We start from the raw sequence: 113,207 nt of genomic DNA on the forward strand, positions 1-113,207 counted from the left end.
GCAAGACCGGCGTGCTGCTGATCAACCTGGGCACGCCGCAGGCCGCGACGGCTCCGGAAATCCGCCGCTACCTGGGCGAATTCCTGGCCGATCCCCGCGTCATCGAGATCCCCCGCTATCTGTGGTGGCCCATCCTGCATGGGCTGGTGCTCACCCTGAGGCCCCGGAAACTGGTACCCCGCTATCGAGGCATCTGGATGGACGGCGGTTCGCCGCTCATGGTCTACAGCCGCCGGCAGGCCGAAGGCTTGAGCCGCCTGCTCGCGCAGCGCGGCATGCAGGTGGAAGTCGCGCTGGGCATGCGCTACGGCAGTCCGTCGGTGGCCGATGCCATGGATGAGCTGCGCCGCCGCGGTTGCGAACGTATCCTGGTCGTACCCATGTATCCGCAATACGCGGCCAGCACGACGGCGACGGTCGTGGACGCGGTGGGCCGCCATGCGGCGCGCTTGCGCGACCAGCCGGAACTGCGCTTCATCAAGCGCTTCCATGATGACCCTGGATACGTGCAGGCCATCGTCGGCAAGATCGAGCGTTACTGGGCCGAGCATGGCCGGCCGCAGAAGCTGGTGATGAGCTTCCACGGACTGCCGCGCTACTCGGTGGAGCTCGGCGATCCCTACTATCAGGATTGCCTGCGTACCGGCCGCCTGCTGCGCGAACGCCTGGGCCTGATGCCCGAGCAGGCGCTGGTCACTTTCCAGAGCCGCTTCGGCTCGGCCCGCTGGCTCGAGCCCTACACAGCGCCCACTGTCATGGCTCTCGCGCGGGACGGCGTCACCGAGGTCGACGTGGTCTGTCCCGGTTTTTTGGCCGACTGCCTGGAAACCCTGGAAGAGGTCCAGGTCGAGTGCCGCGACGCCTTCATCGAGGCCGGCGGCAAGCGCCTGCGTTATATCCCGGCGCTCAACGACGACGAGACCTGGATCGCCGCGCTGTCGGAATTGGTGCAACGCCACCTGCAGGGTTGGCCGGCCTGAGGCCAACGCACCGCGGGTTTTAACCCCCCTTGAAATGGGGGCATTGGCCCCCACACTGCTCTCCAACGTTATTCGTTACCCAGGAGGATCCATCCCATGACGGCACAGAACGAGCCTGCCGAGAAAAGGCCCGACATCGACGCAGCGAGTGGCGCGGGCGCGGCCGACGGCCAGCAAGACCTGCTGGCGACGCTGCGCGCCGAATTGGAAGCCGCGCAAGCCAAGGCGGCCGAACATTACGATCAACTGCTGCGCACCCGCGCCGACGCGGAAAACATCCGCCGCCGCGCGCAGGACGATGTCGCCAAGGCGCACAAGTTCGGCATCGAGTCGTTTGCCGAAAGCCTGGTGCCCGTGAAGGACAGCCTGGAAGCCGCCCTGGCCCAGCAGGACCAGACCGTGCAGTTCCTGCGCGAAGGCGTCGAAGCCACCCTGAAGCAACTGGCCTCCGCCTTCGAACGGAACAAGCTGTTGGAAATCGCGCCCGCGGCGGGCGAAAAATTCGATCCGCACCAGCACCAGGCCATTTCCTCGGTCCCCTCCGACCAGCCCGCCAACACTGTCGTGCAGACCCTGCAGAAGGGCTATCTGATCGTCGACCGTGTCCTGCGTCCGGCGCTGGTCGTGGTGTCCGCGGGCCAGCAGGACTGACGGAGCGTCCCGTGGCCTCGCCCCAGTCGCCCCAGGCTTTCGACCCTTCCCAGGTGTTCGAGCTGTTCGGCATGCGTCCCGTCGCCAGCGATGGCTTCGATCGCGACGTCGTGCAGGCGCCGGGCGACGACCTGCGGTGTGTCTTCCTGTGGGGCACCGATTGCTACAACTGCAATCTCTTCAAGCAGACCGCCCTGCTGCACAAGGACGCGCTGTTGGCGCTCGGGCTGAGCTGGTTCGAGGCGGACGTCTACGCGGACGTCGCCTTGGGCCGGCGCTTCTCCCTGCATGGCGTCCCCACTTTTGTGATGTACCGCGCGGGCAAGCGGCTGGGCCGGATTACCGGCTGGCCGGGCCTGCCGCAGTTCACCGAGGCCGTGCGGCGGCTGCAGTCGGAAAAGAGCTGAAGAAAGCGCTTGAAAACCCTGACGCCAGCCCCACTTATTCGCTAAGCGGTTTTTTACCAATTCAACCTTAAATTCGACCTAATCCAAGGTAAACCATCATGAGCAAGATCATCGGCATCGACCTGGGCACCACCAACAGCTGCGTGGCTGTGATGGACGGTGGCCAGGTCCGCATCATCGAAAACGCCGAAGGCGCCCGCACGACGCCTTCCATCATCGCGTACATGGACGATGGTGAAATCCTGGTCGGCGCCCCCGCCAAGCGCCAGGCCGTCACCAATCCCAAGAACACCCTGTATGCCGTCAAGCGCCTGATCGGCCGCAAGTTCGAAGAAAAAGAAGTGCAGAAGGACATCAACCTGATGCCCTACAAGATCGCCAAGGCGGACAACGGCGACGCCTGGGTCGAAGCCCAGGGCAAGAAGCTGGCGCCCCCGCAGGTGTCGGCCGAAGTGCTGCGCAAAATGAAGAAGACCGCCGAGGACTACCTGGGCGAGGAAGTGACCGAAGCCGTCATCACGGTGCCGGCGTACTTCAACGACAGCCAGCGCCAGGCGACCAAGGACGCCGGCCGCATCGCGGGCCTGGAAGTCAAGCGCATCATCAACGAGCCCACCGCGGCGGCGTTGGCCTTTGGCCTGGACAAGGCGGAAAAGGGCGACCGCAAGATCGCGGTGTATGACCTGGGCGGTGGCACCTTCGATATTTCCATCATCGAAATCGCCGACGTCGACGGTGAAAAGCAGTTCGAAGTGCTGTCCACCAACGGTGACACTTTCCTGGGCGGCGAGGACTTCGACCAGCGCATCATCGACTACATCATCGGCGAGTTCAAGAAAGAGCAGGGCGTCGACCTGTCCAAGGACGTGCTGGCGCTGCAACGCTTGAAGGAAGCCGCCGAAAAGGCCAAGATCGAGCTGTCGTCCAGCCAGCAGACCGAAATCAACCTGCCGTACATCACGGCGGATGCTTCCGGTCCCAAGCACCTGAACCTGAAGATCACGCGTGCCAAGCTGGAAGCGCTGGTGGAGGAACTGATCGAGCGCACCATCGAGCCGTGCCGCATCGCCATCAAGGACGCCGGCGTCAAGGTTTCGGAAATCCATGACGTGATCCTGGTCGGCGGTATGACCCGCATGCCCAAGGTGCAGGACAAGGTCAAGGAATTCTTCGGCCGCGAGCCGCGCAAGGACGTGAACCCGGATGAAGCCGTGGCCGCTGGCGCCGCGATCCAGGGCTCCGTGCTGTCGGGCGACCGCAAGGACGTGCTGCTGCTGGACGTCACGCCGCTGTCCCTGGGTATCGAAACCCTGGGTGGCGTCATGACCAAGATGATCCAGAAGAACACGACCATCCCGACGCGCTTCTCGCAGACGTTCTCGACGGCCGACGACAATCAGCCGGCGGTGACCATCAAGGTCTTCCAGGGCGAGCGCGAAATCGCTGCGGGCAACAAGGCGCTGGGCGAGTTCAATCTGGAAGGCATCCCGCCGTCGCCGCGCGGCGTGCCGCAGATCGAGGTGACCTTCGACATCGACGCAAACGGCATCCTGCACGTGTCCGCCAAGGACAAGGGCACGGGCAAGGAAAACAAGATCACCATCAAGGCGAACTCGGGTCTGTCGGAAGACGAGATCCAGCGCATGGTGAAGGACGCCGAAGCGAACGCCGACGAGGATCACCGCATCGCCGAGCTGGCGCAGACGCGCAACCAGGCGGACGCCCTGGTGCACGCCACGCGCAAGTCGTTGACCGAGTATGGCGATAAGCTGGATGCCGCCGAAAAGGAAGGCATCGAGGCCGCGATCAAGGACCTGGAAGCCACCCTGAAGGATGGCGACAAGGCCGCGATCGATGCCAAGGTGCAGGCGCTGTCTACCGCGTCGCAGAAGCTGGGCGAAAAGATGTACGCCGACATGCAGGCCCAACAGGCCGCGCAGCAGCAGACCGCGGCGGACAACGCCAAGCCGGCGGACGACAATGTGGTCGATGCCGACTTCAAGGAAGTCAAGCGCGACCAGTGATGAACCACCGCGTATAGTGATGGTATGAACGCCCGGGGCCGGAAGTTTTCCTGCCCCGGGCGCGGTCGTATGAAAGCAGGGGTTTGATCGGCGCCCTCGAAGAAGAAAGCCTTTGGAAGATCATGGCAAAACGTGACTATTACGAGATCCTGGGTGTTGCCAAGAACGCCTTGGACGACGACATCAAGAAGGCCTATCGCAAGCTGGCGATGAAATACCATCCGGACCGCAATCCGGATAACAAAGAGGCCGAGGAAAAGTTCAAAGAGGCCAAGGAAGCCTACGAGGTCCTGACCGACGAACAGAAACGCGCCGCCTATGACCGCTACGGGCATGCCGGCGTCGATCCCAATGCCGCGGGCGGCATGGGGGCCGGCATGGGCGGCGGTTTCGCCGATGCGTTCGGCGATATCTTCGGCGAGATTTTCGGTGGCGCCGCGCGGCGCGGCGGCGGCCCCCAGGTGTATCGCGGCGCGGACCTGAAGTACGCGCTCGAAATCACCCTGGAGCAGGCCGCCAACGGTTTCGATACCGAAATCCGCGTGCCCAGCTGGGAAAACTGCGAAGTCTGCCACGGCAGTGGCGCCAAGCCTGGTACCACGCCCAAGACCTGCCGCACTTGCGGCGGCTCCGGGGCGGTGCGCATGCAGCAGGGCTTTTTCAGCGTGCAGCAGACCTGCCCGACCTGCCATGGCAGCGGCAAGGAAATCACCGATCCCTGCACGAACTGCGATGGCGTCGGACGCATCCGCAAGAACAAGACGCTGCAGGTGAAGATTCCCGCCGGCATCGACGATGGCATGCGGATCCGCTCGGCCGGCAACGGCGAGCCTGGCCTGAATGGCGGCCCGCCGGGGGATCTGTATGTGGAAATCCACATCAAGCAGCACAAGATCTTCCAGCGCGACGGCGACGATCTGCATTGCGAGCTGACCATCCCGTTCACTACCGCGGCACTGGGTGGCGAACTGCAGGTGCCGACGCTGGGCGGCAAGGCGGAGATCACCATTCCCGAAGGCACGCAGTCGGGCAAGACCTTCCGCCTGCGCGGCAAAGGCATACGCGGCGTGCGCGGCAGCTATCCGGGCGACCTGTATTGCCACGTGGTGGTGGAAACGCCGGTGCGCTTGAGTGAAGAGCAGAAGGGCATCCTGCGTCAGTTCGAAGCCTCGCTGAATGACGGTGGCGACCGCCATTCGCCGCAAAGCAAGTCCTGGACGGACCGGGTGAAGGAGTTCTTCAGCTGATCCGGCCGTGCGGCGCTTCGGCCGCACATGAAATGATCAAGCCCGGATTCCAGGAGGAATCCGGGCTTTTTTCAACGGGAAGGGATGCCGCGCGGCGATGCGTCAGTCCACCTTCGCGCCGACTTCCTTCACGACCTTGCCGTACTTGGGAATGTCGGCGTTGATCTGCGCCTGCATCTGTTCCGGCGTCACGGCCACCGGTTCGGCGCCCAGCGTGGCATAGACGGTCTTGACCTCGTCGCTGTTGGCCGCTTCATTGAAGGCGGCATTCAACTTCTTGACGATGGCGGGCGGCAGATTGGCAGGTCCCAGGACGCCGTTGTACAGCACCACTTCCGCCGCCGGTACGCCGGCTTCGGCGATCGTCGGCACATCGGGCGCGGCTGCGATGCGCTTGGGCGTGCTGACGGCCAGCGCACGCAGCTTGCCTGCCTTCACCTGCGAAATGGCGGGCGGCATGCTGCTCCATGCGTAGGCCACGTCGCCCGACAGCAGGGCCTGGATGATGGGAGCGCTGCCCTTGTAGGGAATGTGCACCGCCTGCACGTTGGCCGCGCGGTCCATCATTTCGCTGGCCAGGTGGATGATGGTGCCGTTGCCGGACGAGCCATATGCGTAGCTGCCCGGCTTGGATGCCAGCAGGGCGACCAGTTCCTTGACCGTCTTGGCCGGCGAGTCTTCCTTGACCACCAGCATCAGCGGCGAGCTGGAAACCAGCGAGATCGGCGTGAAGCTCTTGACCGTATCGAACGGCAGCTTGGGATACAGGCTGGCGTTGATGGCGTGCGTGGTCGTGTCCTGCAGCAGCAGCGTGTAGCCGTCGGGCGCCGAGCGCGCCACCGTATCGGCGGCGATGGTGGTGCCGGCGCCGGGGCGGTTTTCCACGACGATGTTCTGCTTCAGGATCGAACTGGCCTTGGATGCGACCGTGCGCGCGATGACGTCCGAGATGCCGCCAGGCGGGAAGCCCACCAGCAAGCGGATCGGCCGATTGGGATAGTCGTCGGCCTGGGCCATGGCCCCGGTGCTGGCCGACAAAGCGAATAGGCAGGCAAAGGCGCCGAGTAGACTGCGGGTACGCATAAAAGCTCCGAACTGATTTGAATAACTGGGGCGGTAACGCGGCGCGCCTGGCGCGCCGCGCAATGAATCTGGACGCTTGCGTCCTTTGTTTTCCCCCACCGCCCTGATCCCCTGATTTTTTCGGCGCGGTGCAGGCCTGGCAGGCCTGCACCGCTGTCCGGGTACCGCTGGTAATGCCGGTGTCGTCAGGCCTGTTGCGCCTGATACCACTCCAGGATCTGCGCGCCGGTCATGAACTTGACGTGGTCGTGGCCGGCGACGTAGGCCAGTGCTTCTTCGAAGTACTTGATCCGGTGCGGCACGCCGCTCAGGAAGGGATGTACGGCGATGCCCATGACCCGCACGTGGTCCCCGCCTTCCTGGTAGAGGCGGTCGAAGGTGTCCTTGACGCGGATCAGCAGTTCGTCCGACGAATGATGCTGGACCGCCACGACGGGTATGTCATTGAGTTCCAGGGCGTACGGCATGGCGACCATGTCGCCCGTGGCCGTGCGCACCTTGCAGGGCTGGTCGTCGAGGCACCAGTCGCCGATATAGCGGATACCGGCCTCGTGCAGGTAGTCGACCGTTTCCAGGGTCTGCGTCAGCCCCGGTCCGAGCCAGCCGACCGGTTTCTTGCCGGTGAACTGTTCGATCGTTTCGACGGTGCGCTTGATCATGTCGCGCTGGTCCTCGACCTGATGCGTCGGCATCTGGATGAAGCCGTGGCCCATGAACTCCCAGCCGGATTTGTGCGCCTCTTCGGCGACGCGGGGGTAGTTCAGGCAGACGCTGCCGTTGATGGACAGCGTGGGCACGATGCCCAGGCGGTCCAGCGCGGCCTTCAAACGCCAGAAACCGACGCGCATGCCGTATTCATGCCATGCCCAGTTTGCGATGTCGGGCAGGGTGGTCACGCCGGTCGGCGGGGGCAGCACCTGGCGCGGCATGTAGCGTTCGATCTGCCAGTCTTCCACATTGACGATGGGCCAGACGATGACGCGCGCGCCGTCGGGTGGCGTCAGCTTCTTGCGATCGATGATCGCGGAATAATCGATACGTTGCTTGGGTAGCATTGATAGTCCATATAATGGATGTTTGACCCGGGCCTTCCGCCTCTGTATTGTTCGGGCCAATGTATTTAGCAGGGCTTGGGCTGTCAATGCAGTGCAATAAATTATCCATATATTGGAATTCTCGGTCGTGGTAAACCCTGACGCCTTGCCGCGCCCGGACGTCGGCGACCGGATGGGCGAGGATCCTGGCGCGGATCCAGGCGCGGCCCTGGACGCCGCGCGCACGGCCTTGCCGGCGGAAGGGGCGCCGGCGGGCACCCAGGCCATCCGGCGCGTCGTGAATGTGCTGAAGGTCCTGGCCCAACACCAGGAGGGTGGGCTGCGCTTCGTCGACGTCGCGCGCCTGTGCGGGCTGGAAGCGCCCACGGCGCATCGCATGCTGAAGGCGCTGGTGGCCGAAGGCATGGTGTCCAGGGACGTCCGGGCGCGGCGCTACCGCCTGGGCACGCTGGTCTTCGAGCTGGGGCTGGTAGCCGCGCCGCAGTTCAACCTGCGCGAACTGTGCGCCGCGTCGCTGCAGCGCCTGGCCGAAGCGACCGGGGATACGGCCTTCCTGTTCATCCGCCGTGGCAACGACGCCGTATGCATCAGCCGCATGCAGGGCCATTACCCCATCCAGACGCCGGTGGTCACGGTAGGCAGCCGGCAGCCTTTGGGCGTGAACGCCGGCGGGCTGGCGATCCTGCTGGCGCTCGCGCCAGCCGAAGTCGACCGCGTGGTCGAGGCCATACGGCCCCGCATCGGCGCATACGGGGAACTGGACGAACGGGATCTGAAGGACGCGATCACCGCCGGCCGGACCCAGGGCTATGCGTCCATCGGCGAAAAGGCGGTGCCGGGCGTCACCGCCATCGGCCTGGCCGTCCGCAATCCCTTTGGGGCGCCGGTGGCGGCGCTGGCGATCGCGGCGATTTCCAGCCGCATGACGCCGGCGCGCCAGGCCGCGCTCTACCCCTTGCTGCGCAATGAAGTGAACGTAATCGGAACTCTTCTGTATCGGTGACCCAATGACACAAGCGAATATCGCGTCGGCCCCGGCCGGCGGCAAGCCGGCCGACTCGACCGCGGCCAACCCCAGCGGCGCCTTCGCGCCGGAAGGCCGTTTCGAACTGCCCGGCGCGGCAGCCGGTCCTCTGGCCCGGTTGCGCGTCGGCGTCAAGGACATGATCGACATCCAGGGCCGGATCACCGGGGCCGGCAACCCGGATTGGCGGGCCACGCATGGGGCGGCGCCGGAACACGCGCCGGTGGTGCGCCAACTCCTGGATGCTGGCGCCGACGTCATCGGCAAGACACTGACCGACGAACTCGCCTACAGCCTGAATGGCGAGAATTTCCACTATGGGACGCCGGTGAATCCGGTCACCCCCGAACGGATTCCTGGCGGTTCTTCATGCGGTTCGGCCGTGGCCGCGGCCAGCGGTTTGTGCGACATCGGCCTCGGCACGGATACGGCGGGTTCGATCCGATTGCCCGCGACGTTCTGCGGCGCCTGGGGGTTCCGGCCCACGCACGGCGCGGTGTCCAGCGCCGGCGTCGTTCCGCTGGCGCCCAGCTACGACGTGGTGGGATGGATCACCCGCGACGCGGCAACGTTGGCGCGGACAGGGCGGACGCTGCTGCCCGGCGGCGCACCGGGCCAGCCGCCGGAGGGTCGCCTGTTGATCGCCGACGACGCCTGGGCGCTGGCGTCGGATGAAGTGCGCCAGGGCCTGGCCGCGCCGCTGGAAAAGGCGCGAGCGCGGTTCGGCAAGGTCGAACACCTGACGCTGGCTACCGAAGGCCTGCTGGCATGGCAGCAGATCTTCCGCGTCATCCAGGGCCGCGAAGTCTGGGCCGCGCATGGCGCATGGATCAGCCGCCATGCGCCCAGCTTCGGCCCGGATATCGCCGAACGTTTCAAATGGGCATCCACCATCGCCGCCGATGAAGCCGACGCCGCCGCGATCCAGCGCCAACGCATCGCCGCCCAGCTGGACGAGTTGCTGCAGGACGCGGTCCTTTGCATTCCCACGGTTTCCTTCGTTGCGCCCATCAAGGGATCGACCACCGCGGCCGAGGATCGCACCCGCGCCCTGTGCCTGCTTTGCATCGCCAGCCTGGCCGGATTGCCGCAGTTGACCATGCCCGCCATGGCGGGGAACCAGTGCGCGGTCGGGCTGTCACTGATCACGGCTCGCGGCCGCGACCAGGCCTTGCTGGACAGCGCCGCCCGCTGGGTGCTGTAAGGTAGGGAGCATCTGGCGACACCCGGCCGCCCGCACCACTCACATACAGGAGTCCCCGATGTCCGCCACCCCTTCCGCTACTTCCCTTGCGCCGGTCCGCTATAGCCGCCCGGCCATCATCCTGCATTGGCTGGTCTTCCTGCTGGTCGCGGTGGCCTTGTTCGCGATCGAAATCCGTGGCCCGCGCGGCAGCGATTCGCGGGCTTTCTGGACGGGCATCCATATGTGGGCCGGCGTGTCGGTGCTCTGTGTGACGGCGGTGCGGCTGGTCTGGCGCCTGGTGCACGGCGTGCCGGCGGCCGAGCAGGGCGGTGGCCTGCTGACCGTCACCGCGCGTGCGGTGCATTGGCTGTTCTATATCGTGCTGCTGGCGCAGCCGCTGCTGGGCATCCTGATGATCAACTTCGGCGGCAATCCGGTCAGGCTGATGGGAACCGGTATCGCCATCACCATCGTCGGCGCCAACAGCGACGCGCGCGGCGTCGTGCACGACATTCACGTTTTCATGGGCAATGCGTTGTTCTACCTGATTGCCCTGCATGCGCTGGCCGCCTTGTGGCACCAGTACGTGCGCAAGGATGGAACGTTGCGCAAGATGCTTTGAAGGCGCATCGCGCGGCTGCTCGCCGCGCTGGTTCGCACGCCGGCGGCCATGCGCGCGATCGCGTCAACTGCGCACGTAGAAGATCCGCATGGCCTGCTGCTTCTGGGCGGAGTCCAGCACCTTGATGGTGACGCCGCGGGCGATGAAGCCTTCCGGCAACTGCAGGGTGCCGCTCAGGTTGTCGAAGCGATCCACATCGACGGGCAGCGCATCGGGCGTGACCGTGCCGCTGCGGCCGTTCGGATAACGGCCTTCGATCGCGAAGACCAGGGTTCCCTTGAACGGGACGCCGCTGTTGTCCTTGTCCCGCATGACCAGCACCTGGTAATTCAACTGGCCGGGCTGGCGCGAGAGCGTGGCGGATCGGATACCGATGGGGCCGCCGCGGGGATCGGGCGGTACGGCGTCCTGGAACAGCGTCAGGTCCTTGTTGAGGCCCTGGATCTGCTGGCGTGCCTGCGACAGATCCGCGGTCAACTTGTCGTGCGTGGCGCGGGCGGCGTCACGTTGCTGGGTCAGTTCTTCGACCAGTCCTTGCAGCCGCTGGCGATCGATGTTGGCGGCGCTCAGTTCGCCGTGCAGCTGTTCCGACTGTTCGACCGTCAGCCGCTGCGGTCCATAATTGGTCTGCAGGAACAATACCCCGCCCGCACCCAGCACGACGCCGGCGAGCAGCAGGACCAGCCAGCGCGGCATGCGCCGCGACCGTTTGCCGGGTTGATAAACCGAAGGTTTGAAAACCGCGCGCTGCGAGCGTCCGAACATCCCCATCCATCCAAACAGAAACCACTCCGCGCCTGCTCGCAGCGCCATCACGACGGCGTTGAAAGAGCGCGGAAGCAAGTATGCGTTGCCACGCGATCGGCCCGCCGTAAGGCGGGCCGATCGCTGAAAGCGTGAAAGGATAACCCGGCCAGCCATGGCTTAGCCATTTCGACAAGCATGGTTGCCTACCTTGATATTGTGAAATATCCGGTCAGGAAGCCGCGTCCGGGGCCTTGTTGCGCAGCTCGGTGTCGAGCGCGGCCAGGCGTTCGGGCGTTCCGACGTCGACCCAGCGCCCCTCATGGCGCTGTCCGCGCACGGCATGCCGGGCGATGGCCTGTCCCAGCAAGGGGCCCAGCCGGGCCGCCGTGCCCGGCGCGATGCCGCCGAACAGCGATGGGTGGTAAATGCCGATGCCTGAGAAGGTCAACCGTTCGCCCACGTCCGGGTCCAGGACGCCGGCGGTTCCCGCATGAAAATCGCCCAGCGGGTGATGGTCCGGGTTGTCGACCAACAGCAGCCACGCCTGGCCGCGGGCGCCGTCGAGTTCCTCCGCCAGGGCGGGAGCGGCCGCGGGATCCCAGTCGCACCAGACATCGCCGTTGACGACCAGGAAGGGGGCGTCGCCCAGCATCGGCAGCGCCAGGGCGATGCCGCCCGCGGTTTCCAGCGCCGTGCCTTCGCGGGAGTAGCGCAACCGGGCGCCATAGGCGCTGCCGTCGCCCAGGGCCGCTTCGAGCCGGTCGCCGAGCCAGGCGTGATTGATGACGATGTCGCGCATGCCGGCCGCCACCAGCCGTTCGATATGCCAGGCAATCAGCGGCTTGCCGCCGGCCCGCAGCAGGGGCTTGGGCGTGGTGTCGGTGAGCGGACGCATGCGCTCGCCGCGCCCTGCGGCCAGGATCATGGCGCGCATCAGAACGTGTATCCCACCGTGGGTTGGCTGTCGTCCAGCCTGTCCAGCAGGCGCAGCAGGGGGGCGAACGCGCCGTAGCGGCTCGCCACCTGGCGGACGTAGGTATTGACGCGTGGAATGTGCGCCAGGTAGCCCGGCTTGCCGTCACGGTGATGCAGGCGCGCGAATACGCCCAGGATGCGCAGGTTGCGTTGCAGGCCCATCCACTCGTAGGCGCGGTGGAAATCAGCGAAATCCGCCGCGACGGGCAGTCCCGCGGCGCGCGCCATTTCCCAATAGCGGATTGCCCAGTCCAGTTGCTGGGCCTCTTCCCAGGTCGTGCGTGCATCCGTCACCAGCGACGCCAGGTCGTAGGTGATGGGGCCCGCCAGGGCGTCCTGGAAATCGATGATGCCGGGGTTGGGGCCGTGGCGCGATTCCTGGCAGGCCATCAGGTTGGGCGAATGGAAGTCGCGATGGACCAGGACGGTCGGCTGGCTGCCGTTGGCCGTGGAAAGCAGATGGAAGACGCCTTGCAGGGCCTCCCGGGCGTCGGCATCCAGGGCCAGGCCGTGATGGCGCGCCACGTACCACTCGGGGAACAGCTCCAGTTCGGCCATCAGCCTGGCGCTGTCGTACGCGGCCAGGCCGCTGACCGACGCCTGCTGCATGCGCACCAGCGCAGCCAGGGCTTGCCGGTACAGGGTCTGCAGGGTGGCGTCGTCCAGGCCGTCCTGGATGCGCTGGTAATAGGTATGCGGGCCCAGGTCCGACAGGAGCAGGAATCCGCGCGGCTGGTCTTCGGCCAGGATAGCCGGCACGTTCAGCCCGGCGTCGCGAAGCAGCCCCGCCACGTGCAGGAAGGGCCGGGTGTCTTCATGCGGCGGCGGCGCGTCCATGACGATGACGGAGCCGGCGCCGGCATCCAGGCGGAAATACCGGCGGAAGCTGGCATCGCTGGAGGCCGGGCGCAGGGTGTCGGTTTGCAGGCCCAGGGAGGCGGGCAGGCCGCGCAGCCATAGGCGCAGCGCTTCCAGGCGGGAATCGGCGGTGGGAGACAAGGAAAGCGACCTGTGTGGAAATAAGGGCGTTCGAGGGGCGTGTAAGGCCGGCCGTACGGAATAACGCGCATGCCGGGCAATCGCTGGCTGCGCTGACGCCGAGCTTATCTATAATACCGGCTCTTCGCGGGTTACACCGGGCGGGCGACCATCGCCGTTCCGGCCGCATTGCCCTTTTTTCAGGTTCCCTCGTACGTGCGCATCGTCCGGTCGTTGATCCTATTCCTTGCTGGCGCGGTCTCTGTCGCCCAGGCCCAAGTCGCAACGGATACGTCAGCGGATTCCAAGTCGTCGACGACGCAGTCCGTTTCCAAAACCGCCAGCCAGGACGTCGAGGTCCTGGGCCTGCGTTCGTCGCCGGGCTTGCGGGTGCATCGCCTGAACGGCGACCAGGCGCCCGCCTACCTGGAAGCCGACACCATGGACGGCGATCCCGATTCCAACCTCACGCTGACGGGCAGCGCCCAGGTGCGCCGCATCGATTCCGTGCTCAAGGGCGACACGATCACCTACCGCCGTGCGTCGGGCCAGGTCGACTCGCAGGGCAGCGCGCGGCTGATGCGCGACGGCACGGTCGTGACCGGCCCGGCCCTGCAATACAACGTCGACACCGACAGCGGCCAGCTGACCGCGCCGGATTTCTGGCTGGGCGCTTCCGGCGGCTTCGCCCAGGCGCAGCATGCCGATATCTTCAGCCGTTCGACGATGCGGCTGCAGAACACCACCTATGCCGGCTGCGCCTGCGACAACCCGTCCTGGTACATCAAGGCCGATTCCGCGGACCTGGATTTCGACGAAAACGAAGGCGTGGCGCGCAATGGGGTGCTGTACTTCAAGGACGTGCCCATCCTGGCGTCGCCGTACATGACCTTTCCTGTCAAGAAGGAGCGGAAGTCGGGTCTCCTGGTTCCGACGTATGGCTCGACCAGCCGCAGCGGCTTCGAGGTCATGACCCCGTACTACTTCAATCTGGCGCCGAATTACGACGCCACGTTGTACCCGAGGCTGCTGTCCAAGCGCGGATTGCAGCTCGGTGGGGACTTCCGGTATCTGGGATCGTCATACAGCGGGATCATGCAGGGTACCTATCTGCCCGACGACGCGCAGACGGGTGAGAAGCGATGGATGTACAGCAGCAAGCATTGGCAGACCTTCGGCAACGGCTTCTATGGGATGTGGAATCTCAATGGCGTGTCGGATAACGACTATTACCGCGACTTTTCCACGATCGGGTTGAATGAGGCGTCCACCACCTACCTGCCGCGCCAGGGCATGGTGGGCTGGAGCAACCAGTACTGGCAGACCTACGTCCAGGTCTATAAATATCAAACGCTGCAGGATGAGGATTCCCTGATCCTGCCCCCGTACGACAAGGTTCCGGAGCTATCCCTGCGTGGACAGCGCTACAACTTCTACGGCTTCGACGCCAATTTCAACAGCACCGCGACGCGCTTCGAGCGTAGCCTGGTGGGACCGGCGGAAAACATCGCGGGCGCCATCAATGGCCACTATGGACCGAACGGCGACCGCCTGCAGGCGTATCCGTCGCTGGCTTTTCCTATCGTGCGTCCTGGCTGGTATGTCACCCCCAAGGTCGGCTACAACTTCACGCAGTACCAAAGCACCAACTGGTACGGCGGTGACTGGAACTACCTGGGCACGACCAACTATCCGAGCAGCCAGTCGCGTGGCCTGCCCATTTTCTCCGTCGACAGCGGGATGACCTTCGAACGCGATACGACGCTGTTCGGCAAGGACTCCATCCAGACGCTGGAGCCCCGCCTTTACTACCTGCGCGTTCCGTATCGCGATCAGTCGAAACTGCCCGTTTACGACACCGCCCTGGCGGATTTCAGCTTTGCCCAGGCCTTCGAGGAAAACATCTATACCGGCGGTTGGGACCGGATCGCCAACGCGAACCAGCTGACGGCGGCGCTGACGACCCGCTGGCTGGACGCCAACTCCGGCTTCGAGCGCCTGTCCGCGTCGATCGGACAGCAGCTCTACTTCCAGGACCAGCGCGTCACGCTGCCGAATGAAACGCCGCGCACGAACGTCCGTTCCAATTTCCTGGCGGAAACGACCGCCGCGCTGACGGACACGTTGACCACGACCCTCAGCGCCCAGTACGACCCTTACAATAGCCGCTTCCAGCAGGGCCTGGTGTCGGCCCGCTGGGCGCCGCAGCGCTTGACGTCGGTTTCCGTTTCCTATCGCTACCAGCGCGATCCGCCGACGATCAGCACGGGTGCGCAGCAGTCCTATGTGCAAGGCCAGAACCAGGTCAGCCTGGCGTTCCAGTGGCCCTTCACCCAGCGCATATTCGGGGTGGGCCGCATCGACTATTCCCTGCATACCGGGCCGATCACCGATTCCAACGGGTTGCAGACCCAGGATTCGCGGCGCGTGACGCAGGCTATCCTCGGCCTGGAGTACAAAGGCGATTGCTGCTGGACAGGCCGCGCGGTATTCCAACGCTATGCCGTGGCGACCGACGAGAACAATACGGCCTTCTTCCTCCAGCTGGAGCTGACCGGACTGGGCGCGTTGGGAACCGATCCCCTGAAGCTCCTGCGGCGCAGCATCCCGGGTTACGAGCCGGTCAATCCGCCCCCGGCGTCCGGAACGACTTTCGAAAGGTATGAATGATGCGTAGTGTGTTTTTGCCGGCCAGCCTGGCGCGCGACATCGTGGTAACGATCGCGTGCGCCGCGCTGCCGCTCTCGGCTGTCGCGCAGTCGCAATCGCAGTCGCAGGGGCGTCCATCCGCGCAGTCGCATAAGCCGGCCGCCAAGCCCGCCGCCAAGCCGGCGGCGCCCGCGCCGGCTCCGCAGCCCGCGGCGGCGCCGCAGACGGACCAGTTCGCCGATGGCATCGCCGCCGTGGTGAACAAGGACATCATCACGCTGCGCGAGGTCAATGAAGGCGTAAAAGCCGCCACGCAGGAATTGACGCGCCAGAACATCCAGTTGCCGGATACCAAGGTCCTCCAGCGCCAGGTGTTGCAACGCCTGATCATGGAAGACCTGCAGCGCCAGGAAGCCAAGCGCTTGAATATCCGCGTCGACGACGCGCAGGTGGACCAGGCCATCGGCACGGTCGCCGCGCGCAACAAGATGTCCACTGACCAGCTGCGCCAGGCCATCGAAAAGCAGGGTCTGACGTGGCAAGCCTATCGCAAGAACATCAGTAACGAAGTGCTGGCCGACCGCCTGCGCCAGCGTACCGTCGACAGTACGCTGGTGGTGTCGGACGCCGAGGTCGATGCCTTCCTGAAGGAACAGGAGCGCCGCCAGGGCCGCGCGGGCAGCACGCCCGCCGCTCCCGGACCGGCCGTCGCGGCGGCGCCGCAGGCCCAGGCGCCGGCAGGGCCGGAAATCGTGGCCTTGGCCCAGATCCTGGTGCGCGTACCGGAAAGCGCTACGCGCGACGCCGTCGCCACCTTGCGCAAGAAAGCCGAAGACATCCTGGCGCGCCTGAAAGGCGGCGCGGATTTTGCCAGCGTTGCCGCCGCCGCCTCGGACGGCCCGGAAGCCCTGCAGGGTGGCGTGATGGGCGAGCGTCCGCTGGAAGGCTGGCCCGACCTGTTCGTCAATGCGATCGCAAATCTCCGCAAGGGCGACGTGTCCGGCATCGTCCAGAGCGGCAATGGCTTCCACATCCTGAAGGTCCTGGACCGCCGCAGCGCGGGCGCGCCCGCCCCGGCGCGCAATCCGGCGCAGACGCCGGCCACGCCGCCGGCCGCGCCGCCCAATCCCAGCTCGGACGGTGCCGTGCCGCTGCCGCAAGGCCCCGTGCAAGTCACCCAGACACATGCGCGGCACATCCTGATCAAGACCTCCGCCGTCATGTCGGATGACGAAGCCCGCCAACGTCTGGAGCTGCTGCGCCAGCGCATCCTCGAAGGCCACGAAGATTTCGGCGTGCTCGCGCGGCAGAACTCGCAGGACGCCACGGCGCCGCAGGGCGGCGATCTCGGCTGGCTGAACCCGGGCGAAACCGTGCCGGAATTCGAACAGGCCATGAATGCCCTGCAACCCGGCCAGGTCAGCGAGCCCGTCCATAGCCGCTTCGGCTGGCACCTGATCCAGGTGTTGGAGCGTCGCGAGAAGGACGTCAAGGATGAGGTCCAGCGCTTGCAGGCCAGCCGCGTGCTGTTCGAGCGGCGTTCCGAACTGGCGTTCGACGACTATCTGGAGCAACTGCGCGACCAGGCGTATATCGACAATCGCCTGGAAAAGCAGGATCGCGAGAATAGCCAGGACAGCGGTACGCGGTAACCCGGTAGTCAGAGCCATGGCCCAGCATCAGGCGCGCAAGCGCTTCGGACAGCATTTCCTGGTCGACGAAGGCGTCGTGGACGCCATCGTCCGCGCCATCGGGCCCGCGCAGGATGACCGCATGGTGGAAATCGGCCCGGGCTTGTCTGCGCTGACCCGGCCTCTGCTGGAACGCGTGCGGCAGTTGAATGTGGTGGAGATCGACCGCGACCTGGCGGAACGCCTGCGGCGCGACCACCCGGCCGACCGGCTGGTGGTGGTGGAAGCCGACGCGCTGACCGTCGACTTCTCGCAATTCGGCGCTGGCCTGCGCATCGTCGGCAACCTGCCCTACAACATCTCCAGCCCCATCCTGTTCCATCTGATGACGGTCAGCGATACGGTGCGGGATCAGCACTTCATGCTGCAGCGGGAAGTCATCGATCGCATGGCGGCGCAGCCGTCGTCGTCGGATTACGGTCGGCTCTCGGTGATGCTGCAGTCCCGCTATCGCATCGACAAGCTGTTCGATGTCCCGCCGGAAGCCTTCGACCCGCCGCCGCGTGTGGTGTCGGCCGTGGTGCGCATGGTGCCGCTGCCGGCGGACCGTAGCCGGCCGCGCAGCGAAGCCGCGCTGGAGCAGGTGGTTGCGCGGGCATTCGCGCAGCGGCGCAAGATGCTGCGGCGCGCCCTGGGCGACTGGGCGGCGCACGTGCCATGGGAAGCCCTGGGCATCGCGCCCACGGCGCGCGCGGAAGAAGTGCCGGTGGCCAGGTTCATTGCCCTGGCCGATGCGCTGTTCGATGCCGGCCTGGTCGGGCCGGAGCGGCCGCATAGCGCGGAGCTCGATGCCTGAGGTGCCGGCAGTCCCGGCCGCCGCCTGAGCCGTCGCAAGACGACGGCAGACCCATACGCATCGTCGTGACCGGCCCGGACTGCTGGTTCAGGCCTGTCGTATCCTTGCGCCGGCCAGGAACAGGCGCGTCGCATCGCGAGCGCGATCGGACAACAGTTGCGCGGCCTGCGCGCAAGCCTGGGCCAGGGTCATCGGCCCGGCCGCCAGGCTGTACGCCGCCGTGATCCCGGCGCCATACAGTTTTTCATAGCCTTCGCCCAGGGAACCCGCCAACGCCACCACAGGCACGCCGGCCTGGCTGGCGATACGGGCGACGCCCGCCGGGGTCTTTCCATGCAGCGTTTGTTCGTCCATGCGGCCTTCGCCCGTGAAGGCCAAGGCCGCGCCCTGCATGGCTTGCGCCAGTTTGCCCAATTCCGCGACCACCTCGACGCCGGGCCGGAAAGCGGCGTTCAGGAAGGCATGCGCCGCAAAGCCCAGTCCGCCCGCCGCGCCGGCGCCTGCGCGTTCGCGTTCGTCCCGCCCCAGGGTGCGCGCGCTAAGGTCCGCGAAGTGCGCGAGCGCCGCATCCAGTTGCCGCACATGGTCGGGTGTCGCGCCTTTCTGCGGCCCGAACACCGCGGACGCGCCATGCGGGCCGCACAAGGGATTGTCGACGTCGGACGCCACTTCGACGCGTACCGTCGCCAGGCGCGGGTCCAGCGTGCCGGTGTCGATGCGCGCGGCCTGGGCCAGCCCGGCGCCGCCGTCGGGAACGGGATGGCCGTGCGCGTCGAGTATGCGCAGGCCCAAGGCGCAGAGCATGCCGGCGCCGGCGTCGTTCGTCGCCGATCCACCCAACCCCAGGATGATGCGGCGCGCCCCGGCATCCAGTGCCGCGCGCATCAGCTCTCCAACGCCGCGGCTGGTCGCGCGCAAGGGATCGCGCCGTTCCGGCGGCACTTGCTCCAGGCCCGCGGCGGCCGCCATTTCGATGACCGCGGTGTCGTCGTCCAGCCAGCCCCAGGCCGCCGTTGCGCGGCCGCCGAGCGCATCCGTCACTTCCGTCGATCGCCATTGGCCGCCGGTGGCTGCCAGCACCGCCGCCACTGTCCCTTCCCCACCATCGGCCATCGGAATCTCGACGATGTCCGCGTGCGGGCAGGCGGCACGCACGCCACGCGCGATGGCGGCGGCGGCGTCGGGGGCGGACAGGCTTTCCTTGAAAGAGTCGGGCGCGATGACGATTTTCACAGGCGGTCTCGTTGTTGGTTGTGTGCCGTGGGCTGCGGAGCAGGGCGGCTGCCCTGCCGGAAGAGGCGCCCATGATAACGCCCTGCCGGCGCCTGTATGACCATTGCAGTCTGGCAGGCGTACCATAGGACGCTTGCTCAACTTCCAGAGGAAATACGTCATGGCAGTGCTGCGTCGCACCAAAATCGTCGCCACCCTGGGTCCCGCGACGTCGTCGCCGGAGCGGATCGAAGCGCTCGTGCGCGCCGGCATGGACGTAGCCCGCTTGAATTTCTCGCATGGCGACACCGAGGACCATCGGCAGCGCGCGCAACTGGTGCGTGAGGCCGCTGCCAGGCAGGGCCGTTTCGTGGCGTTGATGGGCGACCTGCAAGGTCCGAAGATCCGTATCGCGCGTTTTGCCGATGGCAAGGTGACGCTGAAGGTCGGCTCCACGTTCACCTTGTCCAACAGCTATCCCTATGACGAGGGCAACGCGGAAATTGTCGGCATCGATTATCCGGAACTGGTGCAGGACTGCCGCCCGGGCGACGAGCTGCTGCTGGATGACGGCCGCGTGGTGCTGCGCGTGGAAAGCATAGACCGCGATTCGGTGCAGACCACCGTCATGGTCGGTGGCGTACTGTCGAACAACAAGGGCATCAATCGCCGCGGCGGCGGCCTGTCGGCGCCCAGCCTGACCGACAAGGACCGCGCGGACATCAAGGTGGCGGCGGAGTTGCAGCTGGACTACGTGGCGGTTTCCTTTCCCCGCCACGGTTCCGACATCGACGAGGCGCGCGAACTGGTACGCGCGGCCGGTAGCGACGCATGGATCATCGCCAAGATCGAACGGGCGGAAGCCGTGGTCGACGATGAGGCCCTGGATGCCCTGATCCGCGCCAGCGACGGCGTCATGGTGGCGCGCGGGGACCTGGGTGTCGAAGTCGGCGACGCCGAACTGGCCGGCATCCAGAAGCGCATCATCCAGCACGCCCGCACGCTGAACAAGGTCGTCATCACCGCCACGCAGATGATGGAATCGATGATCACCAATCCCTTGCCCACGCGCGCGGAAGTTTCGGATGTGGCCAACGCGGTGCTCGATTACACCGATGCCGTGATGCTGTCCGCCGAAAGCGCGTCAGGCCAGTATCCGGTCGAAGCGGTCGAGGCCATGGCGCGCGTCTGCCTGGGCGCGGAAAAGCATCCCACGTCCACGCATTCGCATCATCGCCTGGGCGAGACGTTTTCCCGCTGCGACGAGACCATCGCGCTGGCGGCCATGTACGCGGCCAACCACTTCCCCGTCGTCAAGGCGGTGATCGCCATGACGGAAAGCGGGCATACGCCGTTGATCATGTCGCGCATCCGCTCAGGGGTGCCCATCTACTGCTACAGCCCGCACCCCGTGACGCAGCATCGGGCCGCGCTTTTTCGTGGCGTGTACACCGTTCCCTTCGACCCGTCGTCCTATGATCCCGCGGAGTTGAGCAATGCCGCGATCAACGAGCTGAAGCAGCGCGGCCGCGTCGAAGCGGGCGATTGGGTGATCCTGACGAAAGGCGATTCCTACCGCGACAGCGGCGGCACCAATGGCATGAAGCTGCTGCCGGTGGAGTAGGCGTGGCCGCTCAGCCGAAAAACCAGTAGCACACGCCGATGGAGGCCAGCACCCCCGCCAGGTCGGCCAGCAGCGCGCAGCCCACGGCGTGGCGCGCGCGGCGTATGCCGACCGCGCCGAAATACACCGCCAGCACGTAGAAGGTGGTTTCCGTGCTGCCCTGCACGGTGGCGGCAAGCAGCGCCGGGAAGCTGTCCACGCCAAAATGGGACATGGTGTCCAGCATCATGGCGCGCGCGGCACTGCCCGAAAACGGCTTGACCAGCGCCGTGGGCAAGGCGTCGACGAAGCGCGTGTCCCAGCCCGCCGCATGCGCCAGCCAGCGCATGCCGTCCAGCACCGCGTCCAGCGCCCCCGAGGCCCGCAACACGCCGACCGCGCACAGCATTGCCACCAGGTAGGGCAGCAGATCGCGCGCAATGTCGAAGCCCTGGCGCGCGCCTTCGATGAAGGACTCGTACACCGGGATTTTTTTCCACGCGCCCACCAGCAGGAAGGCAAGGATGATGCCGAACAGCGTGAGGTTGCCGAGCAGCGAGGACAGCGCCGCGATCGCGCCGGACGAAAGCGTGGCCAGTAGCGCGGCAAGGCCGCCCAGGATCACGGCGACCGCTGCCAGCCATGCGAGCACGACCGGGTCGTGCAGGCGCAGGCGCTGGCATGCGGCGACCGTCAGCAGCCCCACCAGGCTGGACGCGCAGGTCGCCAGCAAGATCGGCAGAAAGACCAGCGTGGGGTCGGTGGCGCCTTGCTGTGCCCGATACATGAAGATCGTGACCGGCAGCAGCGTCAGCGACGAGGCATTCAGCACCAGGAAAAGTATCTGGGCATTGGTTGCCGTCTCCGGCTGCTGATTCAGCGTCTGCAGTTCGCGCATGGCGCGCAGCCCGATCGGCGTGGCCGCGTTGTCCAGCCCGAGCGCGTTGGCGGCGAAGTTCAGCGTGATCAGGCCGATGGCGGGATGGTTGCGCGGCACTTCCGGCATGAGCCGGCCGAACAGCGGACCGAGCAGGCGGGCCAGGGCGCCGACCAGGCCCGCCTGCTCGGCGATGCGCAGGAACCCCAGCCACAAGGTCAAGGTGCCGAACAGCAGCACCATGACCTCCACCGACAGGCGCGCCATGTCGAACAGCGCGCCCACCATGGACGCGAAGACGCCGGCATCGCCACCGACCAGCCAACGCAGCGCGCCGGCGACGCCGGCGGCGACGAAGAATGCCAGCCAGAGCCTATTCAGCATGACCCGGCATCGCGGTTCAATCGTCGCTCTTGGGATCCAGTCCCGGGAAGAGCACGTCGGTGTAGCCCAGCTTCGTCAGGTCCGTCATGCGTGTGGGGTACAGGCGGCCGATCAGGTGATCGCATTCATGTTGCACGACGCGCGCATGGAAACCGTGCGCCTCGCGTTCGATCATGTTGCCGGCGGGATCGTAGCCGGTGTAGCGGATGTGCGTATGGCGCGGCACCAGTCCGCGCAGCCCCGGCACCGACAGGCAGCCTTCCCAGCCTTCCTCGCGGTCGTCCGACAGCGGGGTGATGATGGGATTGCACAGCACCGTCTGCGGGACGGGCTCCGCGCCGGGATAGCGTTCGCTGCGTTCGAAGCCGAAGATCACGAGTTGCAGGTCCACGCCTATCTGCGGCGCCGCCAGGCCGACGCCGTGCGCGTGCCGCATGGTTTCGAACATGTCCTGGACGAGGGCGTGCAGCTCGGGCGTGTCGAAGTCGCGGATGGGGGCCGCCACGCGCAGCAGGCGGGGGTCACCCATTTTGAGGATTTCGTGGATCATGGCGTCGATGTCGCGGTGAAGGATGCTCCGCGGAGCATTCTAGGCGGCGTGCCCATGGTCCGTCCACACGCCGCGCAAACTCGGATCAATCGTTCTGCGATCCTTTCTGGATGAACTCGATCTTGTAGCCGTCGGGGTCTTCGACGAAGGCGATGACCGTGGTGCCGTGCTTCATGGGGCCGGCCTCGCGCGTGACCTTGCCGCCGCGTTCGCGCACGCGGTCACAGGCTTCGTACGCATCGGGCACGTCGATGGCGATGTGGCCGTAGCCGGTGCCCAGGTCGTAGCGCTCGGTGTCCCAGTTGTGCGTGAGCTCGAGCACCGCGCCGTCCTTTTCGTCCTGGTAGCCGACGAAGGCCAGGGTGAACTTGCCGTCCGGGTAGTCCTTGCGGCGCAGCAGGCGCATGCCGAGCACGTTGGTATAGAAATCGATGGAACGGTCCAGATTGCCGACACGGAGCATGGTGTGGAGCAGTCGCATGATGGTTTCCTTTCAACTGGCTGATCGCGGCGGCCGCGCGGGGCGCGGGCAATTCGACATTGTAGAGGCTGCCGGCGGGCCTTGCGGGGCCCCTGTCCCCGCCGCGAGGAACCCCTGCCGCCGGGCTGGCACCCAACCCGCCGCGATCAACTGTGCGCCGGCCACCCGCGATCGCCGCCGCCGGCCACAACAGCAGAACAGGAGACAGGTATGCGTTTTTGCAAACGGGAGTTCGTGGTCCTAGCGTTGTTGAGCAGCTTCATCCCGTGGAGCGCCACGGCGGCGGACGCGGAACGGTTATATCCGCAGCGCCCCATCACCCTGGTCATCGGGTTTCCCCCGGGTGGAGGCGCTGACGCGCTCGCCCGCCTCGTCGCCAAGCATATGGCGGAGGAACTCGGGCAGAACATGATCGTCGATTATCGCCCTGGAGCGGCGGGTAACATCGGCGCGAAGGCGGTCGCGAATACGCTGCCGGACGGCCACACGATATACCTTAGCGGCCGTCCGAATACCATACACAAGGCCATGTACCCACAGCTCGATTACGATTTCGCGCGGGATCTGCAGCCTATCGGACTGGTTGCGACGATGCCTTACGTGGTGGCCGTAGGCAAGGATGTCCCCGTGGCCAGCGTCCAGGACGTCATCGCGTTGGCGAGAGCCTATCCAGGCGCTTCCACCTGCGCATCCGCCGGCGTCGGCACCAGCGACCATCTCCTGTGCGTGATGTTCCAGCAGGAAACCGGCACCGACATCGCACATGTTCCGTATCGCGGCAGTGCGCACGCCTTAGCGGACGTAATCGGTGGGCGCGTGGACATGGTCTTCGCCCCGCTGCCCGCGGCGCTGCCACATATCACGGCGGGCAACTTGCGTCCGATCGCGGTAATGTCGCATCTGCGGACGCCCAATCTTCCGCACACCCCAACCATCGCCGAAGCCGGCTTCCCCTCCCTCGCGCTGGACGCCTGGTACGGCCTGATGGCGCCGGCGGCCACGCCACCGGAAGTCGTGGCGCGGCTGAATCAATCGATGAATGCGGCGCTGGCCAGGCAGGAGCTGCAGGAGGCGCTGCTCCAGCTGGCCTACGTCCCGCCCGCGCCGGACACGCCCGCGGCCTTCGGGGCCTTGATCGAAAAAGAAACCGAAAGGTGGACGACCATCCTGCAGACCCGCAACGTCCAGCCTGCGTCCTAGGCGGTTCCTGTCCGTCCGCGGATCAAAGCTGCGGCAGCATCGCCGGATCGTGGCGGCGCAGGACGTCGCGCGCCTGCTGGTAGTCGGGCAGGATGTGCCCGACCTCGGTCCAGAAATTGGGGCTGTGATTCATTTCCCGCAAGTGTGCCAGCTCATGCGCGATCACATAGTCGATGATGGCGGGCGCGAAATGGATCAGGCGCCAGTTCAGCATGATGTTGCCGTCGCTGGTGCACGACCCCCAGCGCGTGGCCGCGGACGACAGCCGCCAGCGGCGGATCTTCAAGCCGCTGGCCTGCAGGAAATACGCCAGGCGCGCGCCGAACCAGATGCCGGCGCGCTGCTGCAGCCAGGCCTGGGCGGCGTCCCGGATACGCGATGCCGCGGCGTCGGCGGGCAGTGCCAATCGCAGGATGTCGCCATCACGCGGCGCGTCCGCGTCGCCCGCCAAGGCCGCATGCCGTTCGTGCGAACCCAGCTCCAGCACGATGCGCTTGCCCAGGTAGGGCAGTTCGCCGCCGGCGCGCCATTGCGTCTGCGACAGCGCCAGCTGTTCCCTGCGCTTCTGCCAGTCGCGCAGCTTGGCCAGGATCCACCCGGATTTCTCTACCACGGACTCGTCGACCTGGCGTAGCGTGACCCAGTTCGGCGCCGTCACGCGCAGGCCATCGTCGCTGACCACGAAGCCTATCGTGCGCCGGCGCGAGCGCAGCAGCACGAAGCCGATATCCTGCTGCGGCGTCGCGACGACGCGCCAGCGTGCATTGGGCGGCAGGGTGGGCGGGCAGATCGTCGGGACGATGAACGGGCTGGCCGAAGAAGGCCGCAGATCGAAAGTATCGGGGGCGTCCCGCGTCGACGGACCCGTCGCACCCAGCGCGGGCGATTCCGTAGGGAATAGCGCCGGCTCGGCGTCGCCGCCGCCCGTATCGCCAGGGGGCGCGCCTGAACCGGCTGCATCGAACAGAAGTTCGAGCTGATTATTCCGAGACATACCTTTCAGGGTTGAGGCGGCGCATTTCGCCTTCGATCCAGTCCTGGACCTGGCGATTCAGCTCCTCCGGTGATTTGCCTTGCGATTCTATCGCGGGGCCGATTGAAACGGTGATCATGCCCGGACGCTTGACGAAAGCGTTGCGCGGCCAACACTCGCCGGCGTTGTGCGCGATGGGAATCACCACGCTGCCGGTGCGCGATGCCAGCAGGGCGCCGCCCATCTTGAAGCGGCCCTTCTGCCCGGGCGCGATGCGCGTGCCTTCGGGAAAGAGCAGCGGCCAACGGCCTTCGTTCAGGCGGCGTTGTCCTTGCCGCACCACTTGTTCGAAGGCGTCGCGGCCCTTGGCGCGATCGATCGGGATCATGCGCAACAGCGCCAGTCCCCAGCCGAAAAACGGCACGTAGTGCAATTCACGCTTGTAGACGAAACAGACCTCGCGCGGCATGTGGGCCGGGAAGCACAGCGTTTCCCACGCGGACTGGTGCTTGGAAAGCAGGATCGCAGGGCCGTCGGGCAGGTTCTCCCAGCCGCGCACCTGCCACCGGATGCCGCAGAACACGCGCGCGCCCCAGATGGCCAGGCGCGGCCAGCCCACCGTCAGGCGATAGCGCCAGTGCAGGGGCAGAGGCGCCCACAGCAGGCATGCCAGCGCATAGGGAATGACCGTGACGCTCAGGAAGATCATGTACAGCAGCGAACGCAGGAACAATACGGCCTTCATGCGGCGCTTTCTTCCAGAAGGATATCCACCACCGCGGCAAGGTCGTCGGCCACCCGCGTGCCCGCCGGCATCTGGCCGGAGGCCAGCGTCTTCAGGCCGTTGCCGGTCTTGACCAGCCACGGCGCGCAGCCCGCCGTCGCGCAGGCCTGCAGGTCGCGCAGCGAGTCCCCGACGGCCGGCACGCCGGCCAGGTCCACGTCGAAGCGCTCGGCGATCTGCTCGTACATGCCGGGCAGCGGCTTGCGGCAGCGGCAGTTGTCTTCGGGCAGGTGAGGGCAAAGGAAAATGGCGTCGATGGCACCGCCGACCTGGGCCAGTTCGCGCCGCATCTTGGCATGGATGGCGGTCAGCGTACGCATGTCGAACAGGCCGCGCCCCAATCCCGATTGGTTGGACGCGACGACGACCGTCCAGCCGGCCTGGTGCAGCCGCGAGATCGCCTGCAAGGACCCGGGCAGGGCGATCCATTCGTCCGGCGACTTGACGAACGCGTCGCTGTCCTGATTGATAACGCCGTCGCGGTCTAGGATGATGATTTTCACTGGGCGAGCCGGGAAATGTCTGCGACCTTGTTCATCAGGCCATGGAGCTGGCCCAGCAATGCCAGCCGGTTGGCGCGCACGGCCGGGTCGTCGGCCATGACCATGACGTCGGCGAAGAATGCGTCCACCGGTTCGCGAGCCTGGGCCAGCGTGCTGAGGCTGCCGGCGAAATCGCCGGCATCGAATTGCGCTTGCGCGCGCGGGCTCAGGCTGTCGATGGCCTGGGCGAGTGCGCGCTCGGCGGGCTCCTGCAGGCGCGCGGCATCGACGGCGCCGATGTCGCCTTCCGCTTTTTTCAGCAGATTGCCGACGCGCTTGTTGGCGGCCGCCAGGCTGGCGGCTTCGGGCAGCGCGCCGAAGGCGGTCACGGCGCGCACGCGCGCGGCCACCTGGTGCAGCGGCGGCGCCAGCGCCACCACGGCATCGACCGCGTTGCGGTCGAACTCGGCGGCCAGCTGGTTGCGGTAGCGTTCGTAGGTGAAGTCGGCGACTTCCGCCAGCACGGTATCGGCGATCTGGCCGGCGCCGAAGCTGTCGGCCGCCAGGCGCAGCACGCCTTGCAGGGTCAAGGGGCCATTCTGGCTGGGCTTGAGCCAACCGCCGGCCGCCAGTTGTTCGAAGGCGCTGATCAGGCCCAGCGCGGCGCGGCGCAGGCCGAAGGGATCGCGTTCGCCGGTGGGCGCCAGGCCGATGCTCCAGATTCCCACCAGGGTTTCGGCGCGTTCGGCGATGAACAGGGCCGCCATGGTCAGGCTGTCGCGGTCGACCGGCGTGTCCAGGCGGTTGCGGTATTGCTCGCGCAGCGCGCGCACCACGTCGGCGGCTTCGCCATCCGCTTCGGCGTAGTAGGCGCCCATGATGCCTTGCAGCTCGGGGAATTCGCCCACCATCAGGGTGCCCAGGTCGGCCTTGGCCAGCAGCGCCGCGCGATCGGCGGCTTGCGGATCGGCGCCCAGCGCCTGCGCCACGCCACGCGCCACGCCGCGCACACGTTCGACGCGTTGCAGCTGGCTACCCAGCTTGTTGTGATAAACGATCGAGCCCAGTTGCTCCACGCGCGCGGCCAGCGGCGTCTTGCGGTCGGTCTCGAAGAAGAACTGCGCGTCCGCCAGCCGGGGCCGGACCACGCGCTGGTTGCCTTCGACGATGTTGACCGGATCGGCCACCTGCATGTTGCTGACGATCAGGAAACGGTGCGTCAGCTTGCCGGTGTCGGGGGCGAACAGGGGGAAATACTTCTGGTTCAGCCGCATCGTCAGGATCAGGCATTCCTGCGGCACCTGGAGGAAGCGCGGTTCGAACTCGCCGACATACACAGTGGGATGCTCGACCAGCGCGGTGACTTCGTCCAGCAGCGCCGGCACTTCGGGATCGTCGCCCAGCGTGGCGCCCAGGCGCTGGGCATGCGCCTGCAACTGGCGCGAGATTTCATCGCGGCGTGCGTCGAAGGATGCGATCACGCGGCCCGCGTCGGCCAGCCGGTCGACATAGGCATCGGCGTCGGCCACGGTGATGGCGCCTTCGCTCATGAAGCGATGGCCCAGCGTGTCGCGGCCGGCCGCCAGGCCCAGCGCGGAAATGTCCACGACGTCGGGCCCGAACAAGGCCACCAGGCCGTGCGCCGGACGCACGAATTTGACGGTGGTCACGCCATCGGCCAACTGGTAGCTCATGACCTTGGGGATGGGCAGGCCGGCGATGGCCGCGTCCAGCGCCTGTTGCAGCCCGTCGGCCAGGCGCGCGCCGGGCGCCGTGCCGCGCGCCACCAGGTAGTCCTGCTTTCCATCGGATTCGCGTGCCAATGCCGCGGCATCGACGTTATCCAGGCCCTTGGCGGCCAGTTTCTTCAGCAGCGCGGGAGTCGGCCGCCCTTCGGCGTCCAGACCCACCTTCACCGGCATCAGCTTTTCCGCGTAGTCCTGGTCGGGTGCCTGCGCCAGCACGGCGGACAGGTGCACGGCCAGGCGGCGCGGCGTCGCGTAGGCCTGCACGCGGCAGTCCGGGCCCAGCAGGCCTCGCGCGTCCAGGCCCTGGCGTATGCCTTCGGCGTAAGCCTCGCCCAGCTTGCGCAAGGCCTTGGGCGGCAGTTCTTCGGTCAGCAGTTCGACCAGCAGGGGACGGACGTCGCTCATTGCGCGACCTCCGCGGCGGTGCGGCCGCCCAGCATGGGAAAGCCCAGCCGTTCGCGCGATTCGTAGTAGGCCTGCGCAATGGCACGCGACAGGTTGCGGATGCGCCCGATATAGGCGGCGCGCTCGGTAACGCTGATGGCGCCGCGCGCGTCCAGCAGGTTGAAGGTGTGCGCGGCCTTGAGCACCGCCTCGTAGGCGGGCAGGGCCAGCGGGACTTCCATCAGCCGCTTGGCTTCGGATTCGTAGTCGTTGAAATGCGCGAACAGCATGTCGGCCGAGGAGTATTCGAAGTTATAGGTGGACTGCTCCACTTCGTTCTGGTGGAACACGTCGCCGTACTTGACCGGTCGGCCGTCCGGGCCGATCGTCCAGACCAGGTCGTAGACGCTCTGCACATCCTGCAGGTACATGGCCAGGCGTTCCAGGCCGTAGGTTATTTCGCCGGTGGTCGGGGTGCAGTTCAAGCCGCCGACCTGCTGGAAATACGTGAACTGGGTGACTTCCATGCCGTTCAGCCAGACTTCCCAACCCAGCCCCCAGGCGCCCAGCGTGGGGTTTTCCCAGTCGTCTTCGACGAAGCGGATGTCGTGGCGGGTCGGATCGATGCCCAAGGCCTTCAGCGAACCGATGTACAGGTCCAGGATTTCCGGAGGCGCCGGCTTCAGCACGACCTGGTACTGGTAATAGTGTTGCAGCCGGTTGGGGTTTTCGCCGTAGCGGCCGTCCTTGGGACGGCGCGACGGTTGCACATAGGCCGCGCGCCAGGGCTCCGGCCCGATCGCGCGCAGAAAGGTGGCCGTATGCGAGGTTCCCGCGCCGACTTCCATGTCGTAGGGCTGCAGCAGCGTGCAACCCTGCTTATCCCAGTATTCCTGGAGTTTTAGGATGATTTGCTGAAAGGTGAGCATGGTGCTGGGGAAACCGCCCGATGGGCCCGCGGATGACAAACCCGGCATTTTACTGGAGCCGGCCGGCCCGCCGGAAAATCCTTGCGCGGCGTTGGTCGTATCATTCGATTTCCGCGCCTCGCGCGCCCCGCGGGGCGCGCATCCGCCAATTGGAAGGAGAACAGCACATGGCCGACCTGATCGAGGTGGCAGTCGAAGACGGCATCCAGACCATCACCATCAACCGCCCGGACGCCCGCAACGCGATCAACCTGGAAACCGCGCAGGCGATGGCCGCCGCCCTGGACCAGCTGGACAAGGATCCTGCCGTGCGCATCGGCATCCTGACCGGCGCGAACAATACCTTTTCGTCCGGCATGGACCTGAAGGCCTTCGGGCAACGTGGCGAACGGCCGCTGATCCCGGGGCGCGGCTTTGCCGGCCTGAACGAGGCACCGCCCAAAAAGCCGCTGATCGCCGCCGTGGAAGGCTACGCGCTGGCCGGCGGCTTCGAAATGGCGCTGGCCTGCGACCTGCTCGTCGCCGCCCGCAACGCCAGTTTCGGTCTGCCCGAGGTCAAGCGCGGCCTGGTGGCGGGCTCGGGCGGCATGCTGCGGCTGCCGCGCCGGCTGCCGTATCACATCGCCATGGAAATCATCCTGACCGGCGATATGCTCGGGGCGGAACGCGCCCACGCTTTCGGCCTGGTCAATCGCCTGACGGAACCCGGCAAGGCGCTGGACGAGGCCAAGGCCCTGGCCCGCACCATCGTCGAAAACGGCCCCCTGGCCGTCCAGACCGCCAAAAGCATCGTGTCGCAGGCTGTCGATTGGGAGCAGGCCGGCATGTTCGATCGCCAACGGCCCCTGATTGCGCATATATTCACCTCCGCCGACGCCAAGGAAGGCGCACTGGCCTTCGCCGAAAAGCGCAAGCCGGTCTGGCAGGGAAAATAAACCTTCATCGCTCAACCTTACGCTACAGCACGTCATGACCGTCATCAAGGAAGAAGACTTCATCCAGTCCATCGCGGATGGGATCCAGTTCATCAGCTACTACCATCCCGTGGACTACCTGCGCCATCTGGCGCGCGCCTATGAGCGCGAGGAAAGTCCCGCGGCCCGCGACGCCATCGCGCAGATCCTGACGAATTCGCGCATGTGCGCCGAGGGTAAGCGCCCGCTGTGCCAGGACACCGGCATCGTCAACGTCTTCCTGAAGATCGGCATGAACGTGCGTTTCGACACGGCGCGCGGCCTGCAGGAGCTGTGCGACGAAGGCGTGCGCCGCGGCTACACCAATCCCGATAACCCCTTGCGTGCCTCGGTGCTGGCCGATCCGCTGTTCGCCCGCCGCAACACCAAGGACAACACGCCCTGTATCGTCAACGTCGAGCTGGTCCCTGGCGACAAGGTCGACGTGCAGCTGGCGTCCAAGGGTGGCGGTTCCGAGAACAAGTCCAAGTTCGCCATGCTCAATCCCAGCGATTCGCTGGTGGACTGGGTGCTGAAGACGGTCCCGACCATGGGCGCCGGCTGGTGTCCGCCGGGCATGCTGGGCATCGGCGTCGGCGGCACGGCCGAAAAAGCCATGCTGATGGCCAAGCAGTCGCTCATGGAAGATATCGACATGTACGAGCTGCTGCAGCGCGGCCCGCAGAGCAAGCTGGAAGAGCTGCGCATCGAGCTCTACGAAAAGGTCAACGCACTGGGCATAGGCGCGCAGGGCCTGGGCGGCCTGACCACGGTGCTGGACATCAAGATCGCCACCTTCCCCACGCATGCCGCGTCGCTGCCAGTGGCGATGATCCCGAACTGCGCGGCCACCCGCCATGCGCACTTCGAGCTGGACGGCAGCGGTCCCGCGCAACTGACGCCGCCCGCCCTGTCGGAATGGCCGGAAGTCCGCTGGGCGCCGGACTACAACAAGTCCCGGCAGGTCGACCTGGACACCCTGACCAAGGAAGAGGTCGCCAGCTGGAAGCCGGGCCAGACCTTGCTGCTGTCGGGCAAGATGCTGACGGGCCGCGACGCCGCGCACAAGCGCATCCAGGACATGCTGGCCAAGGGCGAGCAATTGCCGGTCGATTTCCGCAATCGCGTGATCTATTACGTTGGCCCGGTCGATCCGGTGCGCGACGAGGTCGTCGGTCCGGCCGGCCCCACCACGTCCACCCGCATGGACAAGTTCACCGACATGATGCTGGACAAGACCGGCCTGATCGCCATGATCGGCAAGTCGGAGCGTGGTCCGGTGGCGATCGAGGCCATCCGGAAGCACCAGTCGGCGTACCTGATGGCGGTGGGCGGCGCGGCCTACCTGGTTTCCAAGGCCATCCGCGCCGCCAAGGTGCTGGCGTTCGAAGACCTGGGCATGGAAGCGATCTACGAGTTCGAGGTCAAGGACATGCCGGTGACGGTGGCCGTGGATGCGCAGGGCACGTCGGTGCATACCACCGGCCCGCGCGAATGGCAGGCGAAGATCGGCAAGATCCCCGTCGCCGTGGCCTGACGTGAAATTGCCCGCGGGTTTGCCGCGGGCGTTTTGCGCCGGCGGCTCAGCCCGCGCCGCGCGGTGGGGGCTCCGCCGGTTCCGCCATGCGATGAATGGCCTGGTCCGCGCAGCGCGCCAGCAGGCCGTCCAGCGTTTCGTCCCGCAGCCGCATGTCCGGCGCCAGGTCGCGCAGGGGCAGCAGCACGAACGCGCGTTCATGCATGCGCGGATGCGGCAGCGTCAGCCGCGGCGTGTCCAGGCGCAGGTCATCGTAGAGCAGCAGGTCCAGGTCCAGGGTACGCGGTGCGTTGCGGTAAGGCCGTGCGCGGCCGTGCTCGAGCTCGATGGCCTGCAGGGCGTCCAGCAGATCCAGCGGCGCCAGCGCGGTGCGCAGGCGCGCGACCGCATTGACGAAGTCCGGCCCCGTGGCGTCCACGGGCGCGGACCGGTAGAAGGGCGATGCCACGCATTCCCGGGTATCCGGCAAGGCCGCCAGCTCGCGCAAGGCGGCCCGCAGCGTGGCGGCGCTATCGCCCAGGTTCGCGCCCAGGCCGATGTAGGCAATCGCTTCGGGCGGAGTCGCGCGATCCGCCTGCATGGCGCTACTCGTCGCCGCCCTGCGCGACGACGGGCTGGCCACCTTGGCCGCCGCCACCGCTGCGCCGCCGCGTACGGCGCCGCCGGGGCGCGGGTTCATCGCCCTTGGCGCGGGGCGCGCGAGAGGCCTCGTCTATCATCTGGGTGCGGGTGATGTCGTCGGCATTGGCCAGGTCCATCCACCATTGCGCCAGCACGCTATCGAACTCGCCGGCCGCCGCGCGCAACTGCAGGAAATCGCAGGCCGCGCGGAAGCGCGGCTGCTCCAGCATGCGGAAGATGGTCTTGCCGACGCGTCGCTCGAAGCGCGGTTGCATGAACCAGATTTCCCGCATGTCCGAGGAAAACCGGCGCTGGATAGCCAGCTTTTCGGTCTGTTCGTCCAGCACGGAGTCCGCCGCCTGCAACAGGGCGGGGATGGGCAGCTCTCCCTGCTTGCACAGGTCGCGCCAGCGCACTTCCACCTGCTGCCAGAGCAGCGATGCGAACAGGAAACTGGGGCTGATGGTCTTGCCGGCGCGCACCCGCGCGTCGGTGCGTTCCAGCGCCAGCTCGACGAACTGCTCGCCCTGGGGTTGCTCCAGCACGACGTCCAGCAAGGGCAGCACGCCGTGGTGCAGGCCTTCGGCGCGCAGCTGGCGCAGGCAGTCCATGGCATGGCCGCAGGTCAGCAGCTTGAGCATCTCGTCGAACAGCCGCGAAGCGGGCACGTTCTCGATCAAGGCGGACATCGAGCGGATGGGCGCGCGCGTTTCGTCGTCGATGACGAAATTCAGCTTGGCCGCGAAGCGCACGGCGCGCAGCATGCGCACCGGGTCCTCGCGATAGCGCTTGGCGGGATCGCCGATCATCCGCACCACGCGCTTTTTCAGGTCGGCCACGCCCTGGTGGTAGTCGATGACGACTTCCGTCAGCGGATCGTAGTACAGGGCGTTCAAGGTGAAGTCGCGGCGCGCGGCGTCTTCTTCCTGGCTGCCGAACACGTTGTCGCGCAGGATGCGGCCGTGTTCGTCCGTTTCCTGGTCACCGGTGGCCAGCGCACGGAAGGTGGAGGTCTCGATGATCTCCTGGCCGAACACGACGTGCACCAGCTGGAAGCGCCGGCCGATGATGCGGGCGCGGCGGAACAGGGGGCGGATTTCTTCCGGCGTGGCATTGGTGGCCACGTCGAAGTCCTTGGGCTCCATGCCCACGATCAGGTCGCGTACCGCGCCGCCGACGATGTAGGCCTCATAGCCCGCCTGGCGCAGGACTTCGCAGACCTTGATGGCATGCCGCGAAACGTTGCGGCGATCGATACCGTGGCGCTCTTTCGGAATACGCTGCGGGCCGCGCGCCGGGAATAGCCGGGCGACGAATTTTTTTATGGTTTCGGTGATCATCGAATTCAGGACTTCGCATCTTCCATGTGGGCGAACAAATTCAGCACCTGCCATCCATTCGCCCGCGCGAGTTCGCGCAGCGCGGGACTGGGATTGGTCGCCACCGGCCGGGTGACCGCTTCGAGCAGCGGCACGTCGTTGATCGAGTCGCTATAAAAAAACGTTTCGGAGAAATCCGCAAGGGCCAGCCCCATGCCGGCCAGCCATTCCTTCACCCGCACCACCTTGCCTTCCTTGAAGCTGGGGGTGCCGGCAATGCGGCCGGTGTAGCGGCCGGCGATGTATTCCGCATCGGTGGCGATCAGGTGCGGGATGCCGAAGGCGCGGCTGATGGGCGCGGTGACGAAATGATTGGTGGCGGTGACCACGGCGCACAGGTCGCCGGCTTCCAGGTGCTGGCGCACCAGCTGCACGGCGCTGGCCTCGATGGCGGGGCGGATGACCTGCGCCATGTATTCCTCGTGCCACAGGGCCAGCTCGAAGGGCGTATGGGCGGCCAGCAGGCCCAGCATGAACTCGGCCGACTGCTCGGCGGTCAGTTCGCCGCGGTTGTAGCGGGCCATCAGGTCTTCGTTGCGCGCACGGGCTTCGTCCGGGTCGCCGGCGCGGCCGGTACGGGCCAGGAAATCGGCCCATTGGTAGTCGCTATCCAGAGGCAGGAGCGTGTGATCGAGATCGAAGAGGGCCAGGCGTGCAGCAGTCATGAAGTAGGAGTATCCGGGTCCGCCAGCATCGCGCGCAGCAGCGGTATGGTCAGGGGCCGGCGCGTGGCCAGCGAATAGCGGTCCAGCGCGTCCAGCAGCGCGGCCAGGCGGCGCATGTCGCGCTCGTAATGCGTCAGCATCCAATTGATGACTTCAGGCGCCAGCTGCAGTCCCCGCCCGGCGGCCTGCGCGGACAGCGCCGCCAGCTTGTCGGCATCCGACAGCGGATCCAGGCGGAACACCAGGTCCCAGCCCAGCCGGGTGCGAAGGTCTTCGCGCAGCGGCATGGCCAGGGGCGCGCGGTCCCCGGCGACGGCCAGCGCGAATGCATGCTGGGTGGCCGCCGACTCGCGCCAGCGATTGTACAAGGCAAACAGCGCCGCCTGCCCGGCGTCGTCCATGCGGTGCAGGTCATCCACCGCCACGATGCGGGGCATGGGGTCGGTGGGGCTGGATTGGGCCAGGCCCGCCAGCGCGGCGGCCGCGTCCTGGGCGCCGATATAGCGGCCGCCGGGCGAGCCGGCGATGGCGCGCAGCAGATGGCTGCGGCCGCAGCCGGCCGGGCCCCAGAGGTACAGCGCATGGCCGGGCGCCAGGCGGTGCGCCGCGTCCAGCGCCTGTCCGTTGGGGCCGGGTATGTAGTTGCCGAGCGACGGAGCGGGCTCGGGCAGGACGTCTAGCAGCAGCTGGCGATTCATTTGGACACGTGGAGAGCCCGACCCGGCGCGGCTCGGCCTGACGCGGCGCGGCCTAGCGCGGCGCGGCCTGGCGCGGCTCGGCCTGGCGCGGCTCGGCCAAAACCCGCTTCGGACGTCCGCTGGCATAGAAAAGGTGGGCTCATCGTAAAATCAGGAAAGCTGACTTGAAAAAATCCCGCAATTTTTACACACCCCACGGTTTTCCTCATGACAAATCAACCTTCCGCCCCGCTGACCTATCGCGACGCAGGTGTCGATATCGACGCGGGCGACGCCCTGGTCGACCGCATCAAGCCGCTGGCGGCCCGCACCATGCGGCCCGGCGTGCTGGCCGGCATCGGCGGCTTCGGCGCACTGTTCGAAGTCCCCGGGAAATACCGCGAACCGGTGCTCGTGTCGGGTACGGATGGCGTGGGCACCAAGCTCAAGCTGGCCTTCCAGTGGAACCGGCACGATACCGTGGGTATCGACCTGGTCGCGATGAGCGTCAACGACATCCTGGTCCAGGGCGCCGAACCCCTGTTCTTCCTGGACTATTTCGCCTGCGGCAAGCTGGCCGTGGATACGGCGGCTGCCGTGGTGGGCGGCATCGCGCGCGGCTGCGAACTGGCCGGTTGCGCCCTGATCGGCGGTGAAACCGCCGAAATGCCGGGAATGTATCCCGATGGCGAATACGACCTGGCAGGCTTCGCGGTCGGCGCGGTCGAAAAGTCCGCCATCCTGGACGGCAAATCGATCCGGCCCGGCGACGCCATCCTGGGCCTGGCTTCCAGCGGCGCGCATTCCAACGGTTATTCGCTGGTGCGCAAGATCCTCGACCGTGCCGGCGCCCGGCCGGAGCAGGACTTCCAGGGCCAGCCCCTGGGCGACGTGGTCATGGCGCCCACCCGCATCTATGTCAAGCCGGTGCTGGCCGCCCTGGCGCGCCATGGGGCCGCCATCAAGGGCATGGCCCACATCACCGGCGGCGGCCTGGTCGAAAACGTGCCGCGCATCCTGCAGGCGGACGTCGCCGCCGAATTGCAGCGGGACGCCTGGAAAATGCCCCCGTTGTTCAGCTGGCTGCAGCAGCAGGGCGGCGTGGCGGACGCGGAGATGCATCGCGTCTTCAACTGCGGCATCGGCATGGCCATCGTGGTCGACGCGGCCCAGGCCGACGCCGTCGCGGCCACCTTGCGTGAGCAGGGCGAAACCGTCGACCGCATCGGCGTGGTCGTCGCCCGCCAGGGCGACGCGCCGCAGACCGTCGTTCGCTGAACGCCGGGCGCCGCCATCCCGCGCTAGGTGCGCGCCAGGACCCTGGCGCAGATCCTTTCCACCTGCGCGGCCGCATCGGGCGCCAGGCTGTCCACGATCAGTCGTTCCGGCTGCGCGCGCAGCCAGGTGATCTGCCGTTTGGCAAGCTGCCGCGTCGCGGCGATGCCTTGTTCGCGGGCGGTGGGCAGGTCGACCTCGCCATCCAGGTAGGCCCATATCTGGCGATAGCCCACGCAGCGCACCGAAGGCAGGCCCGTATGCAGGTCGCCGCGAGCCCGCAGCGCCGCGACTTCTTCCACCAGTCCCTGTTCCAGCATCGTGTCGAAGCGCTGGGCGATGCGCGCATGCAGCGCAGCCCGGTCGGCCGGCTCCATGCTGATGGTCACGTAATCGTGGTCCTGGGGCGCACCGGCGCGCCGGAACAGCGACGACATGGGCCGTCCGCTGACGATGCACACTTCCAGGGCCCGCTGTATGCGCTGGCTGTCATTGGGCTTGAGCCGCGCCGCGGTCACCGGGTCCAGGCGCGCCAGCTCATCGTGCATCGCCGGCCAGCCTTGCTGCGCCGCCCGTGCTTCCAGAGAAGCCCGCAAGGCCGGGTCGGCCGAGGGCAGGTCGTCCAGTCCTTCGCGTAGCGCCTTGAAGTACAGCATGGTCCCGCCCGCCAGCAGCGGGATGCGTCCGCGCGCGTGGATATCGGCGATCAGGCGCAAGGCGTCGGCGCGGAATTCCGCGGCCGAATAGGCCTGCACGGGGTCGCGTATGTCGAGCAGGTGCTGCGGGACGCGCGCGCGCTCTTCGGCGCTCGGCTTGGCCGTGCCGATGTCCATGCCGCGATAGATGGTCGCCGAATCGACGTTGACGATCTCCAGCGGCCAGCGCCGCGCCAGCGCCAGCGTGGCGGCGCTCTTGCCGGCGGCGGTGGGGCCGGTCACGCAGAGGATGGTGCGGCGGGTCATGCCATGACGCGGCATCGCGGGCGCGGGTGCGGGCGCTGGTTCGGATGTCGATGTGGGGCTTGATGCATGCACGGGTTCATGCGCCTTATTGCCCGCGCAGGAAGAGACGGTCCAGTTCGGCCACCGACCATTGCACCCAGGTCGGCCGGCCATGATTGCATTGGTCTGCCCGTTCGGTGGCTTCCATGCGGCGCAGCAGCGCGTTCATCTCTTCGATGGTCAGGCGCCGGTTCGCGCGCACCGAGCCATGGCATGCCATGGTGGCCAGCAGTTCGTTGCGTTGTTCGGTCAGCAGCCGTGACACGCCGACCGTGGCCAGGTCGCGCAGCACGGCGCGCGCCAGCGATTCCACGTCGCCGCGCGCCAGCAGCGCCGGCACCGAGCGCACCGCGATGGACGCCGGCCCCGCCGGCCGCATGCGGAATCCCAGCTCTTCGAGCTGTTCCTCGCACTCCTCGACCAGGGCCACGTCCTTTTCCTGTGCATTGAACACCACGGGCACCAGCAGGTCCTGCCGCGGCATGTCGCGCGCATCCAGCGCGTTCTTGAGCTGCTCGTACACGACGCGCTCGTGCGCGGCGTGCATGTCGACCAGCACCAGGCCGCGCCTGTTCTGCGCCAGGATATAGATGCCGTGCAACTGGCCCAGCGCCATGCCCAGGGGCTGTTCCTCGTCCATCGGCAAGCCGCCGCCGGGCGCCGGTTCGCGCAGCGACGTGGCGGCTTGCATGCGCGCGGCGTCGGCCATGACGGACGCGTAGTCGACGAGGGCCGCCGGCGCGTCACTGCTGCCGGCCGGAGCGGCGGCAGTATGCGCGCCGTCGTCCAGCGGGCGGTACAGGCTCCGCCAATCGGCCGAACCGCCGCTCGCGGGCGGCGTGTGCAAGCGGAAGGGCATCTGCGTATGCGGCCGCGCGCCGGTGCCTGTACCGATGCCATTGCCATTGCCGGCGCCATGGCTGGTGCCCATGCCCGCGCCGGCAGGCATGTGCGTTTGCGGAATGGCGTATGCGCCGCCGCGCATGGAGGCGCCATCGCCATCGCCTTCGCGCGCCGCCATGGCATCCGGCGCATCGGCCGGCGCCGCCCCGCCGGCGACGTTCTGTCCGCCAGTCTGCGCCAGCGCATCCGCGACCGACTGGGACACGAAGCGGTGCACCGCGCCGCTGTCGCGGAAACGCACTTCATGCTTGGCCGGATGCACGTTCACGTCGACCGCGGCGGGATCGATGTCCAGGAACAGCACGTAGGCCGGCTGGCGGTCCCCATGCAGCACGTCCGCATACGCGCTGCGCAGCGCGTGGCTGACCGTGCGATCGCGCACGAAGCGGCCGTTCACGTACAGGTATTGGCGATCGGCCCGCGCCCGCGCCGCGGTGGGCCGGGTGACCATGCCGCTCAAGGCGACCGGCCCGACCGCGCGGCTGATCAGCAGGCCCTGGTCCGCGAACTCCGCGCCCAGCACGTCGCGGATGCGCTGCGGCGGCTCGGCGGGGAGCCATTGGCGATGGGCGCGGTCATGGTGGAACAGGCGGAACGCGATGCGCGGATGCGCCAGCGCGATGCGCTCCATGGCATCCAGGCAATGGCCGAACTCGGTCGCCTCCGACCGCAGGAATTTGCGCCGTGCCGGCACCGCATCGAACAATTGGCGCACGTCCACGGTCGTGCCGGCCGGTCCGGATGCCGGCGCGATTTCGCCGCTGCCGGCATCGATCTGCGACGCGTGGGATGCATCGCGCGTGCGGGAAATCAACGTCACCTGGGCCACCGACGAGATGGACGCCAGCGCTTCACCTCGGAAACCCATGGAGGCCACCGCTTCCAGTTCGTTCAGCGTGGCGATCTTGCTGGTCGCGTGGCGGCGCAGGGCCAGGGGGAGTTCTTCCGGCGGGATGCCGCCGCCGTCGTCGCTGACCGCGATGCGCCGGATGCCGCCGCCCTCCAGGCGTACCTCGATGGCCCGCGCACCGGCGTCGATGGCGTTTTCCAGCAGCTCTTTCAGCACCGACGCGGGGCGCTCGATGACCTCGCCAGCGGCGATCTGGCTGATCAACAGGTCGGGCAGGGCGGCGATGGGGCGGCGATCGGACATGGACAAGGATGACTCAGGGTTTGCGATCGATTTTAGCCGGGGTGCCGGGTCGGCTATAGTCGCGGGCTACCCCATCCCTACTTTCCTGATTTCGCCGGCATGCTCGATCTACTGAATATGGTGTTGCACGTCGACCAGACGCTTGGAATCTGGGTCGCCAAGTATGGCGCCTGGGTTTACCTGGTCCTGTTCCTGATCGTTTTCGGCGAAACGGGTTTTGTCGTCCTGCCATTCCTGCCTGGCGATTCGCTGCTGTTCATCGCCGGCGCCTTCGGCGCATCCGGCCACATCGATCCCATGCTGCTGGGCGTGCTGCTGATCGTGGCGGCGATCACGGGCAACACCCTGAACTATGCGATAGGACGCTACATCGGTCCCCGGGTCTTTTCCATGAATGTGCGCTTCCTGGACCGCTCCGCCCTGATGCGCACGCACGCGTTCTACGAAAAGCACGGCGGCAAGACCATCGTGCTTTCGCGTTTCATCCCTCTGGTGCGCACCTTCGCGCCCTTCGTGGCCGGGGTGGCGGAAATGAGCGTGGCGCGTTTCCAGCTCTTCAATATCACCGGCGCCATCCTGTGGGTGGGCAGCCTGGTGGCCGCCGGGTACTTCTTCGGCAACATCCCGGCGGTCAAGGAGCACCTGAACCTGATCGTGCTGATCGGCCTGGCGGCGGCGATCGCCCCGCTGGTGCTGGCGGGGGTGTGGAAGCTGGTGCGCCGCCGGCAGGCTAGCTGACGTCGCCCACCCGCGCCAGCGGGGGGTTGGTGGTCAGGTAGCGCTGGATGCCCGTGAACATGGCCAGGGCCAGCTTGTCCTGGTGAGCCGACGATTTCAGCAGCGCTTCCTCGTTCGGATTGCTGATGAACGCCGTTTCCACCAGGATGGACGGAATGTCGGGGGCCTTCAGCACCGCGAAACCGGCCTGTTCGACATCGTCCTTGTGCAGCCGGTTGATCTTCTTGATTTCCTCCAGCAGCGTGCTGCCCAGCTTCAGGGAATCGTGGATCTGCGCCGACGTCGACAGGTCCAGCAGGACTTTCGCGACCTGTTCGTCGTGGGCACCCAGGTTCACGCCGCCGATCAGGTCGGCGGCGTTTTCCTTGTTCGCCATCCAGCGCGCCGCGGCGCTGGAAGCACCACGCTGAGACAGGGCGAAAACCGATGAACCGCTGGCGCTGGGCTTGATCCAGGCATCCGCGTGGATGGAGACGAACAGGTCGGCGCGCACACGGCGGGCTTTCTGCACGCGCACGTGCAGCGGGACGAAATAATCGTCATCGCGGGTCAGGTAGGCGCGCATGTTCGGCTGCGAGTCGATCAAGGCCTTCAGGCGATGGGCGATGCGCAACACCACGTCTTTTTCACGCAGGCCGGTCTGCCCGCTGGCGCCCGGGTCTTCGCCGCCGTGGCCGGGATCCAGCGCGATGGTCAGCATGCGCTTGCGTCCGCTGAGCTTGGGCGGCGGATCGCTCGGACGCGGCAGCGCGACCGATGGCGGCGGCGTATTGGGCAGCGGCGCCGGGGGCGGAATCGTCGCCGTGGCGGGGCCGGGCGGATTGCGCGAAATATCGTCCAGGATGCGGGCCAGCGGGTCGTCCACGTCCGGTCCGGGCGACTTTTTCAGGATCGCCATCAGCGGATCCTGGGCCACCTTGGGATAGAGGTCCAGCACCAGCCGGAACTGGTAGTCGGCCACCGGCTTGAGCGTGAAGATCTGCGGCGCCACCGCCTGCTTAAGGTCGAACACCAGGCGCACGACATTGGGACGGTTCTGGGCGATGCGCAGCGAGCGGATGTACGGATCGTCCGTGCGGATCTTGGCCGCCAGCTCGTTCAGCGAGTGGCTCATCGACAGGCCCTGGATATCGACGACCAGCCGGTCGGGATTTTCCAGCGTGAACTGTTCCGCCTTGAGTTCGCTGTCCAGTTCCAGCGTCACGCGGGTGTATTCGTCGGCAGGCCAGGTTCGCACCGCCAGTATGGTGGCGGCCTGGGCCAGGCGCGGGATAACGGGGAGGACAAGCAGGGTCGCCGCGGCGCCGATCAGGCGGCGTCGCGTCAGGGCGCTCCGGTGGACCGGTGCGCCGGCGGGGGGACAATCGCGTTCAGCCATAGTTGTCCTCGAGCGGTATGCGCGGTCAACGTGGCGTCGCGTCCTTGATCGGCATAGGCCAGGTGTATGTGCAGATCGGGAGGGGGCAAAAAGGCCTCCGCCCGCTCTGGCCATTCGATCAAGACGACCACATCATCCCGCAGTAAATCGCGGAATCCTGCGTCCAGCCACTCGCGCGGATCGCTAAATCTATAAAAATCAAAGTGATAGAAGTATAAGTTAGAAACTTTATAGCTTTCAAGCAGGGCATAGCTCGGACTTTTGATCCGGCCCTTAATGCCGCTTTCTCGCAACAGCGCCCGGACGAAGGCGGTTTTCCCGGCGCCCAGGTCGCCCGAAAGGTGGACGCGGCCGCCCGGCGGCGCGATTCCCGCCCTGCCGTCCAGCAAGGGGGCGAAACGCCGCGCCAGCGCGTCGGTGGCCTGGTCGTCGGGCAGATGCAGGGTCAGGCTGCTGGAGGGGGACATGGCGCGAGGCGAGTGGTAAAAACAAGGGATTATAGGAACCGCCGACGCCTGCCGCGCCGGCGAACAACGGAGCCGCATCACCATGAAGACCCGCACCGAAAAAGACACCTTCGGCCCCATCGACGTCCCGGCCGATCACCTGTGGGGCGCGCAGACGCAGCGGTCGCTGCAGTTCTTCGCCATCTCCACGGAAAAGATGCCGGTGCCCCTGGTCGACGCGATGGCCAGGCTGAAGAAGGCCGCGGCGCAGGTCAACGCCCAGCTCGGCGAACTGGATGGCGGCATCGCCGACGCCATCGTCAAGGCCGCCGACGAAGTCATCGCGGGCAAGTGGCCCAACGAGTTTCCGCTGTCGGTCTGGCAGACCGGCTCCGGCACGCAAAGCAATATGAACATGAACGAGGTGCTGGCCAATCGCGCCTCGGAAATCCTGGGCGGCGAGCGCGGCGAAGGCCGCAAGGTGCATCCCAATGACCACGTGAACCGCGGCCAGTCGTCCAACGATACCTTCCCCACGGCGATGCACGTGGCCGCGGCGGTGCAGGTCGAACAGCACCTGCTGCCGGCACTGAAATCGCTGCGCGCGACGCTGGCGGAAAAGAGCGCCGCGTTCTACGACATCGTCAAGATCGGCCGTACCCACCTGCAGGACGCCACCCCGTTGACGCTCGGCCAGGAATTGTCCGGCCATGTCGCGCAGCTGGACCTGTCCGAACAGCAGATACGCGCCGCGTTGCCTGGCTTGCACCAGCTTGCCATCGGCGGCACGGCCGTGGGCACCGGCTTGAACGCGCATCCCGAGTTCAGCGCCCGCGTATCGGCGCAACTGGCGCACGATACGGGCGCGGCCTTCGTATCGGCGCCCAACAAATTCCAGGCCCTGGCTTCGCACGAAGCCTTGTTGTTCATGCATGGCGCCTTGAAGACGCTGGCGGCCGGCATGATCAAGATCGCCAACGACGTGCGCTGGCTGTCCAGCGGCCCGCGCTCCGGCCTGGGCGAAATCAGCATCCCGGAAAACGAGCCCGGCAGTTCCATCATGCCCGGCAAGGTCAACCCCACGCAGTGCGAAGCCGTCACCATGCTGGGCGCGCAGGTGCTGGGCAACGACGTCGCCATCAACATCGGCGGCGCCAGCGGCAACTTCGAGCTGAACGTGTTCAAGCCCCTGCTCATACACAACTTCCTGCAGTCGGTGCGCCTGCTGGCCGACGGCATGAACAGCTTCAACGAACACTGCGCCAAGGGCATCGAGCCCAACCATCAGCGCATCGCCGAGCTGGTGGACCGTTCGCTGATGCTGGTGACCGCCTTGAATCCGCACATCGGCTACGACAAGGCCGCGCAGATCGCCAAGAAGGCGCACAAGGAAAACCTGTCCTTGAAGGAAGCCGCGCTGCAACTGGGCCATGTGACCGAGGCCCAATTCCAGCAATGGGTGGTGCCGGCGGACATGACCAACGCCAAGCGCCAGCCGTAGAGACCCCCGTACCTCCTGTAAAAAAATGCTGCTATCCTGCGGAATGTGCAGGAACGCGCACCGGCCCACAAAGCAGAGCAATGCGCGTCCGCAGTCAAATCAGCCCGCGAAGGGCGGGTTGAAGAACATACAGGAGATCTCTCAAATGATGAAAATCCGCACGTTGGCCGTGGCAATCGCATTGGGCGCGGGGGCGCTGGCGTCTTCCGCCCAGGCCGCCGATAAATATCCCAGCCACGCCATACGCGTGATCGTCCCGTTTGCACCGGGCGGCTCCACCGACATCATCGCGCGCCTGGTCACCCAGCGCATGAGCCAGGAACTCGGCCAGCCCCTGGTCGTGGAAAACAAGGGCGGCGCGGGCGGCGCCATCGGCGCGGCCGAAGCCGCCAAGGCCGCGCCCGATGGCTACACGCTGTCCATCGCCACGGTGTCGACCATGGCCGTCAACCCGGCCTGCCGTCCCAACGACCTGCCCTACGACCCGATCAAGGATTTCCAGCCGGTCACCAACTTCGCCAACACCGCCAACGTGGTGTCGGTGAATCCCAAGAAGATGCCCGTCAAGGATTTCAAGGAATTCCTGGATGTGCTGAAGAAGAACCCGGGCAAGTATTCCTACGGCAGCTCGGGTACCTGCGGCGTGCTGCACCTGATGGGCGAGTCCTTCAAGCTGGCCACAGGTACGGACATCGTGCACGTGCCCTACAAGGGCTCGGGTCCGGCGTTGGCCGACGCGGTCGGCGGCCAGATCGAGATCCTGTTCGACAACCTGCCGTCGTCCATGCCGCAGATCCAGGCCAAGGCCATCAACGCGATGGCGGTGGCGTGGCCGACGCGCATCAAGACGATGCCCAACGTGCCTACCTTCGCGGAAGTCGGCTTCCCCGCGGTGAACCAGCCGGTGTGGTATGGCCTGCTGGCGCCCGCCGGCACGCCGATGGCCATCGTCAACAAGCTGCGCGATGCGGCCGTGGTGGCGCTGAAGGATCCCAAGGTGATCAAGGCGCTGGACGAACAGGGTTCCGAGCCGTCCGGCAACACCCCGGAAGAATTCGCCAAGGAAATCAAGTCGCAGTACGACTGGGCGAAGGAAATCGTCAAGAAGCAGAATATCAAGCTGGAGTAGTCCGCCTGATCTTCGGCGCCGCATCGTCCGGCACGACGAAAAGCCAGGCCCGGGGCCTGGCTTTTCTTTTCTACAATCCCGCATCATGAGCAAGACCAGACACGTATCCGAAACGCCGGCGACGCAATTCCTGAAGCAGCACAAGGTCGCCTACACCGAACACACCTACGACTATGTCGACCACGGCGGCGCGGGCGAGGCCGCGCGCCAGCTGGGCCTGGACCCGCATGCCGTCGTCAAGACGCTGGTGATGGAAGACGAAGCGGCGCGGCCGCTGATCGTGTTGATGCACGGCGATCGCGAAGTGTCGACGAAGAACCTCGCGCGCCAGGCTGGCTTGAAGAAGGTCGGTCCCTGCCAACCGGAAGTGGCGCAACGCCATTCCGGTTACCAGGTGGGTGGCACGTCGCCTTTCGGAACACGCAAGCGCATGCCGGTGTGGGTGGAGGCCAGCGTGCTGGACTACCCGGCCATCTACGTCAACGGCGGACGGCGCGGCTATCTGATCGGCATCGCGCCGGCGGTGCTGGTCGACCTGCTCGGCGCGCGTCCGGTGACGGTTGCGCTGGAATAGCCGATCCCGCGATCAGGATTCCTGCGTGTGCGCGTGGCGGCGCCGGTACTCCGCCGGCGTGACTCCCACATGCTTGTGGAATGCCCTGCGCAGCGTATCGGCATTGGCGAAACCGCAGTCCGCGGCGACCTGCTTCGGCATCCGGCTACCGGACTCCAGCATCGATCGCGCGGCCGCCACGCGTGCCGCTTCCACCCATGACGCCGGCGTGATGCCGGTTTCCGTGCGGAACAGCCGCGCAAAATGGCGCGGGCTCAATCCCGCGTGTTCCGCCAGGCTGGCGACGTCATGCCGCAGCTCGGGATTGGCGGCGACCCAGCGCTGCACTTCCTGCAGCACGGACCGGCCCGCCGCATGCGTTTCGCCCTTGCGGCTGAACTGCAACTGCCCGCCAGGCCGCTTGAAGAACATCACCAGCTGGCTGGCCACGCGTTGCGCGACATCGCGGCCCAGGTCTTCTTCCACCAGCGCCAAGGCCAGGTCCAGGCCTGCCGTCACGCCGGCGGCGGTGCGCAGCTTGCCGTCGCGCACATAGAGGGCGTCCTCGTCGACGGTGATCGACGGATAGGCCTGTACCAATGTCCGCACCGCGGCCCAATGGGTGGTGATACGGCGGCCGTCCAGCAGCCCGGCCGACGCCAGCACGAAGGCGCCGGTGCACACCGATCCGTAGCGACGCGCCCGCCGCGCGCTGCCGCGCAGCCATTCGATGACATCCTTGCGCAAGGCCAACTGGTGCGCATGCGGAGCGCCCGCCACCAGCAGCGTGTCGAAGCGAGCTTCCGTCTGGCCGGCGACGAGGTCCGGCAGGATCCTCACGCCGGAAGAACTGCGCAGCGGCCCATGGTCGTAGCCGACCACGTGCAGATCGTAGCAATCCCGCCCGGCTTCCAGGTTCGCCTGGGCGAATACATCCAGGGGCCCCGACACGTCCAGCAACTGGACGCCGGGCAGCGCCAGGATGGCGATGGATTTAGCCATTGCGTGGTTTCTCCCGTCATGTCCCGATCACGCGCGAAATGGCAGTATATGACGTAATACGCCGATTGATGCCATGGCGCCAGGCTTACACAATGACCGCACACACTCTTACGGAGCAGCAGTCATGAGCCTGACCATAGACGGCATCGCCATCCCCGACAGCCAGTTGGCGCGCGAGATTACCGAGTTGGTACGCGACACCGAATCTTCCTTGTTATTCCATCATTCGAGCCGGGTTTACTACTTCGGCGCCCTTGCCGGCAAGCGCCGTGGCCTGGAATTCGATCCGGAACTGCTGTATGCCGGCGCCATGTTCCACGACATGGGCCTGACCCATCAGCACGCCAGCGATCATCTGCGTTTCGAAGTGGATGGCGCCAATGCGGCCCGCGACTTCCTGAAAAGCCATGGGATCGCGCGCGAAGATATCGATCTGGTCTGGACGGCGATCGCGCTGCACACGACGCCCGGCATCCCCGAGCACATGCATCCCGTCGTCGCGCTGGTGACGTCGGGGGTGGAGATGGACGTCCTGGGGATCGATTATTCCGGCTTCGCGGATGCCGACCGCGAGGCCGTGGTGCACGCGCATCCGCGCGGCGAGCACTTCAAGGAAAATATCATCCAGACCTTCTACGATGGCATCAGGCACAAGCCGGATACCACCTTCGGCAACGTCAAGGCCGACGTCATCGCCGACAAGGAGCCGCATTTCCATCGCGGCAACTTCTGCAGCGTCATCCGCGATTCGGCCTGGCGTTCCTGATGCGTTCCCGAGCTCCCGGTGCCGCGCGCGGCACCGGGGCGGGATGTCACATCATCGCGACTTCGTTCTGCACGAACTTGCGAATGCGCACGGCGTCCGCGATGCGCGAATACTTGCCCTGCGAATCGAGCAGCACGATGGCCAGCTCGCGGCCCTGCATGTTGACCAGCATCACCAGGCATTCGCCGGCTTCGTTGATGAAGCCGGTCTTCGATACCTTGATGTCCCAATCCGCGCTGCGCACCAGGGCATTGGTATTGCGGAACGTGCGCATATGACCCTTGCCCATGTCGACGTCGTATTCCGTATCCGTGGTGTAGCGATGGATCAGCGGCCGCTGCGCGGCCGCGCGCAACATGCGCGCCAGATCGCGCGGCGACGACACGTTTTCGCTGGACAGGCCGGTGGGCTCGACGAAGTGCGTGTCCATCATGCCCAGCTCGCGCGCCTTGGCATTCATGGCCCGGACGAAGGCCGGCATGCCGCCAGGGTAATAGCGGCCCAGGGCATGGGCGGCGCGGTTTTCCGAGGACATCAGGGCGACGTGCAGCATGTCCGCGCGCGTCAGGCGCGACCCGACGGGCAGGCGCGACGCGGCGTGGCGCAGGCGATCGATGTCGTCATCGGTGACTTCCAGCATCTCGTCCATGGGCTGGTTGGCGTCCACCACCACCAGCGCGGTCATCAGCTTGGAAATCGACGCGATGGGCTTGATCGTGTCTTCGTTCTTGGAGAACAGCACGGTGGACGTGGCCAGGTCCTGTACATAGGCTACGCTCGAGCGCAGGGCCGCGGCCTGGGCGGACGTCGTGGCCGGCGGGGCGGCGGCGGTGACCTTGCTGCGCGTGGCGGTGCTCTTGTGGGCGACGACCTTGTTGCCGGACTTGGTGGTCGTGTCCGCGACCACTTCCTTGCGCACGGTCGTGTTGGTCTTGCCGCTGGGCGTCTTCTTGGCGACGGTCGTGGTCTTGCTTTCCGTCTTCGCCACCGTCGTCTTGCTGCCCGTCTTGGCGGTGGTGGTGCTCTTGGTGACGGTGGTCGTGGTGGTTTGCTTGGTTTTGGCCTTCGCCTGGGCCGCCTTGCAGGCGGAGGACTTGGCGTTGACCTTGCAAGGATCGGTTGCCGCCCGGGCGCCGGGCGATAGGAAAAGGGAGGCGGCGAGCAGGACCGGCGCGGCCACTGTTACCACTGAACGTGTCGAAAATGGCGCCATAGTTAGGACATGTCCGTAAGACTGGATCGACGCACCATGGTAGGGCGCGCCAGAAAGTTGAATCGAATTATAGGGTTAGCCCAAGAATTTAAACAATCTTTTTAAGCTTCCCGGGGATGATATCCGAGATTTCATACGAATGCGTCCGAGGAATGCTCATCTTTGGCGCATGCAGGCGTCCGCGGTACCTGGCGGGCCGCCGAGGCGTTCGTATGGCTCATCCATGGGGGATCGGAAATCGTGACGAGCTCGGGGTAGGGGGACGGATCATCCCGCGATGGCGCAGTGTTCCGGCGAAGCGGGCGTGAAGCGCGCATCGAGGGCCGGGTAAGGTCTGTGGGCTGGGTGGCCTCGCCGGGTGGAATCGAACCACCAATTGACCCTTAGGAGGGGCCGGTTATATCCATTTAACTACGGCGAGACGGACGGGCCACGCGGGGCGCGGGCCGCATCTGAGAGGAAGGCGATTCTAACATTCGCTCGTGACCGCTGCCTCCGCCCACGGCGAGCCGAAGCGACGGGCGACCTGCTCGGGCTGGTTCTTCATCAGGTAAATGCACATATTCTTATCGAGCAGTTAGCGCGGCTTCAGAGCGGCTCCCGTTCCGCCTGTTCTTGGTCGCCTCGGCCGTCCTTTGTTACACCAACTGCCAACTGTCGGCGCGGTCCCGCGTGGCGGGGCTCTGTGCTGGCGACGACACGGCGCCCTCCGGCGCGGCCTGGGACGGCCGTTCGGCGTAGGGACGCAAAAGCGACTTCAACTGTTCGGCCATTTGCCGGGTCTGCGGACGGACGGCTTCGAGCGCCTGGTCCCATGCATGGTCATAGGCAACGCGGCCGCCATCGCAGGCGTCGAAGAAGGCCTGGGTCATCGGATAGGGATTCCTGCCGTTCGCGACCGCGTACTCGCATGGCCGTTTTACCGTCTCGCTGTAGATGCCCAGGAATTCCCTGTCGGGGGCCGACATGCCCGGGCGGTCAAGGGCGCTCATGTTGCCCAGGACTGCATCGATGATGTGGATGGTTTCGGCGCATTGAGGCTCCTGCGCCAGTCCGCGATGGATGATGGCGGCTCTGGCGTTCTCCAGCACTCTGGTCATCTGTTCCTGGCAGTGCGAGGTCTGCGTGTTGGCCTGCAATTGCCTGATCGACTGCTGGAGCATTGCCTTCGTCTTGGCGTCGACGAATGGCTGGTCCAGCATGACGGTCATCGACTCGACGGCCGATGCCTCGGCCTGTGCGACTTTCTCCGAGTAGTACACGGGAGGCGTCGCGGCCGCCGAGGCTGCGTCTGGCCTTTTGTACAGATAGCCGACAAAGGTGTTGGCGCACCATTGCGGAATGATGGGCCGGCCATCGATGCCGCGGAAATTCTCGAAGACGATGTCTTCCTCGGCCAGGTGCGCGTTCAGCCAGGCGACCTGGGCATCGAACCGCTCGTGCCGATTCCGCGGGTTGATGCTTTCGATGGTGGCCTGCATGGCGGCCTGCGTCATGGGGTGGGTGTTGATGGTCACGTGTGGGTCTCCTTGCGGTGGACAGGGTGTCGTCGGGCGGGCCCTTCGTGCCGGGGGTGTATTTGCGGGTTCCGGCCCGTCCCTGTTTCGGTTCCGTAGCGGACCGGATCACCTGGGTCGATCGTTCGCGGCGGGACGTGTGAACCGCTGTCGCCGGCGATGGGAATGGCCCGGATCCCGAACCTGCTAGAATCTTGTCTGGCGGGCCCCTTCGCATGGTCCGGCGGTGAACCTGGTCAGGTCGGGAACGAAGCAGCCATAGCCGTTTAGGGTCAGTGCCGGAGTAAGGCTCGCCTTCCCGAATACGCCACAGAAGGACGGATCAGGTGCCGCGCATCGTTCCGTCCTTTCTTGTTCTGGGCGCCGCTCGCTCTACAATCCGTCCATGACCTATCTCGTATTGGCCCGCAAGTGGCGGCCACGTTCGTTCGATACCCTGGTCGGACAGGATCATGTGGTGCGCGCCCTGACGCATGCGCTGGACACCCAGCGGCTGCACCATGCCTGGCTGTTCACCGGCACGCGCGGCGTCGGCAAGACCACGCTGTCGCGCATACTCGCCAAATCCCTGAATTGCGAAACGGGCGTGACGTCCAAGCCGTGTGGCGTGTGCCAGGCTTGTACCGAGATCGACGCGGGGCGTTTCGTCGACTACCTGGAGCTCGACGCGGCGTCCAATCGCGGTGTCGACGAGATGACGCAGCTGCTGGAGCAGGCCGTGTACGCGCCGGGAGCAGGGCGCTTCAAGGTCTACATGATCGACGAAGTGCACATGCTCACGGGCCACGCCTTCAATGCGATGTTGAAGACGCTGGAAGAGCCGCCGCCGCACGTCAAGTTCATCCTGGCGACGACCGATCCGCAGAAGATTCCCGTCACGGTGCTGTCGCGCTGCCTGCAGTTCAACCTGAAGCAGATGCCGCCGGATGCCATCGTGGGGCATCTGCGCCAGGTGCTGGGGGACGAGCAGCTTGCCTTCGAGGTGCCGGCGCTGCGGCTGATCGCGCAGGCGGCTTCGGGCTCCATGCGGGATGCCCTGTCGCTGACCGATCAGGCGATCGCCTACAGCGCCGGCAATCTGACCGAAGAAGCCGTGCGCGGCATGCTGGGGACCATCGATCAGCGGCATCTGGTGCGCCTGCTGGATGCGCTCGGCGCCGGCGATGCGCGGGCGGTGCTGGCGGTGGCCGATGAGCTTGCCACCCGTGGCCTGTCGTATGGCGGGGCGCTGGCGGACCTGGCCGGGCTGTTGTCGCGCGTGGCCATCGAGCAGCGCGTGGCGGGCGCGATTTCCTCAGATGATCCGCTGGCGGCCGATATCGCGCGCCTGGCGCACAGTCTGCATCCGGATGCGCTTCAGCTGTTTTATTCGGTCGCGGTACATAGCCGTGGCGAATTGGCGCTGGCGCCGGACGAGTATGCGGGTTTCGTGATGGCTTGCCTGCGCATGCTGTCGCTCAGCGGCGATGCCGGGCCGCACATGCTGCCGGCCACGCCGCCGGCAACGAATGCGAACGCGCCGGCCGCCATGGCCGCGGGTGCCGCGCCCGCGGCAACGCAGGCAGCCGCGCCCGCGGCGATGGCGCCCGCCGTCGCGGCGCCAGCAGCATCGGTGCCGTCCTCCGTCGCGGCGCCAGCGGCATCGGCGCCGCCTTCCGTCGCCGCGCCCGCGGCAGCTGTGCCGTCTTCCATCGCCGCGCCCGCGGCAGCGGTATCGCCGTCCGTTCCCGCGCCGGCGGCGCAGGTGCCTTCTGCTGCAGCCGCCCCGGCGGCGGTGGCCGCGCCATCCGTGGCGCCCACGCCGTCCGCGAACGCCGAAACGCCCCCGCCTGAGGCAGGCGCCGGCTCGGCCGCCGTATCGACCCCATCTTCCGATTCCGCCGCGCCGCCGGCCGTGGGCGCGCCGCGTTCCAGCACGGCCACCCTGGCCGCGACGCCGCCGGCTTCCGCGGTCGCGCCGCGCCGCGCGCCTGGCGCGGGTGTCGCGCCGTGGGAGGACGCTCCCGCCGGGATCGCGCCAGCCGTGCCTGAACCGGCTGCGCCTAAGCCGGCCGCGCCAGAGCCGGCCACGCCTGAGCCGGCCGCCCCCGTCACCACGGACGCCGCCGCTGGCGGCCGCGCCGCGCCTACGCCGGCCACGCCTACGCCGGCCACGCCGACCTCAGACGCGCCTGCCGTCACGGACGCTGCCGCTGCACACCGCGCCACGCCGACCCCGGCCGCGCCGGCGACCGCGGCGCAGCAAGCGCCCGACGACGGTCCGCCGGCCTGGGTCGACGAGGCCATTCCCGACGACGCCGAAGGCGGCTACGAATCCTTCTCCGGCTCGGCGGGCGAAGGCTTCATCGCCAGCCCGGATGACGACGATTTCGAAACCATGGCCATGGGGCCAGGAACGGCCGCGCCGGCGCCCCTCGCCCCGGCGCGACGTGCGCCGGCGGCGAGGGCCGCGTCGCGCCGCGCCCCTCGCGTGGCCGATATGTCCGAATCCAATTGGCCTGAGCTGGCCGCCCGCCTGCCCGTCACCGGCCTGGCCGCCGAACTGGCGCGGCAAAGCGAATGGCAGGGCGTGCAGGGCGACACCGTCATCCTGCGCGTGGCCGTCCGCACGCTCGCCGACAGCGCCAGCCGCGTTCGCCTGCAAACGGTATTGTGCGAACACTTCGGCCAGAGCCTGCGCCTGGATGTCCTGGTCGGCGCCACGGGCGACGCCACGGCGCACGCGGTGGCCCAGCAGGAACGGGCCGAGCGGCAGAAGGCGGCGGAGGCCGCCGTCGACGCCGATCCTTTCGTGCAAGCCCTGTTATCCGATTTCGGCGGCCAGGTGGTGCCCGGCTCCATCCGCCACGTCGATCCACCGGCCGCGGCCGCCCGCTGAGCATGGCGGCCTTACTCTATTCGTTTATCCGCTGAAAAGGATGCTTCCATCATGATGAAAGGACAATTGGCAGGCTTGATGCGTCAAGCCCAGCAGATGCAGGAAAACATGAAGAAGGCGCAGGAAGCGCTGGCCGACATCCTGGTCGAAGGGACGTCGGGCGGAGGCCTGGTCAAGGTCACCATGTCCTGCCGCAACGACGTCAAGCGTGTCGCCATCGACCCGTCGCTGACCGGCGACGACAAGGACATGCTGGAAGACCTGGTGGCGGCCGCCTTCAACGACGCCCTGCGCAAGGCCGAGGCCACCGCGCAGGAGAAAATGTCCGGCGTCACGGCCGGCATGCCGCTGCCCCCGGGAATGAAGTTCCCCTTCTGAACCCGGCCGGCGCGCCCGCGCGCCGCGATGCGGCCTTGAGCGGCCGTCGCGGCATGCGGAGTCGCGTTCATGCCGGCGTTCGTGCGACCCATGGAACCTACGCTTCCCGAACCCGAACCCCTGCGCGCCCTGATCGAGGCGCTGCGGCGCCTGCCCGGCGTGGGCGTGCGCTCGGCCCGGCGCATGGCGTACCACCTGCTGCAGCACGATCCGCGCGGCGCGGATCTGCTCGGCCAGGCCCTGGCGTCGGCCGTGCACAACCTGCGGCACTGCGCCCGCTGCAACAGCTTCACCGAAGACGAAATCTGCGCGACCTGCAGTAATCCCAAGCGGGATCCGTCGCAGTTGTGCGTCGTGGAAACGCCGGCCGACCAGAACATGATCGAGTCCAGCCATGGCTATCGCGGGCTGTACTACGTGCTGATGGGCCGCGTCGCGCCCCTGGAAGGCATCGGCCCGCGCGAGCTCGACTTCGAACGCCTGCTGGCCCGCGCTGGCGACGGCGTTGTCACGGAAGTCATCCTGGCGACGAACTTCACGGCGGAAGGCGAGACCACCGCGCATTTCCTGGGCGAAGCGCTGCGCGAACGCGGCTTGTCGGTGACCCGGCTCGCGCGCGGCGTGCCCGCCGGCAGCGAACTCGAATACGTGGACGCCGGCACCATCGCCTGGGCGCTGATGGAGCGCAAGGCAACGTAAGGGACGGGCCGCCAAGGCCCGGTCCCATCGAATGACTACGGAGACCACCGTCATGTCCGCCTTGACCGGACTGAAAGTCCTTGAACTCGGCACGCTGATCGCCGGCCCCTTCGCGGCCCGCATGTTCGGCGAATTCGGCGCCGATGTCATCAAGATCGAAACGCCCGATGGCCCGGACGGCAAGGGCGGGGGCGACCCGATCCGCACCTGGCGCCACCTGCACGAAGGCAATTCCCTGTGGTGGACCGTGCAGGCCCGCAACAAGCGTTCGGTCGCGCTCAACATGAAGGACCCGGCGGCGCGCGAAGTCGCCTTGAAGCTGGCGCTGGATGCCGACGTCATCGTCGAAAACTACCGCCCGGGCGTCCTGGAGAAATGGGGCCTGGGGTACGAGCAACTGCGCGCCCTGAATCCGGCCACCATCATGGTGCGCCTGTCCGGCTACGGCCAGACCGGCCCGCTGCGCGACCGGCCCGGCTTCGGCGCGATAGGCGAATCCATGGGCGGGCTGCGTTATGTGTCCGGCCATCCGGACCGTCCGCCCGTTCGGGTCGGCATATCGATAGGCGACTCCATCGCCGCGCTGCATGGCGTCATCGGCGCCATGATGGCGCTGCGCCACCGCGACGCGACCGGCGGGCGCTGGAACGGCACGTCGGGCGGGCAGGGGCAAATGGTGGACGTGGCCCTGTACGAGGCCGTCTTCAACATGATGGAAAGCCTGGTGCCGGAATACGACGTTGCCGGCGTGGTGCGCGAGCGCACCGGCGGCGCGCTGCCGGGCATCGTGCCATCCAACACCTACACCACGCGCGACGGCCAGAACATCGTCATCGCCGGCAATGGCGACGCCATATTCCACCGCCTGATGCTGGCCATCGGCCGCGACGACCTGGCCCACGATCCGGCGCTGGCGCGCAACGATGGCCGCGCCCGGCGCGTGGACGACATCGACGGCGCCATCCAGGCCTGGTGCGATACGCACAGCATCGATGAAGCGCTGGACACCCTGCAGCGCGCCGACGTGCCGGTGGGCAAGATCTACAGCGTCGCCGACATGTTCAGCGATCCGCAGTTTCTCGCGCGCGGCATGATCGAGCAGCATCGCTTCGCCGACGGCAGTCCGGTCAAGCTGCCGGCGGTCACGCCCAAGTTGTCGGAAACCCCCGGCGGCACGCGCTGGGTGGGTCCGCGCTTAGGGGAACATACCGAGGAAGTGCTGAAATCCCTGGGGTATGATGCTGCGGCTATCGCCGCCCTGGCTGCTTCGGGCGCCATCGGCACATAGGATTCACCACCTGGAGACAACAAAATGTCCGTGACTCGACGTGATTGGCTCAAGCTTGCCGGCGCGGCAGGCGCCCTGGGCCTGGCCCCCGCCATCGTGCGGGCGCAGAAGCTGGAAAAGAAGGAAGTCGCGATTGCCGTGGGCGGCAAGCCGCTGACCTACTACCTGCCCCTGACCATCGCCGAAGTCCGCGGCTACTTCAAGGATGAAGGCCTGGACGTCACCATCGCCGACTTCGCCGGCGGCGCCAAGGCCTTGCAGGCCGTGGTGGGCGGCAGCGCGGACGTCGTCTCCGGTGCGTTCGAACACGCGCTGAACCTGCAATCCAAGGGCCAGTTCTATCGCGATTTCGTGCTGCAGGGCCGCGCGCCCATGATCGGCTTCGGCGTGTCGACCAAGAACATGCCCAACTACAAGTCGCCGGCCGACCTGAAAGGCAAGAAGATCGGCGTGACGGCCCCGGGTTCGTCCACCAACATGGTGGTGAACTTCTTCCTGGCCAAGCACGGCCTGAAGGCCTCCGACGTCTCCATCATCGGCGTGGGCGCCGGCGCCGGCGCCATCACCGCCCTGAAGACCGGGCAGATCGACGCGATCTCCAACACCGATCCCGTGGTGACGGCGCTGGAAAAATCCGGCGACCTGAAAATCATCGTCGATACCCGCACGCTGAAGGACACCCGGGAAATCTTCGGCGGCAACATGCCGGCCGGCTGCCTGTATTGCTCGCAGAGCTACATCGACGCCAATCCCAACACCGTGCAGGCCCTGGCCAACGCCATCGTGCGCGCCGACAAATGGATCCAGGCGCAGCGCAACAACCTGGACGCCATCGTCAACGCGGTGCCCAAGAGCTATCTGCTGGGCGAGCCGGAGGTCTACAAGGCTTCGCTGCAGGCCAGCATGGATGGCTTTTCGCCGGACGGCATGATTCCCGAGGACGGCGCGGCCACGGCCGTCAACGCGCTCGCCGCCTTCGTGCCCGACTTCGATCCGAAGAAGGTCGATCCGTCCAAGATGTGGACCAACGAGTTCGCCAAGCGCGCCAACCAGAAGTATCCGAATGGCTGACGCAGCACTTGCGCTGGACAATATCACCTGCACCTTCGTTTCCCGGGAAGGTGATACGCGCTATACCGCCGTCCGGGAAGCGACCCTGTCCATCGCGCCCGGCGAGTTCGTGTCGGTGGTGGGGCCGACCGGCTGCGGCAAGTCCACGCTGCTGAATGTCGGGGCCGGCCTGCTGGCCCCGTCGTCCGGCCAGGTGCGTGTGTTCGGCCAGCCGCTGTCCGGCATCAACAGCCGGGCCGGTTATATGTTCCAAGGCGAGGCGCTGATGCCTTGGCGCAATGCGCTGGACAACGTCACCGCCGGGCTGCAGTTCGCCCGCCTGTCGCCCCAGGAGTCCGCCGAGCGCGGCCGCGAATGGATGCGCCGCGTGGGGCTGGGCGGGTCCGAACACCGCTATCCGCACCAGATGTCCGGCGGCATGCGCAAGCGCGTGATGCTGGCGCAGACGCTGATCCGCGATCCCGACATCATCCTGATGGACGAACCGTTTTCCGCGCTGGATATCCAGACGCGCCAACTGATGGAAAACGAGGTCCTGGAGCTGTGGATGGCCAAGCGCAAGGCCGTGCTGTTCATCACGCACGACCTGGACGAAGCCATCGCCATGAGCGACCGCGTCGTGGTGCTGTCGGCCGGCCCGGCCACGCATCCCATCGGCGAGTTCGCCATCGACCTGCCGCGCCCGCGCGACGTGGCGGAAGTCCGCACGCACCCGCGCTTCATCGAGCTGCACGCCGCCATCTGGGACGTGCTGCGCGAGGAAGTGCTCAAGGGCTATGCCCAGCAGAAACTGGCCTGACGGCCATAACGGAAGGCGCCTCGGCTGCCCCTGTCCAACATGATCAAAACCGGTACCAAATCCCTGCGCCTGTGGCAGGTTTCGCTCCTGGTCATCCTGCTGCTGGCCTGGCATATCGCGTCGCGCAGTCCCAATATCGCCTTCTTCTTCGGCCAGCCGCTGGAAGTCGCTCAGCGCATCTGGGCCTGGTTCGTCACCGACGGCGATATCTATCGCCATTTGTGGGTGACGCTGGCTGAAACCGTGCTGGCCTTCCTGATCGGCACCGTGGCGGGACTGGCTTGCGGCCTGTGGCTGGGCCTGTCGCCCAAGGCCAGCGCGATCCTGGACCCCTATATCACCGCCGCCAACTCCATGCCGCGCGTCATCCTGGCGCCGATTTTCGGCATGTGGTTCGGCCTGGGCATCTGGTCCAAGGTGGCGCTGGCGGTCACGCTGGTGTTCTTTATCGTGTTCTTCAATGTCTACCAGGGCGTGCGGGAAGTCAGCACCACGCTGCTCGACAATGCCCGCATGCTGGGCGCCGATCGCCGCCAGCTGCTGCGCTACGTGTACCTGCCATCGGCCACCAGCTGGGTATTCTCCAGCCTGCATACGTCCGTGGGCCTGGCCTTCGTCGGCGCCGTGGTGGGCGAATACCTGGGGTCGGCCAGCGGCGTCGGCTACCTGATCCTGCAGGCCGAAGGCACGCTGGACGTCAATACCGTCTTTGCCGGCATCGTCGTGCTGACCGCGTTCGCGCTGGTGCTCGACGGCATCGTCACCCTGGTGGAACGGCGCCTGATGAAGTGGCAGCCCCGCGCCGGCGAAACCGAGAAGTTGTAGCCCACCCCCCGAAGCGCTGCGCGCTTCCCCCCTCAAGGGGGGCGACGCTGGAGGACCGGCGGAGCCGGATCCTCGGCGTCCCCGCTTTCCGTGGCCCGTCTCATCATGCGGACGGGTACCCTTGTATGGGCCGGAAAGCCTTGACTGGCGCGGGTTTCCGGGAGAAAAGGCGGTTCGAGGTATAATCCCAAGGTTTGATTACTGAATTCTCAAGCCGGGGTTTATCGTGCTGCCGCAATTATTTCCAGGGGTTTTTTCCGAGGGGTCCGATGGGGTGCATCGGCCTTCTCCCGCTATTCTGGCCCTGGCGGACGGTACCGTATTCCGCGGAATTTCCATAGGCGCGCCGGGGCACACCGTGGCCGAGGTCGTGTTCAACACGTCCATGACCGGCTACCAGGAAATCCTGACCGACCCCAGCTATGCCGGCCAGATCGTCACGCTGACCTATCCGCACATCGGCAATACCGGCGTCAACCATGAAGACGTCGAGTCGCGCCAGGTGTTCGCCTCCGGGCTGATCGTGCGCGACTGTCCCGCCCGCGTGTCGAACTTCCGTTCCACCAGCTCGCTGCCGGACTACCTGAAGGCACAGGGCATCGTCGCCATCGCCGGCATCGATACCCGCAAGCTGACGCGCATCCTGCGTGAAAAGGGTGCCCAGGGCGGTTGCATCCTGGCCGGCGACGACGTCGACCGCGCCCTGGAACTGGCGCGCGCCTTCCCCGGCATGGCGGGCCAGGACCTGGCCAAGACGGTGTCCATCGACAAGCGGGGCGAGTGGTCGGAAGGCACCTGGCAGCTGGGCCAGGGCTTCAGCCACCCCAAGGCCGACAAATTCCACGTGGTCGCCTACGACTTCGGCGTCAAGAGCAACATTCTGCGCCTGCTGGCCGACCGTGGCTGCAAGATCACCCTGGTTCCGGCGCAGACGCCGGCCGAAGAAGCGCTGAAGCTGCAGCCGGACGGCCTGTTCCTGGCCAACGGCCCCGGCGACCCCGAACCCTGCGACTACGCCGTCGACGCCACCCGCGCCTTCCTGGATCGCAAGCTGCCGGTGTTCGGCATCTGCCTGGGGCACCAGATCATGGGCCTGGCGGTGGGCGGCAAGACCCGCAAGATGAAGACCGGCCACCACGGCGCCAATCACCCCGTGCAGGACGTGAACAGCAAGCGCGTGTTCATCACCAGCCAGAACCACGGCTTCGAGGTGGACGCAGCCAGCCTGCCGAAGAACGCCCGCGTGACCCATATTTCCTTGTTCGACGGCACGTTGCAGGGCTTCGAACTGACCGACCGGCCCGCCTTCTGCTTCCAGGGACACCCCGAAGCCAGCCCCGGGCCGCACGACATCCTCGTGCTGTTCGACAAGTTCATCAGCCAGATGTCCGGCCAAGCCAAGACTGCCTAAAGATTGCACCATGCCCAAGCGTACAGACATAAAGAGCATATTGATCATCGGGGCCGGCCCCATCATCATCGGCCAGGCCTGCGAATTCGACTACTCGGGCGCACAGGCCTGCAAGGCGCTGAAGGCCGAGGGCTATCGCACCATCCTGGTCAACAGCAACCCCGCCACCATCATGACGGACCCGGAAACGGCGGACGTCACGTACATCGAGCCCATCACCTGGCAGGCGGTGGAAAAGATCATCGAGCGTGAACGCCCCGATGCCCTGTTGCCCACCATGGGCGGCCAGACCGCGCTGAACTGCGCGCTGGACCTCGCCCACAATGGCGTGCTGGAGCGCTACAAGGTCGAACTGATCGGCGCCAACGAGCAGGCCATCGAAAAGGCCGAGGACCGCCAGAAGTTCAAGCAGGCCATGACCGACATCGGCCTGGAATCCGCCAAATCCGGCGTCGCCCATACGATGGACGAGGCCTGGGAAGTACAGAAGCGCATCGCGTCCGAACTGGGTACGTCGGGCTTTCCCGCGGTCATCCGCCCCAGCTTCACGCTGGGCGGCACCGGCGGCGGCATCGCCTACAACGCCGAAGAGTTCGAAACCATCTGCCGCCGCGGGCTGGAAGCCTCGCCCACCAATGAGCTGCTGATCGAAGAATCGCTGCTGGGCTGGAAGGAATTCGAGATGGAAGTCGTGCGCGACAGCGCCGACAACTGCATCATCGTGTGCTCGATCGAAAACCTCGATCCCATGGGCGTGCACACCGGCGACTCCATCACCGTCGCGCCGGCGCAGACGCTGACGGACAAGGAATACCAGATCATGCGCGATGCCTCCATCGCCGTGCTGCGCGAAATCGGCGTGGATACGGGGGGCTCGAACGTGCAGTTCGCGGTCAACCCCGCCAACGGCCGCATGATCGTCATCGAAATGAACCCGCGGGTGTCGCGCTCGTCGGCGCTGGCCTCCAAGGCCACCGGCTTCCCCATCGCCAAGGTCGCCGCCCGCCTGGCCGTCGGCTACACGCTGGACGAACTGCGCAACGAAATCACCGGCGGCGCGACGCCGGCGTCCTTCGAGCCGACCATCGACTACGTGGTCACCAAGGTGCCGCGTTTCGCCTTCGAAAAATTCCCCACCGCCGACGCGCGCCTGACCACGCAGATGAAATCCGTCGGCGAAGTCATGGCCATCGGCCGCACCTTCCAGGAATCCTTCCAGAAGGCGCTGCGCGGCCTGGAAGTCGGCGTGGACGGCCTGAACCAGAAGACCACCGACCGCGAAAAGCTGCAGGTCGAGCTGGGCGAGCCCGGTCCGGAACGCATCTGGTACGTGGGCGACGCCTTCGCCCAGGGCTTCACGCTGGACGAAGTGCACAACCTGACGCATATCGATCCCTGGTTCCTGGCCCAGATCAAGGAAATCGTCGATATCGAGCTGGCGCTGGAACAGAAGACCTTGGCCGAGCTGGATTACGACACGCTGTGGCACCTGAAGCGCCGCGGCTTTTCCGACCGCCGGCTGGCCTTCCTGCTGGACACTTCGGAATCCGAGGTGCGGCGCCTGCGTCATCAGCTGAACGTGCGTCCGGTGTACAAGCGAGTCGATACCTGCGCGGCGGAATTCGCCACGCGTACCGCCTACATGTACTCCACGTACGAAGAAGAGTGCGAAGCCGCGCCCACCGACCGCAAGAAGATCGTCGTGCTGGGCGGCGGGCCGAACCGTATCGGCCAGGGCATCGAGTTCGACTACTGCTGCGTGCATGCCGCGCTGGCGCTGCGTGAAGACGGGTACGAGACCATCATGGTCAACTGCAACCCGGAAACCGTGTCGACCGACTACGACACGTCCGATCGCCTGTACTTCGAGCCGCTGACGCTGGAAGACGTGCTGGAAATCGTCCACAAGGAAAATCCCGTGGGCATGATCGTCCAGTACGGCGGCCAGACGCCGCTGAAGCTGGCGCGCGCGCTGGAAGCCAATGGCGTGCCCATCATCGGCACCAGCCCGGAATCCATCGACGTCGCCGAGGATCGCGAACGTTTCCAGAAGCTGCTCAATAAACTGGGCCTGCGCCAGCCGCCCAACCGCACCGCGCGCACCGAAGCGGAAGCCCTGGCCCACGCGTCGGAAATCGGCTATCCCCTGGTCGTGCGCCCCAGCTACGTGCTGGGCGGCCGAGCCATGGAAATCGTGCACGAGCAGCAGGACCTGGAGCGCTACATGCGCGAAGCGGTCAAGGTCAGCAACGATTCGCCGGTGCTGCTCGACCGCTTCCTGAACAACGCCACCGAAGTGGACGTCGATTGCCTGGCCGACGGCGAAACCGTGTTCATCGGCGGCGTCATGGAGCATATCGAACAGGCCGGCGTGCACTCGGGAGACTCGGCCTGCAGCCTGCCGCCGTATTCCTTGTCGGAAGAAATCATCGCCGAGATCAAGCGCCAGACCACGATGATGGCCAAGGCGCTGAACGTCAGCGGCCTGATGAACGTGCAGTTCGCCATCCAGGACGGCGACGTCTACGTGCTGGAAGTGAATCCGCGCGCATCGCGCACGGTGCCCTACGTGTCCAAGGCGACCGGCCTGCAGCTGGCCAAGATCGCGGCGCGCGCCATGTCCGGCAAGACGCTGGCCTCGCAGGGCGTCACGCGCGAGGTCGTGCCCAGCTACTTCTCCGTCAAGGAAGCGGTGTTCCCCTTCGTCAAGTTCCCGGGCGTGGACACCATCCTCGGACCGGAAATGAAGTCCACCGGCGAAGTCATGGGCGTGGGGGCCAGCTTCGGCGAAGCCTTCGTCAAGTCGCAGATGGCCGCCGGTATCCGCCTGCCGGAAAGCGGTACGGCCTTCATCAGCGTCAAGCCGCAGGACAAGCCCCGTGCCGTGGAAGTGGCCCGTGGCCTGCATGCCCTGGGCTTCAAGCTGGTGGCCACGCGCGGCACCGCGGCGGAAATCGACGCGGCCGGCATCCCCGTGCAGGTCGTGAACAAGGTCACGGAAGGCCGCCCGCACATCGTGGACATGTTGAAGAACGGCGAAGTATCGCTGGTCATCAACACGGTCGAAGAACGCCGCAATGCCATCGCCGATTCGCGTGCCATCCGTACGCAATCGCTGGCGGCGCGCGTCACCTTCTACACCACAATCGCCGGTGCCCGCGCCGCGGTGGAAGGCATGCAGTACATGCGCCAGGGCCACGGCCTGCAGGTGTATCCTTTGCAGACGCTGCACGAGTCCCTCGTGGCGGCGGGCTGAAAGGCTCCGGAATCGACGGTATAACTTCGGCTAACGCCAAGGACCAGAACGGTAATTCGCTGTGCGGTGGAGGTCGAAATGAAATGGTGGATACTGGCGTTATTCGTCGTGTGCGCGACCATCGTGCACTTCCGGGGCAGGGTGCGGCACCGCTTCGCGCGCCAGGCCCTGGACCATTCGACCTTCACGTCGCCGATCAATGTGTTCATGTACGCGTTTTCGCGCGTACCGAACGAACCGTACCTGGCGCTGTCGGAATTTCCGGAACTCAAGGTGCTGCAGCAACGCTGGCAGGACATCCGGGCCGAGGCGGAAGCCCTGTTCTCGGCGGGCCACATCAAGGTGTCCAACACCTATAACGATGCCGGCTTCAATTCCTTCTTCAAGAGCGGCTGGAAACGGTTCTACCTGAAGTGGTACGACGCCGACCATCCGTCGGCGCGGGCCCTGTGCCCCGTCACCACCAGCCTGCTGGCCGGCATCCCGTCCATCAAGGGGGCGATGTTCGCCGCGCTGCCGCCCGGCAGCCGCTTGCCGCGCCATCGCGATCCGTATGCGGGATCCCTGCGGTTCCACATGGGCCTGATCACGCCCAACGACGCGGATTGCTATATCGACGTCGACGGCCAGACGTATTACTGGCGTGACGGCGAAGCGGTGGTGTTCGACGAGACTTTCATCCACTACGCCGAAAACAAGACCGACATCAATCGCATCATCCTGTTCGCCGACGTCGAGCGCCCCATGCGCTATCGCTGGGCGCAGGCGGTCAACCATTTCATCGGCAGTGTCCTGCTGCGCGCGGCGGCCTCGCCCAACCAGGAAGGCGACCGCACCGGCGGCATCAACCGCATCTTCGGTTCGGTGTATGCCGTGCGTCGTTTCGGCAAGCGCATCAAGAAGCAGAACAAGACCCTGTACTACGTGCTGAAGTGGGGCATCGTGCTGGGTATCCTGGCCTGGATTTTCTGGCCCTGACCACGGGCCGGCCCGGCATGCGCCACGTCTTCATCACAGGGGCCAGCAGCGGACTGGGGCAGGCGCTGGCGCGGCACTACGCCGCCCGTGGTATCTCGCTGGGCCTGGTCGGGCGACGCGAAGCCGCCCTGCGGGAACTGGCCGCATCATTGCCGGGATCGCATGCCTGTTATGCCGTGGACGTGCGGGACCGCGCGGCGCTGCACACGGCCGCGCAGGACTTTCTCGCGCGCAGCGGCGGCCTGGTGGATGGCGTGATCGCCAGCGCCGGCATCAGCGCCGGCACACTCACCGAACAAGTGGAGGATTTCGCGGTCTTCGACGCCATCGTCCAGACCAATCTGCTGGCGACGGTGGCCACCTTCGAACCCTTCATCGATGCCATGCGCCGCGCGCGATCGGGCCGACTGGTGGGTATATCGAGCGTGGCGGGCATACGCGGCCTGCCTGGTGCAGGCGCCTATAGCGCTTCAAAGGCGGCGGTCACGGTCTATTGCGAGAGCCTGCGCAACGAGCTGGCCGGCGATGGCGTGCGGGTCGTCACCATCGCGCCGGGCTACATCCGCACCGCGATGACGGCGCACAACCCCTATCGCATGCCCTTTCTGATGGACGCCGACGATTTCGCCGCGCGCGCGGCGATGGCGATCGAGCGCGGGCGCAGCTACACGGTCATTCCCTGGCAAATGGGCGTGGTGGCGAAGCTGATGCGCGCACTGCCCGATGCCCTGTACGACAGGCTGGCGCGCAATGCGCCGCGCAAGCCGCGGCAGCACTAGACGATATCGTCAGCCGACAGCGTGGCGATGTGCGTGACGTCGCCCCATCCCATCACATGCCATTTGCGGTTTTCCACCGCAAGCCGGTTCACGCCGGCGTTCAACAGCGCGGCGTCGCGCGCATGCGTCAGCGGTATGCCATGCGCATGCCGCCAGACGATGTCGAGCACTCCCCCATGGGTGAAGACCAGCACACGGCCACCGCCATGGCGCTCGCCGATGTCATCGATGGTGGCGACGATGCGGTTGTGGAACTGGCGCAGCGTTTCGCCGCCATCCAATGGGCGGTCGGGCTCGCGGCTCTTCCAGGCGGCGGCTGCCTCCGGCTGTTCGACATCCAGGCGATCCATGGTGACGCCTTCCAGCACGCCGTAGCAGCGTTCGCGCAGGCCGGGCTCGGGCCGGACCCGCAGATCCAGGCGCGCCGCCGCCGGCTCGGCCGTATGCAGGGTGCGCTGCAGGTCGCTGCTATACAGGGCGTCGAAGGCGCCGTTGCGGGCGTCCTCGTACAGGCGTTCGGCCAGGCGGCGGGCCTGGTTCACGCCATGGGCGTTCAGTGGCGTGTCCTGCCAGCCTTGCAGCCTGCGGGCACGGTTCCAGTCGGTTTCTCCATGGCGGATCAGCCAGATTTCGGTCATGAGATTCGGGGGATGAAAGTGGTGCGTAGACGCCGGCGCGTTCGGTCGGTCGCGCGCCGCAAACCACGATAGTATCCACAAATCCCACGGCCGGCCGGCCGCGCAGGAAATCGGCGCCGGCCGCGCTGGCCCCTGCCGTCTCAGGCAGTGATCGAGCCCTTGGCCGCCTCGGCCTGCTGCTGACGCAGGGCGGCGATCTGCGCCTGCAGCGTGGCGGCTTCACCGCTCAGCGCCTGCAGCTGTCCGGCTTTTTGCTCTTGCGGGATCGAACTCGCTGCCAGCCGCTGGATCTGCAACTGCACCTGGCGCAGCTGTTGTTCCAGCATCTTGATCGTACGGCTGATGGGGTCGTCGCTTTCGCCCTGGTCGGCGGCCTGGGCGCCCGGCGCCGGCCGGGCCTGGAAGTTGGTGCTGCCGCGCTGGCCGTCGGCCGCTGGCGCATCGTTGCCACCGGCTGCGGCCGTGCCGACCGGCTGTCCCTTGGCGTCCGCTGTGTTCTCCTGCACCGAGCGGGGACCCAGCGGCGACGACACGTAGGCCGAGGCGAGCGTGGAGGAAATCACGGAAATCGTCATGTCAGTTCCTGGATAGCCTGATCTGAGTTACGGCACGCTACCGTAAAAACTTGAGCCCCGATAAACTTGCGGCCGATTCCTACATCAGCGGGGGAGGGAAGACATGTCCGGTTCGTATTTTCCGCGTTGGCGGCTGGTCCGTGAAATCGCGCCCGGCGCGGTCATGGCGCCCGATGAGCGCCTGCCTTGGCCCAAGACCGCCGCGATGGGCTTGCAGCACGTGGTCGCCATGTTCGGCTCCACGGTGCTGGCGCCATTGCTCATGGGCTTCGACCCCAATGTGGCCATCCTGATGTCGGGCATAGGATCATTGATCTTTTTCGTGTTCGTGGGCGGCCGCGTGCCCAGCTACCTGGGCTCCAGCTTTGCGTTCATCGGCGGCGTGATCGCCGTCACGGGCTACGCGGGCGCGGGTCCGAACCCCAATATCGGCGTCGCCTTGGGCGGCATCATCCTGTGCGGACTGGTATACGCGCTGCTTGGCGTCCTGGTCTGGACCGCCAACGCGGGAAGCGGGGGCGGGGCGCGCTGGATCGAAGCCTTGATGCCGCCGGTCGTGACAGGCGCCGTCGTGGCCGTCATCGGCCTGAACCTGGCGCCGGTCGCCGCCAAGGGCGCCATGGGCGCGTCCGGCTTCGACGCCTGCATGGCCATCGTCACCATACTGTGCGTGGGCGGCATCGCCGTGTACACCCGCGGGATGCTGCAGCGTCTGCTGATCCTGGCCGGGCTGATTCTGGCCTGCGTGGTCTACGCCATCTGCGCCAACGGCCTGGGCCTGGGCAAGCCCATGGACTTTTCCGGGGTGGCGGCCGCCGCCTGGCTGGGCTTGCCGCGTTTCGCCGCGCCGGTTTTCCAGGCCTCCGCGATGGGCCTGCTGGTGCCCGTCGCCATCATCCTGGTGGCGGAGAACCTGGGGCATATCAAGGCGGTCAGCGCGATGACCGGCCGCGACCTGGACCGTTACCTGGGCCGCGCCTTCGTCGGCGACGGCATCGCCACCATGGTCTCCGGCGCGGTGGGCGGCACCGGCGTGACGACCTATGCCGAGAATATCGGCGTCATGGCCGTCACGCGCATCTATTCGACCGTGGTGTTCGCCGTCGCCGCGCTGATTGCCATCCTGCTGGGGTTCTCGCCCAAGTTCGGGGCGCTGATCCAGACCATTCCGGGACCCGTCCTGGGCGGCATGTCGGTCGTCGTCTTCGGGCTGATCGCGGTCGCCGGCGCGCGCATCTGGGTCGTCAACCGGGTGGATTTCAGCGACAACCGCAACCTGATCGTGGCGGCCGTCACCCTGGTCCTGGGCGCGGGGGATTTCACCGTGCGCCTGGGCGAATTCGCCCTGAGCGGCATCGGCACCGCCACGTTCGGCGCCATCATCCTGTACGCCCTGCTGCGCCCCCTGGGACAGCGCGGCCGCGAGGGCTGAGGCCGACGGCGCCGCTGCGCTGGCTCCCCGGGGGAGGCGGTCTCCGGCGCGGGAAGCCTGTCCCGCCCGGCGGCTTGCAATTCAGTCCGACTTTGACCACAATGATGCTTGATCGCCCCGGTTTCCGAGCCGGGGTTTTGTTTTGGTCGAAGCTTGCCGCAGCCGGCGTGGACGCCGGCAGGGAAGAGCAGGCACGGCGGGAGGCACCGCTGGGAAACTGGCCAGGGAACCCGGCGGGTTTCCTTCAGGCAGAGTACTGGCGCAGCCCGCGGGGCCGCGCCCACCCGTTGCCGGGCGCGATAGCACTGTCCCTGTTTGTACATCCCTGGCCGGCTTGAAGCCGCCGCGCTTTGACCGTTATCGAAACGCCCCCGGCGGGGGCGTTTTCCACTTTTAGTAGAGATTGCGATATGTCAGCCATTCCGTTGACGGTGGACGGCGCCGAACGCCTGCGCCTCGAATTGCACCGGCTCAAGACCGTTGAGCGGCCTTCCGTTATCAATGCCATCGCGGAGGCCCGCGCCCAGGGCGACCTGTCCGAGAACGCCGAATACGATGCCGCGCGCGAGCGCCAGGGCTTCATCGAGGCCCGCATCGCCGAGCTCGAGGCCACGTTGTCGAACGCGCACGTGATCAACCCCCTGGAACTCGAGGCCGATGGCCGGGCGGTTTTCGGCGCGACGGTGGAGATCGAGGACCTGGATTCGGGCGACCGGCTGGTGTATCAGATCGTCGGTGACGTCGAGGCGGACATCCGCGCGAACAAGATTTCGGTTTCCAGCCCGGTCGCGCGCGCGCTGATCGGCAAGAGCGAAGGCGACGTCGTGGAAGTCCAGGCGCCTTCCGGCGTGCGCGAGTACGAGGTGATCGGCGTCCGTTACCTGTAGGTCTTGGCCGGTGCGAGCGCTTGCCGCCGCGGGCGCGGATGACGGACCGGCCAGGGAGGGCGGCCAGCCAGCGGACCGGCCGGCGGCCCTAGCGCTTGACGGTCTTGCGGGCTGGCCGCTGGAGGCCGCTGCGGGCGCCGGCACGCAGGCTGAGCGCGCTGCCCGAGCGCCGCGGGATACCGTGCGACGGGGCCGCGGCCTTGCGCGTACTGGGACGTACCGGCTTGCCGGCCTTGTTCAGTTCGCCGCGGTCGGGGCGGCGTTTGTCGTCCGCGTCGTCGGCCGTCTTGCGCGGCGCCCGGGCGGGCTTCGCCAGGCTTTTGCCTTCCGCCGCCAGCTTCTTGGGGGTATAAGGTTCCGAGGCCTTGCGCTTGGGCTGGCCTGCCGGCGCGGCGGGCGCGACCGGGGTGGGCATGGCGGCGCTGGGGCGATACAGGATCAGGACTTTGCCCAGGTGATGAACCGGTGCGCAGGACAGCGAGTCGCAGATGGACGCCAGCATTTCCTCGCGCGTGTCGCGGTCTTCGCCGCCCGCGCGCACCTTGATCAGGCCGTGCGAAGTGAGGTTGGCGTCGATTTCCTTGAGGACCGCGTCCGACAGTCCCTTGTCGCCGATCAGGACGACGGGGCGCAAGGCGTGGGCGGCGGACCGCAACGCACTACGCTCTCGAGATGTAATTTCTAATATAGGCATGGCGGAATTGTACGGGAATGGCCAAGAATAAATTCTCCAAGGACTGGCTGCACCAGCATATCAACGATCCCTACGTGAAGATGGCGCAGCAGAAGGGTTATCGCGCCCGCGCCGCCTTCAAATTGATCGAACTCCTGGATACCGAAAAGCTCATGCGGCGCGGCGACGTGGTGGTCGACCTGGGCTCCGCCCCGGGCAGCTGGTCGCAGGTGGCGCGCGAACGCCTGGCGGGGCCGGGCGGGATCGTCGACGGCCGTATCGTCGCGCTCGATATCCTGCCCATGGAGCCCGTGGCGGGGGTGGAGTTCCTGCAAGGGGACTTTCGCGAGGAATCGATGCTGGAGATACTGGAGAAAACCCTGGATGGGCAGCCGGTGGACCTTGTGATTTCCGATATGGCCCCCAACCTGTCGGGAGTAGGTGACGCCGATGCGGCGCGCATCCAGCACGTGTGCGAACTGGCGCTGGAGTTTTCGCTGGCCCATTTGAAGCCGGACGGCGCGCTGATCGTCAAAGCCTTCCACGGCAGCGGGTTTTCCCAGATCGTGCAACTGTTCAAGCAGCATTTCAAGCGGGTGGTGGAGCGCAAGCCAAAGGCATCGCGCCCCAATTCGTCTGAAACTTTCCTTGTCGCGAGGTCCCTGAAACATCCGGGCTGAGGTCGCCAGAAGCCCTGAAAAGGCCGTTCTCCGGGGAACGGCCCACTTAAGCCCCTCGACGGGGTAGAATCGCTATTGACATCCTTGTGGTTGTGTCCTATGGCAGAGGCTGCCGCAATCACTGGTCGGAATCGAAAGCAGGAGATCGACCTTGAATAATTCATTTTCCAAAGTTGCGGTGTGGATGGTGATAGCGCTCGTGCTGTTCACCGTCTTCAAGCAATTCGACGGGCGTACCCAGTCCCAGGACGGCGTCAGCTATACGCAGTTCATGGACGACGCCAAGGCAGGGCGCATCCGCAAGGTCGACGTGCAGGGCGACATGCTCTACGTGACGCCGGATGCCGGCCGTCCGTATACGCTGACGTCGCCGGGCGACCTCTGGATGGTCTCCGACCTGCTCAAGTATGGCGTGCAGGTGTCCGGCAAGGCCCGCGAAGAACAGTCGCTGCTGATGAATATCTTCGTCTCGTGGTTCCCCATGCTGCTGCTGATCGGCGTGTGGATCTTCTTCATGAGACAGATGCAGGGCGGTGGGCGAGGCGGGGCGTTCAGCTTCGGCAAATCGCGCGCGCGCATGCTGGATGAAAACACCAACCAGATTACCTTCTCGGACGTCGCCGGGTGCGACGAAGCCAAGGAAGACGTGCAGGAGCTGGTGGATTTCCTGCGCGATCCCAGCAAGTTCCAGAAGCTGGGCGGCCGCATTCCGCGCGGCGTGCTGATGGTGGGTTCGCCCGGTACCGGCAAGACGCTGCTGGCCAAGGCCATCGCCGGCGAGGCCAAGGTGCCTTTCTTCAGTATTTCCGGTTCGGACTTCGTGGAAATGTTCGTCGGCGTGGGCGCGGCCCGCGTGCGCGACATGTTCGAGAATGCCAAGAAGCACGCCCCCTGCATCATCTTCATCGATGAAATCGACGCGGTGGGCCGCCAGCGTGGCGCCGGCCTGGGCGGCGGCAACGACGAACGCGAACAGACCCTGAACCAGATGCTGGTGGAAATGGACGGCTTCGAGTCCGGCCAGGGCGTCATCGTGATCGCTGCCACGAACCGACCCGACGTGCTGGATCCGGCGCTGCTGCGTCCGGGCCGCTTCGACCGCCAGGTCGTGGTGCCGCTGCCCGATATCCGTGGCCGCGAACAGATCCTGAAAGTGCATATGCGCAAGGTCCCGCTGTCGCCGAACGTGGACGCCTCCGTCCTGGCGCGCGGCACCCCGGGCTTTTCCGGTGCCGACCTGGCCAACCTGGTCAACGAAGCCGCGCTGTTCGCCGCGCGCCGCAACGGCCGCACGGTCGATATGTCGGACTTCGAAAAGGCCAAGGACAAGATCATCATGGGCGCGGAACGCCGCTCCATCGTGATGCCTGAAGAAGAGCGCAAGAACACCGCGTACCACGAGTCCGGCCACGCCATCGTGGCGCGCATGCTGCCCAAGACCGATCCGGTCCACAAGGTCACCATCATCCCGCGTGGCCGTGCCCTGGGCGTCACCATGCAGCTGCCGGAAAGCGACCGCTACAGCATGGACAAGCAGCGCCTGCTGAGCACCATCGCCGTGCTGTTCGGCGGCCGTATCGCCGAAGAGCTGTTCATGGACCAGATGACCACGGGCGCCTCGAACGACTTCGAGCGGGCGACCGCCATCGCGCGCGATATCGTCACCCGCTACGGCATGGACCAGGACCTGGGTCCCATGGTCTACGCGGAAAACGAAGGTGAAGTCTTCCTGGGACGCAGCGTCACCAAGACGACGCACGTGTCCGAAGCCACCATGCAGAAGGTGGACTCGTCGATCCGCCGTATCATCGACGAGCAGTACGACGTCGCGCGCAAGATCCTGGACGGCAATCGCGACAAGGTGGAAGCCATGGCGGCCGCCCTGCTCGAATGGGAAACCATCGATTCCGACCAGATCGAGGACATCATCTCCGGCCGGCCGCCGCGCCCGCCCAAGACCCCGCAGGGTCCGTCCGATACCGCCGACAGTCCGCCCAGCGGGCTGGCTCCCGGCGGCAACAGCACCGCGCCCGCGGTCTGAGGACTCACCCGCGCGACGCGTTATAGATGGCCAATAACTTCCTGTGCGGGCGCTTCGAGTTCGACCTCGAGCGCCCGTTGGTCATGGGCATCGTCAATGTCACGCCGGATTCGTTTTCGGATGGCGGCGAACATGCCACCACCGATGCCGCCATCGCCCATGCCCGCCAATTGGTGGAAGAGGGTGCCCACATCCTGGACATAGGCGGGGAATCGACTCGCCCCGGCGCCGCGCCGGTGTCCGAACAGGACGAACTGGCGCGCGTGCTGCCCTTGATCGAAGGCCTGCGCGATTGCGGCGTCCCGCTTTCCGTCGATACCTTCAAGCCGGCGGTGATGCGCGCGGTGCTGGATGCCGGCGCCGACATGATCAACGACATCTACGGTTTCAGGCAGCCCGGCGCCATCGAGGCCGTCGCCGCGTCGCGCTGCGGGCTCTGCGTGATGCACATGAAGGGCGAGCCGCGCACGATGCAGGAGAAGCCGGAGTACGGCGACCTGCTGGGCGAGATCGGCTTGTTCCTGGGCGCGCGCGCGCAAAAGCTGCGCAGCGCCTGGGTCGATCCGCGTCGCATCGTGCTGGATCCGGGCTTCGGCTTCGGCAAGACGGCGGACCAGAACTATCAATTGGCCCGACGGCTGGGCAGCTTGCGGGTGTCCAGCTATCCCCTGCTGGTCGGCGTCTCGCGCAAGTCGATGATAGGCCATGCCACCGGGCGCGACGTGCAGGGCCGCCTGCCTGGCAGCATCGCCGCGGCATTGGCTTGCGTCGCGCGTGGCGCGGCCATCGTCCGCGTGCACGACGTGGCCGCGACGGTCGATGCCCTCAAAGTGTGGCAAGCTGTCGAGCAGGGGGGGATCCCCATCGATATCCGCAATCCCGTCAGGGAAAGCAGCAAGTAGGCCGGTGAGCAATCCGGCGCTTCGCCATAGGACGGACACACATGAGTACACGTAAATACTTCGGCACGGATGGCGTGCGGGGCGAGGTCGGCGGTCCCGTCATCAATGCGGAGTTCGCCTTGCGGTTGGGGTATGCGGCGGGCAAGGTGCTGGCCCGCGACACGCGCGCCGGCAGCCGCCCCAAGGTATTGATCGGCAAGGACACCCGGATCTCGGGCTACATGCTGGAATCGGCCCTGGAGGCCGGTTTTTCCGCGGCGGGCATCGACGTGCTGCTGGCGGGGCCGCTGCCCACGCCTGCCATCGCCTACCTGACGCGCGTGCTGCGGCAGACTGCCGGCATCGTCATCAGCGCGTCGCACAACCCTTATCACGACAACGGCATCAAGTTCTTTTCGGGTCGCGGCATGAAGCTGCCGGACGACACGGAAGCCGCCATCGAGGCCGCGCTGGACGAACCGCTGGGTTGCGTCAGTTCGGAAGCGCTGGGGCGCGCGCGCCGGCTGGATGACGCCGCCGGACGCTACATCGAGTTCTGCAAAAGCACTTTCCCCAACGATCTGGACCTGAACGGCCTGAGCCTGGTGGTGGACGCCGCTCATGGTGCCGCGTATCACATCGCCCCCCACGTGTTCCGGGAGCTGGGGGCCGACGTGCATGCGGTGGGTGTCCAGCCGGATGGCTTCAATATCAACAAGGGCGTCGGCGCCCTGTATCCCGAGGCCCTGGCGGCGGAAGTGCGCTCGCGTGGCGCGCACCTGGGCATCGCGCTGGACGGCGACGCGGATCGCCTGCAGATGGTCGATGCCAGCGGCCGCATCTACAACGGCGACGAATTGCTCTACGCCATCATCAAGGAACGCATGCAGCGCGGCGCCGTGGCCGGCGCCGTCGGCACGCTGATGACGAATTACGGCCTGGAACGCCGCCTGGAGCAGGTGGGCGTCGGCTTCCATCGCGCCGATGTGGGCGACCGCTATGTCCTGGAGCAGATGCAGGCGCGCGGTTGGCTGTATGGCGGCGAAAGCTCCGGACACCTGATCTGCCTGGATTGCCACACGACGGGCGACGGCATCATCGCGGCGCTGCAGGTCCTGACCGCGTTGCGCCGCAACGACAGCACGCTGGCGGACTGGATCGGCGATCTGCGGATGTACCCGCAGCAGATGATCAACGTTCCGTTGACACCGGGACAGGATTGGAAGTCCCATCCGGGCCTGCAGGCGGCCCAGCGCGAATGCGAAGCGCAACTATCCGGCCGCGGCCGGGTGCTGATTCGTGCGTCCGGTACCGAACCCAAGCTGCGCCTGATGGTCGAAGCGGAAGAGCCATCGCTGGCCATGTCTTGCGCCCAAAGCCTGGCTGCCAGCCTGACGTCAGCTTAGCCTTGTCACCTTTTTTCCGTGCGGTAAAAACCCGCAATTCAAGGCCAGACTCCGACGCACGATGGTTCACAGTCACGTAACATGTCGGTCAAATACCTGACATACATGACGCCCACACTACTCGGACACCTAGGAGTTGGCCGAATGCTTGAACTAGTCCGCATCGACCCCGATCGCACTACCACGCCGGATACGTGGACCAATCCCGCCGCAGGCGGCCTCGTAGTCGGCTTGGCGCGAACCGCGGACGAAATCGAGGAAATCCAGCGCCTGCGCTTCCGTGTGTTCACGGAAGACATGGGCGCCGTGTTCCCCGACGCCCACGACGGCATAGACCAGGATCGCTTCGACGCCTGGTGCGAGCACGTCATGGTGCGCGAGCTGCACACCGGCCGTGTCGTCGGCACCTATCGCCTCTTGACGCCGGAAAACGCCCGTGCGGCCGGCGGTTACTATTCCGAGTCGGAATTCGACCTGTCGGGCCTGGGCCCGGTGCGCGAACGGCTGGTGGAAGCCGGTCGCTCGTGCACCCATCCCGACTACCGCAACGGCGCGGTGATCATGCTGCTGTGGTCGGGTGTCGCGGAGGTCATGCGGCGCGGTGGCTACGACTATCTGCTCGGCTGCGCCAGCGTCAGCCTGCGCGATGACGGCGTCACCGCGGCGGAAGTCTGGCGCGCGGTATCCGGCCATCTGGGCGACATCACGGGGCCTCGCGTGCAGCCGCTGCACCGCTACCCGCTGGAAAAACTCAACAGCACCACGCTGCCGGCCCGCGTGCCGCCGCTGATCAAGGGCTACCTCAAGCTGGGCGCCAGGATCTGCGGCGAACCTGCCTGGGATCCCGACTTCAATGCGGCGGACTTTCCGGTCCTGCTGGAAATGAAGCGCATGGACGAACGGTATCGACGCCACTTCGGCCTGCCGTCGCTGGGGGATGAAGCGGAAGCGGTCGCCCCGGCGCAAGCCACTGGCGCCGCGGTACGCAAGGCGGCCTGACGTACCTGACGTACCTGACGCGCCCGATGCGGGCTGGAATTCGGGTCAGAATTCCAGCAATTCGAAGGAAAAACCCACCTTGCGCCATTCCGATTCTTCGGCGCGCAAGGTGAAGTCGCTGAGCGGATGATCCGCCAGCCAGTCCTGGCGCACCCGTATCACGATCGAGTCGCCGCGCACCGAAACGGTCAGCGGCAGGGTGTCCAGGTCTTCGCGCCGGCGGAACAGCAGTACCGCCAACCGCAGGCACAGGATGGTCAGCCATTCTTCCCGGCTGCGCACCAGCGGTTCCAGCTTGGCGAGCTTGCCATGATGCCCCAGCGCCAGCAGGGCCAGCAGGCGCTGGTCGTCGCGCGAAAATCCCGGCATGTCGGCGTTGCCCAGCACATAGGCGGAATGCTTGTGATAGTCGTTGTGCGCGATCGACAGGCCGATCTCATGCAGGTCGGCGGCCCAGCCGAGGGCGTGCTCCAGTTCGCGGCGTTCGGAGCTGTCCTTGATGCCGGCTTCCTGGAACAGGGTCAGCGCGGCGCGGCGCACGCGCGCGGCCTGGTTGACGTCGATGTGGTAGCGCTTCATGAACTGCCGCACCGATTCGTCGCGCTTGTCATGCTGGTCGTCTCGGCCCAGCAGGTCGTACAGCACCCCAAGGCGCAGGGCGCCATCGCCGGTGTGCATGACGTCGATGTTCAGTTCGTCGAACAGGGCGCTCATGATCGCGAGCCCGCCGGGCAGCACGTCGGCGCGTTCGACCTTGATGCCGGGCAGTTCCGACGGGATGACGCGGCCCGAGCGGACGATGCGGTCCTTGAGCTTGTTCAGCCCGGCGCGCGTGATGCCCCGGTCGGAGAAGCCGCATTCGGTCAGGATGGCGTACAAGGCCTTGGCCGTGCCGGAGGAGCCGTAGGCTTCCTTCCAGCCCATCTTGCGGTACTGCTTGGCGATGACTTCGGCTTCGCGGCGGGCGGCCAGTTCGGCCAGTTTCATCTGATGGGCATCGACGACGCCGTCGCGGAAGAACTGGCGGCTGTAGCTGACGCAGCCCATGTACAGCGAGGACATCAGGCCGGGTTCGTAGGCCTTGCCGATGATGACTTCGGTGGATCCGCCGCCGATGTCGATCACCAGGCGCTTGTTGGGCGACGGGGGCAGGGTGTGGACCACGCCGGAGAAAATCAGGCGCGCTTCTTCCCGGCCGGCGATGACTTCGATGGGAAACCCCAGCGCCGCTTCCGCGCGGGGCAGGAATTCGGCCGTATTGCGCGCCACGCGGAAGGTATTGGTAGCCACGGCGCGCACGCGGCTGGGATGGAAACTGCGCAGCCTTTCGCCGAAGCGTTCCAGCACTTCGATGGCGCGTTCCACGGCGTCCCGCGACAGGCGCTTGTCGGCGTCCAGGCCGGCGGCCAGGCGCACCGTTTCCTTCAGCCGGTCGATCTGGTAGATCTGCGCCGCGCCTTCCTGCTGGACGACGCGTCCTATGGACAGGCGGAAGCTGTTTGAACCCAGGTCGACGGCGGCCAGTAGATGATCCATGCGGCGGAAAGCGAGAAAGCGGGGGACGCGCCATTATAGAGAGCTGTGACTTGGCCCATGGTCGCATGGGGCGGAAATTCGGCGTAGCCTTGCAGGGTTGGATACCAACTTGTCATGGAATGGTCATAAAACTGACGTAAAACCGCCCGCTGAAATCAAAAAATCAAAGATACGGACTCCGAATGACATCGAACGTGGCTTCTCCTCCCCTGTTCTTGAACCGGGAACTGTCACTGCTCAAGTTCAACGAGCGCGTCCTGGCCATGGCGGAAAACCCGGCGACGCCCTTGCTGGAACGGCTGCGCTATGTGTGCATCGTCAGCTCGAATCTGGACGAATTCTTTGAAATCCGTATTTCCAGTCTCAAGGAACAGCAGCGCCAGACGCCCAATCTGGTGGGCGCGGACGGCCTGACGCCGGGCGAAGCCTATGCGCAGGTGCAGGCCGCCGCGCACATCCTGGTGGATCGCCAGTACGACCTGCTGAACGACGAGATACTGCCCCGGCTGCACGAGCACGGTATCGCGCTGCACCACGCGTCCGAATGGGACGAGGCGCAGCAGGCGTGGGCGCGCGAAACCTTCCATCGCGACGTCATGCCGCTGCTGACCCCGATCGGGCTGGATCCCGCGCATCCGTTCCCGCGCGTGTACAACAAGAGCCTGAACTTCATCGTGGCCTTGCGCGGCGTCGACGCCTTCGGGCGCAAGGCCTCCATCGCCATCGTGCAGGCGCCGCGGGCGCTTCCGCGCCTGATCGCCATGCCGGAAGCGCTGTCCGGCCAGCCCAACGGCTACGTGCTGCTGACCTCGCTGATGCGGGCCTTCGTGGGAGAGCTGTTCCCCGGGCTGGAAATGCAGGGATGCTATCAATGGCGCGTGACGCGCAACAGCGACCTGTTCGTCGACGAGGAAGAAGTCACCAACCTGCGGCAGGCGCTGCAGGGCGAGCTGTCGCAGCGCAATTTCGGTTCGGCCGTGCGGCTGGAGATCGACAAGCTGACGCCGCCGGAGCTGGAAACCTTCCTGCAGCGTGAGTTCTCGCTGTCCGCCACCGACACCTACCGCGTCAATGGGCCGGTGAATCTGTCGCGGCTGATGCAGCTCTGCAATGTCCCCGATCAGCCGGGCCTGCTGTTTCCCGAATATCGGGCGCCCGTGCCGGCGCCCTTCAACCAGCCCGCCGTCGATCCCGCCACCCTGTTCGCGGCCATCGCCGCGGGCGACCGCTTGCTGCACCATCCCTATCAGTCCTTCCAGCCGGTGATCGACTTCCTGACCGCCGCGGCGCTGGATCCGGACGTGATGGCGATCAAGCAGACCATCTACCGTACCGGCGAGGACTCCGAGCTCATGCAGATCCTGCTGGCGGCAGCACGTGCCGGCAAGGAAGTGACGGTGGTCGTCGAGCTGATGGCGCGCTTCGACGAGCAGACCAATATCAACTGGGCGGCGCGGCTGGAAGAGGTCGGCGCCCATGTGGTGTACGGGGTGGTGGGCCACAAGACCCACGCCAAGATGGCCGTGGTCCTGCGGCGGGAGCAGGGGCGGCTGCGCCGCTACGCCCACCTGGGCACCGGCAATTACCACCCCCGCACCGCGCGGCTATATACGGATTTCGGCCTGCTGACGGCCGATCCGGCCATCTGCGAGGACATGGACAAGGTGTTCGCGCAGCTGACGGGGCTGGGCGCGCGCCGCGCGTTGAAGTCCCTGCTGCAGTCGCCGTTCACCTTGCACGAAAGCATGGTGGCGCTGATCCGCGCCGAGGCGCGGGCGGCGCGCGAAGGCCGCAAGGCCCGCATCATGGCCAAGATGAACTCGCTGCTGGAAACCGGCGTCATCGAGGAGCTTTACGAGGCCAGCCAGGCCGGGGTCAAGATCGACCTGATCGTGCGCGGGGTCTGCGCCCTGCGCGGCGGCGTCCGCGGCCTGTCGGAGAACATCCGGGTGCGGTCCATTGTCGGGCGCTTCCTGGAGCATTCGCGGGTGTTCTATTTCCATGCCGACGGCCAGGAAACGGTGTATCTGTCGTCCGCCGACTGGATGGACCGCAATTTCTTCCGCCGGGTGGAAATCGCCTTCCCCGTCCAGGACAAGGCCTTGAAAAAAAGGGTCATAGACGAGGCCTTTACCTATGCCTTGCGCGACAACCAGTTGGCCTGGCAGCAGCAGCCGGACGGCGACTACGTCCGCGTGCGCAGCCGCGCGGCGGCCTTCAACCTGCACGAGTACCTGATGGGCAAGCTCGGCAACGGGGCGGCGTGATTATCACCCGGGTCAAATTGTCGTGTGACCGGTATTTGACTGTCACTAGCTTGTCATTTTCGGTGCTTAAGATGCCGGGCATGACGACATTGGGGCGGCAGGACTCACAGCAGTGCTGACCCGGCCCACGGTCATTTACCCCCGACGATAAGGAAATCCCAATGCGTGTGTTCAAGCAGATCTCCCTGGGCATCGCCCTGAGCGCTGCGGTTTTCGCCGTGCAGGCCGCCGACATCACCGGTGCTGGCGCCTCCTTCCCGTACCCCGTCTACGCCAAGTGGGCGTCGGACTACAAGGCGGCCACGGGCACCGCGGTGAACTATCAATCCATCGGTTCGGGCGGCGGCCAGCAGCAGATCATCGCCAAGACCGTGGACTTCGGCGCGTCGGATGATCCGATGAGCGGTGCCGACCTGGACAAGAACGGCCTGCTGCAATTCCCGGCCGTGATCGGCGGCACGGTCGCCGTGGTGAACATCGACGGCATCCAGGCTGGCCAATTGAAGCTGTCCGGCCCGGTGCTGGCCGACATCTTCCAGGGCAAGATCAAGAAGTGGAACGACGCCCAGATTACGGCGATGAACCCCGACGTCAAGCTGCCGTCGGCCGACATCATCGTGGTGCACCGTTCGGACGGCTCGGGCACGACCTTCGGCTGGACCAACTACCTGTCCAAGGTGTCGGCCGACTGGAAGGCGCAAGTCGGTGAAGGCAAGGCCGTCAAGTGGCCCGTGGGCCAGGGCGGCAAGGGCAACGAAGGCGTGTCCGCCTACGTCGGCCAGCTGAAGAACTCCATCGGCTACGTCGAATACGCCTACGCCAAGCAGAACAAGCTGGCCTGGACGCAGCTGAAGAACGACGCCGGCAAGTTCGTGCAGCCCGAGCAGGCGGCCTTCGCCGCCGCCGCCGCCAATGCCGACTGGAAGAGCGCGCCCGGCATGGGCGTGGTGCTGACCAACGAGCCGGGCGACAAGTCCTGGCCCGTGACGTCGGCCACCTTCATCCTGGTGCACAAGTCCCAGGACAAGCCCGCCCAAGGCGAGGCCGTGCTGAAGTTCTTCGACTGGGCCTTCAAGAGCGGCCAGCAGTCCGCCACCGCGCTGGACTACGTGCCCCTGCCCGACGCCGTGACGACGCAGATCCGCGCTTCGTGGAGCCAGATCAAGTCGGCTGACGGCAAGGCTGTCTGGAAGTAAAGCGGTTCCCCGAAAGGCCCGGGCACTGTCGCCCGGGCCTTTGTCCCCCCCAAGGAAAGCCCATCCATGAGCGCGGTAGTGGATAATAATGTGCCGATTCCGCACGAAGCGGAAGTCTCCGCACTACACGGCACACCCTCCCCAATGAAGCAAAACAACAACGCGCTGATGGATGCGCTGTTCAGGAACCTGACGCGTCTGTTCGCCTTCCTGGTATTCAGCCTGCTGGCGGCGGTACTGATTTCCTTGATCTACGGCAGCCGCGAGACCCTGTCCCAATACGGGCTGTCGTTTCTCTTCACCAATGACTGGGATCCGGTCAAGCGCAACTTCGGCGCCGTGGTGCCTATCTACGGCACGCTGGCGACGTCCATCATCGCGCTGCTGATCGCCGTGCCGGTCTCGTTCGGCATCGCCATCTTCCTGACCGAGCTGTCGCCCACCTGGCTGCGCCGTCCTTTGGGTACGGCCATCGAAATGCTGGCGGCGATCCCGTCCATCATCTACGGCATGTGGGGCCTGTTCGTCTTCGTGCCGGTGTTCCAGCAGTACGTGCAGCCCACCCTGATCGATGTGCTGGGCAGCATTCCGCTGATCGGCGGCTGGTTCGCCGGCCCGCCGTTCGGCATCGGCATCTTCACCGCCGGACTGATCTTGTCCATCATGATCATTCCCTTCATCACGGCCGTCATGCGCGACGTGTTCGAGCTGGTGCCGCCGATGCTGAAGGAGTCCGCCTACGGCCTGGGCAGCACCACCTGGGAAGTCATGTGGAAGGTGGTCCTGCCGTTCACCAAGTCCGGCGTCATCGGCGGCGTCATGCTGGGGCTGGGCCGGGCGCTGGGCGAAACCATGGCGGTGACCTTCGTCATCGGGAATTCGTTCTCGTTGAACAGTTCGCTGTTTTCGCCCGGCAACTCCATCGCTTCCGCGCTGGCCAACGAGTTCAACGAAGCGGGCGGCATACAGAAGTCCGCGCTGCTGGAACTGGGCCTGGTGCTGTTCATCATCACTACCATCGTCCTCGCGCTGTCGAAGCTGCTGCTGGTTCGGCTGTCGCTGCAGGAAGGCAAGAAAAACTGAGGCGTCCGGAAATCGTCATGGCCGTATCCGTCATCAATATGCAGAACGCCATCTACCGGCGCCGCAGTGTCGTCAACAAGGTCATGCTGACCCTGTCGATGGCGGCGCTGGTGTTCGGCCTGTTCTGGCTGTTCTGGATCATCGTCACGCTGCTGGTGAAGGGCGGCGCCGCGATCTCGTTCACGTTGTTCACCGAAATCACGCCGCCGCCGGGACAGGCGGGCGGGCTGATCAACGCCATCACCGGCAGCCTGCTGATGGTCGGCGTGGGCACCCTGATCGGCACGCCGGTCGGCATCCTGGCCGGCACCTACCTGGCCGAATATGGCCGCAGCGGATGGCTGGCGCCCGCCACGCGCTTCCTGAACGACGTGCTGCTGTCGGCGCCGTCCATCATCATCGGCCTGTTCATCTATGCCGTGTACGTCGCCCAGGTAGGCCACTACTCGGGCTGGGCGGGCTCGCTGGCGCTGGCCATCCTGGTGGTGCCGGTGGTGGTCCGCACGACCGACAACATGTTGCTGCTGGTGCCGAACGGCCTGCGCGAAGCCACCGCCGCGTTGGGCTGCCCCAAGTGGCGCATGATCACCATGGTGTGCTATCGCGCCGCTCGGTCGGGCATCATGACCGGCGTGCTGCTGGCCATCGCCCGCATCTCCGGCGAAACCGCGCCGCTGCTGTTCACCGCGCTTTCCAACCAGTTCATGTCGCTGAACATGAACGCACCCATGGCCAACCTGCCGGTAGTGATCTACCAGTTCGCGGCCAGCCCGTTCAAGGAATGGAACAACCTGGCCTGGGCCGGCGCCGGCTTGATCACCCTGGTCGTCCTGGCGATCAACATCGTCGCCCGCAACATGTTCCGCAAGTCCTGACCCGACCGACCTGATCCGCCGCTCGCGCCGCTGGCGCGGCCTTGGGAAACAATATGGAAAACACCGCACAATCCACCACCTCGAAGCTCGAGGTCAAGAACCTGAACTTCTACTACGGCAAGTTCCACGCGATCCGCAACGTGAACATGTCGATCCGGGAAAAGAAGGTCACCGCCTTCATCGGCCCGTCGGGCTGCGGCAAGTCGACGCTGCTGCGCACGTTCAACCGCATGTTCGAGCTGTATCCCGGCCAGCGCGCGGAAGGCGAAATCCTGCTGGACGGCGAGAACCTGCTGACCACCAAGACGGATATCTCGCTCATCCGCGCCAAGGTCGGCATGGTGTTCCAGAAGCCGACGCCGTTCCCCATGAGCATCTACGACAACATTGCCTTCGGCGTGCGCCTGTTCGAGCGCCTGAGCAAGGGCGAAATGGACGAGCGCGTGGAATGGGCGCTGACCAAGGCCGCCCTGTGGAACGAGGTCAAGGACAAGATCCATCAAAGCGGCAACAGTTTGTCCGGCGGCCAGCAGCAGCGCCTGTGCATCGCGCGCGGCGTCGCCATCAAACCCGAGGTGCTGTTGCTGGACGAGCCGTGCTCGGCGCTGGATCCGATTTCCACCGCCAAGATCGAGGAACTGATCGCCGAACTCAAGAACGAGTACACGGTGGTGATCGTGACGCACAACATGCAGCAGGCGGCCCGCTGCTCGGACTACACCGCCTACATGTACCTGGGCGAATTGATGGAATTCGGCGATACCGACCAGATCTTCGTCAAGCCGCGCCGCAAGGAAACGGAAGACTACATCACCGGCCGCTTCGGCTGAGTCCCCGCCTCCCGCAATGCAAGGGGCCGCCTTCGCGGCCCTTTGCGTTTGGCGCCCAGGACGCGTGTCGTGCACGTGCGGGCGTTTTGATGCGTGGGTTTGCGCCACCGTACCAGAATTGGTCCGCCGCTATACAATCCGCACACCGCGGGGCGGCGGCGTCCGTCCGCGCCGGGCCGGCCTGGAATCGCGCGGCCGCTGGGAGACAGGAGTCATTGAATGCGCTGGCGCTATGAAGATATAGGAAAACGGGTAAAGGCCTTCCGCATGGCGTCGGGCCTGAGCGCCGACGAGGTCGCCCAGAAAATCGGGATCTCGCGCACCGCGCTCTACCGTGTGGAAAAGGGCGAGATCGCCAAGGTCGACACGCTGGAGCGCCTGTCGGACCTGCTGGATGTCTCCATGCCGACGCTGCTGGGCGTAGGCATCGAATACATGGCCTCGGCGGTCAGCTATTTCGAGCGCACGCGGCAACTGGAAGAAGGCGCCGACCAGATCATCGTGCTGGCGGGGCCTGTTTCCTTCCTGCTGGCGTCCGACGAGTTCAACGGCAACCTGGAACAGGTGCTGCGCGAGAGCGTCCCGGAAGACGCGCCGCGCCGCAAGCGTACGCTGGCGGATATCGACCTGATCATGGAGATCCTGCGTGAGCGCAAGCGCACCTATATGCGGCGGCGTCCCAGCATCGTCAACCTGATCTCGGCCGAGCAGATCAAGCGTTTCCTGAACGGTGGACTGCTGGGGCGGGGAGATCTGCCCGAGAAAACCTTGCAGGAACGGCACGCGGCCACCCGCGCGGAAATCGAACACCTGGCCGGCTTGATCGAGGCCGACAACCTGGGCGTGCAGGTCGGGATCGTCACGGATACCCTGCCGCTGAACGGATTCCAGATATTCCGCCAGGCGGAGCGCAGTACGCTCACCATCAGTCCTTTCCGCCTGGGCGCGCAGCCCAATATCCGGGTGGGCGTGGCGATGTTGACCTCGGCGCCCGAGGCGCTGAAGCTGCATGACCAGATCGTCAAGGACGCGTGGAAGACGGCGCTGAAGGGGAGTGCCGCGGTGGACTATCTGCGTGCCTTGCTGGATGCCGACCCGGCCGGGCCGGGGCGCGCCGCGAAGGATGGCGTATCGAGCGCGTCCGCCAAAGCCAACAGGCGCTAGGCGTCGGGCAGCGCCAGGACAGGATTCATCACAGCCGTCCAGTGCGACCAGCAGCGCATGATGGGATCGGGCCGCAGCGTGCCGGCCAGGTTCTGTTCCTGTTCGCTGAGCACCTGTACGGGGCCCAGCGCGGCGGCGCGTATCTGGCTGGCGGCATCCGCGCAGCCATGCACCGTGCGGAAGATGCATTCATGCAGGTCGCGTCCCGCCACGGTAGCGCCATGCCGGCGCATCAGCACCGTCCACCAGGGCCCCAGCGCGCGCGCCAGCGAGTCGCCTTCGGCCTGCGTGACCACCAGCAGCCGCGTATCGCCGAATTCGTCGCGGCTGTCCCAGTAGGGCACTTGCGCGCCCATGGCGGCGCCCGTCTGGCAGCTCGGCTTCAACGAGGCGCCCGTTTGCGCGAAGGGCATGATGGCTGGCGAATGGTGATGGCACACGGCGCCGACGTCGGGACGGGCGCGGAAGATGGCGCTGTGGATGATGCGCTCGGAAAACAGCCCGGCCGGGGTGGGTTCGACCGGCTCCGCGTTCATGTCGTATTCGATGATGTCGTCGGGGGTCACGCGGCTGGGCGCGCCGGCGACGGGCAGCAGGAAACGGTCGGGGCGATCGGGATGCCGCACGCTGACGTGGCCGAACGCGTCCATCGCGCCTTGGTCCACCAGCAGGCGATGCGCCAACGCCAGGTCGCGTTTCAGGGATTTCAGGTCAGTGGTCATGTGCGTTGCTCCTTCCCGGGAAAATACCATATTTGGAACTTGTGCCGTATTGGGAACAAACCCTTGTTGCCCTGGGGAAAGGGCGCCATGCGTCGCGGCATGAGAAAGGGCGACGGTCATCTCGGGTACAATGCAGGCCCGTTCGGAATGCCGGACGGCCCGTCGGGGCGTAGCGCAGCCTGGTAGCGCATCTGCTTTGGGAGCAGAGGGTCGCGAGTTCGAATCCCGCCGCCCCGACCATTTGAATCGGCGTCTTGTAGACCGGTAAGAACGGTTTGGACCCCCCTTTTATTGATGGTGCACTCTACGGTGTCTCGTGTTTACCAGGGGTTTTGAAGTCTCCTGGCCCCTAAGCCTCGGTTGGTGCACTACCGGGCCGTTTAGCGGCTGAAACACCTCGGCGTAGGGCCATGCCCTGAGGTAAAATAGAGGTCTCTAAGGAGCCTAATATGGACTCTAATTTCCTCTCTTGGCAGCGGCACCGAGCAGTAGAAAACGCCGTAGCGAGCCAGCGGTTGGAAGACCTGGAGGTCGATGCGGAAACCATCGCTGACATGCACCGCATCGCTGATGGCGAAGTGACCACCGAAGAGATAGTTGAAAAGGTGAAACGGCGAGCTCTCGCCGGTGAATTTGGTATCTAACCGGCCATTTGGGCCGGTTTTTTTTTGGTCTCGCGATGGCTAAGTACCCGACGGATAGGTCAGATCCGTACACCGATCAACAGTCTGGCGTGCTGCGGAACGTTTGAATATCGCAAGCCAAGATGCGCTCGATAGGACCGAAGCCGCACTCGCTGCGTTGCGTTCAAATGAGCTGCGTGCGGAGCCAATCGTTGGGAAATTCGATCTGGCGCATCTGCAGGCCATACACCGGCACCTGTTCAAGGACATTTACGCATGGGCCGGTGATATTCGGTCCGTCGACATCACCAAAGGCTCAACAAGATTCGCGAGTCATGAACAGATTGTCAGCTACGCACCGCAAATCACAAGGAAGTTGGCACAAGAACAGTTCCTCAAGGGCTTAACGCCTTCCATTTTCAGTGCACGCGCTGGGCACTACTTGGGCGAATTGAACGTGTTGCATCCCTTTCGCGAGGGCAACGGGCGTTCGATTCGAGAATTCATCGGCCAATTGGCGCGCGGAGCCGGCTACGACATTGATTGGCGTGCCATCGAGCGTGATGAAATGACGCAGGCGGCCATAGAGGCGTATCACGGCGATTCTTCGAGAATGGCCAGGCTGATCCAAAGCAATCTGCAAGATCCCGAGCGCGCGTATGTGCTCGACCTGGTCGCGGCGACCTATGGCCACGACGTTCAGCTCGTTCGAGCTGAGGCCGGACACACCTATGCCGGCGCGGTGTTGGGACTGACAGAGCGATACGTAGTACAGGCCGCGACGGAGCACGTGAAGGAGATCGTCCTGCATAACCGGCGAGCTCTCTCCGGGCTTGCCGGGGTCGCTCCTGGTTCCGTGGTCGATATCCGGTATCCTCATGGCGCCGTCGGCATAGTGGATATGCATAGCGGCGACTCTGCGCCATCTCATGACACCCAACGCGACATGGCGCGGGACCACAGAAGAGACTTGGACCGCTAAACCTTGGTTAACCGCTGCGGCATCACCGACATGGCTGCGCGCCGAAATTGAATCTCCTCGCGCCATGACTGAAATGTTCGGGTTGTCGATGGATGCTGGCGAACGTCGCATCCAGCCGGTAGCGGAAGATCGCAAAGGTCAGCTACCGACCCTGAAAAGACATCCGCTGTCTTGATCTCGCTGCCACAGAGCTGACAGATCAAACTGGGAAAATACGCCCTGTCGCCGGGGGAAGTGGTGAGCATTCGTCTGGCAGTGACAGGCGCGATATCGGGCGTTAAGAAAGCGAGCAGCGTGCGGGTAGAGCGTGGGTGCGGGCGAAATTGTCCGGCCCCAATTACTGTACGCTGGCCGGTCGCTTTCGCGCTAGCTCCTCTATCTTGTCGCCGAGCGAATCCAAGAAGGACTCCAACTGCTCCTTGTTGTTACGTTCGAGGTCGGTGATGCCCAGTGCGGTCACCGCCTCGGTGAGTTGTTCAGCGCTGCGTTTCAAGTCACCCGCCCAGCCGCGCAACATCCTGATATGGTGGAACGCAATCGACATGAACTCTTCGTCGCGCTTTCGGACTTTAATGAAGGCCTCTTCATTGATGAGTTCTTGCGGGGATGTGAAAGTGTCTCCGAAGTCAACGTAGAGCGATGCGTTTTTATCGTTGTTCGATTCCTGATGAAATGCCTCTTGAAGCTGTTTGAACTCTTGATGCGCAGCTTCGAAATCGCCACTGTCGCGAGCTAGTCGTTCAACGTGCGTGGTCGGCAGAAAGTAGGCGTTCGTCTTATTCTTGTATTTATGGCGCCGGAACTCTCGGCGCAATGCGTCGACGTTAATTTCATGACCCATCAGCAGCGCCGTGACGGCGGTGCCGAGTGCGTTAACCTTTGCGCATTCCTCCAGGGCAATCTGATGAAGGAGCAGCGCGCGAGGCCACGCCTTGCTGTCAGCGAGGATGGTTGCTTCGCTGAACAGCGCTTCCGCGTTGGCGTATATTTTTTCGGCGCCTACGTCCCGACCGACCCCGTGTGAGCACTGCGAGATGCCGTCACTGAACTCGTACCGCGTCGGTGCAATTGCTATACGCGACTTTGCAGGAATCAGATCCGCAGTTCTTCAGCGCGACGTCGGAGGCCTTCTTGATGGAAGGGCCGCGTGAAACGCCGATACGGCCACCTCCAGGTTTTTGTGCTACGGCAACGCACTGGTTGTGGTAGGTGACGTTGACCTGGCAATGTTTTCCGCCCGCCTTTTCGCAGTTCGACAGTGCCATGGATTCCGCGTGGCGTTGCGATGTCTGGTTCGTGGAAACACCAGCGCTAGAGGTAGCTTCATCAAAGGCAATAGCTCCCCAACGGTCTTGCCATACGGGTGGTGGGGCTTGAGGCAAAGCTGGGGCGCCGTCACCTTGGTTATAGGGGGAATTGGGCGCCGAAGGAGGAATGCAGCCCGGGTTCCCGGCACCTGGGATACCGGGTGCGCACTGCGCGTGAGCCGCAAAGGGAGCAGCAAGCAAAAGCAAAAACCCGAAGGCGATGAACTTCATCAGCTGGTTTCCTCAAGATGTCGGGCAGCGCCTTTCGGGCGCTGCACCTGGATGCCCCAGGTGGCGAATCAATCTTCAGCAGTGGGACCTACCGCCAACGCAAGGTACCCATTGCGCCAAGTCGCGATGTGAAAAGTGCAAGGCTTCGAGCCAGTTCACTCGTTCTGGCAAAGCACTGAGCAGTTGTGTGAGCCACAGACATCATACGCATGGGGGGCTCGCGTGCCATCGTTCCACTCCTCGTTTCCCGACGCCGATCGTACCGCTGGCCGGTCATGAACTGCAACGACATCGTTGGAGGCCATGGATCGAGTTAGAGGTGCGCCGATAGTCGTCGCGGCTGCTTCGCGTCACCACTGTCGCGGTGCGTGTCCCTGCGCCTGGGGCCCCGGGTCGGGCTGTCTTGCGATGCATCGAGCCAGGCTCCGCCTGTCTCGCCGCTATCGGGCTTCCATCCTTCCCTCCCTACGGTCGGCTCACGCCTTCGCGCGTTCGGCGCTGCGCGCTCCGCTTGCCAGTGTCCTGCGGACACTCGGAGTGAGAGCCCTACCGGCTAGGGGAGCTCGCCGCGCGGCCGGTTCGCGCACGCAATCGCAATGGCGCAATGCCTGTCCTGTCAGAACGTCGCCCTAAAGCGCCGACTGTATCAAGGGTGCGCTACGCCAGGTGCTCTCCCGTTCGGTGCCTGCGCTCCGCCTGCGGCCTGCGCGCCCGCCCTTTCCGGTCGTCCTTCCGTGATTCAGCACGGCAAGCGCGACGAACTACCATGATGGGCGGCATACAACGCGTAGCCGCCGGACTGCGAAACCCGATCCTACAACCTACGTAAGGGCTCAGAATCTTTAGTCCAGGTCAGCAGAAAAAAAGCTTTATGTAATGCCTGGCTCGCAGCCGGCGCTAAGGAATTGGACGCCTTGTGGCACGGTGCGATGCTCGATGACGGCGGGTGGCCTGCTGGTGCTGTGGGAATCGATGACGGAACAGCGCTTATGTCAAAGCCTCGCCGCGGCAGTGAGCGGAGACGGGTGCCTGTGAAAGCGGACGAGGAGAGGCCATCAGGCAGATGGCTTCTCGTCCATCGACAGCAGTCCCCTGGCCATTTCTATCGCCTGCTCACGCGACGGAGCAAGAAGCAGAGGATAGCCCCAGAACTTGGCAAAAACGGCGGCAAATGCCTTGAGGCCCAGGCGTTTTGCCGAGTTGGGCTCGACCAGGATCATTGCAAGAACCAGCCTTCGCAATTCGACCTTGTGCTTTTTCATCCAGAGCGCGGTGCGTTTCTTTTCTTCCGGTGAGTGCTCGTGGTCTGCGGCGGGAGCGGTATCGGTCAAGAGAACGAAGGGCTCTCCACGCTGCAAAATCGCTTCGAATTCGTGGAAGTCCTTCTGCTGGTCATGGCCGGACTCTTGCGTAAGATTCATCCAGACCAAAGGGAAATCAGAACTATTCATCGCCATGATGGTTTCCTTTGTTTTTGATGCGACGCCAGGTGGCCGCGATGGCGAACACGCCGGGCAACGTGATGAAGAACACTGCCGAAAAGGCAATGTGCCAACCGTCGCGCAACCCGTCTGAGATTCCTCCGAGGGTATTCAGGACGACAAGCAGGCTGCCGAGTACCAGCGCAACCCACTGAGCCTTACGGGTTCCGGCCAGCGCGAGTAGCACCGTGACGATCCAGGAACCATAGAATGCGGAAAACATCCACAGTATTCCGGGCTCGAACGTAATCGTTGGTGTTGTTCCCCGTGCTCTCACGAAGTCGTTTACGTAGAAAAACAACTGGAAGGTGACGAAAAGCACGGCGCCAGTGGCTGTCGTCAACCAGAACAAGGCGGGCTTGTTCGGGTCGTTCGTGGCTGCGTCGGAGGTGGGGAGTAGGGTGGGCTGAAGGCGCATCGGAGCCTCTCGGTAATCAAATGGGCTGTACATCCGCGGATCTCTCACGGGCGCAGCGTTCGCCTGCGAGCGAATCAATATCTATAGTTCAGCGTCACCATCACGTTACGGGGTGCGCCATAGCCCACGGTGTCGAAATCGCCCTTCTGTAGCGCGTACTTCTTATCAAACAAGTTGTTGACGTTGACCGCCACGTTCGTTTGCTTCGAGATGGCGTAACGTGCCAGCAGCGACACCAGGCCATATGGGCTCTGTTCCCCGCCCCGCGTGCTCGTGCCGGTGTTGGGCGCCTCGTAGATGCGGCTTTGCCATTTGACGCCGCCGCCCACGGTCAACTTGCTCCAAGCTCCCGGCAACTGGTAGGTCGTGAAAAGTTGGGCGGTGGTACGCGGAATTTGTGAATTCAGGCGGACGCCATCGCTATCGCTGGCCGTGAAATGCGCGATACCTGCATAGATATTCCAGCCACGCGCCAGTTCACCCTGCAAATCCAGCTCGATCCCGCGAGACTTCGTCCCGTCGGCGTTTTCGTAGGCTTGGGCGCCGCCTGGTGTAAGGGTTCCGGCGACCATCTGCGCCGCGTTGTCCAGCTCGGTCTCGAACAAGGCCACCGACGCATTCAGTCGCCCGTCCATGTAGGCGCCCTTGAGGCCGATTTCCTTGGTTTTCCCCTTCGACGGCGTGAGCACGTTGCCCTTGCTGTCCCGATAGTCGGTCTGCGGGTTGAAGATCCCGGTGTAGCTGACGTAGGCCGAGTAAGTCTTGTCGATGTCGTAGACCAAGCCGGCGTACGGCGTGAATTCGCTGTTCTTCTTGTAGTGCAACGGGCTGCCATTGGCGTCCTCGTCGATTTCGTAGTTGGTGAAGCGGCCGCCGACAATCAGTTTCAGGGGTTCAGCCAGCGAGAAGCGGGCCGCGCTGTAGACACCGCTCTGCTTTATTCGGGTGCGGGTCGGTATCCAGGTCATGGCATCGAAGTCAGGCCGGGGATAGGCCGGGCTCAGGGTATAGATATTGACCGGCGTAAAGCCTGGATAGAAAGGCGGGACATCCTCCTGGCTGGCCGTGCGGCGCGAACTCGTCGCCCCCATCACCAAGTCGTGTTGACGGCCCAGCAGTTCGAAGGGGCCGCTCGCCATCACGTCAAAGGTGTTTTGACGGCTGCGCGCCTGGGACGCCAGTGCCACCGGATAAGCCCCGTAGGGATAAGTGCCCAGTCCCGTCGCACGATCGGGGTTGCCCACCAAGCCAAGCAGTTCCGCGTCGAAGTTGGTGCGGTACTGGTTGGCCACGGCCCGCACGTTCCAGCCGTTGTGAAAGCGGTGCTCGATCTCGGCAAAAGCCGTCTTCAGCGTAGTGTCCGAATGGCTCCAATCCTGCGCATAGGTCTTGGAGCGCAAATAATCTGCTTGCGTGCCGTCGCTGAGCCACAGCGGCAAACCGCCCCAGGTGGTGCCCTTGGGCGTGATGTCCTGGTAGTCATAGCCCAGGCTCACCGTCGTGTCTGGAGTCAGGTCTGCCTCGATGATGCCGTAGAACCCTTTCCTCCGCGGCCTGTAGCCGTCGAGGTACGAGTGTCCGTCCTGGTTCGTCCCGACTATGCGCGCGCGGATGCGACCGTCCTCGGTCAACGGGGTCGAGATGTCAGCCATCTCCCGGTGGGTATCCCAGCTCCCCGCGCCGACCGAAGCAGACGCCGAGAAGTCAGGGGTCGGTCGCTTGCGCACCAGGTTGATGGCGGCCGAGGGGTTGCCGGTGCCGGTCAGCAAGCCGGAGGCGCCGCGCACGACCTCGACACGGTCATAGAAGGCGGTATCGAGAGAGCTGATGCCGCTCCCATTGACGGTATCACCGAGGACCGTAGGTATGCCGTCGTACTGGACGTTGTTGATCAGAAAGCCGCGCGAATAGAAACTCGTTCGCTCGCTGTCGGACTGGTACGAAGAGATGCCCGTGGTGTTCTCCAACACGTCCTGCACTGAATTCAATTGCTGGTCGTCCATGCGCTGGCGCGTGATCACCGTTATCGACTGCGGTGTTTCCTGCAGCGACAGCGGTAGCCGCGTGGCCGCCGTGGTCTCGCCCGTGGTGTAGGAGCCAGTACCTTCGGTGGTCGCCGAATCCGCGTGGCCCGTTACGGTAATGGCCGGCAAGGCTATTCCCTCCTGGGACGCCTCCTCCTCCTTGGCTTGAATCTGCGCGGACTCGGCGGCGAATGCGCCCTGCGCACTGATGAAGACCGCCGCCGCGACTGCCGAGCCCAGCATGGTGCGGGGCCCGTTCCTCATGGCGGCCTTGTACCGCCCGGCCAGATAAGGATGGGCGGCGCGCGTCGCGCGCATATCGATCGGCCGATTGGACTTCCCGGCAATGGTGGAGGTGGGCATCAACAATACTCATTCTCATTTGGACGCCGTATTTAACAATGTAGACAAAGTGGAGGGATGGCGAAGTTCGGCCAGATTGTTATTCAGTTGGGCCAAACTGGGAGATGTCTAAAAATTGGCCGGAACGAGAAATATCCTGACCTGGTTTCGCAATGTGGTATTCGGTTGGCGCCGGTACGCTGCGCTTGATTGTTGAGAGCAACGCATGTCTACCGCCATCTCCCGTATCAAGCCCATTGCCATCTAAGGAGTAAAGATATGGAGCCACGAGATGACTCCCCTCGGATCGTCGACTTGATAGCAGCATTCGGTAGCAAGAAGCTCCCGTCAGGCAAACACAAGATAGAGCACACTGCGGCGGCTGCTCCCGACACCGGATCGTCGTTGTCGTTTCTAGAGCAACGCTTGGTGGCGAACAAAGTCCGACCGACGATCGCTCGTCTCAGTGTCTTGAGTACCCTGGAAAAGGCGATGCCGAGCTGTCTCGATGCTCGGCAAACGTATCGGATCCTCAGCACGCAGTTCGACAGCCTCACGCCGGGGGCGATCTACCGGGCGCTGAACGATTTATGGATTGCCGGGCTGCTGGTTCGCACCGAAGCCGCACGTGGGCGTGCGCTCTATGCGATCAAGCCGGACGCGCTGAACGCCCGCTACGACACGCTGCGTTGTCATTGTGGCGGGCGACTGGTTTTCCTTGACGACCTGGCGCTGCGTAAACATCTGCAGACGCTGGCACGCGAGAAAGGCTTTGCTCTCGAAGCGGAGCCAGTCTTTACCATCAGCACGACGTGTGAAAAATGCCGGTCACTCCGCAACGTAGGGCAGTAGCCCGTGGATGACTCGCGGCGATTCGGGCCAAGACAGGCAGACCCAATCAGGGCGAGATCTCGACGGGGAGCATGATGCCGGATGCGGGGGCAGGCTCCACTCCGTTCGTGCGATCCGAGAGGTATCGTGCCGGAGGCTTGCCCACCGCCTTGCGGAACATGGTGACGAACCCGCTGGCGTTTTCGTACCCTAGCTCCAGTGCCACCCTTTGCACGCTGTCACCCTTGGTCAATCGTTGAAGGGCCAGGATCACATGCAGTTGCCGGCGCCAGCGCCCGAAGCTCATTCCAATTTCGTGCATCAGGAGGCGGCTCATGCTGCGCTCGCTCATGCCTATGCGGGTGGCCCAGTCAGCCTTCGAGGTCTTGTCCGTGGGGTCGGCCAACATCATTTCCGCGAGACGCCGCAATCGGGGATCGCGCGGCATGGGCAGGTGCAGGTCTTCCACCGGAGCCTCTGCCAATTCGTCGAGCAACGCGGCAATCAGCCGATCTTCCCGTCCCCCCAGCGCGTATGACTCGGGGAAACCAGCCACCTTCACCAGTAACTCGCGTAGCAATGGCGATACCGAAATCGTGCAACACGCTTTCGGAAGATCCGGTGCGGCGTCTGGTTCGACGAACAGGCAATAGCATTCCGTTTCGCCCGAGCCCCGTGCCGCGTGCGGCAAGCCTCCCGGTATCCATATGGCGCACTGGGGCGGGACGATCCAGACACCATCTTCGATTTCGCAATTAAGGATGCCGCGAACAGAGTAGAGCAACTGTGCCTTGCGGTGCTGATGCCTCGTGTGCTCCCAGTCCTTTGTGACCGATGTGGCGCTCAGGGCAACAACGGATCGAGGGACATCGTCGACGTTCGAAGGCACAGTCAGATCGGTGATCGCAGTGCTCGACATGTGTGCGGAATTCCAGGGAGGCGAGACATTGGCCTGATTGGACAATATTATTGTGAAATTGCCCGATTGTGTCCAGCCGTTTCGCGCTTTAGGACTGCCAGTGTGGCGGTTCGCCAGTTGCCCAAACCACCAAGAAGAATGCGGCACTGAGCAAGACGACTGCAAAAAGAAATGCTCCGAGCCGACGGTCGGGCCGAAGTACGTTCCCGATAACGATAAGCGAGACGATGTAGACGAGCAGCACCGCCCATCCTTGCCAAAGAACCGGAAACCCCCAGCCCCAGCCATGATGCTTTGCCAAGAACCAGTAATGAGATGTCTCTTGCATTTTCTGCAACCAGAGCGTCGATGGTGGGCATTCTATTGCAGGCCCGCACCTGGATCTCGATCCGAATTCTTGGTTCAGCAATAGATGGTGCTGCTTCGGGGATGGCCTTGCGCTCAGGCGTAGTGTGCGATGCCGTTGCCCAGGGACCAGTTTTCCTTCGCCACTTCCACCAGGTTGATGAAGACGTCCTCGCGACGGATGCCAGGTTGCTCGCTGAGCAGATCCGCGAGCCGTTTGAACAGCGCTTTCTTCTGTTCCGTGCTGCGAGTGTTGTTTGCAGTGATCTGGATGTAGACGACATCATCGCTGCGCGCGACGTCGAGGTATGACTTGCCGTAGCGGAAGTTGGCGGCCTCGTGCTCGGTGATGGCCATGAACTGATCGTCTTCGGGCACATCGAAGGTGTCCTGCAATGCCTGGTAGACGCCGTCGAAGATGGCCTGCCGATAGGCTTCCGGTTTTCCAGCACGCAATGAGATATGGACGAGGGGCATGGTGTGTTCCTTTTCGGTGTGTTTACCGTGGGGGGAATTATCTATTCTGATAAGCTATTGGTGTTTATTTCAGCGATAAGATATGGAAATGGCTGAGCGCACCCTCGATCTCGATGCCGTCAGGGCATTTGTCCGCATTGCGGACTTGGGCAGCTTTACCCGCGCGGCCGAAGCGCTGCGGACCACGCAAGCCGCGGTCAGCCTGAAACTGAAGCGCCTGGAGGAAAGGCTCGGGGCCCGACTCGTTGAACGGACCCCCAGGCATGTCGAACTTTCGGGGCAGGGCGCCGCTTTCCTCGTCCACGCGCGAGCACTCCTGGAGGCGCATGAGCGCGCGCTGTCTGTCGCTGTCAGCGCGCGGCAACGTCTGGCGATCGGCATCAGCGACCATGTGGCGGGGCCGGAGCTCCCCGCGCTCATCGCCCGCATGAATAGCCAGAATCCCCAGCTGCTGATCGAAATTCGGATAGGTTCGTCGGGTGACCTCCTGCACGACTTCGACAGGCGGGAGCTGGATACGGTGTTGGTTCGCCAGCACGTCGACCGCAGCGATGGCGAGATGATCGCTGAAGAGAAATTCGGCTGGTTCGCGGTTCCAGGCTGGGAGCACCGCGCTGGCGAGCCACTCCCGCTTGCCACGATGGCCGCGCCCTGCGGCGTGCGCGCAATGGCCGAGGAGCTGCTCGACGATGCGGGCATACCGTGGACTGAAGTCTTTGTGGGTGGCGGGGTGATGGCCGTGGCCGCCGCGGTCATGGCAGGGCTGGGCGTCGCGGCCTTGTCGCCGCGCATGGTCCCCTTCGGCGCCCTTGACGTGGGTCCCAAGCTGGGGCTGCCCGAGCTGCCGCGGCTTCCTGTTCTACTTTATTCGAGAGTCAAGGACGGGCGCGGACGTGACGCGCTCGGCGCACTCGCGGCAGCCTTTCGCGGCGCGGTACGGGGTTAATCAGCGCGCAGCTTGGCGACGGAATCGGAGTCAGGTTTGCAGGTTCCCCAAGGCACTCTCGATCACGGCTTCGCGCAGGCGCGCCAAGGCGGGCGTGATCTCCCGCCCGCCTGCGTGCAAGCACAGCTTTACGACGGGGAGGGGAGGCAGGCCATCCTGTTCGCCAAGTTGCCTCAACGTAGCGGGCAAACCGCTGCCCGTTCTCAATGTGATGCCCAGGCCAGCCGCGACGCCCGACCAGAGACTGTTCAAGCTGGCGGTGGTATATGCCAGCCTCCATGCGATGTTCGCGGCATCCAGGGCTTCGAGTCCGGCACGACGAAAGAAACATGGCGGGTTGTACAGCGCCAGGTCCAGGGGTTGGCCCGCACGCAGGACCACCGCATCCGTCGCCGGTCCTATCCATGTCATCGGCAAGGTGGCGACAGGTTCCGCATCCTCGCGGTGTTCATAGCCCATCGCAAGGACGAGATCCAGCTCCCCGCGATCCAGCCGTTCGAGCAAGGCGCCGTTGCGTTCGACGGAAACCTCCACGCGCACCGCGGCGTGTGCCTTCTTGAATTGCCCTAGCGCTGTCGGCAGCCAGGTTTCGGCGAAGTCGCCGGGCAAACCGAAGCGCACGCTGCCTTCCAGGGATGCTCCCCGCAATGCGAGGATCGCCTGATCATTCAGTTCGAGAATGCGGCGCGCATACGAAAGAACCTGCTCGCCGGCGTCCGTCAACGTCAGGCCTCGTCCCTGACGGCGAAACAGCGGCTGTCCGACTTGCATTTCCAGTTTGCGCATCTGCTGGCTGACGGCGGACTGAGAGCGCCCCACCTGCTCGGCGGCACGGGCCAAGCTTCCCACCTGTTGCGCGGTGAGGAACGTGCGTAACGCATCCATATCAAGATTCGGTAGAAGCATGATGCGGTTTTTCTAAATCGAGGCTGTCGGATTATCGCACCCACGAGGGCGTCGCATACCTATCATTCAAAGATGCAGCGTGACGAACGCCACGCAGTCCTTATTCGTAGCCTGGAGAAGAAATGCATCGTCGTTCCTCATTCAAGTCTGGTGCCGTCGCGGCGTTGTTCGTGACGGCGTCGTTGTCGTCGGCGGTTGCCCTGGCGAAGACGCCGGCGGCCGCGTCGTCCTTGGCCGGCACCTGGACGCTCGTCGCGGCCGATGTCCAGCACCCCGACGGATCGAGAGGCCGTGACTACGGCGCCGCGCCGAAGGGCTTGCTGATCGTGGATAAGCAGGGGCGCTATTCCCTGCAGATTTACAAGTCGGAGCGCCAGCGCTTTGCATCGCCGGACAAGTCCGCCGCCACGCCCGCCGAATACAAGGAGGTCGTCATGGGATCGAGCACGCACTTCGGTACCATCAGTGTCGACCCGGCCAAGAGCACGCTGGTCTTCCACATCCAGAATGCATCCTTCCCGAATTGGGAAGGGGAGGAGCAGAAACGGACCTATGAACTGAAAGACGGCACCCTGAGCTACAAGGTGACCGCGCGGCCGAATGGCGACGTGCCGATCTCGATCTGGCGTCGTGTGAACTAAGGCTCACTGGTCGCATCGTGGGTTAAGCGTCCGGGGAGCGCGCGTATCGCTCGGACGATCCCGGTCGCGTCAAGGCCGCGATGGCGAAGCATCTGCGCAAGTGGTCAAACCCGCGGCCGCAACGACTTCGTCGGCCGCGCCCATGTCGTTCCTACATCAAGTTGGCGAGTTCGGTGACTGGCAAACCCACTTGCCGCGCAAGGTCCTTCTTGGTCAACTTGCCGCTTGCCAGCAGAAGCTTGGCATTCTCTTGTCGCAACGTCTTCAGCAGTTCCTGGGGCGGAACGCCGAAGTGCTGCTTGAATCTGCGCTGGAATGTCCGGCGCGACATATTGCAGCGATCAGCCATGTCGTCCACGGTCCATGGCGCAGCCAGGTTCTTTTCCATGCTGCCGATCAGATCTCGAAATGGCGCGCTGGCACGGTCCTGCACGCGCAGGGTCTGGCTGTACTGCCGCTGGTCGCCGCTTCGCCTCAGATAGACCACCAGGCGTCGCGCCACCCGCTGGGCAAGCGCAATGCCGCAATCATGTTCGATCAATGTCAGTGCCAGGTCGATACCGGCGGTGACGCCGGCGGTCGTCCAGTACTTTCCGCTTTCGCAAAAGATACGTTCATCGACGACGTCCAGCTTTGGAAACGCCTGGCGTAGCCGGTCGGCGTTGCGCCAGTGCGTGGTGACGGGCCGTCCGTCCAGAAAGCCGGCTGAGGCGAGCAGAAATGCGCCCGTGCAGACGCTGCAGGTTCGAACAGTGGTCAGGTCGCAGGCACGCAGCCATTGCAGGATGGCAGGATCTTGCGCCGCGCGATGCACACCGTCCCCGCCAGGCACGATCAGCGTGTGCACGCGGAATTCAATGGCTGCATCCAGGGTGTGGTCGACCAGCAGGCGCAAGCCTCCGTCAGTGGTTCGCGCGAGGGTTTCGGGACCAAAGCTGGACAGGTGATAGCGCCGGTACCCCAGTTCATCGTTGGCTGTGGTGAACGCCTGCCAGGGACCGCTCAGGTCTATCGGTTGAAAGCCAGGGAAAACGAGAAAGCCAATGTGAATTGGCGCAATTCCCTCTGCTTTTGGCGCATGTTCATTCACGAAGACCTCTACCTTGGAGACTTTCAAGGGGATTCTGTATGCAAGTCAATTTTCTGCTCTTTTCCGCGGTCACTCAACTCGATTTGACCGGTCCATATGAGGTTTTGGCGCGTGCGCCGGGCTTCGAGATCGATCTGGTCTCGCCGTCGATGGAGCCGGTCCGATCCGACCGTGGCCTGACCATGCTGCCCACCGCAACGTTCGACGATGCCAAGCCCTGCGATCTGCTGGTCGTACCCGGTGGACCGGGCACTGACGACGCCTTGGTGGACCCCCGCTGGGTGGATTTCACGGCCCGCCAGGCCGCACAGGCCAAGTTCGTCTTCGGCATTTGCACCGGTTCGCTTCTGCTGGGAGCGGCGGGATTGCTTCGTGGCCGGCGCGCCGCCTGCCACTGGCAGGCACGCGAGTTCTTGAGCGAGTTCGGCGCCATTCCAGATGAGTCCCGTATGTGCGTGGACGGCAACATATTCACTTCGGGCGGTGTGACATCCGGCATCGATATGGCCATCAAGGTCGTTGCGATGATTCTTGGCGACGATGCCGCGCGGCAAATCCAATTGCAGATCGAATACGACCCGGAGCCACCATTCGCCGGCGGCACGCCACGCACGTCGCCCGACCATATCGTCCAGCGCTGCCTGGATGCCACCCGGAAGCGCCACGCTATTCGCGCACAAGCCGTGGCCCAGGCCGCGCGGGCACTGGACGCGTAAAGCGATGACGGAGCGCATCATGGAATGCTTGAAGAGAGGGCTCGCCGCGGCGCTTACGTTCTTTGTCCTTGCGCATGGCGCCGCGCATGCGGCTTTTCCGGATCATCCGATCACGCTGATCGTGCCCTACGCCGCGGGTGGCCCGATGGACCGGCTTGCGCGTCAACTCGCCGCCAAGCTCATCCCCCAGCTTGGCCAGCCTATCGTCATCCTCAACCGGGGCGGCGCGGGCGGCAACATCGGCGCGGTGAGCGCCAAGCACGCCGCGCCGGATGGGTACACGCTGTTCCTGGATCACATCCATATGGCGACGGCACCATCGCTCGAGCGCAAGCTGGACTTCAACCCTCTGGAAGACTTTACCCCTCTGGGCATTTTCGTCGAGTCTCCGCTGGTACTGATAGCCCGGCCTGGAATTCCCGCCGACAACAAAGACGACTTCCTGCGTTGGTTGGCGAGTCAAGCCCAGGTCAGCATGGCCAACGCAGGAACGGGCTCGGCTTCGTTCCTGTGTGGTTCGCTATTGCAGTCCGGACTGAAAAAACACATCACCATGGTTCCGTATCGGGGAACGGGCCCCGCGATGATCGATCTTCTAAGTGGCCAGGTCGATCTCATGTGCGATCTGACCGCCAATGCCATTCCTCAGATCCAGGCAGGAAAGGTCAAGGCGATTGCTGTTACCGTGCCGCAGCCGCTGGTCGGCACTGCGCTGGCCGACACGCCAGCGATGCAGGATTTCGGCATTCCCATTGCACCATTGACGGTCTGGTATGGACTTTACGCTCCGGCCAAGGCCCCTGATCCTGTAGTCCGGAAGATTTCAGAGGCACTCCAGGCTGTGGTGCAGGATCCTGACTTCCAAAAGGAACAGGCGGACGCGGGCCTTAAAGTCATCAAGGATGAACGTCTCACCCCGGAAGGTCACCGGGATTTCCTTGAAGCGGAGATCAAGCGGTGGGGCTCCGTGATCCAGGAGCCAGGCACTTGACCCAAGCGCTCTTCGCAGGATGCTTTCGCCATCGAATCCTTTCTTGGGTGGCTCGGACAGCAAACATTGGGTAGGGCAAAACTAGCGCCGCGGCGCCCACGCCGCTCCCATTTTTCGATTTTCAAGGAAAGTGCTGATCGATCCCTGCGATTTTTCAGAAATGCGAGTTGACGCAGTATGTGCATACGCCACGGCGTCGTGGCCGAACCCGCGCGTTTCTGCCTCGCCAGGCAAGGAGATCATCATGTCCGCACCCCATCCCTTCATTCGTAAAGCCTTGATCGCGGCTCCCCTGGCCGCGGCGATCGCCGTGTTGGGCCTGCCCGCGGGGGCGGCCCCCATCAAGCTCATCCAGGTCCAGAACCAGGCGCGTGAGCAGGCTTACGGCAAGCTGGAAACCGTCGCGATCTTTCACGATGCCATGCCGACCGGCGTGGCGGTGACGGAAGCGGGCCGCATCTTCGTCAATTTCCCGCGTTGGGGCGATGACGTGCCCTTCACCGTGGGCGAGGTTCGCGGCGGCAAGGTGGTTCCCTATCCGGATGCGGCCGTGAATCGCGGCGATGCAGAGTCGCCGGGCAGCCAGTTCATCAGCGTGCAGAGCGTCGTCGCCGACGGCCGCAATCATCTCTGGGTGCTGGATACCGCCGCGCCGAAGTTCGGGCCGCCGGAGGCGGGCGGCGCGAAGTTGGTAGCTATCGACCTGAGCACCAACAAGATCGTGAAGACCATCATTTTTCCGCCGAACGTGATGCGGCCGCAGACGTACGTCAATGACGTGCGCTTCGACTTCCGGGTGGGTAAGGCGGGCGTGGCGTACGTGACGGATTCGTCGTTGAGCGGCACGGGCGGCATTATCATCGTCGACCTGGATAACGGCACGGCGGTGCGACGCCTGACGGGCGATCGGTCGACCTCCGCCGATCCCGCCTTCGTGGCGGTCGTGGAAGGCGAAACGCTGATCGGGCGCAACCCGGACGGCACCACGTCGCCGTTCACGGTGGCATCCGATGGCATCGCGCTTTCGCCGGACGGCAAGACCTTGTACTTTTCGCCCCTGTCCAGCCGCCATCTGTATTCGGTGCCCACCGATATCCTGCGCGACCCGAACGCCAGCGACGCGCAGGTGGCCGCGGCCGTCAAGGACCTGGGCGAGAAGGGCGCTTCCGATGGCCTGGAGGCGGACGCGAATGGCGTGGTCTATGCCGGCGACTACGAACGTAACTCGATACGCGAACTGCGTCCCGGCGGCCAGTGGGAAACGATCGCGCACGATCCGCGCATCCTGTGGCCCGACACCATGTCGATCGGTCCCGACGGTTATCTGTACTTCACCGTCAACCAGTTGCATCGCCAGCCGGGCTTTCATGCGGGCAGGGACTTGCGGCGGAAACCATACAGCCTGTTCCGCATCCGCATCGACAGCGCGCCGGCGCCGACGCATTGACGCGATTCAGAATGTGATGAACAGACTGCGCATGACGACAGGCGCGTCGGTGAAGTTCTTTACGTCGTCTATCACTTGCTGAGTTTGCGGGCTGGCAAGGGCGTCATGGATGCCTTGTTCCGAGGAAAAGGTGTACACCCCAATGGATTTCCACTCGCCGGTTGCGGAGTAGGGGAAAAAAGCCTCCGTGGATTGGAGTCCATACTCGGCCCAGCATGCTTTTGCCAGCTCGAAGTGATTGTTCGCGTAGTAGTCGCGATCGAACCTCACGCCGGCATCGCCAGCGCATACAACGATCATCTTTGCCATGTTTTCTGCCGTATCTCTTTCAGCTTTTCGATTGCCAGTTCTGAATGGCGGTTCAGGCGCTGATGCCGCCATCGACAAGAATGCCCGAACCGGTGATGTAGGCGGCTTCAGGCCCCGCGAGGAAGGCGACGGCCTGGGCGACTTCCCGGGGCTTGCCGTAGCGTCCAATGGACAGGCTGGGAAGGACGGACGCCGCGAGAGGGCCGTCCGCCGGATTCATATCGGTGTCGATGGGCCCGGGGCGGACCAGATTGACGGTAATGTCGCGAGGGCCCAGTTCACGGGCAAGACCGCGTGTGAAGCTTTCCATGGCGGATTTGGTGGCGGCATAGACTGCTATTCCGACGAACGGCACGGACAATCCCGCATTGCTGCCTATGGTGATGATGCGCCCGCCATTCGGGATGTATTTCAGCGCGGCCTGCGTGGTGACGAACACGCCGCGCACATTCACGTCCAGCTGCAGGTTGATTTCCTCCAGCGTGTGCTCGGCAAACGCGCCCGCGATCAGGACGCCGGCGTTGTTGACCAGGATGTCGAGGCCGTCGAGCGCCGCGACGGCCTGTTCGACCGCTGACTGTGACGCCTGGGGGCTGGCCGCGTCGGCCTGGATGGCTACCGCCTTGCGACCCAAGGCACGCATTTCCGTGGCGAGGGCCTCGGCCTTTTCTGCCGATTTCTCGAAGGTGATCGCGACGTCGGCGCCGTCCTCGGCCAGCTTGAGGGCGATGGCCGCGCCGATGCCGCGCGCCGCGCCGGTGACCAGCGCGCGTTTTCCGGCAAGACGTAGAGTGGGGTCGTTCATGAAGATATCCCTGGGCGTAGCGGTTTATATATCGATCGGTATATAAATGCTATAGCCGATGGGCTTGATCTGCAAGAACTTTATGGAATAATCAGTACAGAATAGGACCGCATAAGGACTCGATATGACCTTCGAATCGAACTACGCCGGACGCCGCACGGCCGGGCGGTGGGCTCCGGCGGGCGGGGGCTGCGATGAATGATCAGAAACACAAAGCGCCGCCCGCGAGCGCTGACGGTTTGCGTCTGGTCGGCATCGGCGTGATCGTCATCGCGGCCGCGGGCGCTTTCGCCTATACGGCCGGCTGGCTGACGCCCACGCGCATCACCCCGGAAAAGGTTGTTGATTCACTGGCGCCTCCCGGGGGCGCGGTGAAAGGCTACCGGCGGAATCATGCCAAGGGCATCTGTTTTACCGGCAGCTTCGAAGCAAATGGCGCGGGCGCGGATGTGTCGCGCGCGTCGGTCTTCAAGGCGGGTACCTACCCGGTGACAGGACGGTTCAATCTGGCGGGTCCGATTCCGACCATGGCGGATGGCGCCGGGCGGGTGCGGGGGCTCAGTTTGCGGATACAAACGCCCGACGGCCAGGAATGGCGCACCGCCATGCTCGATGCGCCGCTTTTTCCGGTCGCGACGCCGGAGGACTTCTATGCATTGCAACAGGCTTCCGCGGACAAGGAGAACCCTGCCGCCATGAAGCAGTTCGCGGCCACGCATCCTTCGCTTGGGGCTTTCGGCGCGTGGGCGCATAGCGCGCCGTTTACCGAGTCCTACGCCGAGGATCGCTACAACAGCCTGAACAGTTTCGTGCTGACCGATGCGAATGGCGAAAACAGGGCGGTGCGCTGGTCGTTCGTGCCGGCGGCCACCGTGGTGCCCATTCCGCCCGAAGAGTTGGCCAAGCGCGACCCCGACTTCCTGTCCAAGGAAATTGGCGCAAGAGTCGCGGCCGGCGCGCAGAAGTGGGCGTTGGTGCTGACGATCGCCGACAAGGGCGATCCGACCGCCGATCCTACCCAGGTCTGGCCGGACAGCCGCCGCAGGATCGACGCCGGTACGCTGGTGGTGAGCCGGATCGAAGCCGAAGCGGACGGGCCATGCCGCGATCTCAACTTCGATCCCACAGTGCTGCCAGCGGGCATGAGCACATCGGACGATCCCTTCCCCGCCGCCCGTTCGGCCGCGTATGCCGTGTCCTATAACCGCCGCACCAGCGAGTCTTCGAGCTATCCGCGTGTCCCCGCCCAGGAGAAACCATGAACGGCGCCTGTCCGACATTCACGCCTTTGCAGCGTGCGCTGCATTGGGTCATGGCGATCGCCATCCTGGCCATGTTGTTCATCGGCGTGGGGATGATGTCCACGATCGAACCCGTGTATCTGGCACTGGTGGACATCCACAAGCCGCTGGGAATCGCCATCCTGGTGCTGGCCGTGCTGCGGCTGATCGTGCGGTGGCGCAAGGGTGCCCCGCCGTTGCCGGCGGGCATGCCGGAGCCGATGAAGCTCGCGGCACGGCTGTCGCATGTCGCCTTCTATGCGCTGATGATCGCGATGCCGCTGCTGGGGTGGTCCATGCTTTCCGCGGCCGACTATCCTGTGATCGTGGCGGGGATGCGATTGCCCTCCATCGTGCCCCCCAACGCCGAATTGCATAGCGTGCTCTGGTCGGCGCACCGGGCCCTGGCGTTCTGCTTTTTCGCGCTGATCCTGTTGCACCTTGCCGCCGCGCTTTTTCACGCGTGGATAAGGCGCGACGGCGTGTTCGAGGCGATGGCACCCGTCCGCCGCCGGCGGATATGAAACGCGTGCAGCCCACGGCTGGCTCCACGGCCAGCGGCGCCGTGGAGGCGCTTAGCCAGGTGCGGATTCGACCAGGATGCGCCTTGCGCAGCGCATGACTTCTTCCACAAGCGCCTGGACGGCAGGGTGGTCCCGTTCGCCTTTCCGGTAGGCCAGCAGGATGCGCCGTTGGATCTCCGGACGCAGGCGCACGGCCTTGACGCCCGGCAGGGGGCGGCTGAGCCGCAGGCCGGAAGCCAGCGAGACGGAGCACCCGGCCGCCACCATCGCGGCGACCAGTTCGAATCCGGCGCAGTGGGCGTTGACGTGAGGTTCGAAGCCGGCGCGGCGGCATAGCCCGGCGACGAAATCGCCGAAGGAGCTGTTGGAAGAGTCCAGCGCCCACGACGCGTCCTTGAGGTCCGACATGCGCAAGGACGTGCGCCGTGCCAAGGGATGCTTGGCGGGCAACATCACATGCAAGGCGTCCGATGCCAGCGGAACCAGTTCGTAGGCATGATGGCGGACGCCCGGGTCCACCGCGAGATCGTCGATGACGGCAACGTCGGTATGCCAGGCGGTCAAGGCCGCCAATCCTTCGCGCGCCTCCATTTCGCTGACGATCACCCTCAGCCGTGGATGGCGGGCTTGGAGGGACCGCAGGGCGCCGGCCAGCACCGCCACCGAGATCGAGGAAAAGGCCGCCACGCGCAATTCGCCGGCAATGTCGGTGCGCAACTGCGCCAGTTCGGACCTGGCCTCGTCGAGTACCGACATGAGTCGTTCGGCGTGCCGCACCAGCGCGTGGCCGGCTGCGGTGAGCGCCACGCCGCGGCCGCGCCGTTCGGTGAGTTTCGTGTCCAGGTCTCGCTCGAGTTGCGCGAGCTGCTGGGATATGGCGGAAGGGGTCAGATGCAGGGCCTGCGCGGCCGCGGCCATCGTGCCGCAACGCGCGAGTTCGCGCAGGGTGAGCAGGCGATTCATGTCCATCCCGGGACTCCAGCATCCTTGATTCGACAATTTTTCTAATGGTACGCGTAAATTTATATAAGTAGACATGTCGATACGCTCTTCCTACCATGGGCGTGGCATCTCATGCTTCCCGGCGGCGTTGCGTCGCCCGTCTTTGGCGCAAATCCATGGCAATCAGCGTTTTCGACCTGTTCAAGATCGGCATCGGACCGTCCAGTTCCCATACCGTGGGACCGATGCGCGCGGCCAGGCGCTTCTGTCGCGCGTTGGTGGATCATGGGCAGATGCCCGAGGTCGCGAGGGTGCAGGTCTCGCTGTATGGATCGCTGGGCGCGACGGGCAAGGGGCACGGAAGCGACAAGGCCGTGCTGCTGGGTCTGGCCGGCCACCGGCCCGACACCGTCGATGTCGACCGGGTGCCGGACATCCTGCGGGGCATACGCGAGGCGGGCGCGATTCGGCTGGGCGGCGATCACGCAGTCGCCTTCGACGAGAAGCGTGACATCCTGTTCTTCCGGCGCGCCTTGCCTTTCCATGCGAACGGCATGACCTGCGCGGCCTTCGACGCGGGTGGCCGGCTGCTGCGCGAGGCGACGTACTACTCGGTGGGCGGCGGCTTCATCGTGAGCGACTCGCTGGCGGCCGATGGGGAACGGCAGCGGGTCATCGCGCCCGATGCGACCGTGCTGCCCTTGCCTTTCCATCATGCGGACGACCTGCTGCGGCTGACGCGCGAACATGGCATCAGCATCGCCCAGGTGATGCGGCGCAACGAACGGCACTGGCGGACCGACGACGAGATCGACACCGGGCTGCTGGACATCTGGCGGGTCATGCAGGCCTGCGTGCAGCGGGGCTGCCGCACGGAAGGCGTGCTGCCCGGTGGTTTCAAGGTAAAGCGCCGCGCCGCCGACTGGGCGCGGCGCCTCGGACCGGTAGGCGACGATGGGGACGATCCGCTGCGCCTGCTGGACCGGGTCAATCTCTGGGCACTGGCGGTCAACGAAGAAAATGCCGCGGGCGGGCGCGTGGTGACGGCGCCCACCAATGGCGCGGCCGGCATCATTCCGGCGGTGCTGCATTACTACGCGTTTGCGGTTCGGGGCGCCACCGAACAGGGCATCGTCGATTTCCTGCTCACGGCGGGTGCCATCGGCATCCTCTACAAGGAGAATGCGTCGATCAGCGGGGCGGAAGTCGGTTGCCAGGGCGAAGTGGGCGTGGCGTGTTCCATGGCGGCCGGCGCGCTGTGCGCGGTGATGGGCGGTACGCCGGCCCAGGTCGAGAATGCCGCGGAAATCGGGATGGAGCATCACCTGGGCCTGACCTGCGATCCGGTGGGAGGCCTGGTGCAGATCCCGTGCATCGAGCGAAACGCGATTGCCTCCGTCAAGGCGATCAATGCCGCGCGCATGGCCCTGCATGGCGATGGCTCGCACTACGTCAGCCTGGACAAGGTGATCAAGACCATGCGCGAGACCGGCGCCGACATGCACATGAAATACAAGGAAACGGCCCGAGGCGGCCTGGCGGTGAATATTGTCGAGTGCTGAGATCCGCCTGTTTCTCGGCTAGCCCGTCCGTATCTCCGTCCTTGGCGTGCCGGCGACCCGCGCCATCAGCTTGCCAGCGTCTGTCAGCGTTTCCAGTTCCCATATGCCGCCGATGATGGCCTCCGCGTCGCAACCCGATCCACCATAGGCGCAGAGCTCGTGTAGCTTGTTTTCCAGGTCGGCGTCGGTAAGCGGGTTGCCCGATGAGCCGCGAGCGGCGTCGATGCGGTGCTCGAAGTCGCGGCCGTCGTCCAGGGTGATCCGTATGTGGACCGCGTCGACGGTATAGGCGTCGTCGTCGTGGAAGCGCAGCCGCATGTCCAGCGCGTGGGCGCGCGGGGCGGCGACGGCCTGGTCGGAGAATTCCGCCAGGCCCGCACGGCCATGCAGCAGGCATACCGCGATGGCGTGTTGCGCGCTGACTTGCGATTCGCGGCCGTTGCGCACGCCTGGGCGATCGGTGCGCTGGCGCAGCAGCGGATGGCCGGTGAGTTCGACCCGCGCGACGCGGGCCGGATCGCGATCGGCAAGCGCCATGCGTTCCCTGAGTGCCAGTACGGCCTCTATGACGGGGTTCAGCACGACACCGCAGGGATAGGGCTTGTAGGTGTTGGTGCGAAGCTCCCACCGTTGGCCCAGGCCGTCGATCAGCTTTTCCGGCGCCGGCGTGGCCGACAGCACGTTCAACACGCCGCGTGCGCCTTCGATCGGCTGGTCGGGGCCCGCCAGGCCCTCGCGCGCCAGCAGCGCGGAAAGCAATCCGTTGCGGGCGGTGTTGCCCACCGAGATGCTCTTGGACATCGTACCGAGCGTCTCCACTAGCCCGCCGGTCTGGTTGCCCGCGCCGGCCAGCGCCCAGGCGGTGCGGCGCGCATCCAGGCCGAGCAGGCTGGCGCTGGCGATGGCCGCGCCGAATACGCCGCAGGTTGACGTGATATGCCAGCCATGCGCGTAATGCCCCAGCGTCAGCGCATTGCCCATGCGGCATTCGATCTCCGCCCCCAGGATGAAGGCGTGCAGCAGGCGCGCGCCGCTGACCGGCTGGACCTGCGCCAGGGCGAAAGCGGCCGGCGCCACGGGCGCGGTGGGATGAATGATGGTGGCGGGATGGGTGTCATCGAAGTCGAAGACATTGGCCATCATGGCGTTCAGGCTGGCTGCGTTCAGCATATCCATCCGCTGGCCGCGACCGATGACCGTGGCCTGCTGCCCCGCGCTGAATCGCGCGAACACGCTCGCGGCGATGTCGACCGTCGGGTCGGCGCTGCCGGCCAGCGCCACCGCGAAGTAGTTCAGCAGCGAACGCCGGGCTTCGTGGCGCACGGCTTCCGGGATGTCCTCCCAGCGCCATTCCGCGCCGAAGCGGGCCACCGCACGGGTGATGGGGCCAAAGCGCTCCATATCCATGTTCATGGCCGTATCCGAAGCCGGGTCTGCTGATCGTCCGGTCATATCAGTTCGTCTCCTTTGCAAAATATCAATAATACAATCATACTAACTGTCATCCCGGCGCGGCGGAAGTCCTGTGGCGTCCCCCGCGGACAATAAAAGAGGAGCACCATGGAGACAGAGAGCGCCATCGCGCCATCGATGCGCGGCCGTTGCGCGGTCATCACCGGCTCCGTCGCGGGGCTGGGCCACGCCATCGCACGGCGGCTGGCCCTGGCGGGCGCGGACGTGATGCTGCACGGCCTGGAACCCATCCAGGACGCCCAGGCCGCCGCGCGCCGGCTGGCCGAAGAGACCGGCTCGCGCGTGTCGCTGTCGCGCGCGGACCTGAACGACGTGGACCAGATCGAAGCCATGATGGCCCAGGCGGAAACGGAACTGGGCGGCGTCGATATCCTGGTGAACAACGCCGTGGTCAGGCATTTCGCGCCGGTCGACCAGTTGCGGACCGAGCACTGGAACGAAGCCCTGGCGGTCAACCTGTCGGCGGCTTTCCATACGGTGCGGCTGGCGCTGCCCGGGATGCGGGCGCGTGGATGGGGCCGCATCGTGAACATGTCCTCGGTATATGGCGCTGGCGCGACCTCGGACCGCATCGCCTATATCACCACCAAGACCGCACTGATAGGGATGACACGCGCCATCGCGGTGGAAACCGCGCGCACGGGCGTGACCTGCAACGCCCTGATGCCCGGCACGGTGCCCACGCCGCCCATCGTCGACCGGATCGCGGGTATCGCGGCGACACAGGGCATCACCGAAGCCGAAGCCGCGGCGAATTACCTGCGGGCACGGCAGCCCACGGGACGCTTCGTGGCGATGGAAAGTGTGGCGGCCATGGTCATGTTGCTCTGCTCGCCCGCCGGGGCGGACATCACCGGTGCGATGCTGCCGGTGGACGGCGGCTGGACGGCCGCTTGAGGAAACGCAGTTTCGACCCGCACGCCAGCGCGGTTTCTGAACGACCATCACGATGGAGACGAATATGAACGACAAGGACAAGCCTCACCTGGGCTTCGTCGGCATAGGCCGCATGGGAGCGCCGATGGTGCGGCGGCTGCTGGAAGCCGGCTATCCGCTTACCATCCACGACGCGCAGCCGGCGGCGGTAAAGGAGCTGGTCGCGTTGGGCGCGCGCGCCGTCGACTCGCCGCGCGCGGTCGCCGATGCCGCGTCCATCGTACTGGTTTCGCTGCCCAAGCCCGATATCGTGACGGACGTCGCGCTGGGCGCGGACGGGCTGGCGCTGGGCAGCGCCATCCGTATCGCCGTCGATCTGTCGACGTCGGGCGCACAGGCGGCACAACGCCTGGCGAGCGGCTTGGGCGAGCGCGGCATCGCGTCGGTGGATTGCCCCGTCAGCGGCGGCATGGCGGGCGCGGCCAAGGGCACGCTCGCGCTCATGCTTTCGGGACCGCGCGAGGCCTGCGACACGCTGGACCCCGTGCTGCGTGTCCTGGGCAAGCCCTTCTACATCGGCGAAAAGCCGGGCCTGGCGCAGACCATGAAGGTCATCAACAACCTGGTGTCGGTGACGGCGCTCGCCGTCACTTCCGAAGCACTGGTCATGGGCGTGAAGGCCGGGCTCGATCCGGACATCATGGTCCAGGTCATCAATTCGGGCTCCGGCCGCAGCAATTCCTCGGAAGACAAGATACCCAAGTACGTGTTGAGCCGCAGCTTCGGTTTTGGCTTCGCCATGGGCCTGTCGGCCAAGGATGTCGGCCTGTGCCTGTCCGAAAGCGAGGCCATCGGCGCGCCGCTGCGCGTGGGCGCCGTCGTGCGCGACCTGCTGAACGATGCGGTCGCGCGCCTGGGCGACCAGGCCGACATGACGGAAATCGTGCGCCTGGCCGAAGAGGCCGCGGGCGTGGAAGTGCGAGGCAAGGCAGCCCGCAAGGAGGCATCATGACCCGATCCGAACGATTCCGCGAGCTGCTCAAGAAGCCGCCCTTCGTCTGCATGGGCGCCCATGACGCGGTCACCGCCATGCTGGCCGAGCAGGCCGGCGCCCCCGCGATCTACGTCAGCGGTTTCGTCGCGTCCGCCATCGTGGCGGGCAAGCCGGACGTGGGGCTGCTCACCCAGACCGAGATGTTCGACCATATCCGGCGCATCTGCCGCGTGACCAGCATTCCTGTGTTCGCCGACGCCGATACAGGCTACGGCGGTGTGCTGGATGCCCAGCGCACCATACAGCTGTGGGAAGAGGCCGGCGCTTCCGTGCTGCACCTGGAAGACCAGGCCGTGCCCAAGCGCTGCGGCCACTTCGCCGGCAAGCAGCTGGTGTCCAAGGAAGAAATGACGCAGAAGCTGCGCGCGATGCTGGACGCGCGGACGGACCCGAATTTCTTCGTCGTCGCGCGTACCGATGCGATCGCCGTGACCGGGCTCGCGGATGCCCTCGATCGCCTGGAGGCGTACTCGGCAACCGGGGTCGACGGCCTGTACGCCGACGCCCCGGAGAGCGTCGACCAGATGCGCGAAATCATTCGCCGGCTCAAGCCGCTGGGCAAGCCCATCCTGTTCAATATGGTGCGCTCGGGCAAAAGCCCCTACCTGTCGCTGAAGGAGATCCACGACATCGGATTCGACTACGCGCTGTGCCCGGTCGAGCCCATGCTGGCGATGCACAAGGCGGTCAAGGAAATGATGGAAACCTTCATGCGCGAAGGCTGCTCGACCAATGCCATCGCCGACCGCCTGACGACTTTCGAGGCGTTCAACCAGTTCGTCGGCCTGGACCGCATCACCCGGGAGGAATCCAGGTACGAGATCTAGGTCCAGCCGTCCGCAGTGCTGCATCCACACAGAAGGGGCGGCGGGACCGGCGCGCAGCGCCGGCCGACACCGCCCACGAGGAGACTAACCATGAAGCATCGGATCCATTCCACCCTGCTGGCGTCCGTCCTGGCGCTGGCCGCATCGGCCGCCTCGCCCGCAGGCGCGCAATCCGCCGCAGACAAATTCCCCGATAAACCGGTCACGCTGGTCGTGCCGTATTCGCCCGGGGGCGGCAGCGACAACATCGCGCGCGCCACGGCCAATTTCCTATCGCAGCACTGGAAGCAGCCTGTCATCGTGGAAAACAAGCCCGGCGCCGATGGCATGATCGCCACGCGGCAGGTCATGCGTGCGGCGCCGGATGGCTACACGCTGCTGATTTCCATACCCGCGATCGCGGCCTTGAAGTACATCAGCAAGTCCATGGACGCCGATCCCCTGGTGGAATTGCGTCCGGTCAGCATGCTGGCGTCGGGGCCCACCGGCATCGTGGTCAAGGGCGGCACCGATATCAAGACCATCGATGACCTGAAGCGCGCCTGCGCGAAGACCGCGGCGCGCTGCAGCTGGGCCAGCGGCGAGCCTTTCACCTTGCTGGCCGGAACCGGGCTGGTGGAGAAGATGGGCCTGAAGGATATGACCAACGTGCGCTATGCGGGCACGTCCGCCGCGGTGAACGACATCATCGGCGGCCGCGTCACCATGATGGTGACCGGCCTGTCGTCCGTGGTGCCGCACCACAAGGCGGGCACCATGAAGATCCTGGCGTTGAGCAGCGACCAGCGCCTGGCGGAAGTGCCCGACGTGCCCACCTATGCCGAGACCGGCCTGGGCGATGTGGATTTCACCAACAACTGGTACGGCATCTTCGTGCCAGCGAGGACGCCGGATGCCCTGGTGGCGAAGATCGCCGACGGCATGCGCCTGGCGGCGCGGGATCCGCAGGTGCTGAACGTGCTGAAGCCGCTGCTGATCCAGCCGGTGGGAAACACGCCGGATGAGTTCGCCGCGACGGTACGGCGCGCACAGGCGACCGTCGACAAGCTGTCCAGCCATCTGACGCAGTGAGCCCGCTGCGAACCCTCAGGGACGCAGTAATGCCGCCGGCGCGTCAGGGGGCATCAGGGTGCGGGCCGTGTTTCCACGGCATCGCCGTTGAAGCGCGCCTGCCAGGTGCGCAGCCGCTGCTCCGGATACTCCACGCACTGCCCGTCGCGCAGCCGGAAGTGCTGTTTGTACAGGGGCGACGCCACCACCAGTTCGCCATTCAGGTGGCCCACGATGCCTCGGCCGACGACGTTCGCGCCGGACCGGGGATCGCGGTTGTCGACGGCATAGAGGTCGACGCCTTCGCTGCCCGGTATGTAGAACAGGGCGATCTGCGCGCCGTCGACCAGCGCCACCACGCCGGAGTTCTCCACCAGGTCGCGGCGTTCGCAGGCGTGGCGCCAGCCGCCGGAGTCTGTCGTGGCTTGCATCAGGCGATCTCCTCGACGATGGCGCGGGCGCCTTCGGGCGGTGCGGGGCGGGGCTGGCCGCGTTCCTGCACAAACCTTATGTCGGGATCGGGCCGCCGATCGTTGACGAAGGTCCGGAATCGCTTGAGCTTCTCGGGGTCCTTCAATGCATTGGCCCACTCGCATTCATAGCGGTCGACCACCAGCTGCATCTGCGCTTCCAGTTCCGCGGCCAGGCCCAGGCTGTCGTCGATGATGACCGCCTTGAGGTAGTCCAGGCCGCCCTCCAGGGCGTCGCGCCATACGGACGTGCGCTGCAGCTTGTCGGCGGTCCGGATATAGAACATCAGGAAGCGATCGATGTAGCGGATCAGGGTGGCGTCGTCCAGGTCCGTGGCGAAAAGCTCGGCGTGGCGTGGCCGCATGCCGCCGTTGCCACAGACGTACAGGTTCCAGCCCTTTTCGGTGGCGATTACGCCAACGTCCTTGCTCTGTGCTTCCGCGCATTCGCGCGTGCACCCGGAGACCGCGAACTTGAGCTTGTGCGGGGCGCGGAGGCCCTTGTAGCGGTTCTCGATGTCCAGGGCCATTTTGACGCTGTCCTGCACGCCGTAGCGGCACCAGGTGCTGCCGACGCAGGATTTCACCGTGCGGGTGGCCTTGCCGTAGGCATGGCCGGTCTCGAAGCCCGCCGCGATCAGCGCGGCCCAGATGTCCGGCAGATCATGCAGCTGCGCGCCGAACAGATCGATGCGCTGCCCGCCCGTGATCTTGGTGTACAGCTGGTATTCCTTGGCGATGGCGCCGATGGCCAGCAGGCCGTCCGGCGTGATCTCTCCGCCCGGTATGCGCGGCACCACGGAATAGGTGCCGTTCTTCTGCATATTGGCCATGAAGGTATCGTTGGTGTCCTGCAGGGGAACCAGGCTGGGGTCCTGGATCGGCCGGTTCCAGCACGACGCCAGTATGGATGCGACGGCGGGTTTGCAGATATCGCAGCCC

The 113,207-nt window shown here is 65.4% G+C and carries 105 protein-coding genes, 2 tRNA genes, 1 other RNA gene and 1 pseudogene (2 of these 109 cut by a window edge); 62 read left to right on the forward strand and 47 right to left on the reverse strand.

Features of this window, described 5'->3' with window-relative positions:
* The 5 genes from hemH to dnaJ form a co-directional block, all read left to right on the forward strand.
* Positions 1-980 carry the 3' portion of a ferrochelatase gene (hemH, locus tag CAL12_RS06225; RefSeq protein ID WP_086063700.1) on the forward strand. 97 nt of this gene lie to the left of the window's left edge, so 980 of the gene's 1,077 nt are visible here — the last part of the coding sequence; the start codon falls outside the window, past its left edge; its stop codon occupies positions 978-980.
* Positions 981-1,076: 96 nt separating this feature from the next.
* Positions 1,077-1,631, forward strand: coding sequence for a nucleotide exchange factor GrpE (grpE, locus tag CAL12_RS06230; RefSeq protein ID WP_086063701.1), 555 nt, complete (start codon positions 1,077-1,079; stop codon positions 1,629-1,631).
* A gap of 71 nt (positions 1,632-1,702) precedes the next feature.
* A complete protein-coding gene (locus CAL12_RS06235; RefSeq protein ID WP_086067702.1) occupies positions 1,703-2,038 on the forward strand; it encodes a thioredoxin family protein in 336 nt (111 codons plus the stop codon).
* A gap of 98 nt (positions 2,039-2,136) precedes the next feature.
* Positions 2,137-4,062 (forward strand): molecular chaperone DnaK, encoded by a 1,926-nt coding sequence (gene dnaK, locus CAL12_RS06240; protein WP_086063702.1) that lies wholly within the window; start codon positions 2,137-2,139, stop codon positions 4,060-4,062.
* Between the two features lie 122 nt (positions 4,063-4,184).
* Entirely contained in the window at positions 4,185-5,309 is a 1,125-nt protein-coding gene (dnaJ, locus tag CAL12_RS06245; protein WP_086067703.1) for a molecular chaperone DnaJ, read from the forward strand.
* Positions 5,310-5,411: 102 nt separating this feature from the next.
* On the opposite strand, the gene CAL12_RS06250 is transcribed toward dnaJ, so the two are convergent.
* Positions 5,412-6,392 (reverse strand): Bug family tripartite tricarboxylate transporter substrate binding protein, encoded by a 981-nt coding sequence (locus CAL12_RS06250; RefSeq protein WP_086063703.1) that lies wholly within the window; start codon positions 6,390-6,392, stop codon positions 5,412-5,414.
* Positions 6,393-6,577: 185 nt separating this feature from the next.
* Positions 6,578-7,447, reverse strand: a complete 870-nt coding sequence (locus CAL12_RS06255) for a polysaccharide deacetylase family protein (protein ID WP_086063704.1) — start codon at positions 7,445-7,447, stop codon at positions 6,578-6,580.
* 127 nt (positions 7,448-7,574) lie between these two features.
* Between CAL12_RS06255 and CAL12_RS06260 the strand changes: the two genes are divergently transcribed.
* Genes CAL12_RS06260 through CAL12_RS06270 form a run of 3 tightly spaced genes read left to right on the forward strand, consistent with a single transcriptional unit; the run spans position 7,575 to position 10,279 of the window.
* A complete protein-coding gene (locus CAL12_RS06260) occupies positions 7,575-8,450 on the forward strand; it encodes an IclR family transcriptional regulator (RefSeq protein ID WP_232464720.1) in 876 nt (291 codons plus the stop codon).
* 4 nt (positions 8,451-8,454) lie between these two features.
* The gene (locus CAL12_RS06265) at positions 8,455-9,675 is read left to right on the forward strand and encodes an amidase (protein WP_086063706.1); all 1,221 of its coding nucleotides are present in this window, start codon (positions 8,455-8,457) and stop codon (positions 9,673-9,675) included.
* Between the two features lie 58 nt (positions 9,676-9,733).
* The gene (locus tag CAL12_RS06270) at positions 9,734-10,279 is read left to right on the forward strand and encodes a cytochrome b (protein ID WP_086063707.1); all 546 of its coding nucleotides are present in this window, start codon (positions 9,734-9,736) and stop codon (positions 10,277-10,279) included.
* A gap of 63 nt (positions 10,280-10,342) precedes the next feature.
* Here CAL12_RS06270 and CAL12_RS06275 read toward each other — a convergent pair whose 3' ends face one another.
* The 3 genes from CAL12_RS06275 to CAL12_RS06285 form a co-directional block, all read right to left on the reverse strand.
* Positions 10,343-11,044 carry a DUF6776 family protein gene (locus tag CAL12_RS06275; protein WP_198298391.1) on the reverse strand — a complete coding sequence of 234 codons (702 nt, stop codon included), beginning with the start codon at positions 11,042-11,044 and terminating at the stop codon, positions 10,343-10,345.
* A 211-nt stretch (positions 11,045-11,255) separates the two neighbouring features.
* Positions 11,256-11,960: an N-acetylmuramate alpha-1-phosphate uridylyltransferase MurU gene (gene murU, locus CAL12_RS06280; RefSeq protein ID WP_086063708.1), complete on the reverse strand. Its 705-nt coding sequence runs from the start codon at positions 11,958-11,960 to the stop codon at positions 11,256-11,258.
* On the reverse strand, positions 11,960-13,000 hold the full coding sequence (locus CAL12_RS06285; protein ID WP_198298392.1) for an aminoglycoside phosphotransferase family protein: 1,041 nt from the start codon (positions 12,998-13,000) through the stop codon (positions 11,960-11,962). Before CAL12_RS06285 ends, murU begins: the two co-directional genes overlap by 1 nt.
* A 195-nt stretch (positions 13,001-13,195) precedes the next feature.
* Between CAL12_RS06285 and CAL12_RS06290 the strand changes: the two genes are divergently transcribed.
* Genes CAL12_RS06290 through rsmA form a run of 3 tightly spaced genes read left to right on the forward strand, consistent with a single transcriptional unit; the run spans position 13,196 to position 18,115 of the window.
* Positions 13,196-15,649 carry an LPS-assembly protein LptD gene (locus CAL12_RS06290; protein WP_420042756.1) on the forward strand — a complete coding sequence of 818 codons (2,454 nt, stop codon included), beginning with the start codon at positions 13,196-13,198 and terminating at the stop codon, positions 15,647-15,649.
* Positions 15,646-17,280, forward strand: coding sequence for a peptidylprolyl isomerase (locus tag CAL12_RS06295; RefSeq protein WP_232464721.1), 1,635 nt, complete (start codon positions 15,646-15,648; stop codon positions 17,278-17,280). The genes CAL12_RS06290 and CAL12_RS06295 overlap by 4 nt, the downstream gene beginning before the upstream one ends.
* 16 nt (positions 17,281-17,296) lie before the next feature.
* Complete coding sequence (gene rsmA / locus CAL12_RS06300; protein ID WP_086063709.1) at positions 17,297-18,115, forward strand: 16S rRNA (adenine(1518)-N(6)/adenine(1519)-N(6))-dimethyltransferase RsmA; 819 nt, start codon at positions 17,297-17,299, stop codon at positions 18,113-18,115.
* Between the two features lie 87 nt (positions 18,116-18,202).
* On the opposite strand, the gene CAL12_RS06305 is transcribed toward rsmA, so the two are convergent.
* Complete coding sequence (locus CAL12_RS06305; protein WP_086063710.1) at positions 18,203-19,348, reverse strand: glycerate kinase; 1,146 nt, start codon at positions 19,346-19,348, stop codon at positions 18,203-18,205.
* A gap of 160 nt (positions 19,349-19,508) precedes the next feature.
* Here CAL12_RS06305 and pyk point away from each other — a divergent pair, with 160 nt between their 5' ends.
* Positions 19,509-20,951, forward strand: a complete 1,443-nt coding sequence (gene pyk, locus CAL12_RS06310; protein ID WP_086063711.1) for a pyruvate kinase — start codon at positions 19,509-19,511, stop codon at positions 20,949-20,951.
* Between the two features lie 10 nt (positions 20,952-20,961).
* Here pyk and CAL12_RS06315 read toward each other — a convergent pair whose 3' ends face one another.
* The 3 genes from CAL12_RS06315 to gloA form a co-directional block, all read right to left on the reverse strand.
* Positions 20,962-22,191, reverse strand: coding sequence for a nucleoside recognition domain-containing protein (locus tag CAL12_RS06315; RefSeq protein ID WP_086063712.1), 1,230 nt, complete (start codon positions 22,189-22,191; stop codon positions 20,962-20,964).
* Between the two features lie 16 nt (positions 22,192-22,207).
* Positions 22,208-22,741, reverse strand: coding sequence for a peptide deformylase (def, locus tag CAL12_RS06320; RefSeq protein WP_086063713.1), 534 nt, complete (start codon positions 22,739-22,741; stop codon positions 22,208-22,210).
* 85 nt (positions 22,742-22,826) lie between these two features.
* A complete protein-coding gene (gene gloA, locus CAL12_RS06325) occupies positions 22,827-23,222 on the reverse strand; it encodes a lactoylglutathione lyase (protein WP_086063714.1) in 396 nt (131 codons plus the stop codon).
* A 210-nt stretch (positions 23,223-23,432) separates the two neighbouring features.
* Here gloA and CAL12_RS06330 point away from each other — a divergent pair, with 210 nt between their 5' ends.
* Positions 23,433-24,422 carry a Bug family tripartite tricarboxylate transporter substrate binding protein gene (locus tag CAL12_RS06330; protein WP_086063715.1) on the forward strand — a complete coding sequence of 330 codons (990 nt, stop codon included), beginning with the start codon at positions 23,433-23,435 and terminating at the stop codon, positions 24,420-24,422.
* A gap of 22 nt (positions 24,423-24,444) precedes the next feature.
* Here the strand turns inward: CAL12_RS06330 and CAL12_RS06335 are convergent, their stop codons facing one another.
* From CAL12_RS06335 to glyQ, 5 genes are read right to left on the reverse strand one after another with little or no spacing between them, the layout of a single operon-like run.
* Positions 24,445-25,416, reverse strand: a complete 972-nt coding sequence (locus CAL12_RS06335) for a M48 family metallopeptidase (RefSeq protein WP_086063716.1) — start codon at positions 25,414-25,416, stop codon at positions 24,445-24,447.
* Positions 25,403-26,140: a lysophospholipid acyltransferase family protein gene (locus CAL12_RS06340; RefSeq protein WP_086063717.1), complete on the reverse strand. Its 738-nt coding sequence runs from the start codon at positions 26,138-26,140 to the stop codon at positions 25,403-25,405. The genes CAL12_RS06335 and CAL12_RS06340 overlap by 14 nt, the downstream gene beginning before the upstream one ends.
* Positions 26,137-26,682, reverse strand: a complete 546-nt coding sequence (gene gmhB / locus CAL12_RS06345; RefSeq protein WP_086063718.1) for a D-glycero-beta-D-manno-heptose 1,7-bisphosphate 7-phosphatase — start codon at positions 26,680-26,682, stop codon at positions 26,137-26,139. The genes CAL12_RS06340 and gmhB overlap by 4 nt, the downstream gene beginning before the upstream one ends.
* On the reverse strand, positions 26,679-28,814 hold the full coding sequence (gene glyS, locus CAL12_RS06350; RefSeq protein ID WP_086063719.1) for a glycine--tRNA ligase subunit beta: 2,136 nt from the start codon (positions 28,812-28,814) through the stop codon (positions 26,679-26,681). Before glyS ends, gmhB begins: the two co-directional genes overlap by 4 nt.
* The gene (glyQ, locus tag CAL12_RS06355; RefSeq protein WP_157792905.1) at positions 28,811-29,722 is read right to left on the reverse strand and encodes a glycine--tRNA ligase subunit alpha; all 912 of its coding nucleotides are present in this window, start codon (positions 29,720-29,722) and stop codon (positions 28,811-28,813) included. The genes glyS and glyQ overlap by 4 nt, the downstream gene beginning before the upstream one ends.
* A 167-nt stretch (positions 29,723-29,889) precedes the next feature.
* Between glyQ and CAL12_RS06360 the strand changes: the two genes are divergently transcribed.
* Together CAL12_RS06360 and CAL12_RS06365 are read left to right on the forward strand one after the other, a co-directional pair.
* The gene (locus CAL12_RS06360; protein ID WP_086063721.1) at positions 29,890-30,657 is read left to right on the forward strand and encodes a crotonase/enoyl-CoA hydratase family protein; all 768 of its coding nucleotides are present in this window, start codon (positions 29,890-29,892) and stop codon (positions 30,655-30,657) included.
* A gap of 34 nt (positions 30,658-30,691) precedes the next feature.
* Complete coding sequence (locus CAL12_RS06365; protein ID WP_086063722.1) at positions 30,692-32,212, forward strand: fumarate hydratase; 1,521 nt, start codon at positions 30,692-30,694, stop codon at positions 32,210-32,212.
* Between the two features lie 46 nt (positions 32,213-32,258).
* Here the strand turns inward: CAL12_RS06365 and CAL12_RS06370 are convergent, their stop codons facing one another.
* From CAL12_RS06370 to hda, 4 genes are read right to left on the reverse strand one after another with little or no spacing between them, the layout of a single operon-like run.
* Positions 32,259-32,792 carry a 2-amino-4-hydroxy-6-hydroxymethyldihydropteridine diphosphokinase gene (locus CAL12_RS06370; protein ID WP_086067708.1) on the reverse strand — a complete coding sequence of 178 codons (534 nt, stop codon included), beginning with the start codon at positions 32,790-32,792 and terminating at the stop codon, positions 32,259-32,261.
* A 4-nt stretch (positions 32,793-32,796) separates the two neighbouring features.
* Positions 32,797-34,173, reverse strand: a complete 1,377-nt coding sequence (gene pcnB, locus CAL12_RS06375; RefSeq protein ID WP_086063723.1) for a polynucleotide adenylyltransferase PcnB — start codon at positions 34,171-34,173, stop codon at positions 32,797-32,799.
* Positions 34,174-34,178: 5 nt separating this feature from the next.
* Positions 34,179-34,877, reverse strand: a complete 699-nt coding sequence (locus CAL12_RS06380; protein ID WP_086063724.1) for an HAD family hydrolase — start codon at positions 34,875-34,877, stop codon at positions 34,179-34,181.
* Positions 34,874-35,575 (reverse strand): DnaA regulatory inactivator Hda, encoded by a 702-nt coding sequence (gene hda / locus CAL12_RS06385; RefSeq protein WP_086063725.1) that lies wholly within the window; start codon positions 35,573-35,575, stop codon positions 34,874-34,876. The genes CAL12_RS06380 and hda overlap by 4 nt, the downstream gene beginning before the upstream one ends.
* Positions 35,576-35,782: 207 nt before the next feature.
* Between hda and purM the strand changes: the two genes are divergently transcribed.
* Positions 35,783-36,832, forward strand: a complete 1,050-nt coding sequence (gene purM / locus CAL12_RS06390) for a phosphoribosylformylglycinamidine cyclo-ligase (protein WP_086063726.1) — start codon at positions 35,783-35,785, stop codon at positions 36,830-36,832.
* A 23-nt stretch (positions 36,833-36,855) separates the two neighbouring features.
* Here the strand turns inward: purM and miaA are convergent, their stop codons facing one another.
* Positions 36,856-37,791: a tRNA (adenosine(37)-N6)-dimethylallyltransferase MiaA gene (gene miaA, locus CAL12_RS06395; protein ID WP_086067709.1), complete on the reverse strand. Its 936-nt coding sequence runs from the start codon at positions 37,789-37,791 to the stop codon at positions 36,856-36,858.
* An 85-nt stretch (positions 37,792-37,876) separates the two neighbouring features.
* The gene (gene mutL, locus CAL12_RS06400) at positions 37,877-39,886 is read right to left on the reverse strand and encodes a DNA mismatch repair endonuclease MutL (RefSeq protein WP_086063727.1); all 2,010 of its coding nucleotides are present in this window, start codon (positions 39,884-39,886) and stop codon (positions 37,877-37,879) included.
* A gap of 99 nt (positions 39,887-39,985) precedes the next feature.
* Between mutL and CAL12_RS06405 the strand changes: the two genes are divergently transcribed.
* Complete coding sequence (locus tag CAL12_RS06405; protein WP_086063728.1) at positions 39,986-40,624, forward strand: VTT domain-containing protein; 639 nt, start codon at positions 39,986-39,988, stop codon at positions 40,622-40,624.
* Here the strand turns inward: CAL12_RS06405 and CAL12_RS06410 are convergent.
* Positions 40,617-42,002, reverse strand: a complete 1,386-nt coding sequence (locus CAL12_RS06410; RefSeq protein ID WP_157792906.1) for an N-acetylmuramoyl-L-alanine amidase — start codon at positions 42,000-42,002, stop codon at positions 40,617-40,619. The two genes, CAL12_RS06405 and CAL12_RS06410, sit on opposite strands and share 8 nt — an antisense overlap.
* A complete protein-coding gene (gene tsaE / locus CAL12_RS06415) occupies positions 41,948-42,469 on the reverse strand; it encodes a tRNA (adenosine(37)-N6)-threonylcarbamoyltransferase complex ATPase subunit type 1 TsaE (RefSeq protein ID WP_086063729.1) in 522 nt (173 codons plus the stop codon). Before tsaE ends, CAL12_RS06410 begins: the two co-directional genes overlap by 55 nt.
* An 82-nt stretch (positions 42,470-42,551) precedes the next feature.
* Between tsaE and fumC the strand changes: the two genes are divergently transcribed.
* The 3 genes from fumC (at position 42,552) to ybaK (ending at position 45,652) form a co-directional block, all read left to right on the forward strand.
* Entirely contained in the window at positions 42,552-43,949 is a 1,398-nt protein-coding gene (fumC, locus tag CAL12_RS06420) for a class II fumarate hydratase (protein ID WP_086063730.1), read from the forward strand.
* Between the two features lie 145 nt (positions 43,950-44,094).
* Entirely contained in the window at positions 44,095-45,078 is a 984-nt protein-coding gene (locus CAL12_RS06425) for a tripartite tricarboxylate transporter substrate binding protein BugE (protein ID WP_086063731.1), read from the forward strand.
* 85 nt (positions 45,079-45,163) lie between these two features.
* Positions 45,164-45,652, forward strand: coding sequence for a Cys-tRNA(Pro) deacylase (gene ybaK, locus CAL12_RS06430; protein ID WP_086063732.1), 489 nt, complete (start codon positions 45,164-45,166; stop codon positions 45,650-45,652).
* Between the two features lie 12 nt (positions 45,653-45,664).
* On the opposite strand, the gene CAL12_RS06435 is transcribed toward ybaK, so the two are convergent.
* Positions 45,665-46,633: a GlxA family transcriptional regulator gene (locus CAL12_RS06435; RefSeq protein ID WP_086063733.1), complete on the reverse strand. Its 969-nt coding sequence runs from the start codon at positions 46,631-46,633 to the stop codon at positions 45,665-45,667.
* Between the two features lie 124 nt (positions 46,634-46,757).
* On the opposite strand from CAL12_RS06435, the gene CAL12_RS06440 reads away from it, so the two are divergent.
* Complete coding sequence (locus CAL12_RS06440; RefSeq protein ID WP_086063734.1) at positions 46,758-47,399, forward strand: HD domain-containing protein; 642 nt, start codon at positions 46,758-46,760, stop codon at positions 47,397-47,399.
* Positions 47,400-47,445: 46 nt separating this feature from the next.
* Here the strand turns inward: CAL12_RS06440 and pbpG are convergent, their stop codons facing one another.
* The 4 genes and pseudogenes from pbpG to CAL12_RS06455 form a co-directional block, all read right to left on the reverse strand.
* The gene (pbpG, locus tag CAL12_RS06445) at positions 47,446-48,612 is read right to left on the reverse strand and encodes a D-alanyl-D-alanine endopeptidase (RefSeq protein ID WP_086063735.1); all 1,167 of its coding nucleotides are present in this window, start codon (positions 48,610-48,612) and stop codon (positions 47,446-47,448) included.
* Between the two features lie 346 nt (positions 48,613-48,958).
* Positions 48,959-49,033, reverse strand: a tRNA-Arg gene (locus tag CAL12_RS06450).
* Positions 49,034-49,090: 57 nt separating this feature from the next.
* Positions 49,091-49,174: pseudogene (locus CAL12_RS28715) on the reverse strand (VapC toxin family PIN domain ribonuclease); the annotation flags it as partial.
* A gap of 76 nt (positions 49,175-49,250) precedes the next feature.
* Complete coding sequence (locus tag CAL12_RS06455) at positions 49,251-50,129, reverse strand: hypothetical protein (RefSeq protein ID WP_086063736.1); 879 nt, start codon at positions 50,127-50,129, stop codon at positions 49,251-49,253.
* A gap of 200 nt (positions 50,130-50,329) precedes the next feature.
* On the opposite strand from CAL12_RS06455, the gene ffs reads away from it, so the two are divergent.
* The 12 genes from ffs (at position 50,330) to CAL12_RS06515 (ending at position 64,491) form a co-directional block, all read left to right on the forward strand.
* Positions 50,330-50,427: signal recognition particle sRNA small type (gene ffs, locus CAL12_RS06460), an RNA gene on the forward strand.
* 87 nt (positions 50,428-50,514) lie between these two features.
* Positions 50,515-53,007, forward strand: coding sequence for a DNA polymerase III subunit gamma/tau (dnaX, locus tag CAL12_RS06465; RefSeq protein ID WP_086063737.1), 2,493 nt, complete (start codon positions 50,515-50,517; stop codon positions 53,005-53,007).
* A 51-nt stretch (positions 53,008-53,058) separates the two neighbouring features.
* The gene (locus CAL12_RS06470) at positions 53,059-53,385 is read left to right on the forward strand and encodes a YbaB/EbfC family nucleoid-associated protein (protein WP_086063738.1); all 327 of its coding nucleotides are present in this window, start codon (positions 53,059-53,061) and stop codon (positions 53,383-53,385) included.
* Positions 53,386-53,475: 90 nt separating this feature from the next.
* On the forward strand, positions 53,476-54,084 hold the full coding sequence (recR, locus tag CAL12_RS06475; protein WP_086067711.1) for a recombination mediator RecR: 609 nt from the start codon (positions 53,476-53,478) through the stop codon (positions 54,082-54,084).
* A 52-nt stretch (positions 54,085-54,136) separates the two neighbouring features.
* The gene (locus tag CAL12_RS06480) at positions 54,137-55,372 is read left to right on the forward strand and encodes a CaiB/BaiF CoA transferase family protein (RefSeq protein ID WP_086063739.1); all 1,236 of its coding nucleotides are present in this window, start codon (positions 54,137-54,139) and stop codon (positions 55,370-55,372) included.
* A 24-nt stretch (positions 55,373-55,396) separates the two neighbouring features.
* Positions 55,397-56,443 (forward strand): ABC transporter substrate-binding protein, encoded by a 1,047-nt coding sequence (locus CAL12_RS06485; RefSeq protein ID WP_086063740.1) that lies wholly within the window; start codon positions 55,397-55,399, stop codon positions 56,441-56,443.
* On the forward strand, positions 56,436-57,242 hold the full coding sequence (locus CAL12_RS06490) for an ABC transporter ATP-binding protein (protein WP_086063741.1): 807 nt from the start codon (positions 56,436-56,438) through the stop codon (positions 57,240-57,242). Before CAL12_RS06485 ends, CAL12_RS06490 begins: the two co-directional genes overlap by 8 nt.
* Positions 57,243-57,281: 39 nt before the next feature.
* A complete protein-coding gene (locus tag CAL12_RS06495; RefSeq protein WP_198298393.1) occupies positions 57,282-58,067 on the forward strand; it encodes an ABC transporter permease in 786 nt (261 codons plus the stop codon).
* Between the two features lie 274 nt (positions 58,068-58,341).
* Positions 58,342-59,478 carry a glutamine-hydrolyzing carbamoyl-phosphate synthase small subunit gene (gene carA / locus CAL12_RS06500; RefSeq protein WP_420042757.1) on the forward strand — a complete coding sequence of 379 codons (1,137 nt, stop codon included), beginning with the start codon at positions 58,342-58,344 and terminating at the stop codon, positions 59,476-59,478.
* 10 nt (positions 59,479-59,488) lie between these two features.
* On the forward strand, positions 59,489-62,734 hold the full coding sequence (gene carB, locus CAL12_RS06505; RefSeq protein WP_086063743.1) for a carbamoyl-phosphate synthase large subunit: 3,246 nt from the start codon (positions 59,489-59,491) through the stop codon (positions 62,732-62,734).
* A 78-nt stretch (positions 62,735-62,812) separates the two neighbouring features.
* Positions 62,813-63,712, forward strand: a complete 900-nt coding sequence (gene lpxO, locus CAL12_RS06510) for a lipid A hydroxylase LpxO (protein ID WP_086063744.1) — start codon at positions 62,813-62,815, stop codon at positions 63,710-63,712.
* Positions 63,713-63,729: 17 nt separating this feature from the next.
* A complete protein-coding gene (locus tag CAL12_RS06515; RefSeq protein ID WP_086063745.1) occupies positions 63,730-64,491 on the forward strand; it encodes an SDR family oxidoreductase in 762 nt (253 codons plus the stop codon).
* Here CAL12_RS06515 and CAL12_RS06520 read toward each other — a convergent pair.
* Both CAL12_RS06520 and CAL12_RS06525 read right to left on the reverse strand, forming a co-directional pair.
* Entirely contained in the window at positions 64,488-65,129 is a 642-nt protein-coding gene (locus tag CAL12_RS06520; RefSeq protein ID WP_086063746.1) for a histidine phosphatase family protein, read from the reverse strand. The genes CAL12_RS06515 and CAL12_RS06520 overlap by 4 nt on opposite strands.
* A gap of 140 nt (positions 65,130-65,269) precedes the next feature.
* A complete protein-coding gene (locus CAL12_RS06525; protein ID WP_086063747.1) occupies positions 65,270-65,704 on the reverse strand; it encodes a FlxA-like family protein in 435 nt (144 codons plus the stop codon).
* Positions 65,705-65,807: 103 nt separating this feature from the next.
* Here CAL12_RS06525 and CAL12_RS06530 point away from each other — a divergent pair, with 103 nt between their 5' ends.
* Both CAL12_RS06530 and greA read left to right on the forward strand, forming a co-directional pair.
* Positions 65,808-67,136: a solute carrier family 23 protein gene (locus tag CAL12_RS06530; protein ID WP_086063748.1), complete on the forward strand. Its 1,329-nt coding sequence runs from the start codon at positions 65,808-65,810 to the stop codon at positions 67,134-67,136.
* 410 nt (positions 67,137-67,546) lie between these two features.
* Positions 67,547-68,023 carry a transcription elongation factor GreA gene (gene greA / locus CAL12_RS06535; protein WP_086063749.1) on the forward strand — a complete coding sequence of 159 codons (477 nt, stop codon included), beginning with the start codon at positions 67,547-67,549 and terminating at the stop codon, positions 68,021-68,023.
* 88 nt (positions 68,024-68,111) lie between these two features.
* Here greA and CAL12_RS06540 read toward each other — a convergent pair whose 3' ends face one another.
* Positions 68,112-68,717 carry a YhbY family RNA-binding protein gene (locus CAL12_RS06540; protein WP_086063750.1) on the reverse strand — a complete coding sequence of 202 codons (606 nt, stop codon included), beginning with the start codon at positions 68,715-68,717 and terminating at the stop codon, positions 68,112-68,114.
* Positions 68,718-68,734: 17 nt separating this feature from the next.
* Here CAL12_RS06540 and CAL12_RS06545 point away from each other — a divergent pair, with 17 nt between their 5' ends.
* The 5 genes from CAL12_RS06545 (at position 68,735) to CAL12_RS06565 (ending at position 74,703) form a co-directional block, all read left to right on the forward strand.
* Positions 68,735-69,376 carry an RlmE family RNA methyltransferase gene (locus tag CAL12_RS06545; protein WP_086063751.1) on the forward strand — a complete coding sequence of 214 codons (642 nt, stop codon included), beginning with the start codon at positions 68,735-68,737 and terminating at the stop codon, positions 69,374-69,376.
* Between the two features lie 151 nt (positions 69,377-69,527).
* Positions 69,528-71,417 carry an ATP-dependent zinc metalloprotease FtsH gene (gene ftsH, locus CAL12_RS06550; protein ID WP_086063752.1) on the forward strand — a complete coding sequence of 630 codons (1,890 nt, stop codon included), beginning with the start codon at positions 69,528-69,530 and terminating at the stop codon, positions 71,415-71,417.
* Between the two features lie 26 nt (positions 71,418-71,443).
* Positions 71,444-72,319 (forward strand): dihydropteroate synthase, encoded by an 876-nt coding sequence (gene folP, locus CAL12_RS06555; RefSeq protein ID WP_086063753.1) that lies wholly within the window; start codon positions 71,444-71,446, stop codon positions 72,317-72,319.
* 41 nt (positions 72,320-72,360) lie between these two features.
* Complete coding sequence (gene glmM, locus CAL12_RS06560) at positions 72,361-73,704, forward strand: phosphoglucosamine mutase (RefSeq protein ID WP_086063754.1); 1,344 nt, start codon at positions 72,361-72,363, stop codon at positions 73,702-73,704.
* Positions 73,705-73,848: 144 nt separating this feature from the next.
* A complete protein-coding gene (locus CAL12_RS06565) occupies positions 73,849-74,703 on the forward strand; it encodes a GNAT family N-acetyltransferase (protein ID WP_086063755.1) in 855 nt (284 codons plus the stop codon).
* A gap of 45 nt (positions 74,704-74,748) precedes the next feature.
* Here CAL12_RS06565 and ppx read toward each other — a convergent pair whose 3' ends face one another.
* Entirely contained in the window at positions 74,749-76,239 is a 1,491-nt protein-coding gene (ppx, locus tag CAL12_RS06570; RefSeq protein WP_086063756.1) for an exopolyphosphatase, read from the reverse strand.
* 182 nt (positions 76,240-76,421) lie between these two features.
* Here ppx and ppk1 point away from each other — a divergent pair, with 182 nt between their 5' ends.
* The 6 genes from ppk1 (at position 76,422) to CAL12_RS06600 (ending at position 83,654) form a co-directional block, all read left to right on the forward strand.
* Positions 76,422-78,506, forward strand: a complete 2,085-nt coding sequence (gene ppk1 / locus CAL12_RS06575) for a polyphosphate kinase 1 (RefSeq protein WP_086063757.1) — start codon at positions 76,422-76,424, stop codon at positions 78,504-78,506.
* Between the two features lie 161 nt (positions 78,507-78,667).
* Complete coding sequence (gene pstS, locus CAL12_RS06580) at positions 78,668-79,702, forward strand: phosphate ABC transporter substrate-binding protein PstS (protein WP_420042758.1); 1,035 nt, start codon at positions 78,668-78,670, stop codon at positions 79,700-79,702.
* Between the two features lie 66 nt (positions 79,703-79,768).
* Positions 79,769-80,785: a phosphate ABC transporter permease subunit PstC gene (pstC, locus tag CAL12_RS06585; protein ID WP_086063759.1), complete on the forward strand. Its 1,017-nt coding sequence runs from the start codon at positions 79,769-79,771 to the stop codon at positions 80,783-80,785.
* Between the two features lie 17 nt (positions 80,786-80,802).
* Positions 80,803-81,660, forward strand: a complete 858-nt coding sequence (pstA, locus tag CAL12_RS06590; protein ID WP_086063760.1) for a phosphate ABC transporter permease PstA — start codon at positions 80,803-80,805, stop codon at positions 81,658-81,660.
* A 53-nt stretch (positions 81,661-81,713) separates the two neighbouring features.
* Positions 81,714-82,490, forward strand: coding sequence for a phosphate ABC transporter ATP-binding protein PstB (gene pstB / locus CAL12_RS06595; RefSeq protein ID WP_086063761.1), 777 nt, complete (start codon positions 81,714-81,716; stop codon positions 82,488-82,490).
* A gap of 219 nt (positions 82,491-82,709) precedes the next feature.
* The gene (locus tag CAL12_RS06600; protein WP_086063762.1) at positions 82,710-83,654 is read left to right on the forward strand and encodes a helix-turn-helix domain-containing protein; all 945 of its coding nucleotides are present in this window, start codon (positions 82,710-82,712) and stop codon (positions 83,652-83,654) included.
* Here CAL12_RS06600 and CAL12_RS06605 read toward each other — a convergent pair.
* On the reverse strand, positions 83,651-84,376 hold the full coding sequence (locus CAL12_RS06605) for a class II aldolase/adducin family protein (protein ID WP_157792907.1): 726 nt from the start codon (positions 84,374-84,376) through the stop codon (positions 83,651-83,653). The genes CAL12_RS06600 and CAL12_RS06605 overlap by 4 nt on opposite strands.
* A gap of 163 nt (positions 84,377-84,539) precedes the next feature.
* Between CAL12_RS06605 and CAL12_RS06610 the strand changes: the two genes are divergently transcribed.
* The 3 genes from CAL12_RS06610 (at position 84,540) to CAL12_RS06620 (ending at position 85,981) form a co-directional block, all read left to right on the forward strand.
* Positions 84,540-84,616, forward strand: a tRNA-Pro gene (locus CAL12_RS06610).
* 209 nt (positions 84,617-84,825) lie between these two features.
* Entirely contained in the window at positions 84,826-85,020 is a 195-nt protein-coding gene (locus tag CAL12_RS06615; RefSeq protein WP_086063764.1) for an antitoxin VbhA family protein, read from the forward strand.
* Positions 85,021-85,123: 103 nt separating this feature from the next.
* Complete coding sequence (locus tag CAL12_RS06620) at positions 85,124-85,981, forward strand: Fic/DOC family protein (protein ID WP_198298395.1); 858 nt, start codon at positions 85,124-85,126, stop codon at positions 85,979-85,981.
* Between the two features lie 337 nt (positions 85,982-86,318).
* Here CAL12_RS06620 and CAL12_RS06625 read toward each other — a convergent pair whose 3' ends face one another.
* The 5 genes from CAL12_RS06625 to CAL12_RS06645 form a co-directional block, all read right to left on the reverse strand.
* On the reverse strand, positions 86,319-87,077 hold the full coding sequence (locus CAL12_RS06625; protein ID WP_086063765.1) for an AbiV family abortive infection protein: 759 nt from the start codon (positions 87,075-87,077) through the stop codon (positions 86,319-86,321).
* Positions 87,022-87,519, reverse strand: a complete 498-nt coding sequence (locus CAL12_RS06630) for a DUF4189 domain-containing protein (protein ID WP_086063766.1) — start codon at positions 87,517-87,519, stop codon at positions 87,022-87,024. The genes CAL12_RS06625 and CAL12_RS06630 overlap by 56 nt, the downstream gene beginning before the upstream one ends.
* Positions 87,520-88,574: 1,055 nt before the next feature.
* Positions 88,575-88,976, reverse strand: a complete 402-nt coding sequence (locus CAL12_RS06635; protein ID WP_086063767.1) for a hypothetical protein — start codon at positions 88,974-88,976, stop codon at positions 88,575-88,577.
* The gene (locus CAL12_RS06640) at positions 88,963-89,418 is read right to left on the reverse strand and encodes a hypothetical protein (RefSeq protein ID WP_086067713.1); all 456 of its coding nucleotides are present in this window, start codon (positions 89,416-89,418) and stop codon (positions 88,963-88,965) included. The genes CAL12_RS06635 and CAL12_RS06640 overlap by 14 nt, the downstream gene beginning before the upstream one ends.
* 74 nt (positions 89,419-89,492) lie before the next feature.
* On the reverse strand, positions 89,493-91,805 hold the full coding sequence (locus tag CAL12_RS06645) for a TonB-dependent siderophore receptor (protein ID WP_232464722.1): 2,313 nt from the start codon (positions 91,803-91,805) through the stop codon (positions 89,493-89,495).
* Positions 91,806-92,063: 258 nt separating this feature from the next.
* Between CAL12_RS06645 and CAL12_RS06650 the strand changes: the two genes are divergently transcribed.
* Positions 92,064-92,636: a Fur family transcriptional regulator gene (locus CAL12_RS06650; RefSeq protein WP_086063768.1), complete on the forward strand. Its 573-nt coding sequence runs from the start codon at positions 92,064-92,066 to the stop codon at positions 92,634-92,636.
* A 46-nt stretch (positions 92,637-92,682) separates the two neighbouring features.
* Here the strand turns inward: CAL12_RS06650 and CAL12_RS06655 are convergent, their stop codons facing one another.
* Entirely contained in the window at positions 92,683-93,534 is an 852-nt protein-coding gene (locus tag CAL12_RS06655; RefSeq protein ID WP_086063769.1) for an AraC family transcriptional regulator, read from the reverse strand.
* A gap of 441 nt (positions 93,535-93,975) precedes the next feature.
* Entirely contained in the window at positions 93,976-94,356 is a 381-nt protein-coding gene (locus CAL12_RS06665; RefSeq protein WP_086063771.1) for a tautomerase family protein, read from the reverse strand.
* An 88-nt stretch (positions 94,357-94,444) separates the two neighbouring features.
* Here CAL12_RS06665 and CAL12_RS06670 point away from each other — a divergent pair, with 88 nt between their 5' ends.
* Positions 94,445-95,302, forward strand: coding sequence for a LysR family transcriptional regulator (locus tag CAL12_RS06670; protein WP_086067715.1), 858 nt, complete (start codon positions 94,445-94,447; stop codon positions 95,300-95,302).
* Between the two features lie 30 nt (positions 95,303-95,332).
* Here CAL12_RS06670 and CAL12_RS06675 read toward each other — a convergent pair whose 3' ends face one another.
* On the reverse strand, positions 95,333-96,208 hold the full coding sequence (locus CAL12_RS06675) for a LysR substrate-binding domain-containing protein (protein ID WP_086063772.1): 876 nt from the start codon (positions 96,206-96,208) through the stop codon (positions 95,333-95,335).
* Positions 96,209-96,330: 122 nt separating this feature from the next.
* On the opposite strand from CAL12_RS06675, the gene CAL12_RS06680 reads away from it, so the two are divergent.
* Complete coding sequence (locus CAL12_RS06680) at positions 96,331-96,849, forward strand: lipocalin-like domain-containing protein (RefSeq protein ID WP_086063773.1); 519 nt, start codon at positions 96,331-96,333, stop codon at positions 96,847-96,849.
* Between the two features lie 151 nt (positions 96,850-97,000).
* Here the strand turns inward: CAL12_RS06680 and CAL12_RS06685 are convergent, their stop codons facing one another.
* Positions 97,001-97,966, reverse strand: a complete 966-nt coding sequence (locus CAL12_RS06685; RefSeq protein ID WP_332459120.1) for a GlxA family transcriptional regulator — start codon at positions 97,964-97,966, stop codon at positions 97,001-97,003.
* A gap of 11 nt (positions 97,967-97,977) precedes the next feature.
* Between CAL12_RS06685 and CAL12_RS06690 the strand changes: the two genes are divergently transcribed.
* The 3 genes from CAL12_RS06690 to CAL12_RS06700 all read left to right on the forward strand — a co-directional run bounded on the left by CAL12_RS06690 (position 97,978) and on the right by CAL12_RS06700 (position 101,093).
* Entirely contained in the window at positions 97,978-98,655 is a 678-nt protein-coding gene (locus CAL12_RS06690) for a DJ-1/PfpI family protein (protein ID WP_086063774.1), read from the forward strand.
* Positions 98,656-98,674: 19 nt separating this feature from the next.
* On the forward strand, positions 98,675-99,646 hold the full coding sequence (locus tag CAL12_RS06695) for a tripartite tricarboxylate transporter substrate-binding protein (RefSeq protein ID WP_086067717.1): 972 nt from the start codon (positions 98,675-98,677) through the stop codon (positions 99,644-99,646).
* Between the two features lie 244 nt (positions 99,647-99,890).
* Positions 99,891-101,093 carry an L-dopachrome tautomerase-related protein gene (locus tag CAL12_RS06700; protein WP_086063775.1) on the forward strand — a complete coding sequence of 401 codons (1,203 nt, stop codon included), beginning with the start codon at positions 99,891-99,893 and terminating at the stop codon, positions 101,091-101,093.
* 6 nt (positions 101,094-101,099) lie between these two features.
* Here CAL12_RS06700 and CAL12_RS06705 read toward each other — a convergent pair whose 3' ends face one another.
* Complete coding sequence (locus CAL12_RS06705; protein ID WP_086063776.1) at positions 101,100-101,402, reverse strand: EthD family reductase; 303 nt, start codon at positions 101,400-101,402, stop codon at positions 101,100-101,102.
* A 52-nt stretch (positions 101,403-101,454) separates the two neighbouring features.
* On the reverse strand, positions 101,455-102,207 hold the full coding sequence (locus tag CAL12_RS06710; RefSeq protein WP_086063777.1) for an SDR family oxidoreductase: 753 nt from the start codon (positions 102,205-102,207) through the stop codon (positions 101,455-101,457).
* Positions 102,208-102,401: 194 nt separating this feature from the next.
* Here CAL12_RS06710 and CAL12_RS06715 point away from each other — a divergent pair, with 194 nt between their 5' ends.
* Complete coding sequence (locus CAL12_RS06715; RefSeq protein WP_086063778.1) at positions 102,402-103,469, forward strand: catalase family peroxidase; 1,068 nt, start codon at positions 102,402-102,404, stop codon at positions 103,467-103,469.
* Positions 103,466-104,011, forward strand: a complete 546-nt coding sequence (locus CAL12_RS06720; RefSeq protein ID WP_086063779.1) for a cytochrome b — start codon at positions 103,466-103,468, stop codon at positions 104,009-104,011. Before CAL12_RS06715 ends, CAL12_RS06720 begins: the two co-directional genes overlap by 4 nt.
* 51 nt (positions 104,012-104,062) lie before the next feature.
* Here the strand turns inward: CAL12_RS06720 and CAL12_RS06725 are convergent, their stop codons facing one another.
* Entirely contained in the window at positions 104,063-104,980 is a 918-nt protein-coding gene (locus tag CAL12_RS06725) for a LysR family transcriptional regulator (RefSeq protein WP_086063780.1), read from the reverse strand.
* A 149-nt stretch (positions 104,981-105,129) separates the two neighbouring features.
* On the opposite strand from CAL12_RS06725, the gene CAL12_RS06730 reads away from it, so the two are divergent.
* Positions 105,130-106,515: an L-serine ammonia-lyase gene (locus CAL12_RS06730; RefSeq protein ID WP_086063781.1), complete on the forward strand. Its 1,386-nt coding sequence runs from the start codon at positions 105,130-105,132 to the stop codon at positions 106,513-106,515.
* Positions 106,516-106,533: 18 nt separating this feature from the next.
* Here the strand turns inward: CAL12_RS06730 and CAL12_RS06735 are convergent, their stop codons facing one another.
* A complete protein-coding gene (locus CAL12_RS06735; protein WP_232464723.1) occupies positions 106,534-107,928 on the reverse strand; it encodes an MmgE/PrpD family protein in 1,395 nt (464 codons plus the stop codon).
* A gap of 147 nt (positions 107,929-108,075) precedes the next feature.
* On the opposite strand from CAL12_RS06735, the gene CAL12_RS06740 reads away from it, so the two are divergent.
* From CAL12_RS06740 to CAL12_RS06755, 4 genes are all read left to right on the forward strand, one after another.
* Positions 108,076-108,885: an SDR family oxidoreductase gene (locus tag CAL12_RS06740; protein ID WP_232464724.1), complete on the forward strand. Its 810-nt coding sequence runs from the start codon at positions 108,076-108,078 to the stop codon at positions 108,883-108,885.
* Between the two features lie 64 nt (positions 108,886-108,949).
* Positions 108,950-109,876 carry an NAD(P)-dependent oxidoreductase gene (locus CAL12_RS06745; protein WP_086063782.1) on the forward strand — a complete coding sequence of 309 codons (927 nt, stop codon included), beginning with the start codon at positions 108,950-108,952 and terminating at the stop codon, positions 109,874-109,876.
* A complete protein-coding gene (locus tag CAL12_RS06750; RefSeq protein WP_086063783.1) occupies positions 109,873-110,745 on the forward strand; it encodes an isocitrate lyase/PEP mutase family protein in 873 nt (290 codons plus the stop codon). The genes CAL12_RS06745 and CAL12_RS06750 overlap by 4 nt, the downstream gene beginning before the upstream one ends.
* 90 nt (positions 110,746-110,835) lie before the next feature.
* On the forward strand, positions 110,836-111,816 hold the full coding sequence (locus tag CAL12_RS06755) for a Bug family tripartite tricarboxylate transporter substrate binding protein (RefSeq protein WP_086063784.1): 981 nt from the start codon (positions 110,836-110,838) through the stop codon (positions 111,814-111,816).
* 53 nt (positions 111,817-111,869) lie between these two features.
* Here the strand turns inward: CAL12_RS06755 and nirD are convergent, their stop codons facing one another.
* Together nirD and nirB are read right to left on the reverse strand one after the other, a co-directional pair.
* Entirely contained in the window at positions 111,870-112,226 is a 357-nt protein-coding gene (nirD, locus tag CAL12_RS06760) for a nitrite reductase small subunit NirD (RefSeq protein WP_086063785.1), read from the reverse strand.
* Positions 112,226-113,207: the 3' portion of a nitrite reductase large subunit NirB gene (nirB, locus tag CAL12_RS06765; RefSeq protein WP_086063786.1), read on the reverse strand. Its footprint extends 1,571 nt past the window's final position; the window shows 982 of its 2,553 coding nt (coding positions 1,572-2,553); its start codon lies beyond the right edge, outside the window; it ends in the stop codon at positions 112,226-112,228. The genes nirD and nirB overlap by 1 nt, the downstream gene beginning before the upstream one ends.

This window comes from Bordetella genomosp. 8 (assembly GCF_002119685.1).
GTDB lineage: Bacteria > Pseudomonadota > Gammaproteobacteria > Burkholderiales > Burkholderiaceae_B > Bordetella_C.

Bases quoted from the DNA above. Each gene is read 5' to 3' on its own strand.
- CAL12_RS06270 (WP_086063707.1), top strand. From the start codon at position 9,734: ATGTCCGCCACCCCTTCCGCTACTTCCCTTGCGCCGGTCCGCTATAGC.
- CAL12_RS06630 (WP_086063766.1), bottom strand. From the start codon at position 87,519: ATGAAGTTCATCGCCTTCGGGTTTTTGCTTTTGCTTGCTGCTCCCTTT.
- CAL12_RS06690 (WP_086063774.1), top strand. From the start codon at position 97,978: ATGCAAGTCAATTTTCTGCTCTTTTCCGCGGTCACTCAACTCGATTTG.
- pstB (WP_086063761.1), top strand. From the start codon at position 81,714: ATGGAAAACACCGCACAATCCACCACCTCGAAGCTCGAGGTCAAGAAC.
- CAL12_RS06520 (WP_086063746.1), bottom strand. From the start codon at position 65,129: ATGACCGAAATCTGGCTGATCCGCCATGGAGAAACCGACTGGAACCGT.
- gloA (WP_086063714.1), bottom strand. From the start codon at position 23,222: ATGCGACTGCTCCACACCATGCTCCGTGTCGGCAATCTGGACCGTTCC.
- CAL12_RS06370 (WP_086067708.1), bottom strand. From the start codon at position 32,792: ATGCAGGCGGATCGCGCGACTCCGCCCGAAGCGATTGCCTACATCGGC.
- CAL12_RS06335 (WP_086063716.1), bottom strand. From the start codon at position 25,416: ATGTCTCGGAATAATCAGCTCGAACTTCTGTTCGATGCAGCCGGTTCA.
- CAL12_RS06635 (WP_086063767.1), bottom strand. From the start codon at position 88,976: ATGGCGATGAATAGTTCTGATTTCCCTTTGGTCTGGATGAATCTTACG.
- pstA (WP_086063760.1), top strand. From the start codon at position 80,803: ATGGCCGTATCCGTCATCAATATGCAGAACGCCATCTACCGGCGCCGC.
- CAL12_RS06440 (WP_086063734.1), top strand. From the start codon at position 46,758: ATGAGCCTGACCATAGACGGCATCGCCATCCCCGACAGCCAGTTGGCG.
- fumC (WP_086063730.1), top strand. From the start codon at position 42,552: ATGAAGACCCGCACCGAAAAAGACACCTTCGGCCCCATCGACGTCCCG.
- CAL12_RS06640 (WP_086067713.1), bottom strand. From the start codon at position 89,418: ATGCGCCTTCAGCCCACCCTACTCCCCACCTCCGACGCAGCCACGAAC.
- pstS (WP_420042758.1), top strand. From the start codon at position 78,668: ATGCGTGTGTTCAAGCAGATCTCCCTGGGCATCGCCCTGAGCGCTGCG.
- CAL12_RS06485 (WP_086063740.1), top strand. From the start codon at position 55,397: ATGTCCGTGACTCGACGTGATTGGCTCAAGCTTGCCGGCGCGGCAGGC.
- CAL12_RS06715 (WP_086063778.1), top strand. From the start codon at position 102,402: ATGAATGATCAGAAACACAAAGCGCCGCCCGCGAGCGCTGACGGTTTG.
- pcnB (WP_086063723.1), bottom strand. From the start codon at position 34,173: ATGATCACCGAAACCATAAAAAAATTCGTCGCCCGGCTATTCCCGGCG.
- CAL12_RS06670 (WP_086067715.1), top strand. From the start codon at position 94,445: ATGGCTGAGCGCACCCTCGATCTCGATGCCGTCAGGGCATTTGTCCGC.
- CAL12_RS06480 (WP_086063739.1), top strand. From the start codon at position 54,137: ATGTCCGCCTTGACCGGACTGAAAGTCCTTGAACTCGGCACGCTGATC.
- pstC (WP_086063759.1), top strand. From the start codon at position 79,769: ATGAGCGCGGTAGTGGATAATAATGTGCCGATTCCGCACGAAGCGGAA.
- CAL12_RS06255 (WP_086063704.1), bottom strand. From the start codon at position 7,447: ATGCTACCCAAGCAACGTATCGATTATTCCGCGATCATCGATCGCAAG.
- CAL12_RS06410 (WP_157792906.1), bottom strand. From the start codon at position 42,002: ATGGCTGAACGCGATTGTCCCCCCGCCGGCGCACCGGTCCACCGGAGC.
- nirD (WP_086063785.1), bottom strand. From the start codon at position 112,226: ATGCAAGCCACGACAGACTCCGGCGGCTGGCGCCACGCCTGCGAACGC.
- pyk (WP_086063711.1), top strand. From the start codon at position 19,509: ATGGCAGTGCTGCGTCGCACCAAAATCGTCGCCACCCTGGGTCCCGCG.
- CAL12_RS06250 (WP_086063703.1), bottom strand. From the start codon at position 6,392: ATGCGTACCCGCAGTCTACTCGGCGCCTTTGCCTGCCTATTCGCTTTG.
- CAL12_RS06645 (WP_232464722.1), bottom strand. From the start codon at position 91,805: ATGCCCACCTCCACCATTGCCGGGAAGTCCAATCGGCCGATCGATATG.
- glyQ (WP_157792905.1), bottom strand. From the start codon at position 29,722: ATGCTCACCTTTCAGCAAATCATCCTAAAACTCCAGGAATACTGGGAT.
- def (WP_086063713.1), bottom strand. From the start codon at position 22,741: ATGATCCACGAAATCCTCAAAATGGGTGACCCCCGCCTGCTGCGCGTG.
- CAL12_RS06705 (WP_086063776.1), bottom strand. From the start codon at position 101,402: ATGGCAAAGATGATCGTTGTATGCGCTGGCGATGCCGGCGTGAGGTTC.
- miaA (WP_086067709.1), bottom strand. From the start codon at position 37,791: ATGACCCGCCGCACCATCCTCTGCGTGACCGGCCCCACCGCCGCCGGC.
- CAL12_RS06710 (WP_086063777.1), bottom strand. From the start codon at position 102,207: ATGAACGACCCCACTCTACGTCTTGCCGGAAAACGCGCGCTGGTCACC.
- CAL12_RS06540 (WP_086063750.1), bottom strand. From the start codon at position 68,717: ATGCCTATATTAGAAATTACATCTCGAGAGCGTAGTGCGTTGCGGTCC.
- CAL12_RS06725 (WP_086063780.1), bottom strand. From the start codon at position 104,980: ATGGACATGAATCGCCTGCTCACCCTGCGCGAACTCGCGCGTTGCGGC.
- CAL12_RS06545 (WP_086063751.1), top strand. From the start codon at position 68,735: ATGGCCAAGAATAAATTCTCCAAGGACTGGCTGCACCAGCATATCAAC.
- purM (WP_086063726.1), top strand. From the start codon at position 35,783: ATGACAAATCAACCTTCCGCCCCGCTGACCTATCGCGACGCAGGTGTC.
- glyS (WP_086063719.1), bottom strand. From the start codon at position 28,814: ATGAGCGACGTCCGTCCCCTGCTGGTCGAACTGCTGACCGAAGAACTG.
- CAL12_RS06235 (WP_086067702.1), top strand. From the start codon at position 1,703: ATGCGTCCCGTCGCCAGCGATGGCTTCGATCGCGACGTCGTGCAGGCG.
- CAL12_RS06295 (WP_232464721.1), top strand. From the start codon at position 15,646: ATGATGCGTAGTGTGTTTTTGCCGGCCAGCCTGGCGCGCGACATCGTG.
- CAL12_RS06470 (WP_086063738.1), top strand. From the start codon at position 53,059: ATGATGAAAGGACAATTGGCAGGCTTGATGCGTCAAGCCCAGCAGATG.
- CAL12_RS06650 (WP_086063768.1), top strand. From the start codon at position 92,064: ATGGAGCCACGAGATGACTCCCCTCGGATCGTCGACTTGATAGCAGCA.
- CAL12_RS06425 (WP_086063731.1), top strand. From the start codon at position 44,095: ATGATGAAAATCCGCACGTTGGCCGTGGCAATCGCATTGGGCGCGGGG.
- pbpG (WP_086063735.1), bottom strand. From the start codon at position 48,612: ATGGCGCCATTTTCGACACGTTCAGTGGTAACAGTGGCCGCGCCGGTC.
- CAL12_RS06365 (WP_086063722.1), top strand. From the start codon at position 30,692: ATGACCGTCATCAAGGAAGAAGACTTCATCCAGTCCATCGCGGATGGG.
- dnaJ (WP_086067703.1), top strand. From the start codon at position 4,185: ATGGCAAAACGTGACTATTACGAGATCCTGGGTGTTGCCAAGAACGCC.
- folP (WP_086063753.1), top strand. From the start codon at position 71,444: ATGGCCAATAACTTCCTGTGCGGGCGCTTCGAGTTCGACCTCGAGCGC.
- CAL12_RS06275 (WP_198298391.1), bottom strand. From the start codon at position 11,044: ATGTTCGGACGCTCGCAGCGCGCGGTTTTCAAACCTTCGGTTTATCAA.
- carB (WP_086063743.1), top strand. From the start codon at position 59,489: ATGCCCAAGCGTACAGACATAAAGAGCATATTGATCATCGGGGCCGGC.
- lpxO (WP_086063744.1), top strand. From the start codon at position 62,813: ATGAAATGGTGGATACTGGCGTTATTCGTCGTGTGCGCGACCATCGTG.
- CAL12_RS06600 (WP_086063762.1), top strand. From the start codon at position 82,710: ATGCGCTGGCGCTATGAAGATATAGGAAAACGGGTAAAGGCCTTCCGC.
- glmM (WP_086063754.1), top strand. From the start codon at position 72,361: ATGAGTACACGTAAATACTTCGGCACGGATGGCGTGCGGGGCGAGGTC.
- CAL12_RS06360 (WP_086063721.1), top strand. From the start codon at position 29,890: ATGGCCGACCTGATCGAGGTGGCAGTCGAAGACGGCATCCAGACCATC.
- dnaX (WP_086063737.1), top strand. From the start codon at position 50,515: ATGACCTATCTCGTATTGGCCCGCAAGTGGCGGCCACGTTCGTTCGAT.
- CAL12_RS06720 (WP_086063779.1), top strand. From the start codon at position 103,466: ATGAACGGCGCCTGTCCGACATTCACGCCTTTGCAGCGTGCGCTGCAT.
- dnaK (WP_086063702.1), top strand. From the start codon at position 2,137: ATGAGCAAGATCATCGGCATCGACCTGGGCACCACCAACAGCTGCGTG.
- CAL12_RS06315 (WP_086063712.1), bottom strand. From the start codon at position 22,191: ATGCTGAATAGGCTCTGGCTGGCATTCTTCGTCGCCGCCGGCGTCGCC.
- CAL12_RS06405 (WP_086063728.1), top strand. From the start codon at position 39,986: ATGCTCGATCTACTGAATATGGTGTTGCACGTCGACCAGACGCTTGGA.
- CAL12_RS06330 (WP_086063715.1), top strand. From the start codon at position 23,433: ATGCGTTTTTGCAAACGGGAGTTCGTGGTCCTAGCGTTGTTGAGCAGC.
- ppk1 (WP_086063757.1), top strand. From the start codon at position 76,422: ATGACATCGAACGTGGCTTCTCCTCCCCTGTTCTTGAACCGGGAACTG.
- CAL12_RS06700 (WP_086063775.1), top strand. From the start codon at position 99,891: ATGTCCGCACCCCATCCCTTCATTCGTAAAGCCTTGATCGCGGCTCCC.
- CAL12_RS06490 (WP_086063741.1), top strand. From the start codon at position 56,436: ATGGCTGACGCAGCACTTGCGCTGGACAATATCACCTGCACCTTCGTT.
- hda (WP_086063725.1), bottom strand. From the start codon at position 35,575: ATGAATCGCCAGCTGCTGCTAGACGTCCTGCCCGAGCCCGCTCCGTCG.
- ybaK (WP_086063732.1), top strand. From the start codon at position 45,164: ATGAGCAAGACCAGACACGTATCCGAAACGCCGGCGACGCAATTCCTG.
- CAL12_RS06750 (WP_086063783.1), top strand. From the start codon at position 109,873: ATGACCCGATCCGAACGATTCCGCGAGCTGCTCAAGAAGCCGCCCTTC.
- rsmA (WP_086063709.1), top strand. From the start codon at position 17,297: ATGGCCCAGCATCAGGCGCGCAAGCGCTTCGGACAGCATTTCCTGGTC.
- CAL12_RS06655 (WP_086063769.1), bottom strand. From the start codon at position 93,534: ATGTCGAGCACTGCGATCACCGATCTGACTGTGCCTTCGAACGTCGAC.
- CAL12_RS06615 (WP_086063764.1), top strand. From the start codon at position 84,826: ATGGACTCTAATTTCCTCTCTTGGCAGCGGCACCGAGCAGTAGAAAAC.
- CAL12_RS06265 (WP_086063706.1), top strand. From the start codon at position 8,455: ATGACACAAGCGAATATCGCGTCGGCCCCGGCCGGCGGCAAGCCGGCC.
- grpE (WP_086063701.1), top strand. From the start codon at position 1,077: ATGACGGCACAGAACGAGCCTGCCGAGAAAAGGCCCGACATCGACGCA.
- CAL12_RS06495 (WP_198298393.1), top strand. From the start codon at position 57,282: ATGATCAAAACCGGTACCAAATCCCTGCGCCTGTGGCAGGTTTCGCTC.
- CAL12_RS06665 (WP_086063771.1), bottom strand. From the start codon at position 94,356: ATGCCCCTCGTCCATATCTCATTGCGTGCTGGAAAACCGGAAGCCTAT.
- CAL12_RS06435 (WP_086063733.1), bottom strand. From the start codon at position 46,633: ATGGCTAAATCCATCGCCATCCTGGCGCTGCCCGGCGTCCAGTTGCTG.
- CAL12_RS06695 (WP_086067717.1), top strand. From the start codon at position 98,675: ATGGAATGCTTGAAGAGAGGGCTCGCCGCGGCGCTTACGTTCTTTGTC.
- CAL12_RS06745 (WP_086063782.1), top strand. From the start codon at position 108,950: ATGAACGACAAGGACAAGCCTCACCTGGGCTTCGTCGGCATAGGCCGC.
- murU (WP_086063708.1), bottom strand. From the start codon at position 11,960: ATGCGCGCCATGATCCTGGCCGCAGGGCGCGGCGAGCGCATGCGTCCG.
- CAL12_RS06605 (WP_157792907.1), bottom strand. From the start codon at position 84,376: ATGACCACTGACCTGAAATCCCTGAAACGCGACCTGGCGTTGGCGCAT.
- CAL12_RS06515 (WP_086063745.1), top strand. From the start codon at position 63,730: ATGCGCCACGTCTTCATCACAGGGGCCAGCAGCGGACTGGGGCAGGCG.
- CAL12_RS06380 (WP_086063724.1), bottom strand. From the start codon at position 34,877: ATGACTGCTGCACGCCTGGCCCTCTTCGATCTCGATCACACGCTCCTG.
- CAL12_RS06340 (WP_086063717.1), bottom strand. From the start codon at position 26,140: ATGAAGGCCGTATTGTTCCTGCGTTCGCTGCTGTACATGATCTTCCTG.
- recR (WP_086067711.1), top strand. From the start codon at position 53,476: ATGGAACCTACGCTTCCCGAACCCGAACCCCTGCGCGCCCTGATCGAG.
- CAL12_RS06740 (WP_232464724.1), top strand. From the start codon at position 108,076: ATGGAGACAGAGAGCGCCATCGCGCCATCGATGCGCGGCCGTTGCGCG.
- mutL (WP_086063727.1), bottom strand. From the start codon at position 39,886: ATGTCCGATCGCCGCCCCATCGCCGCCCTGCCCGACCTGTTGATCAGC.
- tsaE (WP_086063729.1), bottom strand. From the start codon at position 42,469: ATGTCCCCCTCCAGCAGCCTGACCCTGCATCTGCCCGACGACCAGGCC.
- CAL12_RS06755 (WP_086063784.1), top strand. From the start codon at position 110,836: ATGAAGCATCGGATCCATTCCACCCTGCTGGCGTCCGTCCTGGCGCTG.
- ppx (WP_086063756.1), bottom strand. From the start codon at position 76,239: ATGGATCATCTACTGGCCGCCGTCGACCTGGGTTCAAACAGCTTCCGC.
- greA (WP_086063749.1), top strand. From the start codon at position 67,547: ATGTCAGCCATTCCGTTGACGGTGGACGGCGCCGAACGCCTGCGCCTC.
- CAL12_RS06735 (WP_232464723.1), bottom strand. From the start codon at position 107,928: ATGAACATGGATATGGAGCGCTTTGGCCCCATCACCCGTGCGGTGGCC.
- CAL12_RS06730 (WP_086063781.1), top strand. From the start codon at position 105,130: ATGGCAATCAGCGTTTTCGACCTGTTCAAGATCGGCATCGGACCGTCC.
- CAL12_RS06680 (WP_086063773.1), top strand. From the start codon at position 96,331: ATGCATCGTCGTTCCTCATTCAAGTCTGGTGCCGTCGCGGCGTTGTTC.
- CAL12_RS06525 (WP_086063747.1), bottom strand. From the start codon at position 65,704: ATGACGATTTCCGTGATTTCCTCCACGCTCGCCTCGGCCTACGTGTCG.
- CAL12_RS06530 (WP_086063748.1), top strand. From the start codon at position 65,808: ATGTCCGGTTCGTATTTTCCGCGTTGGCGGCTGGTCCGTGAAATCGCG.
- CAL12_RS06675 (WP_086063772.1), bottom strand. From the start codon at position 96,208: ATGCTTCTACCGAATCTTGATATGGATGCGTTACGCACGTTCCTCACC.
- CAL12_RS06565 (WP_086063755.1), top strand. From the start codon at position 73,849: ATGCTTGAACTAGTCCGCATCGACCCCGATCGCACTACCACGCCGGAT.